84 protein-coding genes, 4 pseudogenes and 1 riboswitch are annotated in these 98,154 nt (G+C 71.2%); of the genes and pseudogenes, 40 read left to right on the top strand and 48 right to left on the bottom strand.

Going from position 1 to position 98,154, the window contains the following annotated elements; genetic code table 11:
* Positions 1-190: 190 nt before the first annotated feature.
* The 5 genes from IF99_RS0109585 to IF99_RS0109565 all read right to left on the bottom strand — a co-directional run bounded on the left by IF99_RS0109585 (position 191) and on the right by IF99_RS0109565 (position 7,914).
* The gene (locus tag IF99_RS0109585; protein WP_199806476.1) at positions 191-1,015 is read right to left on the bottom strand and encodes a class I SAM-dependent methyltransferase; all 825 of its coding nucleotides are present in this window, start codon (positions 1,013-1,015) and stop codon (positions 191-193) included.
* Positions 1,016-1,081: 66 nt separating this feature from the next.
* On the bottom strand, positions 1,082-2,281 hold the full coding sequence (locus tag IF99_RS0109580) for an aminotransferase class V-fold PLP-dependent enzyme (protein ID WP_030995954.1): 1,200 nt from the start codon (positions 2,279-2,281) through the stop codon (positions 1,082-1,084).
* Positions 2,282-2,292: 11 nt separating this feature from the next.
* A complete protein-coding gene (locus IF99_RS0109575; protein WP_030995953.1) occupies positions 2,293-3,621 on the bottom strand; it encodes a pyridoxal-phosphate dependent enzyme in 1,329 nt (442 codons plus the stop codon).
* Positions 3,618-5,216, bottom strand: a complete 1,599-nt coding sequence (locus IF99_RS0109570) for a Y4yA family PLP-dependent enzyme (protein WP_037826673.1) — start codon at positions 5,214-5,216, stop codon at positions 3,618-3,620. The genes IF99_RS0109575 and IF99_RS0109570 overlap by 4 nt, the downstream gene beginning before the upstream one ends.
* Positions 5,217-5,577: 361 nt before the next feature.
* Entirely contained in the window at positions 5,578-7,914 is a 2,337-nt protein-coding gene (locus IF99_RS0109565) for an NUDIX domain-containing protein (RefSeq protein WP_030995951.1), read from the bottom strand.
* 237 nt (positions 7,915-8,151) lie between these two features.
* Between IF99_RS0109565 and bla the strand changes: the two genes are divergently transcribed.
* Both bla and ilvE read left to right on the top strand, forming a co-directional pair.
* Entirely contained in the window at positions 8,152-9,087 is a 936-nt protein-coding gene (gene bla / locus IF99_RS0109560) for a class A beta-lactamase (RefSeq protein ID WP_030995950.1), read from the top strand.
* 85 nt (positions 9,088-9,172) lie between these two features.
* Positions 9,173-10,348 (top strand): branched-chain-amino-acid transaminase, encoded by a 1,176-nt coding sequence (gene ilvE, locus IF99_RS0109555; RefSeq protein WP_030995949.1) that lies wholly within the window; start codon positions 9,173-9,175, stop codon positions 10,346-10,348.
* A gap of 24 nt (positions 10,349-10,372) precedes the next feature.
* Here the strand turns inward: ilvE and IF99_RS0109550 are convergent, their stop codons facing one another.
* From IF99_RS0109550 to xylB, 3 genes are all read right to left on the bottom strand, one after another.
* Positions 10,373-10,975 (bottom strand): N-acetylmuramoyl-L-alanine amidase, encoded by a 603-nt coding sequence (locus IF99_RS0109550; protein ID WP_030995948.1) that lies wholly within the window; start codon positions 10,973-10,975, stop codon positions 10,373-10,375.
* A gap of 159 nt (positions 10,976-11,134) precedes the next feature.
* Positions 11,135-12,304: an ROK family transcriptional regulator gene (locus IF99_RS0109545; RefSeq protein ID WP_030995947.1), complete on the bottom strand. Its 1,170-nt coding sequence runs from the start codon at positions 12,302-12,304 to the stop codon at positions 11,135-11,137.
* A gap of 142 nt (positions 12,305-12,446) precedes the next feature.
* A complete protein-coding gene (gene xylB / locus IF99_RS0109540) occupies positions 12,447-13,898 on the bottom strand; it encodes a xylulokinase (protein ID WP_030995946.1) in 1,452 nt (483 codons plus the stop codon).
* A gap of 213 nt (positions 13,899-14,111) precedes the next feature.
* Between xylB and xylA the strand changes: the two genes are divergently transcribed.
* Entirely contained in the window at positions 14,112-15,278 is a 1,167-nt protein-coding gene (gene xylA / locus IF99_RS0109535; protein WP_030995945.1) for a xylose isomerase, read from the top strand.
* Between the two features lie 128 nt (positions 15,279-15,406).
* Here xylA and IF99_RS33915 read toward each other — a convergent pair whose 3' ends face one another.
* Positions 15,407-15,577: a hypothetical protein gene (locus IF99_RS33915; protein ID WP_158716585.1), complete on the bottom strand. Its 171-nt coding sequence runs from the start codon at positions 15,575-15,577 to the stop codon at positions 15,407-15,409.
* A gap of 607 nt (positions 15,578-16,184) precedes the next feature.
* On the opposite strand from IF99_RS33915, the gene IF99_RS0109525 reads away from it, so the two are divergent.
* Together IF99_RS0109525 and IF99_RS0109520 are read left to right on the top strand one after the other, a co-directional pair.
* Positions 16,185-16,367 carry a hypothetical protein gene (locus IF99_RS0109525; protein WP_030995944.1) on the top strand — a complete coding sequence of 61 codons (183 nt, stop codon included), beginning with the start codon at positions 16,185-16,187 and terminating at the stop codon, positions 16,365-16,367.
* Positions 16,368-16,405: 38 nt separating this feature from the next.
* Entirely contained in the window at positions 16,406-16,885 is a 480-nt protein-coding gene (locus tag IF99_RS0109520; RefSeq protein ID WP_030995943.1) for a macro domain-containing protein, read from the top strand.
* 130 nt (positions 16,886-17,015) lie between these two features.
* Here the strand turns inward: IF99_RS0109520 and IF99_RS0109515 are convergent, their stop codons facing one another.
* The 4 genes from IF99_RS0109515 to IF99_RS0109500 all read right to left on the bottom strand — a co-directional run bounded on the left by IF99_RS0109515 (position 17,016) and on the right by IF99_RS0109500 (position 19,923).
* Positions 17,016-17,966, bottom strand: a complete 951-nt coding sequence (locus IF99_RS0109515) for a hypothetical protein (RefSeq protein WP_030995942.1) — start codon at positions 17,964-17,966, stop codon at positions 17,016-17,018.
* 230 nt (positions 17,967-18,196) lie between these two features.
* Positions 18,197-18,817: a class I SAM-dependent methyltransferase gene (locus tag IF99_RS0109510; protein ID WP_030995941.1), complete on the bottom strand. Its 621-nt coding sequence runs from the start codon at positions 18,815-18,817 to the stop codon at positions 18,197-18,199.
* 88 nt (positions 18,818-18,905) lie between these two features.
* The gene (locus tag IF99_RS0109505) at positions 18,906-19,673 is read right to left on the bottom strand and encodes a CbtA family protein (protein WP_030995940.1); all 768 of its coding nucleotides are present in this window, start codon (positions 19,671-19,673) and stop codon (positions 18,906-18,908) included.
* Between the two features lie 19 nt (positions 19,674-19,692).
* Positions 19,693-19,923 carry a CbtB domain-containing protein gene (locus IF99_RS0109500; protein WP_030995939.1) on the bottom strand — a complete coding sequence of 77 codons (231 nt, stop codon included), beginning with the start codon at positions 19,921-19,923 and terminating at the stop codon, positions 19,693-19,695.
* A 33-nt stretch (positions 19,924-19,956) separates the two neighbouring features.
* Positions 19,957-20,095, bottom strand: a riboswitch (cobalamin riboswitch).
* Positions 20,096-20,157: 62 nt separating this feature from the next.
* On the opposite strand from IF99_RS0109500, the gene IF99_RS0109495 reads away from it, so the two are divergent.
* Positions 20,158-20,739: a histidine phosphatase family protein gene (locus IF99_RS0109495; protein ID WP_030995938.1), complete on the top strand. Its 582-nt coding sequence runs from the start codon at positions 20,158-20,160 to the stop codon at positions 20,737-20,739.
* Positions 20,740-21,018: 279 nt separating this feature from the next.
* Positions 21,019-21,744 (top strand): GTP-binding protein, encoded by a 726-nt coding sequence (locus IF99_RS0109490; RefSeq protein WP_030995937.1) that lies wholly within the window; start codon positions 21,019-21,021, stop codon positions 21,742-21,744.
* A 13-nt stretch (positions 21,745-21,757) separates the two neighbouring features.
* Here IF99_RS0109490 and IF99_RS0109485 read toward each other — a convergent pair whose 3' ends face one another.
* Positions 21,758-22,186, bottom strand: a complete 429-nt coding sequence (locus IF99_RS0109485; protein WP_030995936.1) for a PPOX class F420-dependent oxidoreductase — start codon at positions 22,184-22,186, stop codon at positions 21,758-21,760.
* Positions 22,187-22,282: 96 nt separating this feature from the next.
* Here IF99_RS0109485 and IF99_RS0109480 point away from each other — a divergent pair, with 96 nt between their 5' ends.
* Both IF99_RS0109480 and IF99_RS35730 read left to right on the top strand, forming a co-directional pair.
* Entirely contained in the window at positions 22,283-22,684 is a 402-nt protein-coding gene (locus tag IF99_RS0109480; RefSeq protein ID WP_030995935.1) for a roadblock/LC7 domain-containing protein, read from the top strand.
* A 182-nt stretch (positions 22,685-22,866) separates the two neighbouring features.
* Positions 22,867-24,927, top strand: coding sequence for a DUF6397 family protein (locus IF99_RS35730; RefSeq protein ID WP_420705658.1), 2,061 nt, complete (start codon positions 22,867-22,869; stop codon positions 24,925-24,927).
* A 35-nt stretch (positions 24,928-24,962) separates the two neighbouring features.
* Here IF99_RS35730 and IF99_RS0109470 read toward each other — a convergent pair whose 3' ends face one another.
* A complete protein-coding gene (locus IF99_RS0109470; RefSeq protein WP_030995933.1) occupies positions 24,963-25,895 on the bottom strand; it encodes an acyl-CoA thioesterase in 933 nt (310 codons plus the stop codon).
* A 111-nt stretch (positions 25,896-26,006) separates the two neighbouring features.
* The gene (locus tag IF99_RS0109465) at positions 26,007-28,580 is read right to left on the bottom strand and encodes a DEAD/DEAH box helicase (protein WP_078655036.1); all 2,574 of its coding nucleotides are present in this window, start codon (positions 28,578-28,580) and stop codon (positions 26,007-26,009) included.
* Positions 28,581-28,673: 93 nt separating this feature from the next.
* Between IF99_RS0109465 and IF99_RS0109460 the strand changes: the two genes are divergently transcribed.
* Positions 28,674-29,465, top strand: coding sequence for a metal-dependent hydrolase (locus IF99_RS0109460; protein WP_030995931.1), 792 nt, complete (start codon positions 28,674-28,676; stop codon positions 29,463-29,465).
* 753 nt (positions 29,466-30,218) lie between these two features.
* Here the strand turns inward: IF99_RS0109460 and IF99_RS0109455 are convergent.
* The 3 genes from IF99_RS0109455 to IF99_RS0109445 all read right to left on the bottom strand — a co-directional run bounded on the left by IF99_RS0109455 (position 30,219) and on the right by IF99_RS0109445 (position 34,330).
* Entirely contained in the window at positions 30,219-32,000 is a 1,782-nt protein-coding gene (locus tag IF99_RS0109455; RefSeq protein WP_030995930.1) for an ABC transporter ATP-binding protein, read from the bottom strand.
* Complete coding sequence (locus IF99_RS0109450; RefSeq protein WP_030995929.1) at positions 31,997-33,952, bottom strand: ABC transporter transmembrane domain-containing protein; 1,956 nt, start codon at positions 33,950-33,952, stop codon at positions 31,997-31,999. Before IF99_RS0109450 ends, IF99_RS0109455 begins: the two co-directional genes overlap by 4 nt.
* Positions 33,953-34,126: 174 nt before the next feature.
* Complete coding sequence (locus tag IF99_RS0109445; protein WP_030995928.1) at positions 34,127-34,330, bottom strand: hypothetical protein; 204 nt, start codon at positions 34,328-34,330, stop codon at positions 34,127-34,129.
* A 114-nt stretch (positions 34,331-34,444) separates the two neighbouring features.
* Between IF99_RS0109445 and IF99_RS0109440 the strand changes: the two genes are divergently transcribed.
* From IF99_RS0109440 to IF99_RS0109430, 3 genes are all read left to right on the top strand, one after another.
* The gene (locus IF99_RS0109440) at positions 34,445-35,242 is read left to right on the top strand and encodes a helix-turn-helix domain-containing protein (RefSeq protein ID WP_030995927.1); all 798 of its coding nucleotides are present in this window, start codon (positions 34,445-34,447) and stop codon (positions 35,240-35,242) included.
* Positions 35,235-35,444 carry a DUF397 domain-containing protein gene (locus tag IF99_RS0109435; RefSeq protein WP_030995926.1) on the top strand — a complete coding sequence of 70 codons (210 nt, stop codon included), beginning with the start codon at positions 35,235-35,237 and terminating at the stop codon, positions 35,442-35,444. The genes IF99_RS0109440 and IF99_RS0109435 overlap by 8 nt, the downstream gene beginning before the upstream one ends.
* 119 nt (positions 35,445-35,563) lie before the next feature.
* Positions 35,564-36,298 (top strand): hypothetical protein, encoded by a 735-nt coding sequence (locus IF99_RS0109430; RefSeq protein ID WP_030995925.1) that lies wholly within the window; start codon positions 35,564-35,566, stop codon positions 36,296-36,298.
* Positions 36,299-36,441: 143 nt separating this feature from the next.
* Here the strand turns inward: IF99_RS0109430 and IF99_RS0109425 are convergent, their stop codons facing one another.
* Together IF99_RS0109425 and IF99_RS30675 are read right to left on the bottom strand one after the other, a co-directional pair.
* Positions 36,442-39,378, bottom strand: coding sequence for an FAD-binding and (Fe-S)-binding domain-containing protein (locus tag IF99_RS0109425; protein ID WP_030995924.1), 2,937 nt, complete (start codon positions 39,376-39,378; stop codon positions 36,442-36,444).
* A gap of 65 nt (positions 39,379-39,443) precedes the next feature.
* Positions 39,444-40,091 (bottom strand): MarR family transcriptional regulator, encoded by a 648-nt coding sequence (locus IF99_RS30675; RefSeq protein ID WP_420705657.1) that lies wholly within the window; start codon positions 40,089-40,091, stop codon positions 39,444-39,446.
* A gap of 105 nt (positions 40,092-40,196) precedes the next feature.
* On the opposite strand from IF99_RS30675, the gene IF99_RS0109415 reads away from it, so the two are divergent.
* Both IF99_RS0109415 and mltG read left to right on the top strand, forming a co-directional pair.
* Positions 40,197-42,059: an ABC transporter ATP-binding protein gene (locus tag IF99_RS0109415; protein ID WP_030995922.1), complete on the top strand. Its 1,863-nt coding sequence runs from the start codon at positions 40,197-40,199 to the stop codon at positions 42,057-42,059.
* A gap of 31 nt (positions 42,060-42,090) precedes the next feature.
* Positions 42,091-42,987 carry an endolytic transglycosylase MltG gene (mltG, locus tag IF99_RS0109410; RefSeq protein ID WP_030995921.1) on the top strand — a complete coding sequence of 299 codons (897 nt, stop codon included), beginning with the start codon at positions 42,091-42,093 and terminating at the stop codon, positions 42,985-42,987.
* Between the two features lie 33 nt (positions 42,988-43,020).
* Here mltG and IF99_RS0109405 read toward each other — a convergent pair whose 3' ends face one another.
* Complete coding sequence (locus IF99_RS0109405) at positions 43,021-44,115, bottom strand: FAD-dependent oxidoreductase (RefSeq protein WP_051703422.1); 1,095 nt, start codon at positions 44,113-44,115, stop codon at positions 43,021-43,023.
* 53 nt (positions 44,116-44,168) lie between these two features.
* On the opposite strand from IF99_RS0109405, the gene IF99_RS0109400 reads away from it, so the two are divergent.
* Positions 44,169-44,594 carry a YjbQ family protein gene (locus IF99_RS0109400; RefSeq protein ID WP_030995919.1) on the top strand — a complete coding sequence of 142 codons (426 nt, stop codon included), beginning with the start codon at positions 44,169-44,171 and terminating at the stop codon, positions 44,592-44,594.
* A gap of 67 nt (positions 44,595-44,661) precedes the next feature.
* Positions 44,662-46,206 carry a recombinase family protein gene (locus IF99_RS0109395; RefSeq protein ID WP_030995918.1) on the top strand — a complete coding sequence of 515 codons (1,545 nt, stop codon included), beginning with the start codon at positions 44,662-44,664 and terminating at the stop codon, positions 46,204-46,206.
* Positions 46,207-47,379: 1,173 nt separating this feature from the next.
* Here IF99_RS0109395 and IF99_RS33910 read toward each other — a convergent pair.
* From IF99_RS33910 to IF99_RS0109360, 7 genes are all read right to left on the bottom strand, one after another.
* Entirely contained in the window at positions 47,380-47,703 is a 324-nt protein-coding gene (locus tag IF99_RS33910) for a hypothetical protein (RefSeq protein WP_158716584.1), read from the bottom strand.
* Positions 47,700-48,908, bottom strand: a complete 1,209-nt coding sequence (locus IF99_RS0109390) for a carboxypeptidase (protein ID WP_030995917.1) — start codon at positions 48,906-48,908, stop codon at positions 47,700-47,702. Before IF99_RS0109390 ends, IF99_RS33910 begins: the two co-directional genes overlap by 4 nt.
* Positions 48,905-50,953 (bottom strand): helix-turn-helix transcriptional regulator, encoded by a 2,049-nt coding sequence (locus IF99_RS34820; protein ID WP_234340635.1) that lies wholly within the window; start codon positions 50,951-50,953, stop codon positions 48,905-48,907. The genes IF99_RS0109390 and IF99_RS34820 overlap by 4 nt, the downstream gene beginning before the upstream one ends.
* Complete coding sequence (locus IF99_RS0109375; protein ID WP_030995915.1) at positions 50,950-52,830, bottom strand: glycoside hydrolase family 15 protein; 1,881 nt, start codon at positions 52,828-52,830, stop codon at positions 50,950-50,952. The genes IF99_RS34820 and IF99_RS0109375 overlap by 4 nt, the downstream gene beginning before the upstream one ends.
* Positions 52,831-53,062: 232 nt before the next feature.
* Entirely contained in the window at positions 53,063-53,572 is a 510-nt protein-coding gene (locus IF99_RS0109370; protein WP_030995914.1) for an ATP-binding protein, read from the bottom strand.
* Between the two features lie 259 nt (positions 53,573-53,831).
* On the bottom strand, positions 53,832-54,542 hold the full coding sequence (locus IF99_RS0109365; protein WP_030995913.1) for an SDR family NAD(P)-dependent oxidoreductase: 711 nt from the start codon (positions 54,540-54,542) through the stop codon (positions 53,832-53,834).
* Positions 54,543-54,546: 4 nt separating this feature from the next.
* On the bottom strand, positions 54,547-55,953 hold the full coding sequence (locus IF99_RS0109360; RefSeq protein ID WP_030995912.1) for a hypothetical protein: 1,407 nt from the start codon (positions 55,951-55,953) through the stop codon (positions 54,547-54,549).
* 178 nt (positions 55,954-56,131) lie between these two features.
* On the opposite strand from IF99_RS0109360, the gene IF99_RS0109355 reads away from it, so the two are divergent.
* The 11 genes from IF99_RS0109355 (at position 56,132) to IF99_RS0109310 (ending at position 65,987) form a co-directional block, all read left to right on the top strand.
* Positions 56,132-56,998, top strand: a complete 867-nt coding sequence (locus IF99_RS0109355) for a helix-turn-helix domain-containing protein (RefSeq protein WP_010262820.1) — start codon at positions 56,132-56,134, stop codon at positions 56,996-56,998.
* Positions 56,995-57,186: a DUF397 domain-containing protein gene (locus IF99_RS32170; protein ID WP_078655035.1), complete on the top strand. Its 192-nt coding sequence runs from the start codon at positions 56,995-56,997 to the stop codon at positions 57,184-57,186. The genes IF99_RS0109355 and IF99_RS32170 overlap by 4 nt, the downstream gene beginning before the upstream one ends.
* A gap of 356 nt (positions 57,187-57,542) precedes the next feature.
* Positions 57,543-58,589: a hypothetical protein gene (locus IF99_RS0109350; protein WP_030995911.1), complete on the top strand. Its 1,047-nt coding sequence runs from the start codon at positions 57,543-57,545 to the stop codon at positions 58,587-58,589.
* Complete coding sequence (locus IF99_RS0109345; protein ID WP_030995910.1) at positions 58,576-59,625, top strand: enolase C-terminal domain-like protein; 1,050 nt, start codon at positions 58,576-58,578, stop codon at positions 59,623-59,625. Before IF99_RS0109350 ends, IF99_RS0109345 begins: the two co-directional genes overlap by 14 nt.
* Before the next feature lie 11 nt (positions 59,626-59,636).
* Positions 59,637-60,074, top strand: a complete 438-nt coding sequence (locus IF99_RS0109340) for a hypothetical protein (protein ID WP_234340634.1) — start codon at positions 59,637-59,639, stop codon at positions 60,072-60,074.
* A 125-nt stretch (positions 60,075-60,199) separates the two neighbouring features.
* Positions 60,200-60,772: an HAD family hydrolase gene (locus IF99_RS0109335; RefSeq protein ID WP_030995908.1), complete on the top strand. Its 573-nt coding sequence runs from the start codon at positions 60,200-60,202 to the stop codon at positions 60,770-60,772.
* Positions 60,769-61,548 carry a class I SAM-dependent methyltransferase gene (locus tag IF99_RS0109330; RefSeq protein WP_030995907.1) on the top strand — a complete coding sequence of 260 codons (780 nt, stop codon included), beginning with the start codon at positions 60,769-60,771 and terminating at the stop codon, positions 61,546-61,548. The genes IF99_RS0109335 and IF99_RS0109330 overlap by 4 nt, the downstream gene beginning before the upstream one ends.
* A gap of 70 nt (positions 61,549-61,618) precedes the next feature.
* Positions 61,619-62,416 carry a phytanoyl-CoA dioxygenase family protein gene (locus IF99_RS0109325; RefSeq protein WP_030995906.1) on the top strand — a complete coding sequence of 266 codons (798 nt, stop codon included), beginning with the start codon at positions 61,619-61,621 and terminating at the stop codon, positions 62,414-62,416.
* Positions 62,397-63,050, top strand: coding sequence for a Sua5/YciO/YrdC/YwlC family protein (locus tag IF99_RS0109320; protein ID WP_030995905.1), 654 nt, complete (start codon positions 62,397-62,399; stop codon positions 63,048-63,050). Before IF99_RS0109325 ends, IF99_RS0109320 begins: the two co-directional genes overlap by 20 nt.
* 25 nt (positions 63,051-63,075) lie before the next feature.
* The gene (locus tag IF99_RS0109315; RefSeq protein WP_037826677.1) at positions 63,076-65,160 is read left to right on the top strand and encodes a phosphoketolase; all 2,085 of its coding nucleotides are present in this window, start codon (positions 63,076-63,078) and stop codon (positions 65,158-65,160) included.
* Positions 65,157-65,987 carry a phytanoyl-CoA dioxygenase family protein gene (locus IF99_RS0109310; RefSeq protein WP_030995903.1) on the top strand — a complete coding sequence of 277 codons (831 nt, stop codon included), beginning with the start codon at positions 65,157-65,159 and terminating at the stop codon, positions 65,985-65,987. Before IF99_RS0109315 ends, IF99_RS0109310 begins: the two co-directional genes overlap by 4 nt.
* Positions 65,988-66,245: 258 nt before the next feature.
* Here the strand turns inward: IF99_RS0109310 and IF99_RS0109305 are convergent, their stop codons facing one another.
* From IF99_RS0109305 to IF99_RS0109290, 4 genes are all read right to left on the bottom strand, one after another.
* Positions 66,246-66,845: a hypothetical protein gene (locus IF99_RS0109305; RefSeq protein ID WP_030995902.1), complete on the bottom strand. Its 600-nt coding sequence runs from the start codon at positions 66,843-66,845 to the stop codon at positions 66,246-66,248.
* Positions 66,842-68,020, bottom strand: a complete 1,179-nt coding sequence (locus IF99_RS0109300; protein ID WP_030995901.1) for an MAB_1171c family putative transporter — start codon at positions 68,018-68,020, stop codon at positions 66,842-66,844. The genes IF99_RS0109305 and IF99_RS0109300 overlap by 4 nt, the downstream gene beginning before the upstream one ends.
* Before the next feature lie 14 nt (positions 68,021-68,034).
* Positions 68,035-68,394, bottom strand: a complete 360-nt coding sequence (locus IF99_RS0109295) for a hypothetical protein (RefSeq protein WP_234340633.1) — start codon at positions 68,392-68,394, stop codon at positions 68,035-68,037.
* Positions 68,395-68,735: 341 nt separating this feature from the next.
* Positions 68,736-69,197 (bottom strand): helix-turn-helix domain-containing protein, encoded by a 462-nt coding sequence (locus IF99_RS0109290; protein ID WP_030995900.1) that lies wholly within the window; start codon positions 69,195-69,197, stop codon positions 68,736-68,738.
* Between the two features lie 257 nt (positions 69,198-69,454).
* Here IF99_RS0109290 and IF99_RS0109285 point away from each other — a divergent pair, with 257 nt between their 5' ends.
* The 12 genes from IF99_RS0109285 to IF99_RS33905 all read left to right on the top strand — a co-directional run bounded on the left by IF99_RS0109285 (position 69,455) and on the right by IF99_RS33905 (position 83,971).
* Positions 69,455-69,751, top strand: coding sequence for a hypothetical protein (locus IF99_RS0109285; RefSeq protein ID WP_030995899.1), 297 nt, complete (start codon positions 69,455-69,457; stop codon positions 69,749-69,751).
* Positions 69,748-70,734 (top strand): hypothetical protein, encoded by a 987-nt coding sequence (locus IF99_RS0109280; RefSeq protein WP_078655033.1) that lies wholly within the window; start codon positions 69,748-69,750, stop codon positions 70,732-70,734. The genes IF99_RS0109285 and IF99_RS0109280 overlap by 4 nt, the downstream gene beginning before the upstream one ends.
* The gene (locus IF99_RS0109275) at positions 70,731-71,417 is read left to right on the top strand and encodes an ATP-binding protein (RefSeq protein WP_037826670.1); all 687 of its coding nucleotides are present in this window, start codon (positions 70,731-70,733) and stop codon (positions 71,415-71,417) included. Before IF99_RS0109280 ends, IF99_RS0109275 begins: the two co-directional genes overlap by 4 nt.
* 72 nt (positions 71,418-71,489) lie before the next feature.
* Positions 71,490-72,011: a WhiB family transcriptional regulator gene (locus IF99_RS0109270; protein ID WP_030995896.1), complete on the top strand. Its 522-nt coding sequence runs from the start codon at positions 71,490-71,492 to the stop codon at positions 72,009-72,011.
* Positions 72,008-73,102, top strand: coding sequence for a DUF2637 domain-containing protein (locus IF99_RS0109265; protein WP_030995895.1), 1,095 nt, complete (start codon positions 72,008-72,010; stop codon positions 73,100-73,102). The genes IF99_RS0109270 and IF99_RS0109265 overlap by 4 nt, the downstream gene beginning before the upstream one ends.
* Before the next feature lie 190 nt (positions 73,103-73,292).
* Entirely contained in the window at positions 73,293-73,517 is a 225-nt protein-coding gene (locus IF99_RS0109260) for a hypothetical protein (RefSeq protein WP_030995894.1), read from the top strand.
* On the top strand, positions 73,514-74,134 hold the full coding sequence (locus IF99_RS34815) for a MobC family plasmid mobilization relaxosome protein (RefSeq protein ID WP_030995893.1): 621 nt from the start codon (positions 73,514-73,516) through the stop codon (positions 74,132-74,134). Before IF99_RS0109260 ends, IF99_RS34815 begins: the two co-directional genes overlap by 4 nt.
* Positions 74,131-74,961 (top strand): relaxase/mobilization nuclease domain-containing protein, encoded by an 831-nt coding sequence (locus IF99_RS34810; protein WP_234340632.1) that lies wholly within the window; start codon positions 74,131-74,133, stop codon positions 74,959-74,961. The genes IF99_RS34815 and IF99_RS34810 overlap by 4 nt, the downstream gene beginning before the upstream one ends.
* A gap of 275 nt (positions 74,962-75,236) precedes the next feature.
* The gene (locus IF99_RS35570) at positions 75,237-75,791 is read left to right on the top strand and encodes a hypothetical protein (protein ID WP_324604369.1); all 555 of its coding nucleotides are present in this window, start codon (positions 75,237-75,239) and stop codon (positions 75,789-75,791) included.
* A gap of 62 nt (positions 75,792-75,853) precedes the next feature.
* Positions 75,854-76,249, top strand: a complete 396-nt coding sequence (locus IF99_RS0109245) for a hypothetical protein (RefSeq protein WP_030995892.1) — start codon at positions 75,854-75,856, stop codon at positions 76,247-76,249.
* Positions 76,250-77,191: 942 nt separating this feature from the next.
* Positions 77,192-83,293, top strand: coding sequence for a DNRLRE domain-containing protein (locus tag IF99_RS35445; protein WP_051703420.1), 6,102 nt, complete (start codon positions 77,192-77,194; stop codon positions 83,291-83,293).
* Between the two features lie 138 nt (positions 83,294-83,431).
* Complete coding sequence (locus IF99_RS33905; RefSeq protein ID WP_158716583.1) at positions 83,432-83,971, top strand: hypothetical protein; 540 nt, start codon at positions 83,432-83,434, stop codon at positions 83,969-83,971.
* 326 nt (positions 83,972-84,297) lie between these two features.
* On the opposite strand, the pseudogene IF99_RS0109230 reads toward IF99_RS33905, so the two are convergent.
* The 15 genes and pseudogenes from IF99_RS0109230 to IF99_RS0109170 all read right to left on the bottom strand — a co-directional run bounded on the left by IF99_RS0109230 (position 84,298) and on the right by IF99_RS0109170 (position 97,306).
* Positions 84,298-85,672, bottom strand: a pseudogene (locus IF99_RS0109230) (IS1380 family transposase).
* A gap of 205 nt (positions 85,673-85,877) precedes the next feature.
* Entirely contained in the window at positions 85,878-86,669 is a 792-nt protein-coding gene (locus tag IF99_RS0109225; protein ID WP_030995889.1) for a winged helix-turn-helix transcriptional regulator, read from the bottom strand.
* A complete protein-coding gene (locus IF99_RS0109220) occupies positions 86,666-87,289 on the bottom strand; it encodes a hypothetical protein (RefSeq protein WP_030995888.1) in 624 nt (207 codons plus the stop codon). The genes IF99_RS0109225 and IF99_RS0109220 overlap by 4 nt, the downstream gene beginning before the upstream one ends.
* Before the next feature lie 11 nt (positions 87,290-87,300).
* Complete coding sequence (locus IF99_RS0109215; RefSeq protein WP_030995887.1) at positions 87,301-87,765, bottom strand: type II toxin-antitoxin system RelE family toxin; 465 nt, start codon at positions 87,763-87,765, stop codon at positions 87,301-87,303.
* Positions 87,762-88,481, bottom strand: a complete 720-nt coding sequence (locus IF99_RS0109210) for a hypothetical protein (protein WP_030995886.1) — start codon at positions 88,479-88,481, stop codon at positions 87,762-87,764. The genes IF99_RS0109215 and IF99_RS0109210 overlap by 4 nt, the downstream gene beginning before the upstream one ends.
* Positions 88,478-89,017, bottom strand: coding sequence for a DUF4913 domain-containing protein (locus tag IF99_RS0109205; protein WP_030995885.1), 540 nt, complete (start codon positions 89,015-89,017; stop codon positions 88,478-88,480). The genes IF99_RS0109210 and IF99_RS0109205 overlap by 4 nt, the downstream gene beginning before the upstream one ends.
* An 85-nt stretch (positions 89,018-89,102) precedes the next feature.
* The gene (locus tag IF99_RS34285; protein WP_010262933.1) at positions 89,103-89,426 is read right to left on the bottom strand and encodes a hypothetical protein; all 324 of its coding nucleotides are present in this window, start codon (positions 89,424-89,426) and stop codon (positions 89,103-89,105) included.
* Positions 89,327-89,905, bottom strand: a pseudogene (locus IF99_RS35725) (DNA cytosine methyltransferase); the annotation flags it as partial. The gene IF99_RS34285 and the pseudogene IF99_RS35725, both read right to left, overlap by 100 nt.
* Positions 89,906-89,978: 73 nt before the next feature.
* A pseudogene (locus IF99_RS35720) lies at positions 89,979-90,227 on the bottom strand (DNA cytosine methyltransferase); the annotation flags it as partial.
* Positions 90,224-91,378: a DnaB-like helicase N-terminal domain-containing protein gene (locus tag IF99_RS0109190; RefSeq protein WP_037826666.1), complete on the bottom strand. Its 1,155-nt coding sequence runs from the start codon at positions 91,376-91,378 to the stop codon at positions 90,224-90,226. The pseudogene IF99_RS35720 and the gene IF99_RS0109190, both read right to left, overlap by 4 nt.
* 8 nt (positions 91,379-91,386) lie before the next feature.
* Positions 91,387-92,280 carry a hypothetical protein gene (locus IF99_RS30650; protein WP_037826664.1) on the bottom strand — a complete coding sequence of 298 codons (894 nt, stop codon included), beginning with the start codon at positions 92,278-92,280 and terminating at the stop codon, positions 91,387-91,389.
* Positions 92,271-94,044, bottom strand: a pseudogene (locus tag IF99_RS0109185) (type IV secretory system conjugative DNA transfer family protein). The gene IF99_RS30650 and the pseudogene IF99_RS0109185 overlap by 10 nt, the downstream one beginning before the upstream one ends.
* A gap of 114 nt (positions 94,045-94,158) precedes the next feature.
* Positions 94,159-95,418: an ATP-grasp domain-containing protein gene (locus tag IF99_RS0109180; protein ID WP_030995882.1), complete on the bottom strand. Its 1,260-nt coding sequence runs from the start codon at positions 95,416-95,418 to the stop codon at positions 94,159-94,161.
* A gap of 35 nt (positions 95,419-95,453) precedes the next feature.
* On the bottom strand, positions 95,454-96,659 hold the full coding sequence (locus IF99_RS0109175) for an MFS transporter (RefSeq protein WP_030995881.1): 1,206 nt from the start codon (positions 96,657-96,659) through the stop codon (positions 95,454-95,456).
* Positions 96,656-97,306, bottom strand: a complete 651-nt coding sequence (locus tag IF99_RS0109170) for a hypothetical protein (protein WP_030995880.1) — start codon at positions 97,304-97,306, stop codon at positions 96,656-96,658. Before IF99_RS0109170 ends, IF99_RS0109175 begins: the two co-directional genes overlap by 4 nt.
* Positions 97,307-98,154: the final 848 nt, after the last annotated feature.

Here is a 98,154-nt window from a genome sequence, read left to right as displayed (position 1 = left end):
CCGGAAACCTCGGGCGTTCGCTTCGCTCAGCCGGTGCCATCGACGCCGACCCGGACACGGCATGACCCTCAGCCTCGTGGGATTACGGGACAGCGCTTACCCGGTTCCCGTGGACCGCAGAAATCGCGCCCCTGATCTTGAAAACCCGCACCCCGTGCGAGGCGACTCTGTGTAAAACAGTGAGGACCCGTCATTCTGCATTGTGCAGAGTGCAGAATTCCCTGGCTTCCGCGCCCGCCTGAGACGCGCTATTTCCCGGCCTTTCCGGAAGCGCCGCGACCAGCGCATGGCTCGTTCCCACCTGCCACACCGGACCGGCGTGCGCGAACCCCGCCGCGCGCAGCAGTTCGATGTGCGTACCGAGGCTCAGCCCGCTCGTCCCGCCGAACCGGCTCGGCTCCCGGAGCGCGCACAGCTCGCCCAGCTCGGGATCGTCCGCCGCCGCCGCCCACCAGCTCTCCCAGTCCTCGCTGTCCAGGGCTCCCGCCCGCCGTGCCCGCCGGGCGCCCACGTGCGCGGCGATCCCGGCGAGCGCGGCGGAACCGCAGCCGAGGTGGTCGGCGTTGACCAGCACGCCGCCGGGCCGCAGCACCCCGGTCAGGTCCGCGTACGCGCGCCGCAGGTCCTCCTCCGGCAGGTAGTGCAGCGCCGTCGTGGACACCACCGCGTCCACCGGGCCGGTCAGTCCGAGCCGCCCGGTCCACCCCTCCTCGCCGATGACCGCCTGGACGTACCGCGCCGCGTGGGGGTGGCGCGTACGGGCCAGTTCGAGCAGTAGCGGGTCCATGTCCACCGCCACGATCCGGGCATGCGGCAGGCGGGCGCTGAGCCTGGCGGGCAGCGACCCCGGACCGCAGCCCAGATCGAGTACGTACGGGCGCGCCTGCCCCTCCGTCACATGCTCCACGACGTCCGTGACGACCGTGAAGCGTTCCTCGCGGTCGACCGCGTACCGCTGCTGCTGCCGTTCCCAGCGGTCCACCCACCGCTCGGCCGTGGGCAGAGAGAGCCCCATGCCGCACCACCCTTACCGTCTGTTTCCTGTCGAGGCCCCCGAATCTACAGGTGAAAATGGTTTCCATCAGCTCGGCGTCAGGCCGCGCAGCGTCACCAGGAGCCGGTCGATCTCCTCCAGGGTGTTGTACACATGCAGGCTCACCCGCACTGAGCTGCGCTTTTCTCCTCCGCTCGCCTGGCACAGGCCGTCGGCCCGCACCATGAAGCCTTCACTGAAGAGGATGAATCCCAGATCGACCGACTCGATGTCCCGATGGCGGAACGTGACGATGCTCTGCCGTTGCTGCACGCGGGTCCCCCGCGCGAGACTCAGCGGGCAGCCGAGCACCTCGTACGCGGGCAACGCGCTCAGGCCGTCGGTGAGCCGCTCCGCCAGGCCCCGCGTCCAGCGCTCGATCCGGCCGAGACCGGCGTCCTCCAGCCACGCGAGCGCCGCGCCGAGACTCGCGATCCCCACCGTGTTCGGCGTCCCGTCCCAGCCGCCCGGCACCAGCGGCGCCCCGCGCACCTCGCGCGACCACACCGCGCCCGTGCCCGGCAGCGCGAACGCCTTGTGCCCCGAGAAGACGAGGAAGTCCACGTCGAGCGCGGCCAGCGAGACCGGCAGGTGCCCCACGCTCTGCGCCGCGTCGAGACACAGCACCACGTCGTCCCCGGCGAGTTCGCGCACCCGGTGCACGTTCATGTCCGCGCCGTAGACGTGGTGCACGTGGGTCAGCGCGAGGAACCGCGTGCGCGGGGTGAGCAGCGCGGCGAGGGCCGTCAGGTCGTAGTCGCCCGAGCCGCTCTGCACCGGCATCTCGTGCACCGTGATCCGGACCCCGCGCGCCGCGAGCAGGTCGCGGGCCTCCAGCCACGGCGAGGCGTTCGCCTCGTGGTCCGCGAAGGGCACCACGATCTCGTCCCCGTCCCGCAGGTGCCCGGGCAGCCAGTCCCGCGCGATCATGCGCAGCCCCTCGCTCGTCCCGCTCGTGAAGTGCACACGCGAGCGGGACGGCGCGGGGTCGCCGAGGAAGGACTTCACACGCGCGCGCACCTCCTCGATCATCCGCGTCGTGCGATTGGCCCAGGGGTACGTGCCGCGCGCGGCGTTGGCGTTGCTCGTGGTGAGGTACGCCGTGACGGCGTCGAGCACCGCGCGCGGCTTCTGCGCGGTCGCCGCGCTGTCGAGGTACGCGAGGTGCGGCTCCGCCGCGAGGATAGGGAACTGGGCACGTATCTCCCGCTGCCAGTCGGCCAGTTCCTCCCAGTCGTCCCCGGACATGGTCGCCCCCCTCACTCCCGCACCAGCGGCGCGCCCGCGTCGCGCCACGCGATGACCCCGCCGTCGAGGCTGCGCACGTCCGGATGGCCCATCCGGGTCAGCACCGCCGCGTACCCGACCGACTTCTCGCCGACGGGACAGGCGAGCAGTACCGGCCGGCTCTTGCTGAACGGCAGCCCGCCGCGCAGGAGTTCGGCGAACAGCTCGTCCGCGATGTTCACCGAGCCCTCGATGTGCTGGGCCGCGTAGGCGTGCGGCCCGCGCAGGTCCACCACGAGCGGCTGCTCGTGCAGCAGCCACTTCCGCGCCTCGGCGACGGCCATCCGGTGCACCCCGGCACGCTCCTCCTCGCCGACCGAAGCGGCTGTGCGCGTGGCCAAGGAGGCGGAGGCGCCGAGGAGTTCGGGACGCCGGGCCCGTACGTAGCTCAGGTAGCTCTCGACGCGGTCGCACACGACGAAGACCGCCGTGCGCCGCCGCTCCGGCTCGTTCGCCTCGACCTCGCGCAGCCGCCGCACGGCGCCGTGATAGGCCGCGCCGCCGGTCGGGCCCGCCAGGATGCCGCAGCGCCGGATCAGCTCGACCATCCCGTCGATCGCGTCGAGCGAGCCGACCGCTTCGATGAGGTCGTACGTCGCCGGGTCGAAGAGCCCCACCTCCTGCACCTCGTCGAGGTTCCTGATCCCCGGCACGAAGTCCGACTTCTCCGCGACGAGCCCGAGCACCCGGACGTCGCCGTCGGCGGCCCGCAGCGCCCGCGCGACCCCGGAGGACGAGCCCGCCGTGCCGACCCCCGCGACGAACCAGTCGGGCGCCCGTCCTCCGAGGTCCGCGATGATCTCCGGCCCGGTGCCCTCCTCGTGCGCCCGCGCGTTCGCCGGGTTGAAGTACTGGTCGGTGTGGAGGAACGAGCCGCCGGGGACGCTCAGTTCGCGGTGGAAGCGGGTGAGCGGGTCCTCGGTGTCCGTCGGGTCCAGGCACTCGCTCTGGCCGGGGAGTTCCTCGATCTCCGCCCCGAGCAGGAGCAGCAGTTCCTTCACCTCGGGTATCTTCATGCGGTTCGTGACACTGCGGAAGCCGAGCCCGTGCATCGAGGCGATGACGGCGAGCGCCTTCGCGGTGTTCCCGCTGGACAGCTCGACGACCTCGGCGCCCCGCGCGGCGGCGTCACCGAGGGCGGGGCGTGCCATGCCCCAGGCCGCGCGGTCCTTCACCGAGCCGAAGGGATTGAAGAACTCCAGCTTCGCGTACAGCTCGGTGGAGCGCAGCCCGTGCACCGCCGGGTCGATCCGGACGAGCGGGGTCTGCCCGATGGTGTCGAGGATGCTGTCGTACTTCATACCCGTCCCTTGGTCGTGCCGGGCAGCGGCGGGGCGCCCTGCGCCTGTGCCGCCGTCGTGCCCGGTGTGCCGCCCGCGTGGGCGGCTGGAGTGCTCGTGGGGGTGGTGGCGGGAAGCGGAGAGGCCGTCTCCGGCTCCCCCGTCGTGGGCCACCACTGCTCGTCCAGGGTCCAGCGCCAGCCGCCGCCCGGCATCTGCTCCAGTGCCACCTTCCGTGCGGGCGGACGGCGTTCGGCGTACTGGGCGCTGAAGTCCATCGCGTACCCGGCGGTGTTGGCGAAGGCGAGGACTTCGCCCGGTGCCGGGAGCCGGGGCAGCTGGACGAGCCTGCGCGTGATGAGGTCCGACTCCAGGCACAGGTTCCCGTGCAGGTACACGCCCGTCGCCGCGCCGGGTCCCGGGTCGGGCACCGGCGCGCCCCCCGGCCGGGGCAGGAGCAGCGGGTCGACGAGGATGCCGTGCTCCTCCAGGGCGCAGTCGTCCGCGTTCATCGCGAGCCGCACCTGCGCGATCCCGTCCGCGCCCGCGCGCACGTCGAGGACGCGGGCGAGCGTTGCCCCGCACTGGTCCATGAGGGCACGGCCCGGCTCCACCGCGAGGTCGTACAGGCCGTCGAGCAGCAGTTCGCCGAGCGGCCGGCCGAAGGTGGGGGAGTCCTGCCGCAGGAGCGCGTCCAGGTAGGCGGCCCCGGCGAGCGGGCGGTGCCCGGGGTAGAGGTCGAGGGAACCGCGCAGCGTGCCGCCCTCGTTGGCGAGCCCGTAGCCGTGCCCGCGCCAGGTGAGCGGCGGCCGGCGGCCGAGTGCCGCGAGCGTCAGCTCGGTCGTGTACGCCTCCCACTCGCGCGCGTCGGCGAGGTGGCTCACGCCGAATCCGCCGCCGATGTCCACCGTCGCGGGGCGCAGCCCCCGCTCCAGGCACAGATCAAGGGCCCGCAGGCAGCCGTCCAGTGCGAGGGCCTTCTCGGGCAGGCCCGTCGTGTCGATGTGGTACGCGACCCCGACGACCTCGACCCGCTCGCGCACCCGCTCGACCCCGTCGAGCAGCGCGGGCAGCGCCGCGTACGGCGTTCCGAAACGGCTCGGCCGGCTGAGCTGCCGCACCCCCTGCGAGGGGAAGCCCGAGAGTCGTAACTGCACCCTCGCGCGGGGCAGTTCGTAGCGGGCGACGAGGGCGGCGAGCCGTTCCAGCTCGCCCTGGTCCTCGACCGTCACCGTCACCCCGGCGCGGGCCGCGAGCCACAGGAACTCGGGCTCCTTCGGGCCCGTGGCGCCGATCCGGTCCGGTGTGAATCCGCTGCCGAGCCCGTGCCGCAACTCCTCCAGCGAGGCCACGTCGAGCCCGGCGCTGCTCGTGGCGAGCGCCCGGACCAGGGCGCTGGAACGGTTCGCCTTGTGCGCGAAGTACACCGTGCCGCGCAGGTGGTGGCGGTCGCGCGCCGCCTCGAAGCGCCGTACGTTCTCCACGGCCTGCTGCGGCAGCACGACGTTGAGCGGGCTGCCGAGCCCTTCGACGAGCGGGTACAGGACCTCGGGTGCGCGGAGCAGCGCCGCGAGGCGCGCCTCCAGTCTCGGCGTCAGGAGCAGGGGGGAGGGCAAGGCGGGCGCCCTCACTTTCCGGACCCGGTGCCCCACGCGGGCCACCCCGGTATGCCCTCCGCACCGGGCACCGCCCGCGCCACCTTCTCCGACATGATTGTCATAACGCCATGAGTCATGCCGTCATGCTGTCCACCCGACACCCGCTCCATGCCTTCCCCCGCGCGCTACCCGGAGCAGGCCGCACCACACCCGGCGCACGGACGCGCGGGGGCGCGCGAGACCGTGCGCGAGGCCGCGCGAGGGAACGTCGTGGGGACGCAGTGGGAGGCGGCGGCCCGGAGGGGCGGGGACACCGCTGTGCCGCGCCCCCCGGCCCGCCCCCCGCCTCTTGCCGCCCCGCCCTGCTCCGCCGCCGTTCTCAGCCCGTCGTCGGCGGGATCTCCCAGCTGAGCGGACTCCCCGGCGCGCCCACCGTCAGCTGTCCCTCCGCCGTCGCCCGCAGCGCGTACGTGTCCGGACCGCCCGCCGCCTCCCACCTCTCCAGCAAGGCTCGCCGCCCCGTCACGCCCTCGCCTTCGCGCAGCAGGTGCGCGGCTGCGAGCCGCAGCCCGGGAGCGGGGCCGCGGGGGCCGGGGACGGCGGCGACCCGGGGGAGCGGCAGCAACGTGCCCGCGCAGTCGCCCCCGTCCCGGGGACGCCGCAGCACCGCCACCGCCGGCCACGCCGTGCCGGGCGCGAGGAGCGCGGCGACGAGGACCCCGCCGGGCGAGAGCCGTTCAGGGGCCCCGGCGGGCAGCCCCGTGGCGAGCCGTGAGACGAGCACCCGGTCCCAGTGGAGGTCGGGAGGCGCGCAGGATGTCACCCCGGCGCGCAGCCCGAGCGCCGTGAGCCCTTCGTGCGCCCCGGCGGCGAGCAGCGGATCGGGTTCCACGGCGTGGACGCGCCCGCTCAGCGCGCACAGGAGCGCGGTCGTCGTGCCCGTCCCGTACTCCAGGACCGTCGACCGGGCCTGCGCGCCGAGGTGCTGGAGCAGGACGAGCCCGAGGTACGGGGAGGCGGCGAGGCCCAGCGGCCCATCGGCCGGCACGACGCGCCCCGCGGGGCGCTCGCAGAGCCGCTCGTCCCCGTACCGCACGACGAGCGGCGCCTCGCCGTGGACGAGTGCCAGCCACTCGCCCCGCTCGCGCGGCACCTGGCAGTCGATCAGCTGGAGCATCCCGTCGTGCCCGCGCGGACCCGGGCGGGGCGCGTAGACCTGCGGGAGAAGGAGCTCGACGGGGGTCGCGACGAAGACCTCGCGCAGCCGGTCACCGTCGAGGAGGCCGCGCCCGGCCAGCCGCTCGGCGAGGGCGAGGCGGGCCCCGCGCGCCTGCGCGGCGAGCCGCTCGTCGGGCGTCGTGCGCGGTACGCCGTCGTGGAGTTCGGCGAGTTCCCCCTCCCGCTCGGCGACGAAGGCGGCGGAGAGCCGCTTCGCCAGTTCCTCCGGGACGCGCCGCAGCGCCTCCTCCTCGCTCACGAACTCGGCGGCGGCGATCTCGCCCGGTTCCAGCCGCAGTGCCTCGGTCCGCACCTCGTGGGGCGGGTGCCCCGCGTAGATCCGCGCGACGATCGAGCGGCCCCAGCGCCCGCGCGGCACGGTGTCCTCGACGAGGAGCCGTCCGGCGAACACGTCGATGCCCAGTTCCTCGCGCACTTCGCGGACCGCCGCGTGCGCGGGCTCCTCGTCCTCCAGCATCCCGCCCGGCAGGTCCCAGCCGTCCTTGTACGTGGGCTCGACGAGCAGCACCCGGCCGTGCGCGTCCCTGATCAGGAGATCGGCGCAGCCCGCCGGAGCCGCGTGCTCCGCGAGATAGCGGCGCAGGCTCCCGGCGCTCACCACGAGCCTGCCCGCCCCTGTGACGTGCGCGGACCAGCTCACGTCCGCGTCGCAGGCGCCCTCCCGCAGCGCCTTCTCCAGCGCGGCGGCGAGCCGCGAGCCCTCGGGCCCCGTCCAGGCGGCCCCCGCCTGCCACGCACCGTCCCCGCCGCTCTCCTCGGGGCGTACGACGAGGTAGGCGAGCGAGTCGCCGGTCGCCAGCGCGGGCGTCGTGGCGGGCCCGGCGGGCACCAGCAGGCCGGGCGCCGTCCCGAGGAGGCTCAGCGCGCACGCGCGGGAGTCCGTCGCGGCGAGCCGCAGCGCGAGCGCGTCGAGCCCCGTCGTGTCCCGCAGCGTCGCGCACGTCCACACGACCTGCTCGCAGGGGGCGAGCCCGGCGGCGATCCCGCTGCCCGCCGGGGGCTGCTCCGCGTCCCGTACGAGCCGCACCAGCCCGTCCGCCGTGCACGCGGCCCGTTCGCCGGGGACGAGCGGCACGGCCTCGCGGTCGGGGAGCGCCCGCACCTCGTCCGCGCGCAGGGTGCCGTCCGCGCGGAGCGTCCAGCACAGCTCGTACGTGCGGCCTCGCAGCCGCTGCCGGGTCAGCAGCCAGCCACCGGGGCGCAGCGCGGCGGCCCAGGCGGCGGACGGCACGTCCGTGGTGGGCTCCGGCACCACGATCCCGTCCCAGGGCCCGGAGCCCGGGCCCGCCTCGGGCGAGCGGTGCGTCAGCGCCTCCGCCGCGAACCCCTCGGGCGGTTCGTCGCCGTCCGCCGAGAGGAGGCACACCCGCTCGCCCTCGCCCGGCCGTCGGGGGGCCGGGCGGGCTGCCGCCCACGGCAGCCGGGCGGTGCGCTGCGCCGCGAGCGGCGGGACGGGGGAGGCGAGGGGCGCGGTCATATGGGCGACTCCGGGCCCGCGCGCGGGAGCGCGGACGTGCTGGGGGACGGGGGAGGGGCCGCCGTGGGGCCCCGTACCGAGAACGCACCGCGCCCTTCGTACGTCACGGGGGCAAAGGCGTACGACGCGCGCGGGCCCGCGCCGGAGCCGTCCCCGTACCCCCGGGATGATGGGATGGCGGTGCGCGCACCACCCTTTCGCGCCCCACGCGCCCACACCGCCTCGGAGGTACGCCCCATGCGCCCCGCCCGCATCCGTCCCGCGCTCGTCGCCGCCGCCCTCTGCCTGCTGCCCCTCACCGCCTGCGGGACGGATGCCGGGCAGGAGGCGCCGGCGCGGCCCGGACCCGCGCGGCAGTCGAGCGGCTCGCCCGCCGCCCGTACCGTCGACCAGGCCGCCGAGTTCACGGCGCTGGAGCGCCGCTACGGGGCCCACCTCGGCGTCCACGCCGTGGACACCGGCAGCGGGCGCGAGGTCGCCTGGCACGCGGACACCCGCTTCTCGTACAACTCGACGTTCAAGGCGCTCCTCGCCGGGGCCGTGCTCAAGAAGTACGGACTCGCCGGGATGGACCACGTCCTGCGCTACGACAAGAAGGACCTCGTCGCCAACTCCCCTGTCACCGAGAAGCACGTGGACACCGGGATGAGCCGCGACGCGCTGTGCGACGCCGCGATCCGCTACAGCGACAACACCGCCGCCAACGTCCTCCTCGCCGACCTCGGCGGGCCCCGCGCGCTCGGCGCCCTCATCCGGACGGCGACCGGCGACCGCGTCACCCGCGTGGAGCGCGTCGAACCGCTCCTGAGCCGCTGGACACCCGGCGAGACCCACGACACGACGACGCCCCGCCAGCTCACCACGAACCTGCGCGCGTACACGCTCGGCGACGTCCTCGCCGCCCCCGAACGCGACCGCCTGACCGGCTGGTTGCGCGCCAACACCACGGGCGACAAGACGATCCGCGCGGGCGTGCCGAAGGGCTGGACGGTCGAGGACAAGACGGGGACGGGGAGCTACCACGGCGCACGGGGCGACATCGCGGTGATCCGCCCGCCCGGGCGCGCCCCGCTCGTCCTGACGCTGCTCAGCTACCGCGACGCGCGCACGGCCGAGGCCGAAGACCAGCTCCTCGCCGAGGCCACCCAGGTCGTCGTACGCGCTCTCGGCTGACGCGGAGCCCCCGCCCCCGCCTCCTCCCCGGCGGGGGCGGGGAGGGGGGCTAGCATGCCGGGCAGCCGACCGTCAGGAAGAGCGCATGAGCCTCGACTTCCCCCTCGACCGCACCGCCACGCCGGTCCCCGACGCCGAGCGGCGCGCCCTTCTCTCCGATCCCGGCTTCGGCCGCTGGTTCACCGATCACATGGCCGTCGCGGCGTGGGACGCGGAGCGCGGCTGGCACGACGGCGGTGTCCGCCCGCTCGCACCGTTCACGCTCCACCCGGGTGCCGCCGTCTTCCACTACGGGCAGGAGATCTTCGAGGGGCTCAAGGCGTACCGGCACGCGGACGGCGGCGTGTGGCTCTTCAGGCCCGAGGACAACGCCCGCCGCTTCGCCCGCTCCGCGCGCCGCCTCGCCCTGCCCGAACTCCCCGAGGCGGACTTCGTGCGGGCGGTGGAGGAGCTGGTCCGGGCCGACGCGGCGTGGGTGCCGCGGGCGGACGGCGGCCCAGCGGAGGGGGACGAGGGCAGCGGGTCGCCCGCGACGTCCGCCTCCGCAAGGTCTGCTTCCGCCCCCGGGGCCTCCGGCTCCGGCGAGCAGAGCCTCTACCTGCGCCCCTTCCTCATCGCCACCGAGCCGTTCCTCGGGGTGCGCCCCTCCACCCAGGCCCTCTTCCGCGTCATCGCGAGCCCCGCCGGTCCGTACTTCCCCTCCGGCGTCACCGGCGTCACGCTGTGGATCACCGAGACGTACTCGCGCGCGGCCGTCGGAGGCACGGGCGCCGCCAAGTGCGGCGGCAACTACGCCGGGAGCCTCGTCGCGCAGACCGAGGCCCGCGAGAACGGCTGCGAGCAGGTGCTCTACCTCGACAGCGCCGGTCACGGCACGATCGAGGAGTCCGGCACGATGAACCTGTGCCTCGTGACACGCGACGGCGAACTCCTCACCCCGGCGCTCGGCACGATCCTCGAAGGCGTCACACGCGACACGGTCCTGGCCCTGGCCCCCGAACTCGGTCTCAGGCCCGTCGAACGGGCCATCTCACTCGCGGAGTTGCGCGCCGGAGCGGAGGACGGCACCGTGAGTGAGGTCTTCGCCGCGGGGACGGCGGCCGTGCTCACGCCCGTCACCGGCTTCAAGGGCGCGGGCTACGCCTTCACGGTCGGCGACGGCACCCCCGGCCCCACGACGCTCGCCCTGCGCCGCACGGTCCTCGACCTCCAGTACGGCAGGGCCGAGGACCGGCACGGCTGGCTGCGCCGGGTGCGGTGAGGCCACGGGCCGAGGGGCGCGCGCTCAGGCGGCGTTGACGAGCCGGAGGTACTTCGTCCAGTCCCACAGCGCGCCGGGGTCGGTGTGATCGGTACCGGGCACCTCGACGTGCCCCAGGATGTGCTCCCTGTCCTTCGGGATGCCGTAGCGCTCGCACACGGAGGCGGTGAGCGCGGCCGAGGCCTCGAACATGGCGTCCGTGAAGTACTCGGGCTTGTCGACCCAGCCCTCGTGCTCGATGCCGACGCTGCGGGTGTTGTAGTCCCAGTTCCCGGCGTGCCAGGCCACGTCCTTCTCGCGCACGCACTGCGCGATGTGCCCGTCCGCCGAGCGCACCACGTAGTGCGCCGTGACCTGCTTCGCCGGGTTCTGGAAGATCGCGAGGGTGTCCGCGAAGTACTCCTGCGTCACGTGGATCACCACGTACTCCACCGGATACTGCGAAGGCCGGTTCGCGACCGTGTAGTTGGAGGTGCTCGCGGGCACCCGCTCGGCCCCCGGGTAGTCGACCGCGGCCGGTTTCGCGGCGGCGGCCGGGGGCCCGGTGAGCAGTGCGGCGGGCACGACGGCGAGCGCGGTGCCTCTGAGGAGGGTGCGGCGGCTGGGCGCTGGTCCGGAGTGTTCCACGGCGGTTCCGCCTCCTGGTGGTGGTGGGCCCCGCCCGGCCGGACGGGGGGTCGGCTACGAGGCACGGTACGGGGTGGGCCCCGCCGCACGGAAGACACCGAACTCCCGTACGACGCACGCAGGGTGACGCGCGTCCAGCTCGGCGTTCACCCGGCCGCCTCAGCCCGCCGCGAGCGCCACCGGGTCGTCGAGCACCGCCCGCACCACCGAGTGCGCCGCGCCGAGGAGGGGACCCTCGCGGCCGAGCCGCGAGACCGTCACGTAAGGGTTCGCCGTCGCCGTGCGCCGGGTCAGCTCGCGGCGCAGCGGGGGCAGCAGCCACTCCGCGAGCGGCGAGAGGGAGCCACCCAGCACCACGCCCTCCGGATCGAGGAGGTTCACCGCGCCCGACAGCGCGATCCCGAGCGCGCTCCCCGCACCGCGCAGGGCCTTGAGCACCGCCTTGTCACCCTCGGCCGCGCGCTGCGCGAGCAGCCCGACCGGCTCCTGCCCCGGAGCGAGGCCCGCCGCCCGCCACACGGCCTCCTGCCCCGCGTACTGCTCCAGGCAACCGCGCCCCCCACAGGGGCACGCGGGCCCCTCGGGACGGACCGGCACATGCCCCAGCTCTCCCGCGAACCCCCGCGTCCCGCGCAGCAGTTCACCGCCGAGCACGACGGCGGCGCCGATCCCGATCGCGGCCGAGACGTGCACGAAGTCCTCGTGCTCCCCCTCGCCGGTCCACAGCTCGGCGAGGGCACCGAAATTGGCCTCGTTGTCGACCGTCACCGGCAGCCCTTCGGGCAGCAGCGGCCCGAGGTCGGTGTCGGTCCAGCCGAGGTTGGGCGCGCGCACCACGAAGGGGCGGTCGCGCTCGACGAGCCCGGGGACGGCGACCGCCAGCCCGGCGGGCCGCAGGCCGAGCGCTTCGGCGGCGACCCGCACCTCCTCCACGAGCGCCCCGAGCGTGGCGAGCACGGGCCTCGCCGCCCGCTCCCGGTTGTCGACGGGACGTACGACGCGCGCCCGCACCGTGCCGCTCAGGTCCACCGCGCACACGGACAGGTGATCGACCCCGATCTCCGCGCCGAGCCCCGCCGGCCCCTGAGCGCTCACCGCGAGCGCGGACCCCGGCCGCCCCACCCGCCCGGGCCGCTCGGGCCCCAGCTCGTCGAGGAAGCCCGCCCTGATCAGCTCGTCCACGAGCGTCGACACGGCGGCCCGGGTCAGCCCGATCCGCGTCGCGACAGCGGCCCGCGACAAGGGCCCGTGCGCGGCCACGGTGTGCAGCACCCGCGAGAGATTCCGCCGACGCATCCCCTGCTGGGTATCCGGCAACACGGCGGTCATCAAGGCTCCTCGGGGGTGGGGGAGAGGGGGACGGAAGCGGAGGGCGGGGGGCGTTTCCTCGTCCGCACCGGGAGCGCTTCCGGCACGGCGCCGCACCGCGCGGTGTACGGGGCGCGGAACCGGCCGCGCCCCGTACGGCCGCTCAGTCCGTGACCGGGGACCCGTCGAGGAGGGGCGCCGCGTCGGAGAGTACCCCGGAGATCCGCGCGAGGGTCTCGTGGTCCTTGGCGACGGGTTCCAGGAGCGGGCCGCGCGCCGTGTCCCAGCGCCGGGCCACGGCCGCCGGGTCCTCGCCCGTCAGGAGCCCCGCCGCCTGCGCGGCGGCCCCGAGCGCGACGAGTTCCTTCGCCTCGGGCACCCGTACCGGGCGCCCCGAAAGGCGCAGCACGGTCTCCTGCCAGGCCCGCCCGCGTGCCCCGCCGCCGATGAGCAGCAGCGGCTCGGTCTCGTCCCCCTCGCCGTCGAGCACGAGGCCGAGCGCGTCCAGGAGCGAGTACACGGCCCCGTCGTACGCGGCCTGGAGCAACTGCCCGCCGCTCGTGTCGTGGCGCAGCCCGGTGAGCAGTCCGGAGGCACCCGGCAGGTTCGGGGTGCGCTCGCCGTCGAGGTACGGCAGGAAGCTCAGCGCCCCGCCGGGCTCGACGGCCTCGCGGTCGAGGCCGAGGAGGGCGGCGACCCGGTCCACGGCGAGCGTGCAGTTGAGCGTGCAGGCGAGCGGCAGCCAGTCGCCGTGCGCGGCGGCGAAACCCGCGACGGTACCGCTCGGGTCGGCGGGGCGGCGCGGCGAGACGGCGTACACGGTCCCCGAGGTGCCGAGGCTCAGCACCGGCGTCCCCGGCCGCAGCCCGAGCCCGAGCGCCGCGGCGGCGTTGTCCCCCGTCCCCGCGGCGACGAGGGTGCCGCGCGCGAAGGGCAGCGCGTCGCCGCGTACCGTCCCCGCGACCTCACCGGGCCGCACGACCCGGGGCAGCTTCGCCGCGTCGAGTCCCACGAGGCCGAGGATCTCCTCGTCGTACGCCTCCGGTCCCGCCGCCCACCAGCCGGTCCCCGAGACGTCGCCCCGGTCCGTCGTGCCCTCGCCCGTCAGCCGCTCGGTGAGGTAGTCGTGCGGGAGCCGTACCGCCGCGGTGGCCTTCGCCGCCTCCGGTTCGTGCTCGGCGAGCCACGCCCACTTCGTGACCGTGAACGAGGACCCGGGCACGCTCCCGGTCCGCTCCGCCCACCAGGCGGGCCCGCCCTGCCGCTCGACGAGCGCCCGCGCCTGCGGGGCGGAGCGCACGTCGTTCCACAGCAGCGCGGGCCGTACCGGTTCCCCGGCCGCGTCGAGGGTCACCAGCCCGTGCTGCTGGCCGCCCACCGAGACGGCCGCCGCCTGCCGCGCGGAGGGCCCGCACTGCTCCAGGGCGCTCAGTAGCGCCTCCCACCACTGCCGGGGGTCCGACTCGCGGCCCGCCCCCGTCGTGACCGTGTGCGGGGCCTGCCCGCTCGCCACGACCCGCCCCGTCGCCACGTCCACGACCAGTGCCTTCGTGGACTGCGTCGAGGTGTCGACCCCGACCACGTACGGCCCTTCGGCCTGCTCCCCGGCTGTCATCCCTCGTCCTTCCCTCGCGCCGCCGCCCGCGTCCCGGAACGGCGTCCCGCCAGTGGTCCCACCACCGTGTACTGCTCCGTCCGGCGCGGTGGAACACCCGCCGGACGGAGCCGAATCGCCACCCGCTCTTCACAGCCGGGCTCCGGGAGTCTAATTTGTTAAGCGCCATGACGAAATAGACCGTGGCCCGCACGACGATGGCGAGGGAGCCGCATGAACTACCAGCCCACCCCCGAGGACAAGTTCAGCTTCGGTCTGTGGACCGTCGGATGGCAGGGCCGGGACCCCTTCGGGGACGCCACCCGCCCCGCGCTCGACCCGGTCGAATCCGTGCGCCGCCTGGCCGAGCTGGGCGCCTACGGGGTCACCTTCCACGACGACGACCTCATCCCCTTCGGCTCCAGCGAGGCCGAGCGCGAGCGCATCGTCAAGCGCTTCCGCGAAGCCCTCGACACGCACGGCCTCGTCGTCCCGATGGCGACCACGAACCTCTTCACGCACCCCGTCTTCAAGGACGGCGGCTTCACGTCGAACGACCGGGACGTGCGCCGTTACGCGCTGCGCAAGGTCATCCGCAACATCGACCTGGCCGCCGAACTCGGCGCCGAGACCTACGTCGCCTGGGGTGGCCGCGAGGGCTCCGAGTCCGGTGGCGCGAAGGACGTCCGTCTCGCGCTCGACCGCATGAAGGAGGCGTTCGACCTCCTCGGCGAGTACGTCACCGAGCAGGGCTACGACCTCCGCTTCGCGATCGAGCCGAAGCCCAACGAGCCGCGCGGCGACATCCTGCTCCCCACGGTCGGCCACGCCCTCGCCTTCATCGAGCGCCTGGAGCGCCCGGAGCTGTACGGCGTCAACCCGGAGGTCGGCCACGAGCAGATGGCCGGGCTGAACTTCGCCCACGGCATCGCGCAGGCGCTGTGGTCGGGCAAGCTCTTCCACCTCGACCTCAACGGCCAGAACGGCACCAAGTACGACCAGGACCTGCGCTTCGGCGCCGGTGACCTGCGCAACGCCTTCTGGCTCGTGGACCTCCTGGAGACCGCCGGGTACGAGGGCCCGCGCCATTTCGACTTCAAGCCGCCGCGGACCGAGGACTTCGACGGCGTGTGGGCCTCGGCCGCGGGCTGCATGCGCAACTACCTCATCCTCAAGGAGCGTGCGGCCGCCTTCCGCGCCGACCCGAGGGTGCGGGAGGCGCTCAAGACCGCGCGTCTCGACCAGCTCGCCCTGCCCACCGCCGAGGACGGGCTCGCCTCGCTGCTCGGCGACAAGAGCGCGTACGAGGACTTCGACGTGGAGGCCGCCGCCGAGCGCGGCATGGCCTTCGAAGCGCTCGACCAGCTCGCGACGGACCACCTGCTGGGCGTCCAGGTCTGAGCACGGTGCACGGGGGCCGGGCGGGCCGATGTCTGCCCGGCCCCTCTGCCCGGCGGTGCGCCGCCGTGGGCCCCGCCCGCCGCAACGGAGCTTCTCCGCGCGGCGGGGCGGGGCCCACGGCGCTCCGTTCAGCGGTGGTTGGGCACGTTCCGCTCGTCGTTGCCCTTCAGGCAGAGGCCGCCCACGTAGCCGGTCCCGATGCTGCCGAGCGGGAGGCGGACCCGGTTCCGGTTGCTGATGCCGTGCCATGACGCCGATCCGGCGGAGCACGAGGCTCGCCCCGCTCTCCAGGCGAGCACGCTTCATCTTCGTACCGACCATGTGGGCACGCGGGCGCCGAGGGGCGTTGGGTGACGACAGCCGGGGGTGGCACGGGCGTGCTGTCCGGTCCCGGCGCGGCGTCCTGCCCCGTGCCCCGCCGGTCGCGACGCGTCCCACGCTCTCGAAGGCGGACCACCCTGCCCATCCGGCTCGGTGCCGTGTTCCCGGCGCTCGTTCGACCGTGAGCAGGACCGAGGGCATGCTCCGGGGCGACGGCGGCGGAAGGTTGACGGCCGCGCCGCGCGAGGGTGGGCACGAAGGGGTGGCGCGGGGCCCCGGAAGGCGGTGCGGGAGGCGTTCTGGGCGCGCCTTGGGAGGGGCGGCGCGCGAAGCGTGCGGAGGCGCTTCGGGAGGCGGCCGGGGGAGGCGTGCGGAGGCGCCTCGGGAGCCCGGGCGGCAACGTACGGAGCCGTTTCGGCGGTGCGCCGGAGGCGAACCCCGAGAAAGATCAGGGTTGCCCCGGTGGCGGATCGGGGCTCCACTGGAACCGTGGGAGCGGCAGAGCCGTTCTTGACGACAGGTGACCGGGACGGGGCCGCGCACGGCGGCCCGGCCGGACGAGCACCGGGGGAGAAGACGAGAGACATGTCCACACAAACGAAGGTGGCGGTCGGTGGTGCCGTCGTCGGCCTCATCCTGCTCATCTGGCTGCCCTGGTGGGCCGCCCTCCTGATCATCCTCGGCGTGCCAGCCGTCGCCTACCTCACCCTCGACCCGAGCCAGCGCCGCAGGCTGCGTCGCGCGGGCCGCAAACAGCTGGGCCGCTGAGGGGGGCGACTGTCAGTGGCACCGCCTACGGTGCCCGCATGACGGAGCACATCGAGTACGTCCGAGGCGACGCGACGGCCCCGCGCGGCGAGGGACCGCGGATCATCGCGCACGTCTGCAACGACCGCGGCGGCTGGGGCAAGGGCTTCGTCCTCGCCCTCTCCCGCCGCTGGCCCGAGCCGGAACGCGCCTACCGGGCCTGGCACCGTGAGCGCGCGTCCAACGACTTCGCCCTCGGCGCCCTCCAGTTGATCCCCGTCGAGCCCCCCTTCCAGGTCGCCAACATGATCGGCCAGCACGGAACCCGCCGCGCCGGCCAGGGCGTCCCGGTCCGCTACGAGGCGATCGACGAGGCCCTGCGCCGCCTCGCCCCCGAGGCCCTGCGCCTCGGTGCCACGGTCCACATGCCCCGCATCGGCTGCGGCCTGGCCGGGGGCCGCTGGGACCGGGTGGAACCACTGATACGGGAGCGGCTGACGAAACGGGGGGTAGGGGTGACGGTCTACGACCCCGACTGACGCCGGGCGCGTCGCCCCAGCGCCCTCGGAGCCGGCCGGGACGCCCCGGGCCCGAGCCTCCTCCTTCCTCGGCCGACCACGCCCTCGCCACCCGGCCCCCGCGCCGCCCGGCCTGGACCGCCCCCCTTCCTCAGGAACGCGCCGCCAGGGCTTCGAGCCCCGTCAGGAGGGCCGGGAGGCGGGGGCCGCGTGCGACAGGGACGACCTCCCCCGGCACCGCGTCCAGGAGGACGAAGGCCATGTCGTCGGTACGGGCCACGAGCGACCAGCCGGGGCCGTCGACCCGCAGCAGGCGGGCTTCGTCGCTCGCGAACGAGGAACGGATGCGCCCGAGCGGCGGCGGAGCGGCGAGGTAGGCGTGGGCCTCGGCGAGCGCCGCCCGGACGGACGCGGCGGTGGGCTCGGAACCCGGGGCCACGTAGGAAGCGGAAGCCTCGGGGCCGCTTGCGTCCCCCTCTTCGGCAGCCGCCTCCGCCCCCTCCGTCGCGTACTCCGCGCGCCACGTGGCCCACTGGCGGGAGATCTCGTCAGCGCCCAGGCGCCGCTGCGCCGGGCCCCAGCCCGATACCGAGGGCGGACGCAGGATCTCGGGAGCCTCCGGCTCCCCCGAGAGGTCCGGATCGTGCGGCGCGGGCACCCCGGGCGCGGCGACGGCGAGCGCGAGGGGCCAGCCCGGCAGCGTCGCCACGATCGCGCTGGGTGCCGGGGTCAGTTCGTACTCCATCCCGCAGTCCCACGAGGCGATCGCGACGGCGACGAGGGAGACGTCGTCGACGACGACCGTCCACCGCGCCCCCGCCTCGTCCTGCCCGAGGATGAGCCCGTACCCCTGGGGGAGGGGCGGCAGCCCCAGCCGGCCGCACGCCTCCGGGTAGTCGTCGCCGAGGGCTCCGGGGAACTGGGCCGGGGTCAGCAGCGCGGCGGTGAGCACGAGGAAGGCGTCCTCCTCGACACCGGCGGGCCCGTCGCCTCCGCCCGCCGTGGGGCCGTCCGCCCGCCCCGGCTCCTCACCCGTCGCCCGCGCGCCCTCCGGCACGTCCGTGGCCACGGTCCCGGTCCGCGCGTCCTCCGGCTCGCTCACGTCCGCCTCCCGGTCGGTACCCGTGTGTCCCGTCTCCCGCGGCAGCGGGACGGCGAGGCCCGCAGCGTGCGGGCTGGCGCACCTTAACCAGCGGGTAACCACGGCGTCGAGAGGTGGCACAAGCCCGTCCCCAAGCCTTCACCCGCCACGCGAGGCGGAGGCCGGGCGCGGAGCACGCGACCGGCGGCAAGCCCGGTCACCCCGCCGCGGGCACGAGGAGGCGGACCGGCTCACCCGGCCGCGGCCCGCTCCGGCTCCCGTACCGCCACGGCGAGATAGCGCTCCTCCTCGTCCGCGTACGACACGAGCCGCCAGCCCGTGGCGGCGAGCAGGGGAGTCAGACGCGCCTCGGCGCGCACGTCGTCCTCGCTCAACTCCCTGCCCCTGCGCGCCGCGAGCGCCGCGCGGCCGAGCGGGTGGAAGAGCGCGAGGAGCCCGGCGGGCCGGGTCACCCGCGCGAGTTCCCGCAGGCCGGTCTCCGGCCCCGGAAGGTGCGAGACGAGCCCCGCCCCGAAGACCGCGTCGCACGCCCCGTCCCGCAGCGGCAGCCGCGCCACGTCGGCGAGGACCAGCGCCGCGTACCGCCCCCGGCCCTTCGCCGCCGCCTCCCCCAGCATCTGTGGCGTCAGGTCCACGCCCACCACCGTGCCTCCGGGGCCGACACGTTCCCGCAGCGGCGCGAGCGCCCTGCCCGTACCGCAGCCCGCGTCGAGCACCCGGTCACCGGGGCGCAGCCCGAGGACGCCGGTGGCCGCGTCGTAGCGCGGCTGATCGCCGGGGAACTTGTCCTCCCAGCCCGCCGCGCGCGGCCCGAAGAACTCTTGTACCGCCTGCCGGTCCTTCTCGCTCATGCCACCCATCCTGCCCGCCGGAAGGCAGGGAAACGGAGGGAGGGCCCGCGATCAGAGCCTCCCTCCGTTCGCACACGGGGGTCCCCGCTCAGGTCGCGGCCGAGGCCGCCGCACCGGCCTTCACGCGCCGTTCGGCGGGCGCGAGCAGTCGCTGCGCCAGCTCACCGAAGAGCAGGCCGAATCCGGTCCACAACGTGAGCTGGATGCCGATCGAAGCGACGCGGAACTGCCACAGGAGCGTGGCGGGGAAATCCTGCCCTACCTCGTTGACCGGCGGCAGGAAGGCGTACGCGAGGCCGATCACGACGGCGAAGCCCGCGAGCGCGACGACAGTCGCCCACCAGGCGCCGAGCGTCGGCGCGAGCCGCTTGCCGATGATCACGGTGGCGACCGCGAGCAGCACGCTCAGCAGCATCATCAGCCCGTACAGGGCCGTGCGTTCGCCGATCGTGTCGGGATTGCCGACGGCCGGAGGCGTCGCCGGGTACTTGAGGAAGGGAACGAGGTACACGGCGAAGAAACCACCCGCCGCCAGCAACGCCGCGGTCGCGCGCGGGCTGAAACGGCCCACGCGGCCGAGTGCGAAGCAGTAGGCGAGGGCGACGATGCCGCCGAAGGCGACCCCGTAGGCGAGCACACCGGTCGCGAGACCGGCGGTGGACTGGAGGCCGCGGCTGACGACCTCGACCTCGTGCTCATGGCCGCCTCCTCCGTGGGAGTGCGCCTCCTCCAGAGCGATCGCCGAGTCCACCCGGGGCTCCCCGAGCAGGTAGGCGACGACGAAGGCGAGGACCCCGGCGGCGAGACCGGCGAGCATCCCGCGCACGAGGAGTTTCCTGACGATGGCGGAGTTCATGGGTCTACGAATCCGCCCGTCAGTGGCAGGGGAAGCCGAGCAGGTGCCGGCCGTCGTGCACCCACTCGTGGACGCCCGTGCCGGAGAACAGCGAGGTGGCGCCCTGCTCGGCGCCCACGAAGTAGAGCGCGATGAGCAGGAGGAGGCCGACGAAGACCGCCCACGGCAGCACCGTGCGGACCGGCAGCCGCAAGGGGGTCTCGGAAGCGGGAGAAGAGCCCGAAACGGGCGGGGCGACGGACTGCGCCATGGCAAGCCTCCTGGGGAACTCGCGTCCCGGTCGATGGAGCTTCGCACGCATGACGGGTCTGACTCACCAGGGTCCGCCCACGCGGGCCCGGCATACAGTGGCGCGACCGTTCCGGGCTCTCACCGGATTCCGTCATGTCGCTTGTAGGGTCATCGGGACGATATCGCTCACTCGTCCGAACGCCAAGGGCGCCTGACGGACGCGGGACATGACAAGAGGTGAAAGCGGGCCGGTATGACGATCCGGGTGATCCTTGTCTCCGCCGCCGAGAGCGAGGCGAGCCGATCCGCCGCCTTCGACGACGGCACGCCGCTGACGGACCGGGGACGCGCGGCCGCGGACCGGCTGCGGACGAACGGTGCGCTGTCGCCGGCCGAGAACGTACGGGTACGGGCCCGCCGCGCGCCCTCGCCGCGCTGCCACGAGACCGCCACCCTCCTAGGCCACCCCGGTGCGATGCCCGAACCCGCCCTCGCCGGGCAGGACCCGGGAAGCTGGCGCGGACGCCCGCTCGACGCGGTGGCCGCGGCGGAACCCGCCGCCCTGGCCGCCTGGCTCTCCGACCCGGCGACGCGCCCGGGCGGCGACGGCGAACCGCTGACCGCTCTCGTACGCCGCGTCGGCGCCCATCTCGACCATCTCGCGGAAACCGTGACGGGCCCGCTCCCCCTCTTCGTCGAACCGGACACGGTCCGCGCCGCCCTCGTCCACGCGCTCGGCCTCCCCCTTGCCACGTACTGGCGCCTCGACGTCCGCCCCCTGGCGGTGACGACCCTCAGCGGACACGGGGGGCGCTGGAATCTGGTGCTGTCCTGAAGGGGCGCGGAAAGGGGTCGTGGTCCGGTTTGATGGCGCCTGCTTGCGCACGCCCTCGCTGTATCCGGCCGTCGTCGCGGATTCGTCGTTGATCCACGCGATCGTGCGTTGCGTCGCTTGTGAACCAGGGACGGCGTGAAACGGTCCGATGCGGGCGTGAACATGCCCGTCCGGTAAAGAATCTCGCACTTCGCGCCCCTGCCCCGGTGACTTGTCATCCTGGGCGCTTCGGCACCGGGACGGCTGGTGCCAGGGATGTGCCGGTGAGGGAAGTGGCGGATGAGCGACGGACGGTGGCACGCGACGGGGGAACGCCTCGTCCTCAAGATCGTCGTCTCGGGCGGACCCGCCACCGGCAAGACCTCGTTCGTCGGTGCCACGCGCCGGATCGGGCCCTCGCGGGGGAGGGAACGGCCGGAGGGGCACGCTCCGGAGGGCGTGGCTCCGGGAAGCGGGCCGGGCGGTGAGGGGCGCGGGCCGGGCGGTGAGGGGCTGGGGTCGGGGGGTGAGGGGCGCGGGCCGGTGTCGCGGTACTCGTACGGGCCCGTGGTCGCGTACGAGCCGGGCGGCGGCGCGGGAGCACAGGGGAGTGGCGAGGGGACGGTCCCGCTCGACTTCGGGCGGATCGTGCTGCGCCCGGACCTGACGTTGTGCCTCTTCGGGGTCCCGGGGCTCGAACGGTCGGTGGCGCTGTGCGAGGACATGTGCGCGGGAGCGCTCGGCGCTGTCGTACTCGTCGACACCGGGCGGCTCGCCGAGAGTTTCGCGCTCGTGGACCGGCTTGAAGACCGCTCGCTGCCCTTCGTCGTGGTCGTGAACCGTTTCGCGGGGCCCGCCGCGTACACCCCCGAACAGGTCGCGTCGGCGCTCGGCCTGTCCCCGGGCGTCCCCGTGCTCGCCGGCGATGTGCGCGAGGCGACGACAGTCCGTCACGTCCTCGCGGAACTCGTGGCGTACACGGGGAGGTACCGGGCGGCGCGCCTGCTGGAGGCGGTGTCGCGGTGACGTGCGACGGTGGTCAGTCGGCGAGGCCGCCGTAGGCGACGACCTTCTCGACCTTCACGCGGACGAGGAGTTCTCCGGGGACCCCGTTGCGGCGCCCGAAGGCCTCCGCGTCCTGCGGGCCCACGTAGCGCTCGGCGATCGTCGTCGCCCAGCGCAGCAACTCGTCGGGATCCTGGCTGATTTCGGTGGTGCCCTCGATCGTGACGAAGGAGAAGGGCGGCCGCTCGTCGTCCACGCACAGCGCGACACGCCCGTCACGGGCCAGATTCCGCCCCTTGACGGTGCCCTTGCCGGTGTTGAGGACCAGGTCCGAACCATCCAGAACGAACCAGATCGGGGCGATGTGCGGGCTTCCGTCCGCTCGCACGGTGGCCAGCTTCGCCGTCCGCGTGCCTTCGGAAACGAAGGCCCGCCATTCTTCATCGGTCATTTTGTGGGTCATATGCTCATCATCCTTGCTGTCCGCCGGGTGGTGGGGAAGGCTTGCCGAAGAGTTCCTCCGAACAGGGGGAGCGGCTGTGGACGGGGAGAGCGGAACGTGGAACGCAACGCAAGGCTCGGGTGGCTTCTCGATGAACTGACCCAGCGCGTCGAGCACATCAGGCACGCTCTGGTGCTCTCCAACGACGGACTCGTCACGGGCCTCAGCGCCGATCTCGCGCGCGAGGACGCCGAACACCTCGCGGCGGTCGCCTCGGGTCTGCACAGTCTCGCCAAGGGCTCGGGTGCGCACTTCGGGGTGGGCAAGGTCCGCCAGACGGTCATCGAGTTCGACGAGGCGCTCCTTTTCGTCACGGCGGCGGGGGACGGCAGTTGCCTGTGCGTGCTGAGCGGCTCGGACGCGGACGTGGGGCAGGTGGCCTACGAGATGACGCTGCTCGTGAGCAAGGTGGGAGAGCACCTGGGAGTGGATTCCCGGCGGCCGGGCGCGGCCGGGTGAGGGGGCGGGGCCCTGGTGCGGGGCGCTCGCTGAGAGGACGCCGGGTGGGGGAGTTATCGGAATTTCATTTTGCTGGTGAGTGGATCATCTGATTTCCGCCTAGTTATCCACAGGCGGGAAGAAGGTGGTGTCTGTCCTGTCCTCTACGGTCTGTCCCAAGGTTCGGCTCCGAGGGGGACAGTATGGCGGTACGTGGCAGAACGACGGCGATGACGAGGACATCGGGGGGCGGAGGCTCCGGCCGGGGTGACTTGCTCAACCCCGAACAGGCCGCCTCTCTGCTGGAGTTGATGCCCGACGAGGTGGAGCGGGCGGCCGTGCTCGACGTGCTGCCCTCCGTGCCCGGGCGGGGCGCGCTCCCGCGCCGTTTCACCGTCGGCGAGATCGAGCGGCAGCGGGCGGCGCCGGGCTTTCCTCGCGCTCTCCGCGAGGCGGTGCGGTGCGTCGGCACCGCCGACGCCGCCGCGCTGCTGGGCATCGCCCCGCACCGCTTCACCCGCCTGGCCAAGCTGGGCCTGCTCGCACCGGTCGAGTTCCACTTCAACCGTTACCGCGCTGTCGTCTGGGCCTACCTCGCCACGGAGGTGGAGGAGCTGGGACGCCGCCGGTCCGATCTGCTGGTCGGCAGGCTCCCTGTCGCCTTGCGCTCCATGGCGGAGGGGGACCGGCGCGCGGCACGATGGCGGGAGCGGCGGCGCGGGTGCCTGTACCGGCTCAGCTCCGACCCGTGGGAGCGGGCGGCTCTCCTGGCCGTCCAGCTCGGCCCCGAGGAGACGGCCCGCGCGGCGGACCCCGACGAGTGCGGTTACCTGCGGCGCCTCGTCCCCGCGCCGGGAGCCCCGGCTCTCACCTCACTGAAAAGCGCTCAGGGAAGCGACGAACTCGCCGCTGTCCGGGCACAGTTCCTCGCTGAACTCCTCCGTGCCCGTGCCGACCGGCCAGCACCTCGGGCAGGACGGGGGGTTCGGGCAGGGGCGGAGACGGCCCTACGGAGGGCCTCCGAGGGCGTCTCGTCGTCTCCGCCGGGACCTCCTGCGACGCCCTCCGCGACGAAGAACTCGTCCGCCCCCGCGCTCCGACCCACGCCGTTCGTGGAGCAGGCGCCCCCTGGGCCGGCTGCCCCGCGCTCACTCCCCGGCCACTCCGCGTCGCAGGCCGAACCGGCCTCGCTGCAACTCCCCGACCCATGCTGCGCGCCCCCGCCCCCGGCCGATCGGACCCTGCCGCCCTCCGAACCGGCGGACTCTCGCCCACAGCCGCCGACAGTGCCTGCACCAGCCTCCGCACAGCCGGGTCGCGCCGACCCGCCAGTCGCCGGGCGCCGGACCGGCCCTTCGCCGTGGGTCTCGGCGGCCTCGGAGCCTGGAGCGCCGTACTCCGGCGGGAGCGGCGCGGCGTGGCTCCCAGGCCCTGCTGCTCCGGGGGTGGCGTCACTACCGCTTCCGGCCGGAGCGGTGTGCGCGGGACCGGAGTCCGTCGCCCCGTCCCCCACGGATGCGCCTTCGACCGGGGCTTCGTCCACCGTCCGGCATCCGCTCCGGTACCGGAAGCCTGGTGTGCCACCCACCGCGCCGCTCCCGTCCCGGACGCGGGGCGTGTCCGGGGAGCCCTGGCCCGCTGATCCGCCTGGTGCCGCGCGGCGGACGGCCCCTGCCCCGGGCCCGCCCTCTCGGGTTCGGGAGACGCCCCCGGGCCCGCCGTCTCAGGTTCGGGAGACGCCCCCGGGCCCGCTGCCGTCTCAGATTCCGCAGGCCCCGGCCTCCGGCGGCCCGGCGCCCGCCGCACCGATCCCGTCCTCGCCCCCGGGCGGACCCACGCACTCCGGGCACACCTGCCCGTCGTGTCCCCCGCCGCGCGCGGACTCGCCTTCGGGGCGCCTTCCGCGCGAGGTGGGCCAGGAACGGGGTGGCCCGCCCCTCACCGTGCCGGTCCCGGCCACGCCGCCGCCCTCGGCCGCGTCCACGCCGTCGCACTCGGCCGCCGGAACCGTTGGCCGGTCACCCGTCACGTCGCTCCCGGGCCAGTCCCCGCTCCCTTTTCCGCACCGTTGCTGCCCGCACGCCTGCGCCTCGGCTCCCCCCTCCACCCCGCCGGCCTGCTGCCCCGCGCTGCGAGGGGAGAACGGCATCGGCGCCGGGGAGCGGCGGGCGCGGCGACGGTTCGTGCCGTGGTCCCGGCGGCAGGGCGGCGCGCCGTACCAGGAGTGCCGCCGCACCGGCACCGGCGCGGGGCGGTGCCGGTGAACACGGCGAAGGTCGCGCGCGGTCTCGTCCGGCGGCTATGCGCCCTGCTCGTGCGCCGCCTCGCCGGACCGCACCTGGATGCCGCCGCGCGGCCGGAACAGTCCCTCCTGCACGACCGAGACGAGCAGCCTGCCCGCCCTGTCGTAGATCCGGCCCCTGGCCAGCCCGAGTCCACCCGTGGCGACCGGCGACTCCTGCTCGTACAGCAGCCATTCGTCCGTACGGAAGGGGCGGTGGAACCACATCGCGTGGTCGAGCGAGGCGAGGTCGAGCAGCCGCTCGCCCCAGAGCGGCTCCACCGGCAACCGCACGGCGTCGAGCAGCGTCGTGTCGCTCACGTAGGCGAGGGCACACGTGTGCACGAGCGGGTCGTCGCCGAGCGGCGTCACCGCCCGCATCCACACGGCGCTGCGCGGCTCCGCCCCCGCGGTCTCCTCCGGCGTCCACCGCAGGCGGTTCACGTAGCGGATGTCGAAGGGCTGCCGACGGGCCATGCGCTCCAGTTCGTCGGGCACCCCGCCGAGGCGGGCGCGGACCTCGTCCACGAGCCGGGGCAGCGACTCGGGGTCGACGAGCGGACCGGGACCGGCCGGAGGCAACTGGTGCGCGAAGGCACCCTCTTCGGGCACGTGGAAGGAAGCGGTGAGCGTGAAGATCGTGCGGCCCTGCTGTACGGCGGTCACTCGCCGGGTGGTGAAGCTCCGCCCGTCCCGTACCCGCTCCACCTCGTAGACGATCGGCACGCCGGGCCGGCCCGGACGCAGGAAATAGGCGTGCAGCGAGTGCACGGGACGGCCCGCCTCCACGGTCCGCCCGGCCGCGACGAGCGCCTGCCCGGCGACCTGGCCGCCGAAGACGCGCTGCAGCGACTCGTCGGGGCTCCGGCCCCGGAAGATGTTCACCTCGATCCGCTCCAGATCGAGGAGATCCACCAGACGCTCGGGCCCGGGTTCGCCCGTGTCGGCCATGGTCACGTACGCCCTTTCACACAGCACGCCCCGCACCGGACCGGCACGGGCGCGGGGACGGACAGGGAAGACGGGCGTGGCCTCCGGGGCCCCGCCCGCCGGGGGTCCGGCTCAGAGCTGCCCCACCGAGGTGACCCGGATCACCGCCCGGCCCTCCGCGTCCGACGCGGTGAGGTCCACCTCCGCGCTGATGCCCCAGTCGTGGTCGCCCTCCGGGTCGTCGAAGATCTGCCGCACCCGCCACAGCGCCTCCTGCGGCCGCTCCTCGATGAGCAGCAGCTTCGGGCCGCGCGCGTCGGGCCCGGTGCCCAGCTCCTCGTGCGCGTCCCAGTAGGCGTCCATCGCCTCGCCCCACGCGTCCGCGTCCCAGCCCGCCTCGGCGTCCATCGCGCCCAGCTCGTCCACCCGGTCGAGTGCCGCGAGCTCGACGCGGCGGAACATCGCGTTGCGCACGAGGACCCGGAAGGCGCGCGCGTTGGCGGTCACGGGCTTGACCTGGTCGGCCTTCTCCTGGGCCTCCTCGGCGGTCATCTCGGCGGGGTTGGCGAGCTGCTCCCACTCGTCGAGCAGGCTGGAGTCCACCTGACGCACCAGTTCGCCGAGCCACGCGATGAGATCCTCCAGGTCCTCCGACTTGAGGTCGTCGGGGACGGTGTGCTCCAGGGCCTTGTACGCGGAGGCCAGGTACCGCAGCACGATGCCCTCGGTGCGGGCCAGCTCGTAGAGCGAGACGTACTCGGTGAAGGTGAGCGCCCGCTCGTACATGTCCCGTACGACGGACTTCGGCGAGAGCGGGTGGTCACCGACCCACGGGTGGCTCCTGCGGTAGGTGTCGTAGGCGTGGAAGAGCAGTTCCTCCAGCGGCTTCGGGTAGCCGATCTCCTGGAGCCGCTCCATGCGCTCCTCGTACTCGACGCCGTCCGCCTTCATCGCGGCGACCGCCTCCCCGCGTGCCTTGTTCTGCTGCGCGGCCAGGATCTGGCGCGGGTCGTCGAGCGTGGACTCGACGACCGAGACGAGGTCCAGCGCGTACGAGGGCGAATCGGGGTCGAGGAGATCGAAGGCCGCGAGCGCGAACGTGGAGAGCGGCTGGTTGAGTGCGAAGTCCTGCTGGAGGTCCACGGTGAGCCGGACGATGCGCCCCTCGGCGTCCGGCTCGTCCAGGCGCTCCACGATGCCGCCGTCGAGGAGCGAGCGGTAGATCGCGATGGCCCTGCGGATGTGCCGCAGCTGCTGCCGGCGCGGCTCGTGGTTGTCCTCCAGGAGGCGGCGCATCGCGTCGAACGCGTTGCCCGGACGGGCGATCACCGCGAGCAGCATCGTGTGCGTCACCCGGAACCGGGAGGTCAGCGGCTCGGGATCGGAGGCGATGAGCTTCTCGAAGGTCTTGTCGCTCCAGGCGACGAACCCCTCCGGAGCCTTCTTGCGCACGACCTTGCGCCGCTTCTTCGGGTCATCCCCGGCCTTCGCGAGCGCCTTCTCGTTCTCGATGACGTGCTCCGGGGCCTGCCCGACGACGAGCCCCGCCGTGTCGAAGCCCGCCCGTCCGGCGCGCCCCGCGATCTGGTGGAACTCCCGCGCCCGCAGCGTGCGCACCCGGTTCCCGTCGTACTTGGTCAGCGCGGTGAACAGCACCGTCCGGATCGGCACGTTGACGCCGACGCCGAGGGTGTCCGTCCCGCAGATGACCTTGAGCAGCCCCGCCTGCGCCAGCTTCTCGACGAGCCGCCGGTACTTCGGCAGCATCCCCGCGTGGTGCACGCCGATCCCGTGCCGTACATAGCGCGACAGGTTGCGGCCGAACTTCGTGGTGAAACGGAAGTCGCCGATCAGCTCCGCGATGCGGTCCTTCTCCTCGCGGGTGGACATGTTGATGCTCATGAGCGCCTGCGCCCGCTCGACGGCCTGCGCCTGCGTGAAGTGCACGATGTAGACCGGCGCCTGCCGCGTGTCGAGCAACTCGGTCAGCGTCTCGGTGAGCGGCGTCAGCTTGTACTCGTACGAAAGCGGCACCGGGCGGGTCGCGGAGCGCACGACGGAGGTCGGCCGGCCCGTGCGGCGGGTGAGGTCCTTCTCGAAGAGCGCGACATCCCCGAGCGTCGCCGACATCAGCACGAACTGCGCCTGCGGCAGTTCGAGCAACGGGATCTGCCAGGCCCAGCCGCGGTCGGGCTCGGCGTAGAAGTGGAACTCGTCCATGACGACCTGGCCGACGTCCGCGTCCTTGCCGTCGCGCAGCGCGATCGAGGCGAGGACCTCGGCGGTGCAGCAGATGACCGGGGCGTCGGCGTTGACCGAGGCGTCGCCGGTGAGCATCCCGACGTTCTCGGTGCCGAACATCTTGCACAGGTCGAAGAACTTCTCCGAGACGAGTGCCTTGATCGGGGCGGTGTAGAAGGTGACCTTGTCCTGCGCGAGGGCGGTGAAGTGCGCGCCCGCGGCGACCAGGCTCTTGCCGGAGCCCGTCGGCGTCGAAAGGATCACGTTCGCGCCCGAGACCACCTCGATCAGCGCCTCCTCCTGGGCCGGATACAGAGTGATCCCCCGGCTCTCCGTCCACGCGGCGAAGGCTTCGTAGAGGGCGTCGGGATCGGGGGTCGCAGGGAGCTGATCGATAAGGGTCACGCCCCTATCTTGCCCTTTCGCCGCCGGGGAGGGGGAATCGGCGGACGGCACGAAGATCACGACCGGTAGGGTGAGGGACCGCTCGTCACGGCAGAAGGAAGCGGGACGGGCCGTCAACTGCACAGCGGTGCGTCAAAGGTGGGGGACAGGCTCATGATGGGACCGGCACACTCGCTCTCCGGGGCCGCGGCCTGGCTCGGGGTCGGAGCGCTGGCGGCGGCGAACGGGCACAAGATGCCCTGGCCGGTACTGCTGGTCGGCGCCCTCATCACCGCCGGGGCCGCCCTCGCGCCCGACCTCGACCACAAGTCGGCGACGATATCCCGGGCCTTCGGGCCGGTCAGCAAGGCGTTGTGCGCCTTCGTGGACGCCCTCTCCTACGGGGTCTACAAGGTCACCCGCGGCAAGAAGGACCCCCGCAGGAACGGGGGCCACCGCACCCTGACGCACACCCTCGTCTGGGCCGTGCTCATGGGCATCGGGGCCTCAGCGCTGGCCGTCGCCGTGGGACGCTGGGCCGTCCTCGGCATCCTCTTCGTGCACATGGTGCTCGCCATCGAAGGTCTGCTGTGGCGGGCGGCGCGGGTCTCCAGCGACGTGCTCGTCTGGCTCCTCGGCGCGACCAGCGCGTGGATGCTCGCCGACTTCCTCGACCGGCCGGGCAACGGCGCGCACTGGCTCTTCGCCGGCGACGGCCAGGCGTACATGTGGCTCGGCCTGCCGATCGTGCTCGGCGCGCTCGTGCACGACATCGGGGACGCCATCACCATCTCGGGCTGCCCCATCCTGTGGCCGCTCCCGATAGCCCGCAGGCTCTGGTACCCGCTCGGCCCCCCGAAGTTCATGCGCTTCAGGGCGGGCAGCTGGGTCGAGCTGAAGATCCTCACGCCGGTCTTCATGGCCGCCGGCGCGATCGGCGGTCTCTTCGCCCTCAACATGGTCTGACTTGTCGCCCGGTCCCGCCACCGCCGAGGGCCGACCGGTCGTGCGCGGAGCGGACCACGCCGAGCAGCGCGCGCACCAGTGACCTTGGCTCGTCGAGCCCCGCCGCCATGCGAAGGTATATGTTCCGGTCGCCATGAGGGGCGGCATACTGCCGTGCGGGGCCAGGTTCGGTACGCGGTAGGGGCTTCTACCACCGGCCGACGCGCTTCTCTGGCGAGCGGCGAGCAGCCGGGGAAGGCGCCGATGTGCCGCCTGTACCCCGCGCTGCCCCCTGCGTCAGTGCATGTCCCGGGGCCGTGCCCGCCGCACTGCCCGGGAGCGCCGCCCTGTGCTGACGCCGTACCTCGGCCAGGGCGCCTGCATCGCGTTCCCTTGATGCCGGGCTCTCGCGGTCCCCGATACCGAGTCCCGCGCCCGCGACCCGCCGCACCCGGAGCGCGCCCTGCGCGCCTACACAAGACCCGCCGCCCTGAGCAGTGCGTCGCACTCCCATCGCGCCCCCGTCCACCGGATCACGCCCGACCCGGCACGCGCGAGGACCCCCGGCCCCGCACGCACGGGCCACGCGCCGCGACCCCGCACGCGTGTGGGGAACGCCCCGCTCCGCCCCCTGCCGCTGAAGGCCCCGGCCCTCTCCCACACGGAATCCCGCGCGAGAGCTTTCGCACGAGAAGAAGAGAAGGCCCCCGGCCGATCAGGTGCGGCGAACCCGTCCCACGGGCTCCACCAAGCGGCGCCGCACCCCGCACTGCCTCACCCGTGCCACGACTCCCAGAGCCTCGCGTACGCTCCCTCCGCCGCCACCAGTTCCTCGTGGCTGCCCAGTTCGCTGATCCGGCCGTTCTCCACCACCGCGATGACGTCCGCGTCGTGTGCCGTGTGCAGCCGGTGGGCGATGGCGACGACCGTGCGGCCCTCCAGCACCTTGCCGAGCGAGCGCTCAAGGTGGCGCGCCGCGCGGGGGTCGAGGAGGGACGTGGCCTCGTCCAGGACGAGGGTGTGCGGGTCGGCCAGGACGAGGCGGGCCAGCGCGATCTGCTGCGCCTGCGCGGGGGTCAGCGTCGCCGCGCCGGAGCCGACCTCCGTGTCGAGGCCCTTGTCGAGCGCACGCGCCCACGGCGTCGCGTCCACCGCCGCGAGTGCCGCCCACAGCTCCTCGTCACCCGCGTCCGCCCTCGCGAGACGCAGGTTGTCGCGCAGGGAGCCGACGAAAACGTGGTGCTCCTGGTTGACGAGCGCGACGTGGTTGCGTACCGCCTCCGCCGTCATCTCCGACAGCGCCGCCTCCCCCAGCGTCACGGCGCCCGTGCGCGGCGCGTAGATCCCGGCGAGCAGCCGCCCCAGCGTCGACTTGCCCGCGCCCGAGGGACCCACGAGCGCGAGCCGGGTGCCCGGCTCGACCGTGAGCGTCACCTCGCGCAGGACATCGATGCCCTCCCGGTACCCGAAGTGGACCTCGGCGGCGTCGAGCACGCGGCCCCGCGGCACGATGGCCTCGTCCCCGGCGGCCGGCTCGATGTCCCGCACGCCCACCAGGCGCGCCAGTGAGACCTGTGCGACCTGCAATTCGTCGTACCAGCGCAGGATCAGGCCGACCGGCTCGACGAGCATCTGCGCGAGCAGCGCGGCGGTCGTCAGCTGGCCGACGTCGATCCACCCCTGGAGCACGAAGGCACCGCCGACCATGAGCACCGAGGCGAGCACGGTCGTGTGCGTGACGTTGATGACCGGAAAGAGGACGGACCGGAGCGAGAGCGTGTAGTTCTCCCACCGGGTCCACTGGAAGACCCGCTGGTCGGTGAGGGCGATGCGGCGCGCGCCGAGGCCGTGCGCCTCGACCGTGCGGCCCGCGTCGACCGTCTCGGTGAGCGCGGCGGCGACGGCGGCGTAACCGGCGGCCTCGGAGCGGTAGGCCGAAGGGGCGCGCTTGAAGTACCAGCGGCAGCCCACGACGGCGAGCGGTACGGCGATCAGCACGGCGGGCGCGAGCGGCGGCGCCGTCACGACGAGCCCGCCGAGCAGCAGTACCGCCCACACGAGCCCGATCGCGAGCTGCGGCACCGCCTCGCGCATCGCGTTGGCGAGCCGGTCGATGTCCGTCGTGATCCGCGAGAGCAGGTCGCCCGTGCCCGCGCGCTCCAGGATTCCGGGCGGCAGCTTCACGGAGCGGGCGAGGAAGTCCTCGCGCAGGTCGGCGAGCATCTCCTCACCGAGCATCGCGCCGCGCAGCCGCACCATGCGGATGAACACCGTCTGCACGAGCAGCGCGAGGGCGAAGAGGGCGAGCGTGCGCGGCAGATGCACCCCGTCCGCGTGGTCCGAGACCCGGTCGACGAGGTCGCCGAGGAGGTACGGGCCGATCATCGAGGCGATCACGGCGACCGCGTTCACCGAGACGAGCACGAGGAAGGCGGTGCGGTGCCGGCGGAACAGGGCGCCGATGTAGGCGCGTACGGTCGCCGGGCTGCCGACCGGCAGCGTCTCCGCCGTCGTCGGCGCGGCCGGGTCGTACTCGGGGGGCTTGGGCCCGGTCATGCGGTTTCCTCGATCCGTACGGTGTCCTGGCCGGGCAGCTCGTCGGCCCGAGCCGTCACGACGGCGCTCGCCGCGGCGCCGTGGCCCTCGCCCTCGCTCCCGTTCACGAGTCCGGCCTCGACCTCGCGCAGCGTGCCGGGATCGCCCCTCTCCTCATCCGTCTCGCGCGTCACGACCGCTCGGTAGCGCGGTTCGGCGGCGAGCAGTTCGCGGTGCTCGCCCTCGGCCACGACCGAGTCGCCGAGGACGAGCACGACGCGGTCGGCCACGTCGAGCAGCAGCGGCGAGGACGTGAGGACGACGGTGGTGCGGCCCGCGCGCAGCGCGGCGAGACCGCCCGCGATGCGGGACTCGGTGTGCGCGTCGACGGCCGAGGTCGGCTCGTCGAGCACGAGGACGTCCGGGTCGGCGACCAGCGAGCGCGCGAGCGCGAGCCGCTGCCGCTGACCGCCCGAGAGCGACCTGCCGCGTTCGGTGATCCGCGTCCGCAGCGGATCGCCGCCGCTCGCCCCCGGGTCGGGGTCGGCCTGCGCGAGCGCGGCGAGCACGTCCGCGCATTGTGCCGCCGCGAGAGCCGCGTCGGGTTCCACGGCACCGGACGAGGGGACGTCGAGCAGTTCGCGCAACGTTCCCGAGAGCAGCACGGGGTCCTTGTCCTGGACGAGCACATGGCGCCGCGCCTCGGCGAGCGGCAAGCCGTCGAGCGCCACGGTGCCGAGGAGTACGGAGGGCTCTCCGCCGTGCTCGGGGGAGTGGCCGCCGAGCCGGTCGGCCAGGCGGCCCGCGGCGTCCGGGTCCCCGCACACGACGGCCGTCAGCCGTCCCTCGGGCACCCGCAGCCCGGTCAGGGGGTCGTACAGCTCGGCGGGACCCGCGTACGCAATGGCGTCGGCGACCGGCTCCGTCCCGCCGTCCGAGGACCCCGTCCGTCCGCGCGCCGGGTCCGCGACCCGGCGCAGCGCCAGCACGCGCGCCGCGCGGCGCGCGGAGGGACGCGAGAAGGAGTAGGCCATCGCGATCTCCTCGAAGTGGCGCATCGGCCACGCGAGCAGCGTCACCATGCTGTACACGGCGACCAGTTCCCCGACCGACACGGTTCCCTCGCGCGCGAGGAACACCCCGTACCAGACCACCGCGATGAGCAGCAGCCCCGGGACGAGTACCTGCACCGCGGCGATGAGCGACCACAGCCGCGCGCTGCGCACGGCGGCCCCGCGCACCTCCTGCGACGCCGCCCGGTACCGGCCGAGGAACAGTTCCTCGCCGCCGATGCCGCGCAGCACCCGCAGCCCGGCGACGGTGTCCGAGGCCAGTTCCGTCGCGTGCCCCGCCTTCTCGCGCTGGACATCGGCGCGGCGCACCGAGGGCGGCAGGAGGGGGAGGACGGAGAGCGCCACGACGGGCGCGCCGATCGCCACCACGAGGGCGAGGTGCGGCTCGTAGAAGAACAACCCCACGCAGACGAGGACGACGGTGAGCGCCGCCGCCGTGAAGCGGGAGAGCGCTTCGACGAACCATCCGATCTTCTCGACGTCGCCAGTCGAGACCGCCACGACTTCTCCGGCCGCGACCCTGCGGGTGAGCGTCGAGCCCAGCTCGGCGCTCTTGCGGATCAGAAGCTGCTGGATGCGCGCCGCCGCGGTGATCCAGTTGGTCATGGCCGCGCGGTGCAGCATGACGTCGCCGAGCGCGACACCCGCGCCGAGCAGGAGCAGGAGCAGGCCCGCGAGCACGAGCCGCCGTCCTGCCCCGTCCCCGCCCTCCGAGACGGCGCCGACGGCGATGCCCACCGGGTACGGCAGCGCCGAGAGCGAGCCGAAGTTGAGCAGTCCCCAGCCGAGCGCGCGGAGTTGGCCGCCCCACTGCCGCCGCCCCAGCCAGTACAGGAAGCGGGGGCCTGACCGTACGTCGGGGGTGCCGGGGTCCGTAAAGGGAAGATCTCTGATGCGCATGAAAATCCAGGTCCGAGGAGCAAGCTCAGTGAGGTAAGCCTTACTTCTCGGACGCGGAAGGGCAAACGCTTTTCGGCTCAGAGACGCCCGGCGGCGACCCACAGCGGGGCCACGGTGGAGAACACGACCACCAAGAACGTCACGAGCGAACGCCGTACGCGGACGCCGCGTCGCTCAGCCACGGTCGGCGTGCTGCGCGCTGAGGTGGCGGCGCAGCCGCACATTCAGGTCGCTCACGAGGCTCGCGTTTCCGTTGGCCACGGCGTACGACCGCTCGTGCGCGATGTTGTCGCACAGGTAACACCCGGGAACCGGCTTCGGGACTTCGTTCGACCACGGGGGAAGGGAGATCGGGTTCTCCTGCGTGGGGCGGTTCATCGGCGCTTCGTCCGTTCGTCGTCGGGTTGCTTGCGTTCAGAGAACGGCCCCGCGACCACGGTGGGTAGTGTCATCCTTGACACAACGTCAGAGTGGCAGGAACGGGGCAAAGCGATGGCCATGACTTACGGGCAGTGGCTGCGGGGCGCGCGCGAGGCGAAGGGATGGAGCCAGGACGAGCTGGCGGCCAGGGCGTTCATGTCGCGCTCGATGATCACGGCGATCGAGACCGACCGACGCATCCCGAGCGAGACGGACGCGATGGCTCTGGACGCGGCGTTGGGTACGGGGAATGTGCTGGTGACGTTCCGGCCGAAGAAGCAGAACGAGAGTTTCGCCGCATGGTTCGAGGCTGCTCGCCAATTCGAAAAGCTGGCCACGATCATTCGGGAGTACGCGCCGACTTGGGTGCCCGGCTTCCTCCAGACCGAGGCGTATGCGACCGCAGTGCTTGATGTCGGTTACCCCCGACAGAGCGAGGAACGGCGACACGGGTGGGTTGTGTCGAGGCTGGAGCGTGCGCGGCTGCTCGACGACCCTGTTACCCCGGAAGTGTGGGTCGTGCTGGATGAGGCGGTGATCAGGCGGCCGGTTGGGGGGTACGAGGTCATGGCGGAACAACTGGAACACTTGGTTGATCTCTCTGAATCGGGGCGTATTCGGGTCCACATCGTGCCGTTCGGTAAAGTGCCGTACCCGGCGTTGGACGGTCAGATGAGCTTGATGTGGTTCAAGGATCAGCCGCCCTTGGCCTACACGGAAGGTCTTCGCGTGGGTCTGCTCCACGACGATCCGGCGATGGTTACTGAACTCCAGAGCACATACGATCTTTCTCTGGGTGAAGCCTTGGCCTTGACGCCGTCCATCGCCCTCATGCGAGAACAAGCAAGGGAGTTCAGGAAGCGTGTCTGAGCACTACATCTCCAACACTTCGCTCCGTAGCGGCTGGCGGAAGTCCTCCTACAGCGGCACGAACGGATCGAGTTGCCTGGAGGTCTTCGACGCCCACCCCGCCGGCGTCCCCGTCCGCGACAGCAAGTCCCCCCAAGGCCCCGCCCTCCTCCTCTCCGCGCCCAGCTGGTCCGTCTTCGTCGCGGCCGTCAAGCGCGCGTAGCGCTCGCGCTCCGGCCTGCCTCTTCGGCAGGCAAACGGTTGTTCGCCACCCGGCAAAGTCCGGCCCCCCGCCGTCCCTCCCGCACAGCACCTCTCGGCCCGGGTGGCAGGATGAATGCCATGCACAGTACGGGTGGAGCGGCAAAGGTCCTGATCGGTACGGCGGCGGTGCTCGCGCTGCTCACCTCCTGCTCCGGGCAGGACGACGGGGACGGCTCCGGGAAGGCAGCCGCGGCGTCCTCGCCCGCCGCCCACCGCGCCCCCGAGGCCGACCCGACCCGCATCCCCGGCGTCGGCGAACGTCTCCAGTCACAGATCCCCGCGGCGAGCCGCCAGGTCGTCGCCGTCTACGGCAAGGGCGTCGACTCGGCGGACTCGACCGTCGTGCTCTACACGAAGACCGGGAAGACGTGGAAGAAGTCCGCTTCCTGGCAGGGGCACAACGGCAAGAAGGGCTGGACCACGGCCCACCACGAGAACGACAAGCGCAGTCCCGTCGGCGTCTACACGCTGAGCGACGCGGGCGGCGTCCTCGCCGACCCCGGGGCCGCGCTCCCGTACACGCAGACCGCGTCGATCCAGGCGCCGCACTACTGGGCGAAGTCCCACTGGCACGACTTCGACTACGTCATCGCCATCGACTACAACCGCGTCAAGGGCACCCCGCCCAACGACCCCACGCGCCCCGAGGGCCAGAGCAAGGGCGGCAGCATCTGGCTGCACATGGACCACGGCAGCGGCACCTCGGCGTGCGTCAGCATCCCCAAGGCGGGCATGAGGTCGCTCCTCACGACCCTCGACCCGGCACAGCACCCGGTCGTGGTCATGGGGGACAGGAAGAACCTGGCGGCCTGAGCGGCTTGTCCCGGCGGCAGGGGGACGAGCGCGCCGGTACGGCGAGGGAGCGGCGGCCCGGGGCCGGGCCCGGTGCACGGAACCGGCCGCGCCGCCCCGCCCCCGTCGTCAGCCCGGCCCCCGCCGCGTACCGCCCGGCCCTCTCAGCCCCGCGGCGGCCGCGTCGCCCGCTCCAGCTGCATGAGCACCGAGGCGTACCCCTTGCCGCCCGTCGCGTGGTCCATGCCGACCTCGCACATGCGGTTCGCCGAGAGGTACGCGTCGAAGGGCCGGGACGTCACCTCGGCCGCCTCCGCCGCCGTCGCCGACTCGGTCAGCTCCCGGTGGAGCATCCCCCGGTCGCCCGCGAAGGCGCAGCAGCCGACGTCGTCGGGCACGACCACCTCGTGGGCGCAGGCCCCGGCCAGCTCCACGAGCTGGTCGACGTCGCCGAGGTGCTGCATCGAGCACGTCGGGTGGACGACGGCGGACTCCACCTTGCGATGGATGGTCAGCTCCGGAAGCAGCTCCTCGGCCGCCCACACGAGGGAGTCCACGATCGTGAGCGAATCGTGCAGCTCCTTGTTCTCCGGTGTCAGGTACGGGACCACCTCGTGGGCGATCCCGAGCGTGCACGAGGAGGCGTCGACGACGAGCGGCAGCCGCCCGCCGCCCGTCCAGCCCCACGCCGCCTCGACGATGCGGTTGGCCATGACCGTGTTGGCGTCCTCGTAGCCCTTCGAGTGCCAGATGGTCGAGCAGCACGTGCCCGAGACGTCCCCGGGAATCCACACCGGCTTGCCCGCGCGCCGCGCGAGCAGGACGACGGCCTGCGGCAGCGAGGGTTCGTAGTCGCCCTCGGGGCCGCCGAAGATGCGGTTGACGCACGCCGGGTAGTAGACGGCCGTCGCCGTCGCCTTCTCCGTGCGGGGCAGGCGCCGGGCCGCGGCGCCGGGGAGCTCGGGCAGCCACTCCGGTACGAGGTCGGGGCGGACCGCCTTGCGCGCCGCGCGCGTCACCGCCGTGAGCAGCCGGTCGCTGATCTTCTCCGCCGAGGCCACCGCGAGCCGCGCCCCGCTCTCCACGACCTTGAAGTCCTTCGCCGTGTACGCGGCGATCCTCTCCTCGCGGTCGCTGTGCCGCTGGTGACGGAACTCCTTCATCATGGCGCCCGTGTCGATGCCGACGGGGCACGCGAGCTTGCACGTCGAGTCACCGGCGCACGTGTCCACGGCGTCGTAACCGTAGGCGTCGAGCAGCCCCGTCTCGACTGCCGAGCCGGCCGGCTGGCGCATCATCTCGCGGCGCAGCACGATGCGCTGCCGCGGCGTCGTCGTGAGGTGCTGGCTCGGGCAGGTCGGCTCGCAGAAGCCGCACTCGATGCACGGGTCGGCGACGGCCTCGACCCGCGGGATGGTCTTGAGCCCGCGCAGGTGGGCCTTCGGGTCGCGGTCGAGCACGATGCGCGGGGCGAGGACGCCCTCGGGGTCCATGACCTGCTTGATACGCCACATCAGCTCGGTCGCGCGCGGGCCCCACTCCAGCTCCAGGAACGGCGCGATGTTGCGGCCCGTGGCGTGCTCGGCCTTCAGCGAGCCGTCGAAGCGCTCGACGGTGCTCGCGCAGAACGCGTCCATGAAGTCCGCGTAGCGCCGTACGTCCTCGGGCTTCGCCGCGTCGAAGGCGAGGAGGAAGTGGAGGTTGCCGTGCGCGGCGTGACCGGCGACCGCGGCGTCGAAACCGTGCGCGGTCTGGAGTTCGAGCAGCGCTTCGCACGCCTCGGCGAGCCGCGACGGCGGCACGGCGAAGTCCTCCGTGATGAGCGTCGTGCCCGAGGGGCGCGTACCGCCCACAGCGGTCACGAACGCCTTGCGCGCCTTCCAGTACCCGCCGACGACCTTCGCCTCGCGCGTGAAGGCATTGGTCACCGAGGCGACCGGGGCCACCAGTTCGAGGTGCTCCATCACCTCGGCGGCGGCCCGCTCGTTCGCCTCCCGCCCGGCCTCGTCGGACGCGCGGAACTCCACGAGCAGCGCCGCGGTGTCCTTCGGCAGGTCGGCCCAGTCCGCGGGCACCCCGGCGACGCTCGTCGAGGCGCGCAGCGTGTTCCCGTCCATGAGCTCGACGGCGATCGCGCCCGCCTCGTTGAACCGCGGAACGGCGGCCGCCGCCGCGGGCAGCGAGGGGAAGAAGAGCAGGGCGGTCGAGTTGAGGCGCTCCAGCGGCAGCGTGTCGAAGACCACCTCGGAGATGAAGCCGAAGGTGCCCTCGGAGCCGACCATGAGCCCGCGCAGGATCGAGACCGGGTCGTCCCCGTCGAGGAAGGCGTCGAGCCGGTAGCCGTTGGTGTTCTTGATCTCGTACTTCGCGCGGATACGTGCCACGAGCGCCGCGTCCGCCTCGATCTCCGCCTTCAGCGCCATGAGTCCGGCGCACAGCTCGGGCTCCGCCGCGGCGAGTCTCTCCGCCGCGTCGGGCGCGCCCGTGTCCACGACAGTGCCCGAGGGCAGCACCACGGTCAGCGAGCTGACCAGGCGGTACGAGTTCCGGGTCGTCCCCGCCGTCATGCCCGACGCGTTGTTCGCGACGACCCCGCCGACCGTGCACGCGATCGCGCTCGCCGGGTCGGGGCCGAGCACGCGCCCGTGCCGGGCGAGCGTCGTATTGGCCCGGACGATCGTCGTGCCGGGGCCGAGCCGCACGCGCGCGCCCTCGTCGAGCACCTCGACGCCCGCCCAGTGCCGCCGCACGTCCACGAGGATGTCCTCGCCCTGCGCCTGTCCGTTGAGCGAGGTCCCCGCGGCGCGGAAGACCACCTTGCGGCCCTTGTCCCGCGCGTACCGCATGACCGCCGCGACGTCCTCGGCCGACTCGGGGACCACCACGACCTGGGGCAGGAAGCGGTAGGGGCTCGCGTCGGACGCGTACCGCACGAGATCCGAGATGCCGGAGAGCACCTTCCCGGGCCCGAGCAGCGCGCTCAGCTCACCGCGCAGCGGCTCCGGCGTACCGCCCGCGAGCCCGGCGGGAACCAGGTCCGGTGCGGTCTCCTCACGCCCGGCGGGGCGCAGGGCGGTCGGGCGCGGTTCCAGCAGTGGCATGGGGCGGCACTCCTTCGTCGACGGTTCGCCGCCGGGAACGCGGGGCGGCCGGCGGCGGGTCGGGCCTATTCTCGCCCTTCGCCTTCCCGCCCGGACGGCCGGGGCGTGTGCGCGCAGTGCTCGTACGCGTCCCCGGCCCCACCGCTGACCAGCAGCTCCAGCAACGCGCCGAGCTGGGCGCGCTGCCCGGGGTCCAGGGGTGAGAGCACCTCTTGCGCCGCCTCGCGCCGCGCCCGGCGCAGCGTCTCCAGGGTGTCGCGCCCCTCGTCGGTCAGCTCGATGCGCGTCACCCGGCGGTTGGCCGGATCGGGCACCCTGCGCACCCGGTCGCTCGCCTCCAGGGCATCCACGAGCGTGGTGATCGCGCGCGGGACGACATCGAGCCGCGCCGCGAGATCCGCCATGCGGGGCGGCTCGGGGAAGACCGTCACGGCCCGCAGGAGGCGGCTCTGCGCGGGGGTGATGCCGAGCGGCCCGAACTGGTGGCGCTGGAGGCGGTGCAGACGGCGGTTGAGGCGGAGCAACTGCTCGGCGAGGGCGGCGTCGCTGTCGCGCGCGGGGCCCGGTCCGGCGGAGGGGGACTCCGGGAGCGGGGCGGTCGCCGAGCCGGGGGCGAGCCCCGGGGCGGTCTCTGGGCCGGGGGCGGTCGCCGCGTCGGGGCCGGACGGGGCCGTCCCGGCTTCCGGGCCGGCGTGCGGGGAGGGGGAGCGCATGGCGGGAACAGTATCAGGATCAGGTTCATTGTGTACATAGGTAACAATGAACTATGCTCCCCGAGAACCGTTGAGCCCTCTGCCCGTCACCCCCTGAAGGAGCCCATGCGCCCGCCCGAGATCAACTGGACCCCGCCCGAGAAAACCGCTCGCGAGGACCAGGAACCCCGCCAGATCCGCCGCATCCTGCGGCTCTTCCGCCCCTACCGGGGCCGCCTCGCCGTCGTCGGCCTGCTCGTCGCCGCTTCCTCGCTCGTCTCCGTCGTCACCCCGTTCCTGCTCCGCGAGATCCTCGACACCGCGATCCCCGAGGGGCGTACTGGCCTGCTCAGCCTCCTCGCGCTCGGGATGATCCTCAGCGCCGTCCTCTCCAGCGTCTTCAACGTCCTCCAGACACTCCTGTCGACCACCGTCGGCCAGCGCGTCATGCACGACCTGCGCACCGGCGTCTACGCGCGCCTCCAGCGCATGTCCCTCGCCTTCTTCACGCGCACGCGCACGGGCGAGGTGCAGTCCCGGATCGCGAACGACATCGGCGGCATGCAGGCCACGGTCACCTCCACGGCCACCAGCCTCGTCTCCAACCTCACCTCCGTCGTCGCGACCGTCGTGGCGATGCTCGCGCTCGACTGGCGCCTCACCGTCGTCTCGCTCGTCCTGCTCCCCGTCTTCGTCCTCGTCAGCCGCCGCGTCGGGCGCGAGCGCAAGCGCATCACGAGCGAGCGGCAGCGCCAGATGGCCGCCATGGCCGCGACCGTCACGGAGTCCCTCTCGGTGAGCGGCATCCTGCTCGGCCGCACGATGGGCCGCGCCGACTCCCTCACCCGCTCCTTCGCGCGCGAGTCCGAGGAACTCGTCGACCTCGAAGTGCGCTCCAACATGGCAGGCCGCTGGCGGATGTCCGTCATCAGCGTGGTCATGGCCGCGATGCCCGCCTTCCTCTACTGGGCGGCCGGACTCGCCCAGGCGAACGGCGCCGCGATCTCGCTCGGCACCCTCGTCGCCTTCGTCTCGCTCCAGCAGGGCCTGTTCCGCCCGACGGTGAGCCTCCTCGCGACCGGCGTGCAGGTGCAGACCTCGCTCGCGCTCTTCCAGCGCATCTTCGAGTACCTCGACCTTCCGGTCGACATCACCGAACGCGAACACCCCGTCCACATCGACCGGGTCAAGGGCGAGGTCCGCTTCGAGGAGGTCGCCTTCCGGTACGGGGACGACAGCCCCGTGCTCGACGGCATCGACCTCACCCTCCCGGCCGGAGGCTCGCTCGCCGTCGTCGGCCCCACCGGCTCCGGCAAGAGCACGCTGAGCCAGCTCGTGCCCCGCCTCTACGACGTCACCGGCGGGCGCGTCACGCTCGACGGCGTCGACGTGCGCGACCTCGACTTCGACACCCTCGCCCGTGCCGTCGGCGTCGTCTCGCAGGAGACGTACCTCTTCCACGCCTCCGTCGCCGACAACCTGCGCTTCGCCAAACCGGACGCGAGCGACGAGGAACTGCGCGAGGCGGCCCGCGCGGCCCAGATCCACGACCACATCGCGGGTCTGCCCCAGGGCTACGACACGGTCGTCGGCGAACGAGGGCACCGCTTCTCGGGTGGCGAGAAGCAGCGTCTCGCCCTCGCCCGCACCATCCTGCGCGACCCGCCCGTGCTCGTACTCGACGAGGCCACGAGCGCCCTCGACACCCGCACCGAACGCGCCGTGCAGGAAGCGCTCGACAGCCTCGCGGCGGGACGCACCACGCTGACCATCGCCCACCGCCTCTCCACCATCAGGAACGCGGACCAGATCGTCGTGCTCGACGGCGGCCGCATCGCGGAGCGCGGCACCCACGAGGAACTCCTCGCCCTCGACGGCGCCTACGCCGCCCTCGTGCGCAGCGATTCCCGCAAGGGCGGCGCTCCTGCGGGCGAAGCCCCCGAGCCGGTGATCCTGCCTTCCGCGCCGCCGTCCACCGTCAAGGCGTAGAAAACGGGAGATAAGTGATTAACGTGCCCCTATGACCGACCCCTCGCGCCCCTCGCGCCCCCGCTCCCAGCCCGCGCCCGGCCGGCCGGGACCTCCGGACGGCCGCCGGACCCGTATCACCCGGCGGGGCAGACTCGTCCTCCTCACGGCGGCCCTCGCCGTCGCCGCCGCGATCGCCGTGCCGTTCGTCCTGGGCGGCGACGAGGACGAGGGCACCCAGCGCACCGGCACGCTCACGGTTCCCGAGGGCTGGCGCGCGAGCCAGGTGTACGCGGCGGTCGACACCGCCCTGCACCTGAAGAAGGGCACGACCGGCAAGAAGGCCGCCGACGCCGGCCTCTCGCTCCCCGGCGACGCGGGCGGCAATCCGGAGGGGTACCTCTACCCCGCGACGTACCCGATCACCGACAGGACCACCCCGGAGCGCCTGCTGACCACGATGGTGGACACGGCCAACCGCGCGTACGCCGAGGGCACCGTCGCCGCGGGGGCCGAGCAGAACGCCGTCTCGCGCTACCAGCTCGTCACCGTCGCGAGCATCGTCCAGTCCGAGGCCGCCACCGACAAGGACATGGCCCGCGTCGCCCGTGTCGTCTACAACCGGCTCGACGAGGGCATGCCGCTCCAGATGGACTCGACCCTGAACTACGGACTCGGCCGCACCACCCTGCACACCAGGACCTCGGAGACCCGCAGCAAGACCCCGTACAACACGTACGTCCACAAGGGCCTGCCGCCCACGCCCATCGCCAACCCGGGCGCCCGGGCACTGCGTGCGGCGACCCGCCCCGCCGAGGGCGACTGGCTGTACTTCGTCACGGTCAAGAGCGGCGACACCCGCTTCACCAGTGACTACGCGGAGCACCAGAGGAACGTGGCCGAGTTCAACAAGCTGCACAGCTCCCCGAGCCCGAGCGCCTCGTCCTGAGCCGGGGGAGCGGGAGCGCGGGGGACCGAGGACTCAGACGGTCGCCGGTACGGGCCCGGGGGCGGGCTCCGGTGAGGTGGGCTCGCCGAACAGGGCGCGGATGTCCCGTACGGCCGACCGCCCCGCCCGGTTGGCGCCGATCGTGCTCGCCGAGGGCCCGTACCCGACCAGGTGCACCCGGGGATCGCGCACGACCTTCGTGCCCTCCATGCGCACGCCGCCGCCGGGCTCCCGCAGACCGAGCGGCCGCAGGTGCTCCAGAGCGGGCCGGAAGCCGGTCGCCCACAGGATGACGTCGGCGTCGAAGCGGCTGCCGTCCGCCCACTCGACCCCCTCCGGCGTGATCCGCGCGAACATCGGGTGCCGGTCGAGAGTGCCGTCGGCGAGCCCCGCGCGGCTCGCGTCGTTGAGGGGCAGCCCCGTCACCGAGACGACACTGCGGGGCGGCAGCCCGTCCCGTACCCGCGCCTCCACGAGTGACACGGCGGCACGCCCCTCCTCCTCGCCGAACGGCCCTTCGCGGAAGACCGGTTCCCGCCGTGTCACCCAGCGGGTCGCCGCCGCGTACGGAGCGAGTTCGAGCAGGTGCTGCGTCGCCGATATCCCGCCCCCGACCACGACGACACGCTTGCCGCTGAAGTACTCCGGACCCGGGTACCGCACGGTGTGCAGTTGCTCACCGAGGAAGGCGTCCTGGCCCGGGTAGTGCGGCCGGAAGGGACGGTCCCAGGTGCCCGTCGCGCTGATGAGGGCGCGCGCCGACCACGTACCGTCCGAGGTCTCCACGCGCAGCCGGCCGCCTTCGCCCTCGCGCACCGCGCGCACGTCGACGGGCCGCCGCACCGCCAGCGCGAACCGCTCCTCGTAGGCGCGGAAGTAGTCCGCGACGACCTCGGACGAGGGCCGCGCGGGATCGGCGCCGGTCAGCTCCATGCCCGGCAGCGAGTGCATCCCGTTGACCTTGCCGTACGTGAGCGAGGGCCACCGGAACTGCCAGGCCCCGCCCGGCGCGGGCGCGTGGTCGAGCACGACGTGATCCGTCCCCGTCCGCCGCAGGTGGTACGCGGCCGAAAGCCCCGCCTGCCCGGCACCGACCACGACGACGTCCACCGCTCTGTCCTCACTCACTCCCGCACCAACGACGCCGTGCCGCCGGATCTTCCCGCACCTGGTGCGCGAGGATGCCCCTCATGACGTTCCACACCGAGACCCTCCGCGTCCGCACCGGCACCCACGAAACGGTCCACGACCTGACCGCCGACTGCGAGCGCTTCCTCGCCGACCATGCCGCCGGCCGCGACGGCCTCCTCAACCTCTTCGTCCCCCACGCGACAGCGGGCCTCGCGATCCTCGAAACCGGCGCGGGCAGCGACGACGACCTCCTCGCGATCCTCCAGACCCTCCTGCCTCCCACCCACCCCTGGCACCACCGCCACGGCACCCCCGGCCACGGCCGCGACCACGTCCTCCCCGCTCTCGTCCCCCCACACGCCACCCTCCCGGTCACCTCGGGCCACCTGGCCCTGGGAACGTGGCAATCGGTGTGCCTGGTGGACACGAACGTTTCTAAAGACAACCGTCAGGTTCGTCTGAGCTTCCTCAGCTGACCAAGATCGTTCAGCGGGGCGTGGCCGCCGATTCTCCGTACGATGCGCGCTCGAACGGAGAGAAGAAATGCGCGGTACGGACCTCAACACGATCGAACGACCCTACGACGGATGCGGCAAGTGCCTGCTCGGAGTGCGGCGGCTGTCGCGCGTGAAGCTGGCGACGTCTTCGCCTGAGCGCCAGCGCGAGAACGTGCTCGCTGCCGCCGCCGCCGTCGGCGCCCACATCATCGGCTGGGCGGACGACTGGGAGGTCTCCGGCGCTACGGATCCGGTGACCCGACCCAGTCTGGGCCCATGGCTCCGTGACGAGAGGGGCCCGTACGACGGCCTGGTCGCCGCAGCGGTGGACCGGCTCGGTCGCAACGTCGTCGACTGCCTCAACACCGGCTACAAGATGCGGGACGAGAAGAAGATGCTCGTCACGTATGGGCACGACGGAGCCTGGAATCTCGACGACCCCGCCGACGAGAACCGTTTCACCATGGAGGCATGGGGCGCGCAGATGGAACTGCGCGCGATCCAGCGCAGGAACCGTGACGCCACCGTCAAGACCCGCGCCGCCGGCCGTCCGAAGGGCAAGCCGTCGTACGGCTTCCAGTACGTGCGGAAGGTGATGGGAGGGAAGATCGATCAGGTCGAACTGCACCCGCACGCCTCGGAGGTGCTGCGGAACGTCGCCCGCCGTATCCTTGCCGATCCGGACAACGTCACCTGCAGCAGCGAGGCCGCGCGTCTCAACCGTGCCGGAGAACCGTCACCCGCGGATCACCTTGCCATGATGTACGGCAAGCCGGCAGGTGGACGGCCGTGGTCGCCGCAGAGCCTGAAGAACATCCTTCTGTCGGAAGCCACCCTCGGGTATCTGATGCACCGCAACAGGCCCGTCCTCGGCAGGGCGGACGGTCACCCCGTACGGCTCTGCGAGGGGCTGTGGGACCGGGCCACGCACGAGGCGCTCAGGAGCGCCGTCCTCTCCCGGAAGGCTCCCTGGACCCGCCGTTCCAACCGCGAATACCTGCTGACCACGGTCGCCCTGTGCGGGCAATGCCATACGCGTCTCTACACCCAGACGTCGAGGGACGCCCCACCGCGCTACACGTGCACGGCGCGGAACAAGGGCTGGCTTCAGGCGCAGCACTGCCGACCTGCACCCCTCATCAATGCTCATCTTCTTGACGCTTACGTCGAGGAGTGGTTCCTCCGAGAGCTGGGTGACGGCATGATCTACGAGACGGTGTACGACCCGGGTAACGGCATCGCCGAGCGCGTGGCGGAGAACCGGGCCAGCCGTGAACGGCTGCGAGCCGACCGTGACGCCGGGCTGTACGACGCCCCGGATGACGCAGTGTGGTTCCGGGACCGATACGCCGCGTTGGGAAGGGAGCTGGCCGCTCTCGAGGCTGAGCCGAGGCGGGCGCCTGGCATGGTCCGGCGGCCGACTGGCGAGACGGTCGCCGACCGTTGGTTCCGCGCTGCGGATGTACAGGCGCGAAAGGAGATCCTGATCGACTTCGGTGTACGGGTGACGCTCTTCCCGGCCAGTGCTCCCGTTCGCTGGGTGCCCGGCTTCATCCACGGCCCCGAACAGGACCCGATGGCCCTGCTATAGGGAAGAGGCTCCCGGGTGGCGCTGAGCGCGCTGCCCGGGAGCGTCAGCGTCGGGCTGCCGGCGGCCGATCGGTGAGGCGCCCCTCTACAGGCTGATGTCGGCCGGTGCAAGCCGACCTTCTCCGGGATCCTCTGGGCGTGATGCACGGCGACGAGGTGAGTGATGTGACTCAAGCGGCAGAGCGGTGGATGCGTGAGAAGGCAGTGGCGGAACTGCGGGTCGAGAAGACGACTTCCGGTGTGCAGTGGTTGATCAAGTCCCGTGATCGGCAGATCGACCGAGCGATCGCAGGGGCGTTGCCGGCGGAGCGATGTCCCGGTGCTGTCGAATCGGGCGAGTGGGTACGGACCCTATCGGTCGACGAGGTATCGGTGCGCATCGCAGACGCAGATGCCGTGCTCATAGGCCGAGCAGGAGTCGAGGAGGAAGCAGGCGAGCGATGTCCTTGCCGAGGTGGCGATGAGGCTGGACCGAGCGAGCAGTACGGCTGCCTCTGCGGCTGCCACTTCGGTGGTATCTGTCGTAAGTCGATCATGCGGATCAGTCGAGGAGAGGCTCCGCAGGCGGCTCTCCTGTTCAGCTTTCAGGCTGCGCCGGAGATCGGACCCGTTCTCATGCGGTCGACATCCTGGGCATTGAGTCTTCAGCTTCGCGATCTTGTTCGTAGTGGTGCTTTGAGGGAGGAGGGACTGGAAGCACGCGTCCAACTTCGTCGAGCGTATGTCCGCACGCGGTCAGGCATTGAGGTGGCTCTGGTTCAACCAGTAGTGCAACGCCTCTCCTGGGGAAGCCCGGCAGTGCTATTGCAGTTGGCCGCATAGCGCGAGCCCCGCGGACTTGTCGGGTAGGAAGAGGCGTAGAGCTTCCTCTGCTCCAAGCGTGACAATCGTTCGCCCCGATAAGGCAACGCACAGCCCGACGTCAGAGGATTCCCGTCCACGACCACGGACGTGGCCCGGATCGACCGCGTAGGCAGTTGATCCGGTGCTGCGCTGCGCCTGGCTCCTCCACTACCGCGAGCCGAGGACCCTGGGGGCTCCTCGGCTTCCAGCCCGCACGCGGGCCGCAGCACGCATCCGACCCCCGAACAAGCGCGAATCCGGCACGGCCCCGACACGGAGCAAGCGCGTCTGCAGACGGCGAGGTCGCTCGGCCGTATGGAGCTGCGCAGCGTCAGGCTCCCGGTGGGCGGCCGCCGTTCGAATGGCGGCAGCGTGTGCCTCGTTCGATGGCGGCGAGGGAGGGGCGGCGGAGGGCTCCGCATGTCGCGCACTTGCAGCGCCATCCGGCGTTCCGGTCCTCGGGCGTGGTCTCCTGCGGGAGGTATCCGGCGGCTCGTGCGGTGCGGTCGGCGGCCTCTTGCTCCGGTGTCCTGGTCTCGGGCCGGGGTTCCGGGGCGGTGGTGAAGCTCGGTCCCCGCTGGTAGCGCAGGGGTGGTGGGGCGCCGATGATCTCGCCCAGGGAGACCCAGCGCCGGGGTGCGGGTCGTGGGTTCACGAGCGGTTCCAGAGGGTGGTGAGTCCGGGTACGCCGTGCACGGCGGCGAAGGCTGCGCCGAGGTGGTAGGCGACCGCGCTGGAGGGGGCGACGGTGCGGTGGCGCCGGCGCTGGCTGGTGGAGGCGAGCAGGTGGTGGTGGAGGTCGACGGTGGCCTCGACGGCCGTTTCCGGGCCGTCGGTGTCGACGGCGTGCCCGGCGAGGGCGGTGCTGACGCGCAGGATCGTCCAGTCGGTGACCGGGCCGATGGAGTGCTCGCGGCCGTCTTCCTGGTTGGCCAGGGGGAGGAGCAGGCCCAGGCGCGAGCGGGCGGCTTCGCCGTGGAGCGTGAGGGCGAGGTCGGGCAGAGCACCCGCGCAGGCGGCCAGCCGTGCATGGGCCTTGCGCAGGCGGTTGGCGCTCTTCGGGCCGTCCTCGCGGTCGGGGGCGATGATCCAGTTGGGGGCCTCGACGACGACGCCGAAAGTGGCGTGGTGGTGGGCGGCGTAGTGCCAGGCGCTCGTGCGCCGGTCGGGGCCGAAGCCGCCGTCGTGCGGGGCGAGCCAGACACCGTGGGCCAGCTTGTCCTGTTCGGTGAGGGGATCGCCGCCCTCGTCGCCGTTCAGCGCCAGTGGAACACCGGCCCGGTGCGCGACGAGCGGGTTCAAGGAGTTGGTCGCGGGGTCTGGGCGGGTGGTGAGGGTGTAGGCGCCGCCGGAGAGGCAGCGGTGGAAGTCGACCAGCATGTCGGGCTTGGTCTCGTCGAGGAGGGAGCGCAGGACGAGGGTGGTCTTCGTCTCGGCGAAGCCGGGTGGGTCCTGGAGCGTGAAGCCCCACAGGGGCTGGCGGTCGGTGGGGGGCCGGTAGAAGGCCCGGTGGTCGAAGTGGTCCGCGATGCTCGGGCCACTGAAGTGGTTGAGGGCGGCGCCGTCGGGGTCGGCGTCGAGGACGAGGTGCCAGGTGACGCCCGTGCGCAGGGCGGGCTGTGCGGCGAGGCGGAGGGCGAGGTGGAACTGGCTGTGGGTGGTGTCCTCGTCGGGGTGGGCTCCGGCGAGGACCACCACGGTGCGGTCGCTTCCCCCGCGCACGGTCAGGGCCTGGAGGGGGCGTCCGCCGTCGGTGGTGCCCATGACGCGGTAGGTGCACCAGGGGTAGGCGCGGTCGAGGTCCAGGGCGAGCCGGGTCAGGGCGTTCGGCGCTTCGGGGTGGGCGGGTTCATGGTTCATGTGGTGGTGGTTTCCTTCCAGTCCCACCAGTTCCAGGCGTGGCCGCGCACGACGAGGCCGAGGGCGCTGTCGGTGCCGGCGTGCGCGGTGAGGTGGCCGACGGCGGGCCGGAGCGCGCGCGGTGTGGTGCCGACGGCGCGGGCGATGTCCGAGGACAGCGAATTCGTGGCGATCGCCTCCCACAGACGCAACTGGGCGGAGGTCAGGGGCGGGGCCGGGGCGGCGATGGAGGGTGGGGTGGCCGCGCCCGTGGCGAAGAGGGTGTGCACCAGGACGTGGAGGGCCGTTCCCGGCGGGCATCCCAGGGCGGCCCGAGAGGCTTTGAGGTGGTGGGTGACGGTCTCGGGGCTCACGTGGAGGAGCGAAGCGATTTCCTCTCTGCCCATGCCGCGGGCCGCGAGGCCGAGGGCGGTGGCGCGGGCGGGCGACAGGAGGCCGGGCCGGACGGGCAGAGGCTCGTTCGCGCCGAGGGAGGGGCTGGCGAAAACGCCCAGGGCGTGGCCGAGCGCGACGAGGTGGGCCGTGCTACGAGCCCGGAGTTTGCGCAGCAGGGTCCGAGTCCACAGGTCGACCTCGCCCGGAGGCATGGTGAGGGCGTCGGCGACCGCAAGACGGGTCGCGTGTTCGCCCCACGCGCGCACGAGGCGCGCCTCCGTGGGGATCAGGGCCGGTCGCCCGTCGCGGGCGGGCACGGGGATGTAGCGCTGGGCGAGGAGCTGGTGGACGAGCATCGCACGTGAGGCGCTGTCCGGAAGGCGGAGTCGTTCCCGTAGCTGCTGAACGAGGGTGTTCACGCGGAGGGCGGGCAGGCCGGTGCGGGCGGCGATCTCGCTGTTGCCCCACCCGGCCGCCACGAGACGCGCGACCCGGGCCTGTGCCGGGGGAAGCCACGTTGCCCGGCCGTGAGTAGAGGAAGGCGTGTGATGGTTCATCGGTGCGTCTCCTGCGTGCGGGCGCGGCGGGTGCCCGCGATCCACTCCCCGGCCGTCCCGCGCCGGCCCCCGCCCACCGCCTCCCCGCCCTCGCGGGGTGGGGCGGGGAGGGCGAGCAGGGCGCCGGGCAGGGCCAGGACCACCCGGGTCCCGCCCCAGGGGGGCGGGGCTGATCAGGTCGGTGCCGATGCCCAGGTACCGGGCGAGGGCTCCGACGGTGCGCAGGCCGAGCTGCGGGCGCGCGCCCAGGTGCAGCAGCACCTCGGCCCCGGTTTCACCGAGCAAGCCTCGCGCGGCGGCGAGTTGCTCCCCGGTCATGCCGGGGCCGGCGTCGTCCACGAGCAGGTAGGCCGAGCCGTCGGGCCGGGGTTCGCAGGCCACCTGGACGGTGGTGGAGGCGCGGCTCGCGTTGTCGAGCAGCGCGGCCAGGAGGTGGGTAAGGCCCTCGACGGCTTCCCCGCGGACCATGACCTCGGGGATCTGGGCGAGGCGCACCCGCTCGGTGACACCAGCCCGCGCGCACGAGTTCCGCACCACGTCGGCCAGGCTCGACGGCCTCCCCGCGGGCGCGAGCCGACTGCCCCCGAGGATCGCGTAGTTGGTGGCGGCGAGCAGGACCGCCGCCGCACCCCGGGCGCCGGGGTCCCCTGCTGTCACGTCGTGCGCTTCGTGCGTGCGCGGTACGTCCGACGGCCGGGCGGGCCCCGCGCGGTGGGCGAGGTCTGCGACCACGGCACGCAAGGAGGACACGTACTCCTGCTGTTCGCGCTCCGCGATCGCCCGGACCTGCTCCACCCGCACGCGCGCCTCCTGGCGCGCGGCCTCGACGCCGAGCGAGACGGCGGTGGACACCCCGGAAAGCACCCGGTACAACGCGGTCGCCAAAGGGGTGTCCCGAAGTTGCGGGGGGAACTCCGCCCCTACGCGGCCACCCGACACGAGGGCTCGCGCCACGTCGCCCAATGCAACTTCTGCGGCACGCAGTTGAGCGTTCTTTCGTTCTTCGTCGGCGCGTGCCTGCTGAAGGGCCTGCTTGGGCCGTCTGCGGGCGAGGGGGAGGGCGGTCGCGAGCACGGCGAAGGCGAAGACGGCCACCAGGGCGAGCGCGGTCATCGCCCGGCCCCCGTCCGTACGAGCGCCGGGGTGATCTCCTCGATCGCCGCGATCTCCACGTCCCTAGCGCCCCGGGCAGTGACGTGCTGGAGGAGGAGGGCGCTGCGGATGATCGCCTCGTGGGTGTAGGTCTGGGGGAAGTTGCCCAGCAGACGGCCCGCGCCCGGGGCGTACTCCTCGGAGGCCAGCCCCAGATCGTTGCGCACCCCCAGCAGACGCGCGTACAAGGGGCGGGCCTCTTCGATACGGCCGCTGAGGGCGAGGGCATCGACGAGCCAGAAGGAACAGAGGAGGAAGGCGCCTTCGTCGCCCGCGAGTCCGTCCGCGCCCACCGTGTCGCCCTTGGTCGGGTAGCGGTACACGAACCCGTCCGGCGTGCTGAGCGCTTCGCGTACGGCGTCGATGGTTCCGAGCACCCGGGGGTCGTCCCCGGGCAGGAAGCCCACGGCGGGGATGAGGAGGAGCGCGGCGTCGAGGTCGGTGGAGCCGTAGGACTGCGTGAACGTGTTACGGACGGGGTCGAAGCCCTTCTCGCACACCTCCGCGTGAATCCGGGCGGCCAGCTCGCGCAGCGGCGCCGGGTCGAGGGGGAGGGCGCCGTCCTCGGCGAGGCGGGCCGTGCGGTCCACGGCGACCCACAGCATCACCTTCGAGTGGACGTAGTGCCGCAAGGCTCCCCGGCCCTCCCAGATGCCCGCGTCCGGCTGCTGCCACTTCGCCTCCACCTGCGCGATGAGCCGACGGTGCAGAGCGGCGGTGTCCTCGCAGTGGGCGATCCCCGCTTCGTGTGCGAGGTAGAGGGTCTCGATCAGCTCGCCGTACACGTCGAGCTGCACCTGCTGGGCTGCCCCGTTGCCCACCCGTACCGGAGCCGACCCGGCGTACCCGGGCAGCCAGTACAAATCCCGTTCGGGAAGGTCGTGTTCACCGCGCAGCCCGTACATGATCCGAAGCGGGCTCGAACCCACCGCGCGCAGCAGCCATCGTCGCCAGGCGACGGCCTCCTCCTGGTAGCCGGCCCCGATCAGGGCGGCCAGCGTGCCCGCGCTGTCCCGCACCCACGCATGCCGGTAGTCCCAGTTCCGCTCGCCGCCGATCTCCTCGGGCAGCGACGTCGTCGGCGCGGCGACGATCGCCCCGCTCGGCGCGTACGTGAGCGCTTTCAAGGTCAGGGCCGAGCGCACCACCGCCTCGCGGTGCGGGCCCCGGTAGGTGCAGCGGGACGCGAACTCCCGCCAGACCCCGAGCGCTTCGAGGAGCGCGGCGTCGGGGTCGGGCACGCGCGGTGGCGCCTCGTGGGCAGGGGCCACGCTCAGCGCGAGGGCCGCGCTCGTCCCGGCCGCCACGACGAAGTGCCCGACGACATCGTCGTCGATCTCGGTCTGGCGGCACGGGCCGTCCAGCCACACCGCCACCCCGCCGCCCTCGGCGACGATGCGGCCACCCTCCTCGTGCACCCACGGCACCACCCGCCCATACCCGGGCCGCGCCCGCAGCTCGGAGACCATCGCGACCTCGCCGACCAGGCCCTCGACGATCCGTATCACCTGCGTCGTCCCGGCCGTCAGCGGCATGAAGTCGGTCACCCGCACCGCGCCGGTTGTCGTGCGCCACTCGGATTCCAGGACGAGGGAGTCCTGCACGTAGCGGCGCGACATGCTCACCCCCGCCCCGCGCTCCGAGCCGTGCTGCGGGGCGACGGCAGGGGCGAGGCGCCACGTGCCGTGCTCGGGTGCGCCCAGGAGCGCGGCGAAGACGGCCGGGCCGTCGAAGTCGGGCGCGCACAGCCAGTCGATTTCGCCGGTGTCCGCGACGAGCGCGGCGGTGCGGGTGTTGCCGATGAGGCCGTAGCGCTCGATCGGGAGGGAAGTCGTCATGGGGAGGTCTCCGTGGACGGGTGCGGGGGTGGAAGGGGCAGGCCGCCCCCCCGGGGGCTCGCCGAATGCGCGAAGGCGCGCGCAACGCGCGGGGACGGTGCCGGTGTGTGCTCGATACGCCCCGGGCTTCCGGCCACCGGGGAAGCGACAACGCGACGGCGGGAACAAGGGGGCAAGGGCCGCCTCGTGCGCGCCGGGCAAGGACCCGGCGCGCACGAGGGGCGAAGACGGATCAGCTCGTCGTGCTCTGTGAGGCAGGAGCGTGAGGGCAGGGGCCCCAAGGGTTTCGCGGGTTTGAACGAGTAAATCCCTCACGGAGGGCGCCGGGCTCCGAGTGCCACTGAGCGTAGGTGCCCTCCGGCAGCGTGGACGTGCAGAAGTCACCGCCAAGGGCTGTCACGATCGCGAGGCCCCGGCCGCACTCCTCAGCTGGCCTCTTCGGGGCGTCGATGTGGCGCGGACAGCAGTCGTGGACAGTGACGACGGCCACGTCGCCCCGCCAGAGGAACTCGACGATGACATGCCGGCCGCCGTGCAGTACTGCGTTCGTCACCAACTCTCCGGCGACGAGTTCGGCGGTGTAGAGAAGTTCGTACTCCTCGTCGCCGTCCATCGACCGTCGGATGCGCTCCCGGATCTCCCCCGGAAAACTGATACCGGGCGCGTCCCTTCTGACGCTCCAGGAGACGCCGGGATCGACGTCCGCAGAGGACGCCGTCTCGGTGGTTGGTGTGGAATTCACGCCTCACCTCCACGCTTTGCTTCCCAATGGCCCGATGGGCCCCGATGCGGCGTGCATCCCTCAGCATGAGGGATTTACGCCACCGAACACCGTGAGGTGTCCTGCTGTCTTCGACCGAAGCCGAGTGAAGACAGCATCAAGGAAAGCACTGGGGAAGCCCGGTTTGTAGAGGCGGCGGATATCCTCGTTTTATACTCAACCAGCCGCGAAACGAAGGCGCTTCGCTTTCCCGTTCGACTGTTCCCTGGTTAATTCATATTCACCAGGGAACGATGGAGCGCCCCTCGAAGAACTCGCCTCGTGGACCGTCGTCCGGGGCTGTGGCCAGCCAGATCATCCCCTGAGCTGCCTCTTCGGGGCTCACGGCCTTCCCGCCGTAGTTCATCCGAGTCGCAGCCACCCCGGGAGAAGCGGAGTTGACGAGAATATTGTCCTGTGCGACTTCGTCGGCCAGGACTCGCGTAAGCGCGTTGAGTGCTGCCTTACTGACCCGGTAGGCGGGGCTGCTCGACGTCATATTCGCCAGGCTGCCCATGCGACTCGATACGTGAACGATGCGGCCATAATTGTTCTTGCGCATGATCGGAATGGCCTCCGCTGCGCAGCGCCACGCCCCGAGAAGGTTCGTATCGAGCGTGGCACGGACTTTTTCCATATCAAGGACGGACGGAGTGCGGCCCCGATCAATGGCGATGCCGGCAGAGGAGAGTAGAACATCGAGTCGCCCGAAACTGCGTTGCGTCTCGGCGAACGCTCGAAAAACGCTGGCGGGGTCGGTCACGTCGAGTTGGTGTGCCTCATATTCGACGCCCGGCCGCTGAGCGCGGAGTCGCGCTGCGGCTTCGTGCGCGTCCCGAGAATCCCGCGCGGTGACCACGATGCTCATGTTGGGGCGGGCGAGACCAGCGGCGAGCGCGTACCCCAGCCCGCGGTTGGCTCCGGTGACGAGGGCTACACGGCGTTCGCTCATGCGGTCATGCGACCAGAGACCGCCCCCGCTCGTCCAGTCCGGGCCGTTCGTTCATGACTGTGGAGGCGCGGATGCGCTCGTCGAGTTCCCGCACGCACAGCGCGTCCTTCGCCTCCTTCGCGAGGAGGGAGCGCACTGCCTTGAGCCGGCCCGCGTTGCGCGCCGAGGCGGACGCGACCATCCGGGGAAGCAGATCACCCACGAGACCGCAGGCCCTCTCGACCTCCCCCTGGCGCACTGCGGCCTCCGCCTGCCACATCCCGTACGTCACGGCGTCTCGCGCCCGCGCGGCCGGCTGATTCTGGAGCGCTTCGCCAAGAAGGCCGTCTGCCTGCCTCGCTTCCCCCAGGGCAAGGTGGCATGCGGCGATCTGAGCGCGGTACTCGGCATCGTCGAAGTACAGCGCCCAGGTCGGCGCGGGCTCTCCGTCTGCCCGGTCGATGAGCTTCCCCGCTTCATTCACCAAGGCCCTCATGGAGCGCCCGTCGCCCAGCAAAGCACGAGTACGGGCCTCCCTCACCAAGAGCATGGCTCGTACGCGCGGTTCGGATGACTGTGTCTGCCGGACGGCGACTTCGGCCACCTCCGCGGCCTCAGCTGTCCTCCCGTGCTCGACGAGCAGAAGACTGATGCACTTGAGCAGGTTCGCTCCAGCGCTGCGGTCGCCGACGGCGTGGGCCGCACGAAGCCCCGTGACGAACTGCTTCTCGGCGGAGGCGAAGGCCCCGACGTCCACGTGAGCCCAGCCGGTGATCCTTGCCAACGTCGCGATGCCGGAGAGAAGCATTCGGCGCGCCCTCTCCCCTTGGAGGAGGCGAAGGGTGAGGCGGGCGCTGCGCAGCTCGGCATCGAGCAGTGCGACCGCGGCTCCCCCTCGGCGGTCCTCCAGGTCCTGGAGGAGGGGCAGGCGTTGCTCCAGGTTCTCCGCCCACTCGATGTCCGAGAAGGCGCTCACTGAACGGGGCCACACCGGCGACGCTGCCTCCGCCCACCGATGCGCCAAGCCAGCGGTAGCCCCCGCTCCGAGCGTGAGGAAACCTCGCCGATCCACTTCGCTCACCACCGACGCATCCAGAACCTGGAGTGTTCCTTCCAGATCCCAGTGTGCCTCTACGGGGATGCGATCACCGATCGGCAGCCAGTCCGGCCACGGACGGCTTGTCAGGTGGCTGAACGGCACGTCGAGTCGGCGAGCGAGAACCTCCTGAACGGGACGCTCGGGCTTCACCCCGTAATTTTCCCAGCGCCACGCCTTGACGGGGTGAGCCGCGGCTCCGCTGATTTCGGTGGCGAGCCACTCGACGAAGCCCCTCAAGGTCTCAAAACCGAGAAGCTGAGTGCGCACAAACGTCAGCGGGTGCTGATAGTAGAAGGCCGGCGGACGCCCCATGAAGCTCTCCAAGATCGGCACAGAGCTACCGCCCGAGGACGGCGAGTGAGGAGAAGCATGCCCCCATGCACTTCCGTCATGCAAGTGCATGGGCTCAAACGGCATATGACAGCGCATCACGGCAGCTCGCTACCGAACTCGTTCCAGCTCGGGCACACTTGCACGACGACAGGGACACTGTGCAGGAGGAGATCCGACGGTGGCAGGTGAGTGGAACCTCGGCAGGAGGCGCCTCGGTGACCGTCTCCGCGAGTTGCGTAAACGGAGCGGGCGCTCAGCCGAGGAGGCGGCCCAAGCGATCGAGCACTCGCTCTCCACTGTGAGCCGTATCGAGACGGGGAAGAACCCGGTGCGCCTGCGGGACGTCATGGCGCTGCTCGACCTGTACGGAGTGTCGGACCAGGACGAGCGCGCGGAGGTGGCTGAACTCCACGAGGCCGCGCAACGAGAGCCGTGGTGGAGCGAATTCGATCCGATCCTTGATCCCGGCATGGGGACGTACGCCGACCTCGAAGATGCCGCGACCGACATCCAGCTCTACGAGAACATCTTCGTTCCGGGCATGGCCCAACATCCGGAGTACGCAAGAGAAGTTCTGGCCGCTGCACACCCGGATGCGCCTACCGAGGAGATCGCTCTCCGTGTGCGTTTCCGGGAGGATCGGCGGAAGCAGCTACTGACCCGCGGTGACCGCGTCCTGCGTCTTCGCGTCGTCGTGGAGGAGTCGGTTCTGCGGCGGCCGGTCGGTGGCCCCGATGCGATGCGGCGCCAGATCGACCAACTGCACGACTTCGCAGATCACCGAGGCGTCACCCTCCAGATCATGCCGACCGCGCGCGGCGCCCACGCGGCGCTTCGGGGAGGATTCACGATCCTGACGTCCCGCGCTCCTGCCAAGAGCACCGTCTACATCGACTGCAGCGCTGGCAACCTCTATCTGGAAAAGCCGGCAGAGGTGGCACAGTTCGCAGAGTTGTACGACCGCCTGCAAGCAGAGGCGGCCGGCCCCCAGGAGACGCATGGCTTCCTGGACCGATTGGCAAGAGAGATAGGGCACGAGAAATGATCCGCCAGCACAACCACGGCGCCTGGTTCAAGAGTTCCTACAGTTCCGGGCAGGGCGCCTGCATTGAGGTCAGCCTGGCAAGTGAGAGCGCCGCCTTCCGCGACTCCAAGGACCCCCTGCGGCCCTCCGTGAAAGTCTCCAGGGCTGCATGGAGCCGTTTCGTCCGAGAGTCCGCAGACTCGCGCTGACTTGGGAAGGTGAACCGCGAAGGGTGTCTCCGACGGTCCGGAGACGCCCTTCGTCGCGTCATGGGGGCCCGAAGGGGCCAAGACCGGGTGCCCCCGCGTGAACGAGGATAAAACGGGGATAGCCGCTGAGCCTGTGCGGCTCCTCGCCCCACTGGTTGTCTTGCCGTGCGGCACTCGGTACCTCGTCGACTGTGCCAAAGATGCTGCGCCGACAACCGGGCGCTGCAGACGTCACACCGCCTCCCTAAAAGCAACTCCATTGCTTTTGTGCACGGTTGGAGACATTCATGACCCATCTCTCTATGAGTAGTGCCACGTCCTCGCGCAGCGCCGTGGGCACAGCACGTCTTCGGGACATGGAGCAGACCGCCCTTCGCCACGGGGTGCCCCTTGAGGACGTGCTCCTGATCGCTGTGAATCTGTACGGGATCTCCGGCCAGGACCGTCATCGGGCCCGGGTCAACCTGCGCCTCGCGCGCCGGCCCGAGGTCCCGTGGCAGATCATCGTTCCGCTGAACCGCCCGGCCAGCCCCTTCCGGCTCCGGGGCGACGAGTTGTCGCTGAACGACGTCGTGGTCGCCCACGTCGAGCGCGTCGACGCCGACGAGGCCGTCGGCGGGTACTTCCGCAATGAGGGCCGTGCCGCGACCCTCAATCCCAATGCACGGAGCCGGTGCGTCGGCTGCGCCTTCTGCCCCAACACGCTTGAGGCCGCGGCCGATCCGCGGCTTCGCGAAGAGCAGGGGCTCGACGACCTGTTGCGTGCGCTCGGCGAGCAGCACCCTCGTCGGAACCTCGGCGAGTTGACCGAGGTCACCGTTTCCACGGGTTGCTTCGAGCGGGAGGAAGCGGCCGTCCATCATCTGACGGCTCTCCGGCCCGCTCTGGCGCGCGCCGGCGTCAGCGCCCGGATCGGCTTCCTCACCTCCGTGCTGCGCAGCGACGCCGCGTTCGAGACCATCGCCTCCCAGGTGGCGCCCTTCGTCCTGCGGCTGACCACGGAGCACTTCACTCGGCGCGAGGCCCTGCTCAAGTCAACCAAGGCAGACTTACGGCCCGAACACATGCCGGACCTGCTGGCGCGGGCTCGGGCGGCGGGGCTGGACACCTCGTACACGTACATCGTCGGGCTGGACCCGATGGAGGACCTCGAACGAGGGGTGGGCTCGCTCGCAGGGGTGGTGACTGCGTTCCCGAACATCCAGGTCTTTCAGGCGCACACGGTGATGATGCAGGGCATGCGGACGCCGGGGGCAGAGGGCCTGGACTACTACCTCCGGGCCCGAACGGTCGTCGAGCGAGCCATGGCGCCCACCGGGCTGCGGCCGGTGGGCTGGGAGTGCTACCGGCCGCTCTGGTACTTCACGTACGCCGTAGAGGACCTCCTCGATGGACCTCGCTGACACGGTCATCGAACGCGTTCGAGTGGAGCGCCTCGACGAGAGGGTGTCGGGTCCGTTCATCCCAGGCGACAGCCAGTTCGCGGTGATCGCCGAGGCCCGTGGCGTATCCGATGTGTTCGCGCCGGTCGACGAGTTGCCCGCTGTCCTTGTCGCTGCCCGGCTCGGGCAGGGTGCGGTGGGGGAGCGTGTGACCGACCACGAGGGCCTGCTGCGCAGCCTGCTCGCCGATCTCGGCCCGCATGCGGCAGGTCTCGGACGCTGGGCGGTGGGAGCGCTGGACTGCGCGGTCTGGGAGCTTCACGGCCGCCTTGCCGATCGCCCCGTGGCCGCGTTGCTCAGCGAGCGCCCCGCGCGGCAGGTGCCGGTCTACGCCTCCCGCCTTTCCCTGGACCTCAACTCCGTCTCGGCGGCGGAGTCGGTGGCGGCCACCGCGGCCGAGGGATTCGCCTTCACGAAGTGGGGTTTACGGTCCGGGGACGCCCACGAGCTGGTGGCATGCGCCGAACGAGCGTCGTCGTGGGCAGGGCACAGCGTGGTCATGGATGCCTTGGGCACCTGGGACCACGCACTGGCCGAGGAGCTTGCTCCGCTCCTCGCTCCGGAGACGGTTCGCTGGGTGGAGGACCCGCTGCCGCGAACCGATCGAGCCGCGTACGAGCGCCTGCGCACCCGAGCCGAGGCACTGCGGATCGGGTTCGGCGAGAGGCTGACCCACGTCGAAGACCTCGTCGAGCTGCTGGAGCACTGCCGGCCGGACGCGCTCACCTTCGACGTGATGTGGTGCGGCGGTATCACCGAAGCCCGCGGCTGGCTTGACGCCGCCAGCAGGGCGGCGGTTCCCGTTCACCTGCACGGACGGTCGTTCGTGCCCGCCGTGCATCTGGCCGCCGCCTTCCCCGACAAGACGGAAGCAGTGGAGTACCAGATGGAGTGGGAGCCGCGACGCCAGCGCGCCCTGCGCGAGCCGCTCCTGCCGGAGACCGGTCGCGTCGTGCTGTCCGACCGGCCGGGCTTCGGAGTGGAGGTGCGTCACTAATGCGCACCTCCGTGGGCGAGCTGGCACTTCGCGGACGTCTGGAGCGGCGTGAAGGGCAGGTGCTGCTCGTCCTGGACGAGCGGCTGAACGGGTACGACACATTCCTGTCCGGGACTTTGTGTCTGACCCAGCCGGTGAACGTGGCCGAACTGCCGGTGCGCATCCTCACCTTCGATGACGTCACCGTGCTCTCCCCCCTCCGCGAGGTGATGCCGCAGACAGCGGTCGGCACCGCGTGGCGCGGGTCGCTGCTCATGCCGCACGGTTCGCGCCCGCCCGCCATCCCCGATGACCTCGCACGAGCGGCCACCGAAGCAGGTGTTGACACCGGAAACTGGTCTCCGGCCGAGGCCCGGCAGCTCTTGACCTTCCTCGGGGAAGCCGGCCCCGGTCCGGTCCGTACGGAGCGGATCGGCCTCATCATCACGGCCTTGGCGGCTGCGTCGTGAGCGAGGCGTCTCCCGTACGGCTGGTCAGTCTCGATGTCGGATACACCCTCGGAGAGCCGCGCGGAACGACCCTCACCCAGCGCTTGGTGGAGCTGTCCCCGCTCCCGGCTGGTCGAGCGAAACAAGTGGCGCAGCAAATCCTGCATCCCTTGGACCCACGCAGCGACACGACGGGCCCCCGCAGGGTGTGCGAAGCCCTTGAGATCGCGCCAGCCCGATTCCCTCACGACCACGATCCTCCCGAATTTGCCCTCTGGGCCGGCGCGAAAGAAGCGGTGGCGCGCGTCTCAGAGTTCGTGCCCGTGATCACGCTGTCGAATGTGAGCCACTGGGATGAACGTGAGAGCGATATCTGCGGTCTCCTCGCTCCTCACCTCCGTGCCCACCACCCGTCGTGGCGGCTCGGGTACGCGAAGCCGGACCGCCGGGTGGTGCAGACTGTCGCCCGGCTCCACGGCTTCAGTCCCGCCGAAGTCCTGCATGTGGGCGACAGCTTCGACTACGACGTCCGCGGTGCCCTCGCGGCTGGCGCCCAGGCGTTGTGGATCACCACGAGCGTTCCCACGGCTGAGGAAAGCGGACTGCTGGCCCAGCACCCCGGCCGGGTCGCCCTCGTTCCGGATCTTCCTCGCGCGGTTCGCTTCATCGAACGGACCGTGCACCCGTCTACTCGTACCACCAGGAGAGTTACCCCGTGAGCCAGTTCGACACCACTGCCCCGTTCTACGCCACGTACCGGCCCGGCATCCCGGACGAAGCCGTCGACCTGCTCACGCAACGGGTGGACGGCAAGAAGCACGGAATCCTGCTCGACCTGGGCTCCGGTACGGGCCAGGTGCCCTTGGCCCTGTCCGGGAAGGTGGCGGAGGTCGACGTCGTCGAGCAGGACGCGGGCATGCTCGACGAGGCCGACAAAGCGCTCGCCGGGCTGCCCGCCGCGGTCCGGCTCCACAACGCCTCGGCCGAGGACTTCACACCGCCCCGCTCCTACCGGGCCAACCTCGTCACCATCTGCCGCGCCTTCCACTGGATGGACCAGGACCTCGTGCTCTCGCGCCTCGACGGTATGACCGCTCCGGACGCGACGGTCGCCGTCATGGGCGACGGCAGTCTGTGGACCGCCCGAGCCGAGTGGACGGACGCCCTGCGGAACTTGATCCAGGAGTACCTGGGCGAGGAGCGAAGGGCCGGAAAGGACAAGGTGTACGCGGCGCACAACCGGCCCTACCGCGAGATCGTCGCACATTCGGTGTTCGGGCAGGTCGAAGAGCACACCATCGCCGTCGAACGGGAGTGGAACACCGACACGGTGATCGGCTACCTGTACTCGACCTCCTTCGCTGCCCGCCCCCTGTTCGGCGACCGGGTCGACGCCTTCGAACGCCGTGCCCGCGACCTGCTCGACGAGCACGCCGCCCGCGACGGCCTGATCGAGCATGCCTCCTTCCAGGTCGTCCTCGGCCGCCGCGCCTGACCGGCTCCCCCTCGTCGCCGGGGCGGGCTCTCCCGTCCCGGCGACGCCTCATCGGAAAGGGAAAACCGCTATGCCCGTTTCATGGAGCACTGACGAGCTGCGCCGGTTCGTCGAGGACGGCGTGCTCATACGCCGCGGCCTGGTCCACGGCTCCGTGCTCGCCAGGGCCCGCGCTCTCGTCGGCAAGTGGCTGAACGAGGCGTACGACCCCGAGCGGCTGATCGCCTACACCGAGCGCAGCTTCTCCCCCGAGCTGGAGGAGCACCCCGCTCTCCTCGACCTCTACCAGAAGACCGGCTTGGCGGAGCTGGCCGCGGAGTTGCTGTGGCCTGCGGCGGCAGCCCCGGTCGCCCGAGCGCAGATCCAGATCCGGCTGCCGCACGGCGCGGCACAGCCGGTGAAGGCGATGCACGTTGACGGCGTCTCCTGCCCACATCTCGAATCCCGCGACCTGCGCACGTTCTCCTTCATCGTCGGCGTTGTCCTGGACGGAAGCGCCACGGCCGACGCAGGGGCGCTGCACTACGTGCCGGGCGGTCACCGCCGGATGGCCGAGTACTTCGCGACCGACTGGACGCTGGGTCAGCCCGCCCAGACCCCCGAGGACATCGACGACCTGAACGGCACCGCCCTTGTCGCCGGGCCCGGCGACGTCATCGTGATGCACCATCTCGTCCCGCACCGGGTGGGCATCAACACGAGCGGCACGCCCAGGGTGATGGCGTATTTCCGGGTCAGCCACGCTCAGCACGCCGATCTCGCGCTGGAGGCCCTCTCGGACCCGTCGCTGGAGTTCCCTGCGCTCTCCGCCCTCGCTGCCCGCCGACCGGTTGTCAAGGGAGGGCACCATGGACGTCCTCGCTCCTGACCAGCTCCCGCTCGCGGCCCAGCTCCTGAGGACCGGGCGACTGGTCGCCATGCCGACGCCTCGCTGGTACATGCTGTGTGCCCGCGCCACCGATTTCCTCGCCACGCGCGCGATCTTTCACGTCAAGCAGCGTCCCGAGACGAAGCCGCTGCTCCTCCTGCTCGACTCGACGACCAGGGGCGACGCCCTGTTCGACCTGAGCGATGACGCCCGCCTGCTGATGGAGCACCTGTGGCCGGGGGACCTCGCGTTGCGTCTTCCGTGGAAGCCGGGCGCGGAGCCCATCGCGGCCGTCGGCTCCCCCGCGCTCGTCGGCTGCCCCGACGGAATCCTGGGGCGACTGTTCTCGACGGTCGGTGAGCCGCTGGCCGCTGCCGTGTGCAGCATCTCCACCCCCGCTGCCGGCGTCGCGGATCACCCGGCGCTCACCGTCGCCCAGGTCGCCGCCTTCGACCGGCGCGCGAAGGCCGGTATCGCTGCGGTCGTCGACGGCGGGATCTGCCCGCACGGCCGGCACCTGACCGTCGTCGACTGCCCCGTGGACGCCGCCGCTCGCGTCCATCGGGAAGGCACCGTCCACGCTCGTGCCGTCGAAGCCGCGCTCACACCGACAGGAGGCGCCCGTGTGGGCTGACCTCGTCCGACGAACGAACCGCCTGGTGTCCGATGCTTCGGTATCCGCCGTCGCCGACGCGCTCGACTACCTCTGCCTCGCTCAGCTTTACCTTCGTGAGAACCCGCTCTTGGCCCGGCCCCTGACCTCGGCCCACGTCAAGTGGCGACCGGCGGGCCACTGGGGCGTCTGCCCGCCGGTCAACCGGATGCTCGCCGCTCTGGGCCCGGTCCAAGCGTCCGTCCCCGACGGATACGAGCTGCATGTCCTGCACGGCGCCGGACACGCCGGCCCGTCCGCCCTCGCCCACGCCTACCTCACCGGCAGGCTCGGCCGCCTCCACCCTGACCTGATTCAAAGTCCGGCCGGGCTGCTCGAACTCGTCTCCGGCTTTCCCCGCCCCGAGACCGGCGGTGAGATCACCCCGATGATTCCTGGACACCTGCACACCGGTGGTCAGCTCGGCGCCGCCCTCGCCATCGGGCAGGGCACCGTGCTCGACGCACCTCACCGGCTGACGGTGGCCTTGCTCGGTGACGGGGAGTGCGAGACCGGGACGGCCGCCGCTTCCTGGCTTGCTCCCCGTGCGCTGCACGGTACGGGTGACCACGGCACGGTGCTGCCCGTCGTCCTGCTCAACGGGATGCGGATGGGGGGACCGAGCGTGCTCTCCACGCTGAGCCGTGACGAACTCACCGCCTACTTCACCGGTTTGGGCCACCAGCCCGTCTACAGCGACGGCCTCGACATCGCCCAGCTCCGGCAGGCGATGGCCGAAGCGGTCGCGGACGTGCGGCCGTTGGGCGTCCCGGGGCCGTCGAGCGTCCTGATTCTCACCCTGGAGAAGGGCTACGGCGCCCCCGTCGGGCTCGCCGGAACTCCGGCGGTGCACAAGACGCCGCTGCGCGACCCGGCGAGCGTCCCGGGCGAGTTTGACCTCCTCTCCAAGTGGCTGGCCTCCTACCGTCCCGCCCAGCTCCTGACGCCCGGCGGTCGGCCCCGTCCGCACCTGCTGCCCGCGCTCCCTCGGCCCTGGCCCGAGCCCGGCGGTCTCTCGGCGCCGAGGGGTTGCGTCGCCGCCTCCTCCCAGGTTGCCGACCATGCCTCCGGGCGCGGTTTCGCGCAGGTGGTCCCGGATGTCCTGCGGGCTCGCGCCGCACAGGGGCCCTTCCGTGTGTTCAGCCCCGACGAGCTGGCCTCGAACCGTCTCGGCCTCACCGACGGGCAAGGGCGCACCGTGCCGTGGGCGGTGGAAGTGCTCAGCGAGGAGCTGTGCCACGCCTGGGCCCAGGGTTACACGGAGACCGGCCGGCACGCGCTCGTCGCCACTTACGAGGCGTTCGCGCCGATCACCCTCAGCCTCGTTCAACAGCAGCTCAAACACCGGTCCGCACGCCGCCACGCCGGTCTCGCGCCGCTCCCCAGCCTGGTCTACCTCCTGACCAGCCTCGGCTGGCACAACACCTTCACCCACCAGAACCCCAGCCTCGCCACGGCCCTGCTGGCCGGCGGTGATCCCTCGGTCCACGTCCTGACCCCCGCCGACCCGGCACGCGCCGCCGCCGCTCTCACCTTCGCCCTGCGCAAGCTCGACCGGTGCACGCTCGTCATCGCCGACAAGCACGCAACCGTCCAGTACCCACTGGAGACCCTCGACGAGGAGCTACGGCACGGGATCGCAATCTGGCCCCACCTCAGCGCCCCCGGCCCCGAAGAACCCGACCTGATCCTCGCCTCCGCCGGAGACCTCCCCGCCGAAGCGCTCACCACGCTGGCGAGGCGGCTGCGCGACGACCGCCCCGAACTCCGCCTGCGCTACGTCCACATCCACGACCTCACAGCCCTCGCCGAGGAAAACACCCGCCCCCTCGCCCTCGCCCCTGCCGCGTTCACCCACCACTTCGGCACCAGAGCCCCGCTCGTGCTGGCCACCAGCGGACAACCGGCCGACATCCACGCCCTCTTCGGCCGCCGCCACCCCGGTCCCCGGCTCACCGTCCTCGGCTACCGCGACCCCGGCCGCCCCGTCTCCCAGACCCACCTGCGCCAGCTCTGCGGCCTCGACGACACCAGCTTGTGGCACCTCGCCACCACCCTCATCGACGCCTCGAAGGAGATACCGGCCCTATGAGCACCCCCCTCCCGCCCGCCACACCCGACGCCGGCGTCATCGGCGCCTTCGAACGCGACGGATATGCAGTCATCCGCAACGCGATCCCACCCGACCTGCGCGAGCGACTTCTGACCACCGCTGAGAAGCTCTTGGCCAGCAACATCACCCAGGGCCGTGACCGCGGCGGCGACGGCAAGGACGGCTTCCGCGGCTGCCTCAACCTCGACCGCGCCTTCCTCCCCCTCCTCGCCAACCCCGCCGTCCTGCCGACCGTCGTCCAGCTCCTCAGCCCGAACATCCACCTCCTCTCCGCCCACCTCATCGCCCTCCCCAGCGGCCCGCCCCGCACCATCCGCATCCCCCAACGCCACGGCTGGCACCGCGACATGTACGGCGTCACCACAGACCTCGGCTTCCCCCACACTCCGCGCATGGCCATCAAGGTCGCCCACTACCTCACGCCCGTCACACCCGACTGCGGACTGACGATGTTCCTCCCCGGCAGCCACCGCCTCACCGAAGAACCCATCGTTCCCCCCGACGCCATCGACCCGCCCGGAGCCGTCACCCCCGACATCAACGGAACCGACACCGTCCTCTTCGAGAACCGGACCTGGCACACCGGAGGCATCAACCTCTCAGGCCGCCCCCGCATCGCCCTCATGCTCCAGTACGGCTACCGCTGGCTCCACTCCGTCGACGACCCCGCCACCGACCTCCGCCAGGACCCCACCCTGACCCCCATCGAGCAACAGCTCCTCGGCCTCCCCGACCGACACCCGGACGGCTCGCTCGCCAAGGGCACCGGAGCAGCCCCGATCCGTTCCTGGTGGAAGAGACGATGACCCCCCCTGCGCTGCGGCGAAAGTGCTGGGGGAGCGGTCCCAACGGCCCGCCTTGTGCTGCTCACGGGCACACCTTGGACAAGCGGGGCACATTCCCCCGTACGAAGTGGTGCACGTCCACTTGTACGCGGACATCGCTCACGCTGTCTTCCAGAAGGCGGTGGCGGATCCGGTGACGCGGCGGGCCATGGTGGAAGACATCGCCCGCCACGCCGAGGCCCAGTCTCGATCTCGTCGGCAAGCCGTGCCCGTGGCGTGCTATCGGAGAGCTACGAAGACGACCGCAGCCACGGCGCCCAGGGCGGCTCCGACGACCGTCTGGGGCATTGTGTGGTCGTGGAGCGAGACGCGGGACCACCCGATGGTCGCGACCCCGAGGTAACCGAGAAGCGCCCAGGGCCCGAGCGCGACCGTCAGGACGGAGACGACGCCCGACGCGACGGCGGTGTGGACGGAGACCTTCCAGAAGATGGTGACGGCCATCGTCAGCAGGAGGCCCGCGATCATGGCGAGGACAAGTGCGATGACGTCCTGGGGAGCGTCGAGGAGGGCGAGTAGCACGATGCCGACGAGCACTGAAGCGAGTGTGCCCAGCAAGGGGATCCAGCGCTGCGACCGGACCTTTACGTGCTTGTCCGTCCAGTGGCCTCGGCGTGCGCCCAGGATGATGAACGTGATGGGGAAGGCGCCGCAGAAAGCACCCGCGAGTAGGCCCCAGCCGGCTCCGGAGAGTGAAGTGGTGGAGTGCCAGCCGATGACGAGGAGGATGCCGATCACGAGGTTCGCCGGAGCAAGGATTTCGGTGATCAGCCTGGCTGAGCGGCGCTCGGGCGAAGCGGTGGTGAACGTGGTGCTCAAGACGTTTCCTCGGAAAGATGGGTGCGCAGGAACGTTTCTGTGAGGGGTGACCGGTAGGCCGAGCTGAGCCGCATCAAGGCGCGAAGCTCAACCGCCAGATCGCGGCCACCGCTTGCGGGCGGGACGGCCTCGCCCGAAGGATCGCCGCCGTGTCTGCATTTCTCGCGGGCGACGGCGAGCCAGCAAGCCTCTGCGGCTACGTCCGCGTCCGCGCCGATGAAGCCCCCGGTGAGTGCGTGGTCGTAGGCGAGACCTCGAAGCTTTGGGGTGGTATATGCGGAGAGCGTGAGGATCGAGTCGCGTACCTCGATCGTTCTGCGGTAAAGCCGGTCGTTGGTCCGGGACAGGGTCACAGCATCCCGTAGGCGTCCGGTTGGGGCGTGTAGCCGGCTGGACGGTACGACATCGGTGAGGTGGCGCCACAGGGGGTAGAGCCGAGCAAGGCGCCAATGGGCGCGGAGCCGACGGGCGACCCGGGGTGCGACCGGCAGCGTGCTGCCGATCACGATCAGCAGGAGCGCGATGTAGAGGAGCGTGGTGCTCACGGTCTCGTCGTTTTGCTCGCCGAGGAGCGAGTGGCCGGCGTACTGAACGCAGAGGGCTGTGACGCGGTGTGCCGCGTAGACGAGGCCGACGGCCGTACCGGCCCCCGTGACGAGAAGGCCGCGTCCCACGAGGCCGCTGTCGGGCTGCCGCCCCCACCGCCAGCACAACGAGGTCGCGCTCAAGAGGGCGGCGCCGAGGTAGCCGGTCCATACGAGGCCGTACGCGAGGATGGTGGAGTGGGAGCCGTAGTCGGCGAGGAGATCGTCGGCCTCGGTCGGCTGAGGGGTGGCTGCGAAGAAGAGCACGAGTAGAGCAACGGTGACGAAAGGGATCGCGTGGTGAAGGCGCGAGGCCCGGAACTGCCCCTTCTTGTTCGCCATGTCCGCGACGAAGGTGAGTACGGAGGCGGCAGCGACTGTTGCGCAGATGTGCTTGAGCAGGTAGCTCAGGTTTGTGACGTGCAGGTTCTCGTCGAACGCCGAGGCTACGGCGACAGGGCGGACTGTCATCGCCACGGCGAGGGCGAGGAAGGCGAGCCACAGGCTCAGCCCTTGGCGTCTGCGGAAAGTCGGTCCTGCTCTCCAGACAGTCACGGCCCAGAGCAGGGCGGCAGGTACGGCGTCGATCATGGTGGAGCTTTTCTTTAGTAGCAGCTCAGGACGGAGTTCATGCGCCTGAGCCGGGGCGGCGCCGAGCCGTCGGCTTCGGACCGTTGGGCTGCTCGTGTGGCGATCCGGCCGGCCAGGGTCTCGGCCTCGCGCTCGATGGGCGCTCCGTAGCTGGTGCGGCCGAGCATGTGTGCTACGAGGCTGGGGTCGACTCCGAGGGGGAGCCGTTCGTGCAGGTCGTTACCAGCTTCGTGCCCGAGGAGCATGTGGCTGATCTCGTGGAGCACGATGTGGTCGCGGTGCAGAGGACTGGTGGCGTCCTCGACGGCGATGAGGTCGATGTCCTCAAGGGCGACCCAGAAGCCGCACGGCATTTCCGTGCTTATCCCTGGCACGGATTCCAGATGGATAGGTCGACCGCGCATTTCTGCGACGCGGTGAACCAGCTCCTCCGTGCTGAATGGATCTGGTAGATCCAGGTGGTCCAGGATGAAATCAATCTTTGACTTGCGGTCAGGGGGAAGCCCTGTGTTGCCGCGGCTTTTCATTGGCTCTCCGAGGCGTACCGGATCGTCAGGGCTGACGAGTGGTTCCGGGAGTATAGAAGCCCGAGGTGAACGTATGAAAGGCCAGTTCGCAGGGCTGTCTGGTCGAAAACGGGCAACCAGTGCATTGTGCAACTAGCCCGTTTGGATAGGGGGCTAAAAATGGCCCCCGAACCCAATGGTGACCTTTATCACTCGCTATTTTTTGACGGCTTATCAGGCGCCGCTTCTCGTGGCTGTAGTCCTTCAAGCTCGCGAGTCCGGTCGATCATCTCGCCGATGATTTGCAGCGACTTGCTTGACAGGCCCGATGCGCGCAGCGCGAGGGATCTGACCCCGTTGTCCCGCAGCACGGCCAGTGCGTCGATCTCGGCCTGGATCTTCTTCGAAGCGTCGTCGTCGAAGAAGTAGGCGACGGGTACGCCGAAGAAGGTGCTGAGTGCCTCCATGTGGCGCTTTGTCGGGTTGTCTCTGCCGCCGCTGCGGAGCTGCCAGATGTAGCTCGCGGAGATCGTGGGGCCGCCCTGTCGCTTGATGCCGACGGCCACTTCCTCGTACGTGTATGGCCCCCTTCCCTTTGGGTGCACCGTCTCGAACAGGTGGTCAAGGCGCTGGGCGAACGTGGGGGGCGGGTCTGCGGGGTCGTTTTCCACGGGTCTCTCCGCTAGTCGTCCGTTTACGTCAGTGGAGGCTATCACTCGGCCGTTTTCCCTGGTTGACAGGCCGGACTCGCCTCAGTCTATGGTGATCACGCCTCATCCTCCCAGAAAAACGGACGAGGTGCGGTGGTCCCCGGAGTTCCAGCTCCGGGGACCACCGGCCGGGTGCCTGACAAGGCGACCGACCCATCCGGAGTGCGCGGACTGCTGCCAGGCCGAGCGCGCACTCCTCGACAACGAGGGAGTATCACATGGACGCCTCCCGAGGCGGAACCTCCGCCATGCCCAGCGGCACGGCGTGCGCAAGGGAGCTGGCGCATGGCGCGGCATGGCTGCGGGTAAGCCTGTCGCGGCCAGGGACCACCTGGCCGCACCCGTACTGCCGCGCCTACGACGAGGAAATGAACCCGGTCCGGCTGAACCGTGCAGCCGCGCGGACCCTGGCCCGCTGGGTGATCCGGTCCTACCCGGACACCGACTGGTCGCAGAGCTACGACCTTGATCTGGCAAGCGGTGCTCTCACGCCCAGCGCCGAGCGGGGGCGATGATGGCACGGATCCGCACCGTAAAGCCCGAACTCTGGACCAACGAGCGCGTGGCGACCTGCTCGGCGTCGAGCGTCCTCACCTACATCGGTCTCTTCACCCAGGCTGACGACTTCGGTCGCCACCGGGACAACGCGGCGATCATCGCCGGGGTGCTGTGGCCGCTGCGTGCCGAGCACACTCCCGTGCACGTCGAGGACGACCTCACCCAGCTCGCCGAGGCCGGGCTCATCTGCCGGTACACGGGCTGCGACGGCCGCTCCTACCTGCACATCACCGGCTGGCGGGAGCACCAGAAGATCGATCGGCCCAGTCAGTCGCGCACCCCGGTCTGTCCCGAGCACCAGCACGAGGATCGGTGCGGCAGGTGCAAGGGCCCCTGCGTCGCCGCGACCCCTCGCGGAGCCCTCGGTGAGTCCTCGCCGAGTCCTCGCGCACCCGTCGCCGAGTCCTCGTCGAGCCCTCGCGAGGCCCACGCGACCTCTCGGGCTGGGCTCGAAAGCCTCTCTTCGGCCCCGCCGGGCACGACGGGGCCGTCAGAAGAGAGCCTGGCGACTGTCTCTGCTGAAGGAGCAGGTCAGAGGGAGGTTCTGCCGGATTCGTCGAGGGCTCCACGAGGGCTCGTCGAGCCCTCGGCGTCTGGATCTAGGATCTTGGATCCTGGATCTTCTTCCCCTACGGGGCGCGAGGCGCCCGAGGCCGGTGCCAAGGCCGACTCCCTGCTCGCCGAGTACCTCCGCTCCTGCCCCCGGCGCCCGCCCCAGGGAGTCCTCGGACACCTCGGACGCATCATCAAGCAGCTCCTGTCCGAAGGCATCGACTCGGGCCACGTACGGGCCGGTCTCGCCCGGTACAGCGAGATTCAGGGCCATCCCTCGCGGCTGCCGAGCCTGGTGAACGACGCCATGAACCGGCCGCTCGCAGGGGCCCACAGCGCCTGGACGAACCCCGTCGATGCCGCTTCCGCCTACGAGGAGGAACTGTGAGCACGAGCGAGCCCCTGCGTATCGGCGACGGCCCGCTGCGCGCGGTCCAGCGAATCCTCCGGGCCAGGGGGCTGGACCCGCGCGCTCTGCCCGAGAGCGGCTCCGAGCCGGATCTCGCCGGACGGCACGAGGCGCGGATCCCGCCGCGCTACCGGGGCGCGGCCGTCGGCCACCCGGCGGTCCTCGCCTGGGCCGACCAGGTCGTCGCCGCTGCCGAGCGCCCGAATCCCGGTGCCCGCGCGGCGGTGACCACCGGGCCGAGCCTCCTGCTGGCGGGGCCGACCGGCGTCGGGAAGACGCACGAGGCGTACGGAGCGGTCCGCGCGCTCGTCGACGCGGGCCTGGCCGTCCGCTGGGAGGCGACGACCGCCGCCGACCTCTACGCGGAGCTGAGGCCGCAGCCGGGGAGCGACCCGGAGCGCGTCCTCGCCAGGGTGTCCCGGGTCCCGCTCCTGCTCCTCGACGACCTCGGCGCCGCCCGGAGCAGCGAGTGGGTCGAGGAGATCACCTACCGCCTCATCAACCGCCGGTACAACCTTCTCCTCCCAACGCTCATCACCACCAACCTTCCCATCCGGGACCTGCGCACCACCCTCGGCGACCGCATCGCGAGCCGACTCGCGGAGATGACGGACCGCGTCGTGCTCGACGGCGCCGACCGCAGACGCCGCTCCGCCGCCTGAACTCCCGGACACCTCCCGCACCCACGCCCCGCCGACGCGCCCACCCGCGCGCCGGGGCGGATCGGAACACTCATGAGCGCCCACCCCAACTACATTCACCGGCTCCTCGGCGACCAGACCTGGCAGGCCGATGCCGTGTGCCGCAGCACCCCCTACCACAAGGTCGACCCGGAGATCTTCTTCCCCGCCCCCGACGACGCCGAGTGCATCGCCGCCGCCAGGAGCCTCTGCGCCCAGTGCCCCGTCAGCCGGGCCTGCCTCGACGCCGCCCTCGAAACGCGCGACACCTGGGGCATCCGGGGCGGCGTGACCGAGGAAGAGCGCGCTGTCCTCCAAGAGGACCTCGCGGAGCGCCTCGACCGCAGCCGCGTCGCCGAAGCCCTCGACGGCCGGGACATCCACCTGAGCGCGGCCGAGCGCAAAGCCGTCGCGGCCGGGGCCCACCGCCAGGGCTACTCGAAGGAGAAGCTGGCCCGCATCCTGAAGATCACACCCGGCCACGCGCAGAAGATGATGCGCATCGCCCGCCGGGCGGAGGAGCACCGCGCGAACGCGCAGAGCGGCGGACAGGACGACTTCGGGACGGCAGCGTGAGCGACCCGAAGCGCAGCTCCGCGAGCTGGTGGGACCGGGCCGTCGTCGTCGCCCTGGGCGGCGCCGCCTGCGCCCTCTCCTACGACTCCCTCCAGCAGATGGCCGTGGCCGTCCACGTCCGAGGCGCCCTCACCTACGCCTTCCCCCTCGTGATCGACGGCTTCATCGCCTACGGCGTCCGCGCCCTCCTCGTCCTCCAGGACGCCCCGCTCCGTGCCCGCGCGTACCTCTGGGGGCTCTTCGGCGCTGCGACGGCCACGAGCATCTGGGCGAACGCCGTCCACGCCGTCCGCCTCAACGACGTCGCGACGGCCACCGGCCTGCATCTGGGCAACAAGGTGGTCGCCGCACTGTCCACCATCGCGCCCCTCGCCCTCGCCGGGGCGACACACCTCTACATCCTCATCGACCGGGGGATGGACAGGGTCCGCTCGGCCGCCCAGAAGGTCAGCTTCGACCGCCGGCCCCCCGAGCCGGTGACGGACGCCCGGTCCGTGCTCGACCAGGCGCCCGAGGTGTCCGCCGCCGAGGTCGACGGACACAAGCACCGCGAAGCCCTGGTGGCCGGTCGGGTGTCCGAGCCGGTGGAGGAGCAGACGGCGGTCGCTGTGCACGACGCGGTGATTTCCGAAGTGGAGGACAGCAGCCGGAGCGAGAGGCCGGTGGGTTCGCCCGACGGCGGACAGCCGGTCCTGCCGGGTCTGTCCGCCACGAACACGGGGCGGACAGCCGGAGTGCCCACCGGGACGGACGCGGGTCTGCGCCTGGTCAAGGGGACGGGGACGGCGGACACTCCGCAGGGGCCGTCCACGGCGGAGGACAGCCCGCGAACCGCCCCTACCCGGACGACGCCCCGGACAGCGGCTGCTGTCCGCCCACGTCAGAGGCCCGGTGAGGATGCGGACCACACCGAGCGGCTGCTCCAGATCGCGCGCGAAGCGGTGCGGGTCGAAGGCCGCCTCACCCGGAAGGTCGTCGCGGACGCGATCCGGGGACGCGACCTCACGCTGTCCAACGACCGCTTGACCGAGCTGGTGCACGCCCTGAAGGACCAGCCCGGACAGTCCCGCAGCGGACACCGTCCGGGGTGAGGGCGCCGGGTGACCGGCCGGGCCGGACAGCCCGGCCGGTCACCCCTCCCCGTGCACACCGCAGCCCCGGTCAGCCCGGCCGGGCCGGTCACTTGCCGACACCTCTCCTCCGCCCGGTCACCGCAGTCGGAGGACACCGAGAGGAGGCCGGACAGCCACGCTGTCCGCCGACCTAGGAAAGGGAAGAACGATGCGCACCACCCGAGCAACGGTCGCCGAGGCCGACGCCTGGCTCACCGTCCTCCACCGCGCCGGTCACGTCCACACGGTCGACGCGCACGCGGACGGCACCTGGACCGTCCGCGAACGACCGGACAGCCCCGCCTGGACCCTGCACCACCCGGTGCTCGCCATGGACTGGATCGCCGCCGTCCTGCGCGGCAGCGACGCCGATGGCCAGAACCGCGCGAAGTGACCTCCCCCAACGGCGAAGCCGCCACCGGACAGGACACGGCCACCGGCCGAGCAAGCTATACCGTACGACCGTCCTACGGCCGGACGAACGGAGCCACCGCCCAGGAGGGCGGTGGCGGCCCGTCGGGTTCCCGGACGAGGGCGCCCGAGAACCCGACGGACAGGGACCGGCACCAGGGGGCGCCGGTCCCGGAAACGGACAAGCTCTCCACGCCTCCGCGCGCTCCGCGCCGCCGTCCCCGCAACCCCGCCCCGCGCCAGCGCACCCGCAAAGTAACCACCCGCCTCGCCGGGACCGAGTACGAAGAGATTCTCGCCGCCGCACGCCGCCGCGCTGTGACCACCGCGCGCTTCCTCGCCGCCGCCGGACTCGCCGCCGCGCGAGGCACCACCGCCCTCGAACCCGACGAGAAGCGCGACGCGGTCATCGACGAGCTGGCGCTCACGCGCGCCCAGCTCGCCCGCGTCGGCAACAACCTCAACCAGCTCACCCGCGCCACGCACCTCGGCATCGCGCCGCACCCGGACGACCTCGCGCACACCCTAGACCGCCTCCGCCGCACCCTCGCCACGATCGACGAAGCGGCGACCGCCCTCGCCAAGCGCAGGCCGGCATGAACCCCAACATCACCCGCGGCAGCCGCATCTACGGCCTCCTCGCCTACCTCTACGGGCCCGGCCGCCACAACGAACACACCGACCCCCACCTCGTCGGCTCCTGGGACGGCTTCGCCCCCGACCCCGGCCGCGACCCCAACGCCAGCCTCAAGCACCTCGCGAACACCCTCGACCTGCGCCCCTCCCAGCTCGGCGACGCCCTGCACAAGCGCCACGTGTGGCACTGCTCGATCCGCACCGCGCCCGAGGACCGCGAACTCACCGACCAGGAATGGGACATGATCGCCCGCCGAGTCCTCCATGCCGTCGACGTCAGCCTCGAAGGAGACGACGACGGCTGCCGGTGGGTAGCCGTCCGCCACGCCCCCGACCACATCCACATCGCCGCCACCCTCGTACGCGGCGACCTGCGCAAGGTCTACCCCCGCAACGATTACCTCAAGGCCCAGGCCGCCTGCCGGGAACTCGAAGCCGAACTCGGCCTGCGCCGCCTCAACCCCGGGGACCGTACGGCGGCGAAGCGCGCAAGCACAGGGGAACGGCTCAAGGCCGAGCGCCTGAACCTGCCCGACTCCCCAGCGACACCCTCCGCACCGCCGTACGCCAAGCCCTCGCCGCAGCCGGCACCGAAGAGGACTTCTTCGCCCACCTCGCCAGCGCCCGCATCCTTGTCAGGTACAAGAAGGGACCCAGCGGCGACGTCCTCGGATACTCCGTCGCCCTCCCCGACGACGACACCCCCATCTGGTACGCGGGCAGCACCCTCGCCCCCGACCTCTCCCTGCCCAAGATCCGCCGGACCCTCCCGGACACCACCACCCCGCTGAACGTCCAGGCTGCCCGCGCCAGCCGCCCGGAGGCAGCCCGCCGACGCGCGACCTCCCGCCTCGACCGCGCCCAGCACGCCCTCGCGCGCGGCGGAGACGACGGCGCGGACGACCTCGCGGGGACCGGAGCCGTCCTTGACGCCCTCGCCGCCACCGCGGCCGAGCCCACCCGAAGCGAAATACTCCACGCGGCACGGGCGTTCGAGCGAGCAACACGAAGCCACGTCCGCGCCGAGAACGCCGACCGACGCGCGCTGCGCGCCGCCGCCCGGGAAATGATCCGCGCCGGAACCCCCCGCCGCGACGACGGAGCCGCCGCTGCGGCGATCCTCACCGCGCTCCTCCTCACCGTCGTCGCCGCCGCCCGATGGCACGCGGCCCGCGGACACGCCCAGCAGGCCGCCGCCGCCCGCTCGACAGCCCAACACCTGCGCACCGCCTACCGCATGGCCGCCGCCTCCCCCATGGGCACCCTCCGGGACCGCGCGGCCCACCTCCCCGCCGCCCAACGCGCCCGCCTCGACGCCGCCATCGCCACCGCACTACCGGGATCCGGGAACAGGAAGGGCTCCACGCGGCCGATGGACGCCCTCACTGCCACCCTCGCCGAGGCCCAGGAGGCCGGCTACGACCCCGAGACCCTGCTGCGGGACGCGTCCGACGCGCGTGAACTGCGCACCGCCGTCAGCGTCGAGGACGTCCTCGTGTGGCGCATACGCCGGCTCGCCCAGCTGCCCTCTCCCGACGGCCGAAACGACCGGGTGGCACGGCCCACGAACCGCCCGCGCACAGTGAACGAGCAGGCCAGCCGCCCCAACCCGATGCGGTAAAGCCCTCGACACCGTGCGAAAGACCCTGCTAAGCCAGAGAACCGAAGTAAAACGGAGCCTCCGTGAGAACCGCCACCGAGCCCACGACCGATACCACCGAGCCCGTCGCCCGCCCGTCCCTTCCCGTAACTCCGCCGAGCCCGGAACCGCGCCACGAGCCGGGGAACGACATCGGCCCCGAGGCCGTCCGCATCGTGGAGCATGTCGGGCAGTACAGCCTGCGCGGCATGCCCGCGTGGTGCGCCGAGTGCGGCGCCCGTCGCGACTGGGCCTTCATCGGCCAGGGGCGGAACGTATGGATCGCCTGCCGATGCGGCACCGTCTGGCACGAGCCGGAGATGGGCCGCCGAGACATCGACGCCCTCTACCGCTCCGGCGGGATCACCTACCCGACGGTCAAGCAGGCGCTCCACGCCCTCGGGCGTGACGGCACCTTCCGTGGCCTGTATTTCACGTAGGCGGATCGCCCCTGCTGCCTCGCTGGACAAGCAGCCGGGGAACAAGCGACGAGGGCCGCCCCGCACATGTGCGGGGCGGCCCTGCGGTCGGTCAGGAGAGCGCGAGCGTGAGTGCCTTCGTCGTGAGGCGGAAGGCGGAGAAGAGGCCGCGTACCTCGCAGAGCGTGGGGCGGACGATCTCCGGTCAGTGAGCGGTGACGGCCGGCCAGGAGGCCAAGAGCACCGAGTCCTTGGCGAGACCGAGGTGCGCCTGGACGTCCCAGCCGGAGTCGGCGCCCGGCTCCCACAGGAGACTCATCTGGCCGGGGAGCAGCAGGGCTCCCCGAGGGCGCCACGCGATACGGATGGGACTGTCACGGGAAGCGGGAGCGCTGAGCACGAGGGCTCCGCCGTTCCCTCCGGTAGGCGGCGGGTGGAGTGCTGGTGCAGGTACAGGATGGGCTCCATTCTGGTCAGCCCCGGCCCGCAGATCACGCGCAATCCGTGGGGCGAGGCGCTGCGCCACGCCGAGCGCACGGTCGACGGGCAGCGCGGGCAGACGCGGAGTCCTCTCGCTGATCACAGCTTGGCGACGCCTAACCGGGGGATTCTCCACAAATCTTGGGGGTCGCTACATACCTGTTGGCGATGAAATGCAAGGTGTCAAGCCTGTAGAAGATCGATGTACCGCCACTCGTGCAAGCCCCTTGAGGACAGAAACCCTCTACCCGCCCGTGACTTCTTCACTCAGTGCTCGTGCGAACATCACGGTCACTTCACATCTATGTAAGGAACGTGATGAAGAAGTTCAGGGGCGGCACCGTCCGCCTGGGTGGGGCAGCATCGCCACCGCCGATGCTGAGACGCATAGCCCTCGGGGTTGCTGCTGTCCTTGCTGCTGAGTCCGCCCTCGTCTCACTTGGAGCGGGGACCTCCTTTGCTGCACCAGGTGCTGAGCAGTTGATGTCCGCCAGCACCGGCTCGCAGGATGGCAAGGCAGCCGCGACGTCGGCGGACTCTATAGCTGCCGCCCTGCTGATGGCGCGCACTCAGGGGCGAAAGATCGAGGCAATCTCGGAGCGAACGGAGACGGCCACCACGTACGCATTGCCCACTGGTGAGTTGCAGACCATCGGCTACGCGGGGCCGGTCCGGCAGAAGGACGGCTCAGGTCGGTGGCAGGACATCGATACCTCACTCTCGGACACTGGGGCCGCGCTGGAACCGGATGTGGCGGCTGCCGACATCCGGGTCTCCGACGGTGGTGACACCCGGCTGGCATCGGTTTCCGACGGCGAGAAGTCGTTCGCGATGCGATGGGACGAGAAGCTCCCGACTCCGACGGTGAAGGACGACACCGCGCGATACGACATCGGTGACGGACAGATACTGACAGTCACCGCCCTGTCTCAGGGGTTCGCCCAGAACGTCCTGCTGAGCAAGGCGCCCGCGGATCCGCTGACTTACAGGATTCCGATCGAGGCCAAGGGGCTGCAGTTGTCCAAGGCTAGCTCGGGCCGGCTGCTCCTGAAGGACAGCGATGGGAAGCTCGCGGCCGAGGCTCCGGCGCCCATGATGTGGGACTCCTCCAAGGACGAGCGCTCGGGCGAGTCGAAGCACCTCGCCGAGGTGGAGACCACCATCGAGACGGCCGAGGACGGCTCGCAGACCCTGGTACTGTCCCCGGACCCCGCATACTTCGAGAGGGATCTGACGTACCCCGTCACCGTGGATCCCACCTCGACCCTCGCGGCGTCCACAGACACCTGGGTGGCGACCAATTACAATGACTCCCAGGTCTCCTCCACGGAGCTGAAGTCGGGCACTTACGACGCGGGTACGACCAAAGCCCGGTCCTATCTGAAGTTCGATGTGACTGCGTTCAAGGGCAAGCACATCACCGACACCAACCTTGCCCTGTACTCGGACTACTCCTCCACCTGCGCCACCACAGGGGCCGGCACGCAGGTGCGCCAGGTCACCGCTGACTGGTCGTCCTCCGCTATCACGTGGGCGGCGCAGCCAGCCACCACGGCCACCGGGGCGGTGACGAACAAGGCCGCTCTGGGATGGAACTCCTCCTGCCCCGCCGGCACGGTCAACTTCGACATAGACGCCATCGTGCAGTCCTGGGCGGGAGGTGCGGCCAACTACGGCCTTCGCGTCGCGGGCGCCAGCGAGACGGATTCCACCACTTGGCGGCGGTTCCGCTCGGCGAACTACGTCTCGGGCGACGGTTCCAGCGAACCTCATCTCACCGTCACCTACAACTCCTACCCGGCCGTACCGGCCTCGAACGCGATTGCGCCGGCGCAGGTCAATGCCTACAACGGCAAGCGGTACGTCACGTCGTTGAATCCCACGCTGAGTGCGAAGGTCACCGACCCTGACGGTTCCAAGACCAAGGCCGAGTTCGAGGTCACGCCCGACCCGGCGGCAGCGAACACCACGTACACGTACACCGGATCGTCCTCGGCCGTGACCTCCGGTTCAACCGCGACTCTGACGGTACCCGGGGACAAGGACTTTCCCGCTGGTGCCGCTCTACGGGTCCGCGCGCGGGCGCATGACGGTACGGACTACGGGCCCTGGTCGGGGTACACCACGTTCCAACTGAACACCGTCAAGCCTGTCGCACCCGCCATCAGCTGTGAGAAGTACGCCGTGAACAGCTGGTCGGCCAAGTCCGATGCAGCGGTGAACTGCACGCTGAACACGGAATCGACGGACGGAGCCGGATACTTCTGGGGCCTGGACAACAAGGCGGTGCCCAACAAGAAGCTGGACACCACCAATGGTTCCGGTGGCGACGCGCTGACCGTGAGCATCACCCCGGACAACGGCTGGCACACGCTCTACGCCAAGACCGTCGACTCGGGCGGCAACATCTCGCCAGGAGACCCCACTGCTTACAGTTTCGGAGTCGGTGCCGACGGATCAGCTGTCACCGCTCCGTCCGACGGCGACGCCACCGCTCGCCGCCTTTCCCTGTCCGCTAAGGGCAAAGCCTCATACACTGGGGTGACCTGGCAGTACCGCCGCGGTGAGTCCGACGGCTGGCACACCGTGCCGGTCGCCGACGTCACCGTTTCCGGCGATAAGGTCACCAGCTGGCCGGTCAAGGTCACCGATGGAGAAGCCCCCAAGCTCGTGTGGAACATGGTCTCCACGCTGGCCGAGGACGGCGTGATCGAATTGCGCGCCGCATTCACGGACGGCACCACCACCGGCCACACCCAGACGGTCGGTGTCACGCTGGACCGTGACGCGGGCACCGCGCTGATAACGCCAGTCGGGCCCGGAGAGGTCAACGAGCTCACAGGCGACTTCACACTGACGGGCGCCGATGCCTCGGCCTTTGACGCGAGCGTAGGCCGCACGTACTCTTCCCGTGCCAACAACACGGATACTGAAGGGCAGGCCGACATCTTCGGCCCTGGCTGGACTTCGTCCGTCACCAGCGAAGCAAGCGATTTCACCCAGATACGTAAGACCTCCGACACCTCGGTGGAACTGCTCAGCGCCGACGGAAGCGCCGTTGCCTTCACCATCAAGTCGGACGGCAGCTGGGCTCCGCAGGCCGGGGCCGAGGCCAGGACGCTCACCGGCACGCTCAGCGGCCCGAAGTTCACGCTCACCGACACCGAGGGCAACACCACCGTGTTCACCCGGGCAGCGAGCACGGCGCTGACCTGGACGTTGTCCTCCTCTGCCACAGCGGTCGACGACACCACAGTCACCACCGTTTCCGAGACCGTGACCGCCAGCGGCAAGACCCTCGCCCGCCCCCGGTACGTGATCTCCCCAACCGGTGCGGTCAAGGCGTCCACCTGCCAAGCGGATCCCGCCACCAAGGGCTGCCGAATTCTGGAGTACGTCTACGCTTCCACGACCACCGCCACCGGCTCGACACTCGGTGACTACACGGGCCAGGTCAAGGCGATCAAGCTGTGGGCCACCAATCCCGGCGCCGCTACCGCCACTGCTGAGACCGTCGCCTCCTACGCATATGCGGCGTCCGGTAATCTCCGCCAGGTATGGGATCCCCGCACCAGTCCTGCGCTGAAAACGGACTACGGCTACGACGCCGACGGCAGGGTCATCGCTCTCACCAGCCCCGGTGAGCTGCCCTGGACTTTCACTTACGGCAAGGCGGGATCCGCGCTGACCGCCGGTGAGGGCATGCTCATGTCGGCCTCCCGCCCGGCTTTGGCCAAGGGGACGAAATCCACCGTGTCCGGCAAATCAACGACCACTGTGGTCTACGACGTGCCTCTGTCTGGTGCTTCGGCTCCGTACCCAATGGACGCGGACACCGTCGCGACGTGGGCCCAGGACGAGGCTCCGACCGATGCCACCGCGATCTTCCCAGCCACCAGTGTTCCGGCCTTCAACACCGGAAGCGCCCTGAAGGCCAGTGACTACGGCCGGGCAACGATCAGCTACCTCAACGCGAACGGAGAGGAGAGCAACAACGTGAGTCCTGGTGGTGCGATCACCACCAGCGAGTACGACCTGCTCGGCAATGAGGTGGCCAGCTTGACCGCTGCCAACCGGGCGCTCGCCCTGGGCACCTCCCCCGACGCGGAGGCAGAACTGGCTGCCCTCGGCCTGACCGATCTGTCCACCGCTGAACGTGCACAGCAGCTGGGGACTGTACTGCAGTACTCCGCCGACGGTACGCGCCTGACGGACGAGTACGGTCCACTGAACCAGATCACCCTGGCCGAGAAGTTCACCGGTTCCGCCAGCGAGTCCACCTTGGCCGCCGGCACAGTCGTCCAGGCGCGCGCTCACACCTCCTACACCTACGACCAGGGTGCCCCCGCCGACGCGGCGGTCTCCGACCAGGTCACCTCCTCCACCACGGGTGCGGCCATCGCCGGCTACGCCACCGATGCCGATACCGAGACCACGACCACGACCTACGACTGGTCCACGGGCGCGGTGCTGGCCACCACCGGCGGCGGTGAGTCCTCCTCCATGGTCACCGTCTACGACGACGCGGGCCGGGTAGCGACCACCCGCACTCCCGGATCGACCGGCGCGGACGCAGGCACGCTGAAGTACACCTACTACGATGCCGACACCACAGGAGCCTGCGCCTCGGTCGAGTGGGACGGCCTGCTCTGCAAGACGACTCCGGCCGCCACCATCACCGGCGGGGGGAGCAGCCCGGATCAGGCCGTTACCACCGTCTACGCCTACGGTCGGTGGGGCCAGGTCGTCACCGAGACCGAGTCCGCCAACGGGGTGACCCGCACCACCACCACCACGGCCGACCCGACAGGGCGTCCGCTCAAGACGACTGTCACCGGCGGTGCTGGAACAAGTACCCCGGCCACGGTGATCACTTACGACGCGTCCACCGGGCAAGTCGCCACTACCACCACCAATGGGCAGACCTCCACCACGGAGTACGACGCCTTGGGCCGGACGGTCTCCTACAGCGACGGAGCGGGCAATACCACCTCCTACACCTATGACATTCTCGACCGCCCGGTGACGGCATCCGACTCGGCGCCTTCCACCACGTCCTACACCTACGACGACACGACCGGCCAAGCGCTGTCCGTCACCGACTCGGTCGCGGGGACGTCCAAGGCCCTCTCCTACGACGCCGACGGCGCACTCACGGGTGAATCCCTTCCTGGCGGTTACAACCTGGCCAGGACGTTCGACACAGCGGGCAGCCAGACCTCTGTGACCTACACGGACTCCGAAGGCACAACCGTGCTCTCCGACTCCGCGACGTACACCATCCACGGCAAGCAGGCCGGCCACGCTCAGACCGACGGCGGGACCCTGTCCACCGCCTACGAGTACGACGCCCCCGGGCGTCTGGCCCTGGCCAACGACGACGACGGCAGCACGACGACCTCGCGCGCCTACGCCTTCGACGCCGATGACAATCGCACCTCGCTGACCACCACCCTCGCCGGGGCCGACGGTACCGCCACCACCTCCACCAAGGCGTACCAGTACGACACGGCGAACCGCCTCACCGCTGAGGGCCACACGTACGACGCCTTCGGTCGCACCACCAAGCTGAACGGCAACACCCTGGGCTACTACGCCAATGACCTGGTCGCCAGCGAGACCGCAGGAGACACCCGCACCAGTTGGGGGCTGGACGCCGCCGGTCGCCTGGCCTCGTCGACCACCGCGACCACCACCGACAGCGGCACGACGTGGTCGACCAAGAGCACCACGGTGAACCACTACAGCTGTGGCTGCGACACTCCTTCCTGGACGGTCACGACCGTCGGCTCGACTTCTGCGGTCAGCTGCCACGTCTCGGATCTCACTGGCGGTCTCGCCGTCACTACCAGTGCCACCGGCGATGTGGCTCTCCAACTGGCCAACTTGCACGGCGACATCTCCGTCCAGATGGACCTGGACACCGCCACCGCCACCGTCCAGCGTTATGACGAGTACGGCAATCCGCTCGATCCCACCGCCGCCGCGGCGAAGTACGGATCCCTGGGCGCCTACCAGCGCGCCACGGACGGCCTCGCCGGTTATACCCTCATGGGTGTCCGAATGTACGATCCCGCCACCGGACGCTTTCTCCAGGCCGATCCGGTGTACGGGGGCAACACCAGTACCTACGTCTACCCCGCCGACCCGATCGGTCAGTCGGACACCAGTGGCGAGCTGAAATACCGAACCCAGACGAAGTCGACGAAGAACTACACCATCGGAATCAGCCGGAACTGCAACTCATCGAAGGCGAAATGCAGTCTGACGTGGTACGTGAAACTGAAGGCGATCTGGAAGAAGCACGGATCGCTGAAGTTCGTGTACAGCATCGTCCTTCCGCTGTACAATGCCAAGAAAAATCAGAACTACGGCCACCTGGAGCCGGGCACATACACCTTCCATGGCTCCTGGGGCGTCCCGAACGGAAAAGGTAGGCCGGAGTCGGATCGCGGGAAGTACAAGGCTATGGGGATGACCTTCTGGTTCGACTGGACGGACAACGTCGAATTTAGCGGAAAATTCACCGTGCAGAAAGTGTGCGTCAAGAACCCGACGCTGAACGTGTACGGTCTCTTCACCTGAGGCTTCGCGGACTGATCCGAGAAGTCTCGTAAGTACGCCGCTGGGGGAAGGATACCAAAATCGCATCCTTCCCCCAGCGGCGCGACGTTTCCTAAGACTCGATGCGATCGGGTCGCTCTATTTGCAAGGTGGCGGGGCATGGCAAATTTTGCAGACTGGCGAGACAGGATGCTCCGAGCAGTATGGCGACAGGGAGACGATCTGCCGGAAGAAGTTTCGGACTGGATGTCCGAGCTGTACGAAGAGATTGGCGCGATCTCAGAGGAAAATTTCTGCGAACTTTGGACCTCGCGCACCTTCTCGATGGCCAGGGCGGCTTTCCAGGTCGTCAAAGATTCAGCAGAAGAGGAAACTGGAAAAAAAATAACCGGAGAGGAGTACTGCTACATCGACTATATGATCGACCCAGAAACCGGGCCGGTCGGCGTTGTTAGGATCAAATCCGAGGAAGTCTCGACGCCGGATTGGGAAGAAATCTTGGGCACCATGGCAGAAGGGGTCCAAGAATTTATTATGAGTCATTACAGGATCGTCTGGCCCATTTGCGAGACTCACCGTTCAGGTTTGCATGTGGGTTATTTCCATGGTCTTTCTGTCTGGAACTGCAGGGAGGGGGCTACGGGTGGTCACGTGGTGAAAGCGATCAATCCTGCCACCTGCCTCCAAGAGGGCGTTTGATCTATTGAGCGTTTTCAGGGTGGCCACTGATCGGGCGACCGGCCGGTGTGGGGTCGGAGTGCGAAACGGACAAGGCCCTTGTGCCGTTGAGGGAGGTGTTCGCCTCCTTCAGTGAATTCCTTTCCACGCCCAACCTCGATTCGTCAGTGGAGGCTGCTCCGATTAGCCTCGATCTTTCGTGACGGCCCGTCGGTTTCTTCGGCGGGCCGTTTCGGTTGTTCGAGCTGGCGGCGGGCAAGCTGATGGCCCGGCTGTCGCGTCGGGTGTGCGCCGGGTTCCACGCTCCGGTCGGGGTGGTGCTGCTCGCGGGGACGGGAACGTGCTGGTCAGGCGGGGTTCGGGAGAGCTTCGAGTCGCGCCAGGGCGTCGGTGATCACGTCGGTCCAGGGCCAGTGGCCTGCGAACCGCAGATACCGTCGGCGGGCGGTCGTGACGATCTGGGCGGCGGCGGAGAGAAGGAGAAACCGGAGACGGCGGGGCTCCCGCCTGCGGATTTCGCCGGTCTGAGCGAGCATCGGCATCCAGGCCAGCAGGTCCAGGGCGAGCTGGACGATCTCCAGCCAGATCTGGTTCTGCGCGGTGTCGTGCAGGGGCAGGTTGCGCAGGCCGGTGGCCCGCGCGGCCCGGATGCGGTCCTCGGCCCGCGCCCGCTGGCGGTGCCACAGTTCCAGTGCCGCGATCGGTATGCCGGTGGCGTTGGTGGCGAAGCAGGTCAGCCGCAGTCCGTCGGCGTCGGTGATCCTCAACTGGGCGCCGGTATAGGGCCGTTCCTTGTGGACGATCAGCCGCGTTCCCTTCGGGCAGCCCTTCAGAAAGTCGCCGGACAGTTCGGCGACCCAGGCGCCGTCCCGGATCTCGCCGCCGGGCTCGATCGCTGCCGTCCAGGCCGTGGCGGGAACCTTGAGGACGGCTTGGTGGATCTGCTCGGTGATGGTCATGCCGACCGAGTACGACAGCCACCGGCCGCGCTGGGCGAGCCAGGCCACGAACTCGTGGGTGCCACCTGCGGAGTCGGTGCGGATCAGCGTCTGGCGCCCGCGCCGGTACTTCTTCGGCAGTTGAGCCAGGGCGAGCCCAGCCGTGGTGATGTGGTCGGCGGCGGTGTTGCTGCCTGCGTTGCCCGGTCTGAGCAGGCCGGCCACCGGCTCACCGGTCCCGCCGCTTCCGTGGTCGACGAAGCCCATCAGGGGGTGGTGGCCGAAGGTCTTCTTCCAGGTCCCGGGGGCGTCCTGTTTCTCGGAGTGGGCCAGCACGAGCACCCCGTCCAGGTCCACGATCACGTGTCCCGCGGCATCCGGCGTCGCAGTGCCGGCCAGCTTCCAGACGCGCTCACGTGTTTCGGCCCGAGCGGCCCTGATCGCGGACAGGGCCTTCGGCCCGGCTGCGGCGAGGGCGTCGACGAGCCGGGAGACCGTCGGGTCGGAGGCCACCGGCCCGAACACGCCGGGCTCGGCCGGCAGCGTCCCGACATCCGCGAGGCAGTCCCCGCCCAACGCGACCGCGAGGGCCACGTCCAGCAGGATCTTCCCCGGATCGTGCACCGCCCGCGGCCGTCGCCACGGCGCCAGCGCCGCCGATATCGCCCGGTCCAGCCCGGTCTTGCGGACCGTCTCGACCAGCAGCACGGCCCCGGCCTCGGACACCACCCCACGGCCTCCGCCCTCGACGGACGCGTGGATAGGACCCGATACGCTTCTTCACCTGGGAAGTGCCTCCGGCGGTGGCAGGAACAAGGACCTCGACAATCCTCATTCTTGCTGGTCAGAGGCACTTCTCGCTTTCCTGACCACCCGTCGGACAGCCCGCTTCATGAAAGCGCGAGGTTAGGGCTTGTGCCTGGGCGGAGCGAGACAACCCGGCCGCTCCTTGTACTCCGCCCACGACTTGTTCCCGGAGTGCGGTCCAGTCATCGGCGAACCGAGGCACCGGCAGGCGGGCGGGGCAGTGACCAGGGGGTGACGTGTTCGAGGTGGCTGAACTCTGGTGCTGCGGGCGGCGGAACTCGCACGGCGTCCGCGCGGTGGGGCGTGGTGGGTACAGGCGTCGTCCGGAGGAGGGGGTGCCTCGGCGTCACCGCCATCCGGGCAAGCGGCTTCGGCTGGTTCCACGAGGCGATCTGGTCGAGCAAGCCGACGGCGTCCACGCCGGCACGGGTGAGGAAGAGGTTGCCCCGTGCGTGGGGCCCTCCGTTTTCTTCCACGAGGACTCCACTGGCGCAGAGCCGGTCGACTCCGTACTGGGCGCTTACGTACGTCAGGTCAGTTGCGTGCGCGAGCTGAGTGATGGTCGCACCTGGGTTCGAGGCGAGGTGGTTGAGGAAGGGGGTCAGGTGTTTGTACGCAAGGTGGTGGAGAGCGTCCTCGACCCGTTCGGCTTCCGGTGCGGGCGGGTCGAGCAGGTCGTGCTGGCGCGACCAGTCCCCGAGTGCGCTGTGGACGTCGCGGAGGCTGGCCCCCAGGGGGGTGAGGGCCACAGGCTTGCGCGGCGCCGCGGATTCGATGAGACCGTCGGCAGCCATGCGCGTCAGTCGCTTGGCGAGGATGCTGTTTGAGACGAAGGGCAGGTGCTTTGCCAGGGCGCCTGGACGGAGGGGACCGTGCTGCTCCAGCGTCTGCACGACCCAGGTCGTCCACCGGGGGGCGATCTTGCCGATTCCCTGTCCGGCGTCCGTCGCTTGCTTCGTCGTCTGGGGGCTCATACGGCGGTCTCCGTTGGGGAAAGCAGTGCGCGGACGAGGTGGGGAAGGGATTCGGGGCCGCCCGGCGCGAGGCTCTCCGGGGTATGGAGGGACTTGGCGTCCTCCCGGAGTCCGGAGGCGATCTCCTCGCACTCGGTGTCCAGCCGGGCCCCCGCCTCAAGGGCGGAGGCGAGTGCACCGGCGTAGCGCTCGGGCGGGATGTCGCACAGGGCGGCGGCTGCCCGGACGGAGGCGAGCGGGAGCGTGTGGTGCGTGGTGGCGGTCGACGCCGGGAGAGGGAAGGCGTCGGGGGAGCCCTCGGGCAGGCCGGTGTTGTCGCAGATCGTTTCGACGGCGTTGATCAGGGTGGTGAGGGATTCGGTGTACCAGCCGAGAGCAGAGGCGAGGCTGGACAGGGCGAAGAGGTCGGCGAGGGTACGACCCGGGTTGTCGATGAGGGTGTCGAGCCGCTCGGACAGGTGCGCTGCCACCTGCGGGCCGGCCGCCAGAGGGCCGAGGACGGGATGGAGGTAGGAGCGCGTGGGCGGGGTCGGGTAGGGGGCCGTGAGGATTGCGGCCACCTTGTCGGCGGCCTCATTCAGCAGGGCGGCCAGGTCCTCGGTGGTTGAGAGTGCGGGCACGGTTTCTCGTTTCAGCGGTTGCGTGCGGGGGCTGCGGCGCGGTGCAGCTCGGTGCGCGGCGAGGCAGCGGCTTCGCGGCCGTTGCGTGCGCGCAGGGTGTGGGGAGAGCGAGCCCGCGCGGCGGCGAGCTGCTCCGGGGAGGGGGCGTCTCGTTCGTTGATCCGGCCGAGGCGGAGCTGGGCGTCGCGGTAGACGGTGTAGCCCCTGCGGGGACCCGCCGCGATGAGGACCACCTCCTGGTCGTGGTGAAGGTCGTAGCGGGTGTCCCGGTACTCGACGACGAGCCGCCACCGCGCCTCGGGATCGAGCACGACCTTGTGGGCGCCGTCGAGCGCGCCTCGCAGCGGATGGGCTGTGCCTTCGCCGTGGACCAGGCGCTGCAGCTCCAGAAGGGCGCGATTGCGGATCTCTTCCGGCAGCCTGCGCAAGTCGAGCAGCGCGTCGGGGTGCGCGGCGAATCCGTACCGCGCCGTCACAGCGACCGCCCCCGCTCGCGCCCGCCGAGCTGCGGGGGAACCTCGCCGTACGCCGGGACGCTTGGGGAGTACGAGGAGCGGCTGCGTGCTGCTCGGACCCGCAGGTTCGGCGAAGGCGGGGGAGGCAGAGGGGTACGCCGGTCCCCGCGGAGCCAGGTCCGTGCGGCGGTCGTGGACGCGAACGCGCCCTCCTTGAGGGAGTAGGTGTCGGCTCGTGCCGTCTCCAGAAAGACCCGAAGGGGGCGCGTGCGGGCGGCCTTGTCGATGCCCATGACCCAGGACTCGTCCTGACCGTGCCATTGCTCAAGGATCCGCAAACGGCTCTGCCGCAACCGGTTCTCCGCGATGACCGTGAAGGGGTCGCCGGGCCGGGGCAGCCCGTCAGCGAGCCGGACGGCAGCGGCACCGGGGCAGCCGCGTTCGATGAGCCATGCCTGAGCGAGCGGGGCGAGGGTGTGCCGCTGGTGCTCCATGCGGAACAGGCCGGCCTCGGGTGCCCGCTCGACCCGGGCGGAGAGCAGGGGCGGTTGGCCGGCGACGGCCCAACCGGCTGAGGTGTCGTGGAGCAAGTACCACGACGTCGTGCCGGTAGCGGTCGCGTCGTGGTGCTCCGTGAGTGGTTCGAGGTCTGTCTCCAGAGGGGCATCGACGGAGAAGAGCGTCGCCCCTTCGTCGGGGACGAGGCCCTCTAGGCGGAAGGAGAAGGCGGTCCTCATGCGTCCGCCAGGTCGGCCGGGGAGGGAAGGAGGCGGTGAGCTGGACGGGCGGCGTTGGTGGTGCACGCCGCGAACGGCCCGTCTGCGGCCCGGAGCTGGGCCATGACGTGGTCAAGGTGGTCGCGGTGCCAGACAGCCGGCCCCGTCAGGCCCGCCTCGATGTCGGTGAGCGACTGCCAGGCCAGCCAAAGCCCGTGGAGACGGGCGACCGCCTCGGGGTGCTCGCGCCAGTCGGGGCACCACGGTCGTGCGGCGCTGATCTCCCTGCCGTACACGGGAAGCAGGAGGTACTCGACCCAGGCGGTGAGCCCCTCCAGCTCCCGCGCGTACTCCTCGCCGCCGAGCGCGAGGATGAAGAAAGACTCCCCCTCCTCCTCGCCTTCCACGAGCGGTTCCAGGGCGGGGACTGCCCCGTCGGTGCCACCCGAGGCCCGTTCGATCTTGCGCTGGAGCGCGGAACGCAGATCCGCCAGCTCGTCGTCGTCGAGACGCACCTCGTCCGGTATCGGATCAGGCCCGACGTTCTCCTCGGTCAAAACTCCTCCTACGGCTCGGGGAGAGCACAGGGTCCGCAGAAACCGCGGTTTGGCCATGCCGTGGGGGAGGAGGTAGAGAAGGTCGCTACCGCACCGCGTGCTCGCCGTGCGCGCACGCGAACTCCGGTACGAGGAGACGCAGCGCCTCGTGGGCCTGCTGCGGGACGACGCCGTTGCCCAGCAGCGTGAGGGCGGCCGGACGGCCGAGACCCGGTGTGTGCGTGACCCAGCCCGCGGGGAGGCCCTGCATCCACTCCACGAACTCGGGCCGCAGGCGGCCCTCGACGGTGGGCGCGGGCGCCGGACGAGTCAGCCGCTCCCACCGGGTGATGGCGGCGGCGTACGGGCCCCACTGCCGCTCTGGGCCGGGTTGCGGCACGGAGCCGAGTTGCTGGTGCTGCGAGGGCAACTCGGTTTGCCCGGCGTCGAGCTGAGCGCGGCTACCGGGGTGAGCCTTTCGGGCCGTCGCTGGCCTTCGGCGTCGGGAGCAGGTGCTCGACCTCGTCCTGGAGATTCGGTCCGTGGCCCCCGGCTCGACGGCGATCGGGGTGCTGGCTCCCCCCGTTCGAGCCGAGGTTGCTCGTCGGCGTCTTGAAGAGGGGAGCCAGGCCGGGCGACGAGGAAGACGCGCTCGCGCCGGTGCGGGGCACCGATGGCGGAAGCGGGTAGCACGAGCCATCGCGCGTCATACCGGAGGTCGGCCAAGGAGCCGAGTACGGCGCCGAGTGCCCGCAGACCAGGATCTGCCTGGTCTCCCACGCACCACGGACAGGGTTCCACGTGGCGAGAGGGAGCGGCGGGGGAGGTGAGGAGTCCTCGGACGTTTTCGATCACCACCAGACAGGGGCGGAGGGCCTCGATGGCGCGCGCGACGTGCAGCCACAGGCCCGAGCGGGTGGACGGGGCAAGACCGGTACGCGGACCGGCGACCGAGACGTCTTTGGCAGGGGAAACCCGCGGTCAGGACGCACACGGGTGGAACCTCGGGCCACGGCACCGTGCGGATATCGCCCAGGTTGGGCACCCCGGGCCAGTGCCGCTCCAGGACGCGTGAGGCAGCGGGATCGGTCTCGGCGTGCCAGATGACCTGGCCGTGGAAGAAGTTCTCCACGGCCAGGTCCAGGCCGCCGTAACCGGAGCAGAGGCTGCCGACCGGGCGCGCGCCGGTCGTCGAGGCTCGTGGGGGCGGTTTGCGCAGGGGCGAGGTCATCGGGCGTGTCCCTCCTTCGAGCGCGCTGAGGGGTGAGAGGAGGGCTTGGCCGAGGCGCTCGTTGCAGCGGGGCGGCTTCGGGCGCGCGCGAGGCCGGGCTGGGCTGCCTCGCGGATCCGCTCTTCCCGCGTCCGGCCGACGGCGGGCGCAACTCCCGTACGTGCCTTCTCGTGCCGGTTGCGGGGAGAGGAGATCGCTTCGAGAGCCAGGTGCCCGTGGTGCACGAGCCGGGCGGGGGAGCACCGGGCGTCACCGGCCATGTTCTGGACTCGGTCGGCGGCGATGTCGATGGTCCGGAGCAGGCCGGAGGCGAGAACACGCTCGCCGAGCCAGTCGAGCGAACCCGCTGCCGGTCCACGGCTGACGGCGTCGAGGCGGTGGCGGTTCTCGGGCGAGAGCAAGTCGCGCCGACGGACCTCCCACGTCAGCGTCAGGGTGTCGACGGGCTCTCCCCGGTGCGCGAGAGCGCGTGCGCAGGTGAACAGATCCCCGTACGCGGCAAAGTCGCCCGGTTCGAGCCAGGAGATCGTCTTCATCTGGGAGGTGCTTCCTCGTTCGAGGAGTGCCGCGATGAGGTCACGCTCGTGCTCGACGGGGAGGTTGAGCGGCGAGCGCACCGCGTCGTCGAAGGCCGGCACCCGCCCCCTGGCCCGGGGAGGCGCTCCCCAGCGCCGTCCCACGGCGTCGAGATGCTCAGCGAGGGCATCGACGCGACGAAGACTGGCGCTGAGTGCTGTGTTCAGGCCGGAGCGCTGTACTTCCCGTGCGGCTTGTCGTGCGGCGGTGGCGTGGCGGAGCACGGAGCGGTGGAGGGAGCCTTCGAGGACCATGCGCCCGTAGACCGGAGCGTGGTCTGTGTACGGGCAGGAATTGATCAGGTCGTGGAGGTACGGAGCCGAAAGCCCGCGCACGCGCCGCCGTGCCTCACCGAGAATCGCCTGCGGCCAGGCGAGAGTGACGGGCTCCGCGTCCGTTGGCTTCGCGGGAGCCAGGGCCTGTGCGGCAGCGAACAGAGCGGTGTGGAGGGGGGAGTGGAAATCGTCGGGATGCAGCCAGGAGAGACGGTCGAGTTGGGAGGGTGAGAGCAGGACGGCGCCGAGCAGGGCCTGCTCGGCGCGCAGCAGCGGGTCGACCCACGGCCTCTCGGGCATCGGCGCGTTCATCGGTGATGCCGGTTCGGGGACGGCGAATCGGGGCGGGAGACAGCGTCGCCTGTGCTGGGCCTGTGAGCATCGGCTCGCGCCGCCTTTGACCGAGGTGCCGGATACGGAGCAGCAGACGGTGCGTCCGGATGGAAGCCGTCGCGCGCGGCGGTGAGGACGCGGGCCACCGACCGTGGTTCGAACGTTCCCAGCACGTCGAAGATCCTCTGGGCCGGGCGGTCCAGAGGGCCGTAGTCGTTCGACAGGAGATAGGCGGTCATTGCCGCGGAAGCGATCGCGTGCTCCGTCTGGGACTTGACGAACGGAACCCACTTTTCGGCGAGCCCCATCGCGTCGCAGACACCCTCGCCGACACCCCGGACCGCCATGCCGAGCGGCCGGTCGCCTGGGCGGACGAGCGTCCCCTCGGCGGCTCCGAAGCGCTCAGCCGTCATCCGTATCGAGACGGAGACCGAAGTCGCCAGTTGATCACGCAGGTGCCGGTCGTGGAGCCAGGACGGCGGAACGGCGCCGGGCCCCCGCTGTGGAAGATCCACGGCGTTGTCGTGCCAGGGCCCCTCCTTCCGCACGGCGGCGTCGAGCCACTTGCGGCGCTCCTTCGTGGGCGCGTGGTCGAAGCGGTCCAGTGCGCCCGGGAGCTGCCCGTCGAGCGCGTGGGAGACGCGTGGGTCGATAGCGCGCGCGAGCAGGAAAGCGGCCTGCGCTTCGATGAGGGGGAGAAGGTGTGGGTGGCCCCAGTGGTTTCGTGCGGTCTCCGCGACGATCACGTCGCGCGCGGGGGTGGTGGCATGCCGGGGGAGGCACCGCAGGACAGTGATCGCCGTCATGCGAGCGTGTTCGACTTCGGCAGGGGCGGCCGGCCAGGTAAGGGGTGGTGTGGTCATGAGCATGCTCCGAAGTCGTCCTGGGTGAGCTTGGCGAGGGCCCGCTCGGTGATCGCGGCGGTGGCCGCGTCCGAGGCGGGCCCGAGGGTCTTGGCCGAGGGCTCCGCGTACCAGGGCTTGAGATCGATGAGCGCGATGCGCGTGCCGGTGGCCAGAACGAGTGCCTTGCCCTTCGGGAGGGCGCGGATCTGGTCCGGGGGGAGGATGCGCTCGGTGCGCATGCTCACCGACGTCGACGTGCCGCTCTCGGAGCGCGAGACGGAGGTCGTCTGCACTTCGTGCTCGCCGATGGCGCGCGAGAGCTGGTCCGCGAAGTCGATGTCGTCGATGCCGGAGCCGACCAGCTTGATCGTCGCGGCCGACCAAAGGGCATCCATGCCGTTGTCGCCCCACACGCGCTTGCCCTGCTTGTAGCTCTGCAAGATCGTGATGGGGAGAACGCCTCGGCTTCCCAAGTGCGAGTACAGATCGGGGAGGTCGCTGATGCGGCAGACGTTCGCGGCTTCGTCGAGTACGCACAGGGCGGGCGGGTCGAGCCTGCCTCCGCTGCGCTCGGCGACGGCGACGGCCGCGCGCATCACCGAGTCGGCAGCAGCCGCGATGATCGCCGCCGCGCTCCCGCCCCCGTCCTTGGAGAGCAGGAAGAGCGTGTCCCGGGACCGGGCGAAGTCGAACGGGCGGAACTCGGGCAGCCCTGGGGTGAGGGTGACCCACGCGGCGATCTCTGGTTCGAGGAGGCAGCTCGCGTACTGGCGCGACGTCTCATAGATGCCGTCCCTGGTCTCGACGGCACCGGACACCGTTCCCTGGAGCTGAGCGGCCACGGCGTGGTGGCCGGCGTCGGCCAGCAGGTCGACGGGGGTGCGGTCCGAGGGCGAAGCGAGCCACGTCAGGACATCGGTCACGGGCCGCCCGGCGGAGGCGGCGGCGAGGAAGAGCGCCGCCAAGGTGTTGCTCGCGGCGGTCGACCAGAAGTCGTTGCTGTTGTTCTCGTCCACCGACGCGGCCACGAAGTGCCCCGCCAAGCGCTTCGCGCCCGCCAAGTCCTTCGCCGAATCGAGAATGTCCCACCACATCTGCCGGGGGAAGTGCGCGATCTGCTGGGGATCCAGCGTCCACACGGTCCCCACGGCAGCCCGCGCCTCGTACGTCGTGGTGAAGGCGTCGGTAGCGGCCTTGTTCGAGGTGAGGACGACCGGCCCGGGGGCATCCAGAATGGCGGGGATCGCGAGACCTGTCGTCTTGCCGGAGCGGGGTGCCATGATCGCGACGATCACGTCCTCCCAGCTCGCCCGCAGCTCGGTACGGCCCAGGACCCCGAGACGGACACCCCGGTCCGCGGCGGGCACCTCTTTTCCAGCTCCGGTCTTTCAGGCTCGGGCGGAGCGAGATGGCCCGCTGTGCGATCGCCTTGCCCGCGAGGGCGGCCACGTCCCTGCGCGTGGCCATCCCCTGGCGGCGGCCGGAGGTCACACGCATCCAGACCAGGGCGGCGAGCGCGGCGAGCGCGAGGGTGAGAACGCCGGGCACGATCCGGGCACCGACCAGGAGGGCGAGCGGCGGCACGCGCGGCCAGAGGACGTCAGGGTGGAGCGCGGCCTCCACAGGGGCGAAGGAGGACCAACCGCGCTGGCCGACAGCGAGGTTGACGGCGTTCCCCACGAGGTACGCCAAGGTGCCGTACGTGAGGCCGGCACCGACGGCGCCGAGCAGCGCGACAAGTGCCGCGTCGGTGCCAGTAGTGGAGGTGGGCGGGCGAGTAGTGCGCAAACGATTCTCCAGGTGGGGCGGCGACGGGGGCGTGCTGCCTGCTGCGGTCTGCGCATCACAAGTTCCTCGTAGGCGCGGCGGGTTGAGCTGGGCGGCCGTATGGGGCCGTTTCTTCTACTGCGCGGGCTCGGGCTCGACCTGGAGCACGAGCGCGGCTTCTGCCGCGTCCCGCGCGGTGACGGCGTCGGTGAGAGTGGGCCCCGAGGTGATGAGGTAGCCGATGCGTGCCTCGTCGAGGGAGCCGTTCGGGGGGAGCGCGACCCGGTCTCCGGCGTCGCGCAGCCAGCCCCACTCGCGAAGGCGCCCTTCACCGCTGTTCGAGGCGCGAAGCGCATCGAGACGCCGCTCGGTGAGGGTGCCGGACGCCTTCGGGTAGAGCAGGCGTACGGCCGCCGCACCGTGGTGGGTCGGCATGAGGTCAGGCGTCATGTCCGCCGCCACCGAGGCGGCGATTCCCGGGAGCTCAAGGCCGGTCGCCCGGCACACCAGGCGTCCGATCCAGTCGCCGCCGATACGTGCGTTCACCTCGATGATGCGCGGCCCGTTCTTCGTAACGCGCATCTCGACGTGCGAGATCCCGTCCGTCACACCGAGCGCCGCGAGCGCCTGCCGGGCAACGGGGGCGACGAGGGGAAGAAGCGGGTCGTCGCGCTCCACGGTGTGGCCGACCTCTTCGAAGAAGGGCGCGAAGGCGACCTCCTTGCGCGTGACGGCGAGAGCAACGCTCTCGCCCGCGAGGGTCATGCACTCCACCGAGACCTCCGGCCCGTCCAGGTACTCCTCGACGAGCACTCCGTACCCTTCGGGACCCTGCTCCCCGGCTCCCGTATTCGCGAACTCCCACGCCGCGCGCAGTGCTTCGGGGTGGGCGACCTTGATCACGCCGATGCTCGCGGCGTGGGAGGCCGGCTTCAAGACGACGGGGTAGCCGATGGCGGCGGCGGCCTGCGCCGCCTCGTGCGCCGACTGGACACGCACCGACCGGGCCGAGGGAACGCCGGCCTCGTCGAGGAGGCGACGGGTGGTTCCCTTGTCCCGGCAGGCGAGCACCGCCTCGACGGAGTTGCCGCGCAGCCCGAGCCGTTCGGTGAGGGCGGCGGCGGGGAGGAGAGCGTATTCGTCCCACGTCAGCACACCACCGATCTCATGACGCGCGGCGAGAGCCAGACCGGCGGCGACCACGGCGTCGGTGTCGCGCGGGTCGGCGATCTCGTGGTCGACGACGAGATCGCCGACCAGCCCCGCAGGAGACACGGCGTCGATGACGACGACGTCGTGCTCGGCGGCGGCCGACTCCCAGCAGTACCCGCGGTACGTCTCGTCCGTCCCGCCCACGATCACGAGGACGGGCAGAGCGGAGGGAGAGAAGGGCATGGTGATACTCCAAGTTCCTTTTGAGCGTGGGTAGTTCAGAAAGTACGGGCGGAGCGGAGGTCGCTCGTGCGCAGCCGCCACAGCGCGCCCCCGAGCACGACGCCCTGGACGAGCGAGCAGACGGTCACCACGGTCCCCAGGTGGGAGGACGGGACCGCTCCGACGACGAGGCCGGCCACGGGGAGGGGCACGAGGACGCAGATGATCGACGCGGAGAGGGTCGACGCGAAGCCCGAGGCCGGGATGAGCCGAGCGCGAAGGGTCCGGAGCACCACGGTCAGGCCCCCCTCGGCGGCCATCATCACCGCCACGGCCCCCGCGTAGGACCCGAAGTCCTGGGCCACGGCGACGGCGAAGCACCCGGTGGTGCAGAGCCCGGCCGAGGCAGCGCCTACAGGCCATATCCCCCAGCGGGTGATGAGCCGCTGAGCGGCCCAGACGACGCCGAGTGAGGCGAGGGCCGCCAGCGTCCACACGAGACCGAGGTGCGCGGCGGACTCATCGAAGCGCTCGACGACCACGATCGGCGCGGCGGCCTGCACGAGCCCCGTCGCGGCATTCGAGGCCGCCAAGCCTCCAACGAGCCACAGCAAAGCGGGGATCGAGCACAAGGTCCGCCAGCCGGTTCGCAGCCCGCCTCCGGCGCGAGAAGGCGGGGCGGGCGCGCCCATCTGCTTCGGCGTGAGACAGTTCGTCGCCAGCGCGAGAGCGGTGACGCTCAGGAGCAGGGGCACCGGTCCCGCGAGGAGGAGCAGTCCACCGAGAGCGGGCCCAGCCAGCCCTGCCCCCATGTCGATCCCGGTGAGACTCGCCTGGACCCGGTGCGGGACGGACGCGTGGCGCGCCGCCTCCGCGCCGAGAGCTTCCGAGGCCACGAACCCGATCTCCGCGAGCAATCCGCTGAGCGCGCCGAGGACAAGCACCGTCGTCGTACGGCCTCGGTCGTCATGCACGCCGAGGAGTACGGCCGCAGCGGCGCACAAGCAACCGGCCCGCACCAGGTTTCCCCAGCGCAGTACCCGCGCGGGGCCGCACCGGTCCGCGAGGCCGCCCGCGATACCGAAGGCCGCGATCCGGGGCGTCCACTCCACGGCGAAGACGAGCCCGGTGAGCGCGGGCGAGCCCGTCGTGAGCAGGGCGAGCAGCGGGATCGCGTAGGTGATGAGCGTACTCGCCAGGGCGTCCGTCGCCCGCACCGCGTACAGCCTCGGACGGGAGAGGGAGGGGAGGGCGACGGTCACCGCACACAACCGCCTCGTCCCGCCGCAGGAGGCGGAACCGGAGGAAGAACGGGTTCGCTGGCACCACGTCCGAGAGTCTGAACCGGCGAAGCACGGACTGCCGTGCCCCGGGCCGGGGTCACGATCGGTCCGAGAGAGGCGGTCTCGGCAGGCACGCTCTTGAGGTCCTCCGAGACGGACCAGAGGAGATCGGCCGCCCCCTCAAGGCGATCCGGCAACTCGTACGCCTCGGGGGCAAGGTCCTTCACCTGCTCGGCCGCCGCCTGCACCGCCTCCTGCACGCGGACCAGCGCACCGTGCTCCGGGTCGAGGAGCTGACGGAGGTGATTGCCGAGGGCGACGCCGCCTTCGGCGCCCCGTACGGCATCGGACAGATCCCGGATGCGGTCCCCGAGCGGGTGGAGACGCTCACCGAGGCCGGGAGAGAAAAGGACCTCGTAGCGTGCCGCAGTGAGCATGTCCACCGCGTGAGCGGTGATCGAGTCCCGGAGAGACGGATCCATCTGGGCCGCGAGCCGGTGCCGAAGGCCGTGCCAGTCCGCGTGACGCGTGAAGCCCGCGCGCTCCAACAGCTGTTGGGCCAGGCCGTCGCCACCGAGGGCGACAACGGCCCCGGTCGGCCGCTGAGTGATCGTGATCGACAACATGAACTCCCACCGCGGCACCATGAAGGCCCTGTGCCTGAAGCCGCGCTGGGGAGAGGATCTGTGTAAAACGCGGTTTGGCCATGCCGAGGAAGTCTGCTAGACGCCCCAACGACTAGGCTGTACGGCGGAGTTGCTGCGTATCTCGGCGGCCGTGAAGATGGGGGCGTAGAAAGTAGTGAGCGATTTTTGGGATGCGGCGAGCGCGATCGCGACTGCTGGTGCCACGTTGGTCGCCCTTGGGCTTGGCGTTTTCGAGGTACGAGCACGCCGAAAGGACAGCGACGACAGATCTGCGGCGCAGGCGCGTTTGGTTATATCGAGTGTCAGCGGAAATCGTGGGATTGTGAGGAATCATAGTTCCGACCCCTTGCTCGAACTGCGAATCATTCGAGTAGACGCGACGTATGGTGGACGCGAGCAGGGTTCTGCTGTGCGGTGGTCGGACGAAGACGAACGGGTCTTTTACGATGTGCCTGCTGGTGGGGAACGGCAACTGACGCTTATGGAACAGTCCTGGGGCCCCGTGTACGCTCCGGAAGGCTGGGAGAGCGGAACAGATGAGGGAATCGCTCCTGCCGGTGCTACCGATATCCGACTCACTGTCCAGTTCATGGATGTAGCAGGACTCTGGTGGGAGCGGGTCGGGCGCAGGACGCCCACCCGAATATTTGGGGAACCCAGTATGCCGGAGCCGAATCCCGAATAGTCGGCGCTTCACAGAAAGCCGCTGGGGACCGCTGTGTCTCTTCCTAAGTGTTGTCCCGTAAATGATCTTCAGGTTGCCTCGGTCATGGCTGGCCTCTGTACGGCCCGCTCGCTTATCCGGCGAGGGCGAGGTTGTGCATGCG

This window comes from Streptomyces sp. NRRL F-5630, assembly GCF_000719475.1.
GTDB lineage: Bacteria > Actinomycetota > Actinomycetes > Streptomycetales > Streptomycetaceae > Streptomyces.
Note: the sequence above shows the minus strand (reverse complement) of the source record. Positions and strands in the feature narration are given on the sequence as shown.

Excerpts from the sequence above, each read along its gene's own strand:
- IF99_RS0109585 (WP_199806476.1), bottom strand. The coding sequence starts at position 1,015 with ATGGGGCTCTCTCTGCCCACGGCCGAGCGGTGGGTGGACCGCTGGGAA.
- IF99_RS0109580 (WP_030995954.1), bottom strand. The coding sequence starts at position 2,281 with ATGTCCGGGGACGACTGGGAGGAACTGGCCGACTGGCAGCGGGAGATA.
- IF99_RS0109575 (WP_030995953.1), bottom strand. The coding sequence starts at position 3,621 with ATGAAGTACGACAGCATCCTCGACACCATCGGGCAGACCCCGCTCGTC.
- IF99_RS0109565 (WP_030995951.1), bottom strand. The coding sequence starts at position 7,914 with ATGACCGCGCCCCTCGCCTCCCCCGTCCCGCCGCTCGCGGCGCAGCGC.
- bla (WP_030995950.1), top strand. The coding sequence starts at position 8,152 with ATGCGCCCCGCCCGCATCCGTCCCGCGCTCGTCGCCGCCGCCCTCTGC.
- ilvE (WP_030995949.1), top strand. The coding sequence starts at position 9,173 with ATGAGCCTCGACTTCCCCCTCGACCGCACCGCCACGCCGGTCCCCGAC.
- IF99_RS0109545 (WP_030995947.1), bottom strand. The coding sequence starts at position 12,304 with ATGACCGCCGTGTTGCCGGATACCCAGCAGGGGATGCGTCGGCGGAAT.
- xylB (WP_030995946.1), bottom strand. The coding sequence starts at position 13,898 with ATGACAGCCGGGGAGCAGGCCGAAGGGCCGTACGTGGTCGGGGTCGAC.
- xylA (WP_030995945.1), top strand. The coding sequence starts at position 14,112 with ATGAACTACCAGCCCACCCCCGAGGACAAGTTCAGCTTCGGTCTGTGG.
- IF99_RS0109525 (WP_030995944.1), top strand. The coding sequence starts at position 16,185 with ATGTCCACACAAACGAAGGTGGCGGTCGGTGGTGCCGTCGTCGGCCTC.
- IF99_RS0109520 (WP_030995943.1), top strand. The coding sequence starts at position 16,406 with ATGACGGAGCACATCGAGTACGTCCGAGGCGACGCGACGGCCCCGCGC.
- IF99_RS0109510 (WP_030995941.1), bottom strand. The coding sequence starts at position 18,817 with ATGAGCGAGAAGGACCGGCAGGCGGTACAAGAGTTCTTCGGGCCGCGC.
- IF99_RS0109505 (WP_030995940.1), bottom strand. The coding sequence starts at position 19,673 with ATGAACTCCGCCATCGTCAGGAAACTCCTCGTGCGCGGGATGCTCGCC.
- IF99_RS0109500 (WP_030995939.1), bottom strand. The coding sequence starts at position 19,923 with ATGGCGCAGTCCGTCGCCCCGCCCGTTTCGGGCTCTTCTCCCGCTTCC.
- IF99_RS0109495 (WP_030995938.1), top strand. The coding sequence starts at position 20,158 with ATGACGATCCGGGTGATCCTTGTCTCCGCCGCCGAGAGCGAGGCGAGC.
- IF99_RS0109490 (WP_030995937.1), top strand. The coding sequence starts at position 21,019 with ATGAGCGACGGACGGTGGCACGCGACGGGGGAACGCCTCGTCCTCAAG.
- IF99_RS0109485 (WP_030995936.1), bottom strand. The coding sequence starts at position 22,186 with ATGACCCACAAAATGACCGATGAAGAATGGCGGGCCTTCGTTTCCGAA.
- IF99_RS35730 (WP_420705658.1), top strand. The coding sequence starts at position 22,867 with ATGGCGGTACGTGGCAGAACGACGGCGATGACGAGGACATCGGGGGGC.
- IF99_RS0109470 (WP_030995933.1), bottom strand. The coding sequence starts at position 25,895 with ATGGCCGACACGGGCGAACCCGGGCCCGAGCGTCTGGTGGATCTCCTC.
- IF99_RS0109460 (WP_030995931.1), top strand. The coding sequence starts at position 28,674 with ATGATGGGACCGGCACACTCGCTCTCCGGGGCCGCGGCCTGGCTCGGG.
- IF99_RS0109455 (WP_030995930.1), bottom strand. The coding sequence starts at position 32,000 with ATGACCGGGCCCAAGCCCCCCGAGTACGACCCGGCCGCGCCGACGACG.
- IF99_RS0109450 (WP_030995929.1), bottom strand. The coding sequence starts at position 33,952 with ATGCGCATCAGAGATCTTCCCTTTACGGACCCCGGCACCCCCGACGTA.
- IF99_RS0109445 (WP_030995928.1), bottom strand. The coding sequence starts at position 34,330 with ATGAACCGCCCCACGCAGGAGAACCCGATCTCCCTTCCCCCGTGGTCG.
- IF99_RS0109440 (WP_030995927.1), top strand. The coding sequence starts at position 34,445 with ATGGCCATGACTTACGGGCAGTGGCTGCGGGGCGCGCGCGAGGCGAAG.
- IF99_RS0109430 (WP_030995925.1), top strand. The coding sequence starts at position 35,564 with ATGCACAGTACGGGTGGAGCGGCAAAGGTCCTGATCGGTACGGCGGCG.
- IF99_RS0109425 (WP_030995924.1), bottom strand. The coding sequence starts at position 39,378 with ATGCCACTGCTGGAACCGCGCCCGACCGCCCTGCGCCCCGCCGGGCGT.
- IF99_RS30675 (WP_420705657.1), bottom strand. The coding sequence starts at position 40,091 with ATGCGCTCCCCCTCCCCGCACGCCGGCCCGGAAGCCGGGACGGCCCCG.
- IF99_RS0109415 (WP_030995922.1), top strand. The coding sequence starts at position 40,197 with ATGCGCCCGCCCGAGATCAACTGGACCCCGCCCGAGAAAACCGCTCGC.
- mltG (WP_030995921.1), top strand. The coding sequence starts at position 42,091 with ATGACCGACCCCTCGCGCCCCTCGCGCCCCCGCTCCCAGCCCGCGCCC.
- IF99_RS0109400 (WP_030995919.1), top strand. The coding sequence starts at position 44,169 with ATGCCCCTCATGACGTTCCACACCGAGACCCTCCGCGTCCGCACCGGC.
- IF99_RS0109395 (WP_030995918.1), top strand. The coding sequence starts at position 44,662 with ATGCGCGGTACGGACCTCAACACGATCGAACGACCCTACGACGGATGC.
- IF99_RS0109390 (WP_030995917.1), bottom strand. The coding sequence starts at position 48,908 with ATGAACCATGAACCCGCCCACCCCGAAGCGCCGAACGCCCTGACCCGG.
- IF99_RS34820 (WP_234340635.1), bottom strand. The coding sequence starts at position 50,953 with ATGACCGCGCTCGCCCTGGTGGCCGTCTTCGCCTTCGCCGTGCTCGCG.
- IF99_RS0109375 (WP_030995915.1), bottom strand. The coding sequence starts at position 52,830 with ATGACGACTTCCCTCCCGATCGAGCGCTACGGCCTCATCGGCAACACC.
- IF99_RS0109365 (WP_030995913.1), bottom strand. The coding sequence starts at position 54,542 with ATGAGCGAACGCCGTGTAGCCCTCGTCACCGGAGCCAACCGCGGGCTG.
- IF99_RS32170 (WP_078655035.1), top strand. The coding sequence starts at position 56,995 with ATGATCCGCCAGCACAACCACGGCGCCTGGTTCAAGAGTTCCTACAGT.
- IF99_RS0109350 (WP_030995911.1), top strand. The coding sequence starts at position 57,543 with ATGGAGCAGACCGCCCTTCGCCACGGGGTGCCCCTTGAGGACGTGCTC.
- IF99_RS0109345 (WP_030995910.1), top strand. The coding sequence starts at position 58,576 with ATGGACCTCGCTGACACGGTCATCGAACGCGTTCGAGTGGAGCGCCTC.
- IF99_RS0109325 (WP_030995906.1), top strand. The coding sequence starts at position 61,619 with ATGCCCGTTTCATGGAGCACTGACGAGCTGCGCCGGTTCGTCGAGGAC.
- IF99_RS0109320 (WP_030995905.1), top strand. The coding sequence starts at position 62,397 with ATGGACGTCCTCGCTCCTGACCAGCTCCCGCTCGCGGCCCAGCTCCTG.
- IF99_RS0109310 (WP_030995903.1), top strand. The coding sequence starts at position 65,157 with ATGAGCACCCCCCTCCCGCCCGCCACACCCGACGCCGGCGTCATCGGC.
- IF99_RS0109300 (WP_030995901.1), bottom strand. The coding sequence starts at position 68,020 with ATGATCGACGCCGTACCTGCCGCCCTGCTCTGGGCCGTGACTGTCTGG.
- IF99_RS0109285 (WP_030995899.1), top strand. The coding sequence starts at position 69,455 with ATGGACGCCTCCCGAGGCGGAACCTCCGCCATGCCCAGCGGCACGGCG.
- IF99_RS0109280 (WP_078655033.1), top strand. The coding sequence starts at position 69,748 with ATGATGGCACGGATCCGCACCGTAAAGCCCGAACTCTGGACCAACGAG.
- IF99_RS0109270 (WP_030995896.1), top strand. The coding sequence starts at position 71,490 with ATGAGCGCCCACCCCAACTACATTCACCGGCTCCTCGGCGACCAGACC.
- IF99_RS0109260 (WP_030995894.1), top strand. The coding sequence starts at position 73,293 with ATGCGCACCACCCGAGCAACGGTCGCCGAGGCCGACGCCTGGCTCACC.
- IF99_RS34810 (WP_234340632.1), top strand. The coding sequence starts at position 74,131 with ATGAACCCCAACATCACCCGCGGCAGCCGCATCTACGGCCTCCTCGCC.
- IF99_RS35570 (WP_324604369.1), top strand. The coding sequence starts at position 75,237 with ATGATCCGCGCCGGAACCCCCCGCCGCGACGACGGAGCCGCCGCTGCG.
- IF99_RS35445 (WP_051703420.1), top strand. The coding sequence starts at position 77,192 with ATGTCCGCCAGCACCGGCTCGCAGGATGGCAAGGCAGCCGCGACGTCG.
- IF99_RS33905 (WP_158716583.1), top strand. The coding sequence starts at position 83,432 with ATGGCAAATTTTGCAGACTGGCGAGACAGGATGCTCCGAGCAGTATGG.
- IF99_RS0109225 (WP_030995889.1), bottom strand. The coding sequence starts at position 86,669 with ATGAGCCCCCAGACGACGAAGCAAGCGACGGACGCCGGACAGGGAATC.
- IF99_RS0109210 (WP_030995886.1), bottom strand. The coding sequence starts at position 88,481 with ATGAGGACCGCCTTCTCCTTCCGCCTAGAGGGCCTCGTCCCCGACGAA.
- IF99_RS0109190 (WP_037826666.1), bottom strand. The coding sequence starts at position 91,378 with ATGCCCGAGAGGCCGTGGGTCGACCCGCTGCTGCGCGCCGAGCAGGCC.
- IF99_RS30650 (WP_037826664.1), bottom strand. The coding sequence starts at position 92,280 with ATGCTCATGACCACACCACCCCTTACCTGGCCGGCCGCCCCTGCCGAA.
- IF99_RS0109180 (WP_030995882.1), bottom strand. The coding sequence starts at position 95,418 with ATGCCCTTCTCTCCCTCCGCTCTGCCCGTCCTCGTGATCGTGGGCGGG.
- IF99_RS0109170 (WP_030995880.1), bottom strand. The coding sequence starts at position 97,306 with ATGTTGTCGATCACGATCACTCAGCGGCCGACCGGGGCCGTTGTCGCC.